128 protein-coding genes, 1 other RNA gene, 3 pseudogenes and 1 riboswitch (2 of these 133 only partly in view) are annotated in these 114995 nt (G+C 40.2%); of the genes and pseudogenes, 111 read left to right on the top strand and 21 right to left on the bottom strand.

From position 1 onward, the window contains the following. On the bottom strand, positions 1-84 hold the 5' portion of the coding sequence (locus NSQ64_RS12170) for a YpzI family protein (RefSeq protein WP_008344525.1). Its footprint begins 48 nt before the window's first position; only the first 84 of its 132 coding nucleotides appear in the window; the start codon lies at positions 82-84; the stop codon falls past the left edge of the window. A gap of 118 nt (positions 85-202) precedes the next feature. Here NSQ64_RS12170 and NSQ64_RS12165 point away from each other — a divergent pair, with 118 nt between their 5' ends. The 36 genes from NSQ64_RS12165 (at position 203) to ypjB (ending at position 31961) form a co-directional block, all read left to right on the top strand. Beyond that, complete coding sequence (locus NSQ64_RS12165) at positions 203-805, top strand: YphA family membrane protein (protein WP_445684645.1); 603 nt, start codon at positions 203-205, stop codon at positions 803-805. Continuing rightward, positions 802-1686: a YIEGIA family protein gene (locus tag NSQ64_RS12160; RefSeq protein WP_007500964.1), complete on the top strand. Its 885-nt coding sequence runs from the start codon at positions 802-804 to the stop codon at positions 1684-1686. The genes NSQ64_RS12165 and NSQ64_RS12160 overlap by 4 nt, the downstream gene beginning before the upstream one ends. A gap of 6 nt (positions 1687-1692) precedes the next feature. Continuing rightward, complete coding sequence (locus NSQ64_RS12155; protein ID WP_008344527.1) at positions 1693-1887, top strand: capping complex subunit for YIEGIA; 195 nt, start codon at positions 1693-1695, stop codon at positions 1885-1887. A gap of 159 nt (positions 1888-2046) precedes the next feature. After that, positions 2047-3357 (top strand): ribosome biogenesis GTPase Der, encoded by a 1311-nt coding sequence (der, locus tag NSQ64_RS12150; protein ID WP_008344528.1) that lies wholly within the window; start codon positions 2047-2049, stop codon positions 3355-3357. Positions 3358-3371: 14 nt separating this feature from the next. After that, positions 3372-4409, top strand: coding sequence for an NAD(P)H-dependent glycerol-3-phosphate dehydrogenase (locus NSQ64_RS12145; RefSeq protein WP_039165750.1), 1038 nt, complete (start codon positions 3372-3374; stop codon positions 4407-4409). Between the two features lie 266 nt (positions 4410-4675). Next, positions 4676-4879 carry a DUF2768 domain-containing protein gene (locus NSQ64_RS12140; RefSeq protein WP_024718503.1) on the top strand — a complete coding sequence of 68 codons (204 nt, stop codon included), beginning with the start codon at positions 4676-4678 and terminating at the stop codon, positions 4877-4879. A gap of 18 nt (positions 4880-4897) precedes the next feature. After that, complete coding sequence (locus NSQ64_RS12135) at positions 4898-5623, top strand: hypothetical protein (RefSeq protein ID WP_341016723.1); 726 nt, start codon at positions 4898-4900, stop codon at positions 5621-5623. A gap of 205 nt (positions 5624-5828) precedes the next feature. After that, positions 5829-7307, top strand: a complete 1479-nt coding sequence (gene spoIVA / locus NSQ64_RS12130) for a stage IV sporulation protein A (protein ID WP_008344534.1) — start codon at positions 5829-5831, stop codon at positions 7305-7307. A 374-nt stretch (positions 7308-7681) separates the two neighbouring features. Beyond that, on the top strand, positions 7682-7960 hold the full coding sequence (gene hbs / locus NSQ64_RS12125; RefSeq protein WP_003215863.1) for a non-specific DNA-binding protein Hbs: 279 nt from the start codon (positions 7682-7684) through the stop codon (positions 7958-7960). Positions 7961-8150: 190 nt separating this feature from the next. After that, positions 8151-8720 (top strand): GTP cyclohydrolase I FolE, encoded by a 570-nt coding sequence (gene folE / locus NSQ64_RS12120; protein ID WP_003215789.1) that lies wholly within the window; start codon positions 8151-8153, stop codon positions 8718-8720. A gap of 23 nt (positions 8721-8743) precedes the next feature. Beyond that, complete coding sequence (gene mtrB / locus NSQ64_RS12115; RefSeq protein WP_008344541.1) at positions 8744-8974, top strand: trp RNA-binding attenuation protein MtrB; 231 nt, start codon at positions 8744-8746, stop codon at positions 8972-8974. Positions 8975-9089: 115 nt separating this feature from the next. Further along, positions 9090-9857 carry a heptaprenyl diphosphate synthase component 1 gene (locus tag NSQ64_RS12110; protein ID WP_024718505.1) on the top strand — a complete coding sequence of 256 codons (768 nt, stop codon included), beginning with the start codon at positions 9090-9092 and terminating at the stop codon, positions 9855-9857. Between the two features lie 3 nt (positions 9858-9860). Continuing rightward, positions 9861-10565, top strand: a complete 705-nt coding sequence (locus tag NSQ64_RS12105) for a demethylmenaquinone methyltransferase (RefSeq protein ID WP_007500957.1) — start codon at positions 9861-9863, stop codon at positions 10563-10565. A gap of 24 nt (positions 10566-10589) precedes the next feature. Continuing rightward, a complete protein-coding gene (gene hepT / locus NSQ64_RS12100; protein ID WP_268382829.1) occupies positions 10590-11552 on the top strand; it encodes a heptaprenyl diphosphate synthase component II in 963 nt (320 codons plus the stop codon). 129 nt (positions 11553-11681) lie between these two features. After that, entirely contained in the window at positions 11682-12128 is a 447-nt protein-coding gene (gene ndk, locus NSQ64_RS12095) for a nucleoside-diphosphate kinase (protein ID WP_268382827.1), read from the top strand. A gap of 144 nt (positions 12129-12272) precedes the next feature. Continuing rightward, positions 12273-13049, top strand: coding sequence for a CheR family methyltransferase (locus tag NSQ64_RS12090; RefSeq protein ID WP_008344547.1), 777 nt, complete (start codon positions 12273-12275; stop codon positions 13047-13049). A 76-nt stretch (positions 13050-13125) separates the two neighbouring features. Then, positions 13126-14298 carry a chorismate synthase gene (gene aroC, locus NSQ64_RS12085; protein WP_007500947.1) on the top strand — a complete coding sequence of 391 codons (1173 nt, stop codon included), beginning with the start codon at positions 13126-13128 and terminating at the stop codon, positions 14296-14298. After that, positions 14298-15389 (top strand): 3-dehydroquinate synthase, encoded by a 1092-nt coding sequence (aroB, locus tag NSQ64_RS12080; protein ID WP_007500945.1) that lies wholly within the window; start codon positions 14298-14300, stop codon positions 15387-15389. Before aroC ends, aroB begins: the two co-directional genes overlap by 1 nt. Beyond that, positions 15386-15769 (top strand): chorismate mutase, encoded by a 384-nt coding sequence (gene aroH / locus NSQ64_RS12075; RefSeq protein WP_008344549.1) that lies wholly within the window; start codon positions 15386-15388, stop codon positions 15767-15769. Before aroB ends, aroH begins: the two co-directional genes overlap by 4 nt. Positions 15770-16001: 232 nt before the next feature. Further along, positions 16002-17549 (top strand): anthranilate synthase component I, encoded by a 1548-nt coding sequence (trpE, locus tag NSQ64_RS12070; protein WP_341016715.1) that lies wholly within the window; start codon positions 16002-16004, stop codon positions 17547-17549. Beyond that, positions 17521-18543, top strand: a complete 1023-nt coding sequence (trpD, locus tag NSQ64_RS12065; RefSeq protein WP_178930297.1) for an anthranilate phosphoribosyltransferase — start codon at positions 17521-17523, stop codon at positions 18541-18543. The genes trpE and trpD overlap by 29 nt, the downstream gene beginning before the upstream one ends. Continuing rightward, on the top strand, positions 18536-19288 hold the full coding sequence (trpC, locus tag NSQ64_RS12060) for an indole-3-glycerol phosphate synthase TrpC (protein ID WP_024718509.1): 753 nt from the start codon (positions 18536-18538) through the stop codon (positions 19286-19288). Before trpD ends, trpC begins: the two co-directional genes overlap by 8 nt. After that, positions 19285-19953, top strand: coding sequence for a phosphoribosylanthranilate isomerase (locus NSQ64_RS12055; RefSeq protein WP_178930296.1), 669 nt, complete (start codon positions 19285-19287; stop codon positions 19951-19953). The genes trpC and NSQ64_RS12055 overlap by 4 nt, the downstream gene beginning before the upstream one ends. Then, a complete protein-coding gene (gene trpB / locus NSQ64_RS12050) occupies positions 19934-21133 on the top strand; it encodes a tryptophan synthase subunit beta (protein ID WP_007500937.1) in 1200 nt (399 codons plus the stop codon). Before NSQ64_RS12055 ends, trpB begins: the two co-directional genes overlap by 20 nt. Next, positions 21130-21933, top strand: a complete 804-nt coding sequence (gene trpA / locus NSQ64_RS12045) for a tryptophan synthase subunit alpha (protein ID WP_341016710.1) — start codon at positions 21130-21132, stop codon at positions 21931-21933. The genes trpB and trpA overlap by 4 nt, the downstream gene beginning before the upstream one ends. Before the next feature lie 11 nt (positions 21934-21944). Continuing rightward, on the top strand, positions 21945-23042 hold the full coding sequence (gene hisC / locus NSQ64_RS12040) for a histidinol-phosphate transaminase (RefSeq protein ID WP_341016708.1): 1098 nt from the start codon (positions 21945-21947) through the stop codon (positions 23040-23042). Between the two features lie 117 nt (positions 23043-23159). Then, positions 23160-24275 carry a prephenate dehydrogenase gene (locus NSQ64_RS12035; RefSeq protein WP_341016706.1) on the top strand — a complete coding sequence of 372 codons (1116 nt, stop codon included), beginning with the start codon at positions 23160-23162 and terminating at the stop codon, positions 24273-24275. Positions 24276-24285: 10 nt separating this feature from the next. Further along, positions 24286-25572, top strand: coding sequence for a 3-phosphoshikimate 1-carboxyvinyltransferase (gene aroA / locus NSQ64_RS12030; RefSeq protein ID WP_341016704.1), 1287 nt, complete (start codon positions 24286-24288; stop codon positions 25570-25572). Positions 25573-25861: 289 nt separating this feature from the next. Then, the gene (locus NSQ64_RS12025; protein WP_035702924.1) at positions 25862-27133 is read left to right on the top strand and encodes a tetratricopeptide repeat protein; all 1272 of its coding nucleotides are present in this window, start codon (positions 25862-25864) and stop codon (positions 27131-27133) included. Positions 27134-27208: 75 nt separating this feature from the next. Continuing rightward, positions 27209-27748, top strand: coding sequence for a ReoY family proteolytic degradation factor (locus NSQ64_RS12020; RefSeq protein WP_008344562.1), 540 nt, complete (start codon positions 27209-27211; stop codon positions 27746-27748). Between the two features lie 61 nt (positions 27749-27809). Next, positions 27810-28256 carry a YpiF family protein gene (locus tag NSQ64_RS12015; protein WP_024718515.1) on the top strand — a complete coding sequence of 149 codons (447 nt, stop codon included), beginning with the start codon at positions 27810-27812 and terminating at the stop codon, positions 28254-28256. A gap of 144 nt (positions 28257-28400) precedes the next feature. Continuing rightward, positions 28401-28907, top strand: a complete 507-nt coding sequence (locus NSQ64_RS12010) for a ubiquinol-cytochrome c reductase iron-sulfur subunit (protein ID WP_007500911.1) — start codon at positions 28401-28403, stop codon at positions 28905-28907. A 2-nt stretch (positions 28908-28909) separates the two neighbouring features. Next, the gene (gene qcrB / locus NSQ64_RS12005; RefSeq protein ID WP_003215804.1) at positions 28910-29584 is read left to right on the top strand and encodes a menaquinol-cytochrome c reductase cytochrome b subunit; all 675 of its coding nucleotides are present in this window, start codon (positions 28910-28912) and stop codon (positions 29582-29584) included. Positions 29585-29625: 41 nt separating this feature from the next. Beyond that, positions 29626-30393 carry a menaquinol-cytochrome c reductase cytochrome b/c subunit gene (locus NSQ64_RS12000; RefSeq protein ID WP_008344567.1) on the top strand — a complete coding sequence of 256 codons (768 nt, stop codon included), beginning with the start codon at positions 29626-29628 and terminating at the stop codon, positions 30391-30393. Between the two features lie 102 nt (positions 30394-30495). Further along, a complete protein-coding gene (locus tag NSQ64_RS11995) occupies positions 30496-31089 on the top strand; it encodes a DUF1405 domain-containing protein (protein WP_007500909.1) in 594 nt (197 codons plus the stop codon). Between the two features lie 65 nt (positions 31090-31154). Beyond that, positions 31155-31961: a sporulation protein YpjB gene (gene ypjB / locus NSQ64_RS11990; protein ID WP_008344572.1), complete on the top strand. Its 807-nt coding sequence runs from the start codon at positions 31155-31157 to the stop codon at positions 31959-31961. Positions 31962-31992: 31 nt separating this feature from the next. Here the strand turns inward: ypjB and NSQ64_RS11985 are convergent, their stop codons facing one another. Beyond that, positions 31993-32865 (bottom strand): YitT family protein, encoded by an 873-nt coding sequence (locus NSQ64_RS11985; RefSeq protein ID WP_003215598.1) that lies wholly within the window; start codon positions 32863-32865, stop codon positions 31993-31995. Positions 32866-33002: 137 nt separating this feature from the next. On the opposite strand from NSQ64_RS11985, the gene NSQ64_RS11980 reads away from it, so the two are divergent. From NSQ64_RS11980 to NSQ64_RS11900, 17 genes are all read left to right on the top strand, one after another. Then, positions 33003-33338 carry a nucleotide pyrophosphohydrolase gene (locus NSQ64_RS11980; RefSeq protein ID WP_008344575.1) on the top strand — a complete coding sequence of 112 codons (336 nt, stop codon included), beginning with the start codon at positions 33003-33005 and terminating at the stop codon, positions 33336-33338. A gap of 5 nt (positions 33339-33343) precedes the next feature. Continuing rightward, complete coding sequence (dapB, locus tag NSQ64_RS11975) at positions 33344-34147, top strand: 4-hydroxy-tetrahydrodipicolinate reductase (RefSeq protein WP_341016697.1); 804 nt, start codon at positions 33344-33346, stop codon at positions 34145-34147. Between the two features lie 17 nt (positions 34148-34164). Then, entirely contained in the window at positions 34165-34584 is a 420-nt protein-coding gene (gene mgsA / locus NSQ64_RS11970) for a methylglyoxal synthase (protein ID WP_035702930.1), read from the top strand. Further along, positions 34571-35275, top strand: coding sequence for a bacillithiol biosynthesis deacetylase BshB1 (gene bshB1 / locus NSQ64_RS11965; protein ID WP_125590277.1), 705 nt, complete (start codon positions 34571-34573; stop codon positions 35273-35275). Before mgsA ends, bshB1 begins: the two co-directional genes overlap by 14 nt. 2 nt (positions 35276-35277) lie before the next feature. Then, positions 35278-36423 carry an N-acetyl-alpha-D-glucosaminyl L-malate synthase BshA gene (gene bshA, locus NSQ64_RS11960; RefSeq protein WP_212360107.1) on the top strand — a complete coding sequence of 382 codons (1146 nt, stop codon included), beginning with the start codon at positions 35278-35280 and terminating at the stop codon, positions 36421-36423. Beyond that, complete coding sequence (locus NSQ64_RS11955; protein WP_096881574.1) at positions 36416-37618, top strand: CCA tRNA nucleotidyltransferase; 1203 nt, start codon at positions 36416-36418, stop codon at positions 37616-37618. Before bshA ends, NSQ64_RS11955 begins: the two co-directional genes overlap by 8 nt. Then, positions 37591-38574 (top strand): biotin--[acetyl-CoA-carboxylase] ligase, encoded by a 984-nt coding sequence (locus NSQ64_RS11950; RefSeq protein WP_268382812.1) that lies wholly within the window; start codon positions 37591-37593, stop codon positions 38572-38574. Before NSQ64_RS11955 ends, NSQ64_RS11950 begins: the two co-directional genes overlap by 28 nt. 199 nt (positions 38575-38773) lie before the next feature. Beyond that, positions 38774-39613, top strand: a complete 840-nt coding sequence (gene panB / locus NSQ64_RS11945) for a 3-methyl-2-oxobutanoate hydroxymethyltransferase (RefSeq protein WP_008344587.1) — start codon at positions 38774-38776, stop codon at positions 39611-39613. Then, positions 39610-40476, top strand: coding sequence for a pantoate--beta-alanine ligase (panC, locus tag NSQ64_RS11940; RefSeq protein WP_268382811.1), 867 nt, complete (start codon positions 39610-39612; stop codon positions 40474-40476). Before panB ends, panC begins: the two co-directional genes overlap by 4 nt. Then, entirely contained in the window at positions 40469-40852 is a 384-nt protein-coding gene (panD, locus tag NSQ64_RS11935; protein WP_017359738.1) for an aspartate 1-decarboxylase, read from the top strand. Before panC ends, panD begins: the two co-directional genes overlap by 8 nt. Before the next feature lie 115 nt (positions 40853-40967). After that, positions 40968-43760 carry an ATP-dependent DNA helicase DinG gene (dinG, locus tag NSQ64_RS11930; RefSeq protein WP_268382809.1) on the top strand — a complete coding sequence of 931 codons (2793 nt, stop codon included), beginning with the start codon at positions 40968-40970 and terminating at the stop codon, positions 43758-43760. Positions 43761-43892: 132 nt separating this feature from the next. Further along, a complete protein-coding gene (locus NSQ64_RS11925; protein ID WP_008344594.1) occupies positions 43893-44063 on the top strand; it encodes a YpmA family protein in 171 nt (56 codons plus the stop codon). 12 nt (positions 44064-44075) lie between these two features. After that, positions 44076-44561: a cell wall elongation/penicillin-binding protein regulator TseB gene (gene tseB, locus NSQ64_RS11920; RefSeq protein ID WP_025207534.1), complete on the top strand. Its 486-nt coding sequence runs from the start codon at positions 44076-44078 to the stop codon at positions 44559-44561. 116 nt (positions 44562-44677) lie between these two features. Further along, entirely contained in the window at positions 44678-45970 is a 1293-nt protein-coding gene (gene asnS / locus NSQ64_RS11915; RefSeq protein WP_024718525.1) for an asparagine--tRNA ligase, read from the top strand. A gap of 97 nt (positions 45971-46067) precedes the next feature. After that, positions 46068-46772, top strand: coding sequence for a DnaD domain-containing protein (locus NSQ64_RS11910; protein WP_007500879.1), 705 nt, complete (start codon positions 46068-46070; stop codon positions 46770-46772). Positions 46773-46789: 17 nt separating this feature from the next. Then, positions 46790-47452 (top strand): endonuclease III, encoded by a 663-nt coding sequence (gene nth / locus NSQ64_RS11905; RefSeq protein ID WP_008344602.1) that lies wholly within the window; start codon positions 46790-46792, stop codon positions 47450-47452. Further along, positions 47449-47958 carry a YpoC family protein gene (locus NSQ64_RS11900; protein ID WP_058336713.1) on the top strand — a complete coding sequence of 170 codons (510 nt, stop codon included), beginning with the start codon at positions 47449-47451 and terminating at the stop codon, positions 47956-47958. The genes nth and NSQ64_RS11900 overlap by 4 nt, the downstream gene beginning before the upstream one ends. Positions 47959-47993: 35 nt before the next feature. Here the strand turns inward: NSQ64_RS11900 and NSQ64_RS11895 are convergent, their stop codons facing one another. Together NSQ64_RS11895 and recU are read right to left on the bottom strand one after the other, a co-directional pair. Continuing rightward, entirely contained in the window at positions 47994-50687 is a 2694-nt protein-coding gene (locus NSQ64_RS11895) for a PBP1A family penicillin-binding protein (protein ID WP_125590291.1), read from the bottom strand. A 19-nt stretch (positions 50688-50706) separates the two neighbouring features. Beyond that, on the bottom strand, positions 50707-51342 hold the full coding sequence (gene recU / locus NSQ64_RS11890) for a Holliday junction resolvase RecU (protein ID WP_017359733.1): 636 nt from the start codon (positions 51340-51342) through the stop codon (positions 50707-50709). Positions 51343-51388: 46 nt separating this feature from the next. Between recU and NSQ64_RS11885 the strand changes: the two genes are divergently transcribed. Then, the gene (locus tag NSQ64_RS11885) at positions 51389-52345 is read left to right on the top strand and encodes a DUF2515 domain-containing protein (protein WP_341016683.1); all 957 of its coding nucleotides are present in this window, start codon (positions 51389-51391) and stop codon (positions 52343-52345) included. 23 nt (positions 52346-52368) lie between these two features. Here the strand turns inward: NSQ64_RS11885 and sspM are convergent, their stop codons facing one another. Next, positions 52369-52473: an acid-soluble spore protein SspM gene (gene sspM / locus NSQ64_RS11880; protein ID WP_017359731.1), complete on the bottom strand. Its 105-nt coding sequence runs from the start codon at positions 52471-52473 to the stop codon at positions 52369-52371. A gap of 196 nt (positions 52474-52669) precedes the next feature. On the opposite strand from sspM, the gene NSQ64_RS11875 reads away from it, so the two are divergent. The 3 genes from NSQ64_RS11875 to NSQ64_RS11865 all read left to right on the top strand — a co-directional run bounded on the left by NSQ64_RS11875 (position 52670) and on the right by NSQ64_RS11865 (position 53894). Beyond that, entirely contained in the window at positions 52670-52903 is a 234-nt protein-coding gene (locus NSQ64_RS11875) for a DUF5446 family protein (protein ID WP_224558417.1), read from the top strand. Between the two features lie 49 nt (positions 52904-52952). Further along, positions 52953-53333, top strand: coding sequence for a YppE family protein (locus NSQ64_RS11870; protein ID WP_341016680.1), 381 nt, complete (start codon positions 52953-52955; stop codon positions 53331-53333). Positions 53334-53441: 108 nt separating this feature from the next. After that, complete coding sequence (locus NSQ64_RS11865) at positions 53442-53894, top strand: YppG family protein (protein WP_341016678.1); 453 nt, start codon at positions 53442-53444, stop codon at positions 53892-53894. Positions 53895-53915: 21 nt separating this feature from the next. Here NSQ64_RS11865 and NSQ64_RS11860 read toward each other — a convergent pair whose 3' ends face one another. Then, positions 53916-54335 carry an Hsp20/alpha crystallin family protein gene (locus tag NSQ64_RS11860; RefSeq protein WP_116307053.1) on the bottom strand — a complete coding sequence of 140 codons (420 nt, stop codon included), beginning with the start codon at positions 54333-54335 and terminating at the stop codon, positions 53916-53918. A gap of 168 nt (positions 54336-54503) precedes the next feature. Between NSQ64_RS11860 and NSQ64_RS11855 the strand changes: the two genes are divergently transcribed. Continuing rightward, a complete protein-coding gene (locus tag NSQ64_RS11855; RefSeq protein ID WP_058336717.1) occupies positions 54504-55010 on the top strand; it encodes a PTS sugar transporter subunit IIA in 507 nt (168 codons plus the stop codon). Positions 55011-55059: 49 nt separating this feature from the next. Here NSQ64_RS11855 and NSQ64_RS11850 read toward each other — a convergent pair whose 3' ends face one another. Next, positions 55060-56178, bottom strand: coding sequence for an NADH-dependent flavin oxidoreductase (locus NSQ64_RS11850; RefSeq protein ID WP_024718533.1), 1119 nt, complete (start codon positions 56176-56178; stop codon positions 55060-55062). Positions 56179-56338: 160 nt separating this feature from the next. Between NSQ64_RS11850 and NSQ64_RS11845 the strand changes: the two genes are divergently transcribed. From NSQ64_RS11845 to pbuX, 12 genes are all read left to right on the top strand, one after another. Further along, positions 56339-58585, top strand: coding sequence for a DEAD/DEAH box helicase (locus tag NSQ64_RS11845; protein ID WP_341016674.1), 2247 nt, complete (start codon positions 56339-56341; stop codon positions 58583-58585). A gap of 23 nt (positions 58586-58608) precedes the next feature. Then, positions 58609-59856 (top strand): ribonuclease H-like domain-containing protein, encoded by a 1248-nt coding sequence (locus tag NSQ64_RS11840; protein WP_327868298.1) that lies wholly within the window; start codon positions 58609-58611, stop codon positions 59854-59856. Between the two features lie 314 nt (positions 59857-60170). Continuing rightward, on the top strand, positions 60171-60407 hold the full coding sequence (gene cotD, locus NSQ64_RS11835) for a spore coat protein CotD (RefSeq protein WP_072368252.1): 237 nt from the start codon (positions 60171-60173) through the stop codon (positions 60405-60407). A 49-nt stretch (positions 60408-60456) separates the two neighbouring features. Then, on the top strand, positions 60457-60999 hold the full coding sequence (locus NSQ64_RS11830; RefSeq protein ID WP_202394241.1) for a DUF1273 domain-containing protein: 543 nt from the start codon (positions 60457-60459) through the stop codon (positions 60997-60999). Positions 61000-61074: 75 nt separating this feature from the next. Beyond that, on the top strand, positions 61075-61380 hold the full coding sequence (gene gpsB, locus NSQ64_RS11825) for a cell division regulator GpsB (protein WP_008344631.1): 306 nt from the start codon (positions 61075-61077) through the stop codon (positions 61378-61380). 60 nt (positions 61381-61440) lie between these two features. After that, positions 61441-61822, top strand: an RNA gene (rnpB, locus tag NSQ64_RS11820) — RNase P RNA component class B. 108 nt (positions 61823-61930) lie between these two features. Further along, on the top strand, positions 61931-63085 hold the full coding sequence (locus tag NSQ64_RS11815) for a THUMP domain-containing class I SAM-dependent RNA methyltransferase (protein ID WP_341016668.1): 1155 nt from the start codon (positions 61931-61933) through the stop codon (positions 63083-63085). 105 nt (positions 63086-63190) lie between these two features. After that, positions 63191-63388, top strand: coding sequence for a hypothetical protein (locus tag NSQ64_RS11810; protein WP_341016666.1), 198 nt, complete (start codon positions 63191-63193; stop codon positions 63386-63388). Positions 63389-63463: 75 nt separating this feature from the next. Beyond that, on the top strand, positions 63464-65401 hold the full coding sequence (locus NSQ64_RS11805; RefSeq protein ID WP_341016664.1) for an ATP-dependent DNA helicase: 1938 nt from the start codon (positions 63464-63466) through the stop codon (positions 65399-65401). Between the two features lie 127 nt (positions 65402-65528). Beyond that, positions 65529-67034: a carboxypeptidase M32 gene (locus tag NSQ64_RS11800; RefSeq protein WP_160757571.1), complete on the top strand. Its 1506-nt coding sequence runs from the start codon at positions 65529-65531 to the stop codon at positions 67032-67034. A gap of 339 nt (positions 67035-67373) precedes the next feature. Further along, positions 67374-67473, top strand: a riboswitch (purine riboswitch). A 118-nt stretch (positions 67474-67591) separates the two neighbouring features. Further along, on the top strand, positions 67592-68176 hold the full coding sequence (gene xpt, locus NSQ64_RS11795; RefSeq protein ID WP_144679449.1) for a xanthine phosphoribosyltransferase: 585 nt from the start codon (positions 67592-67594) through the stop codon (positions 68174-68176). Continuing rightward, positions 68173-69492 carry a xanthine permease PbuX gene (pbuX, locus tag NSQ64_RS11790; RefSeq protein WP_039165638.1) on the top strand — a complete coding sequence of 440 codons (1320 nt, stop codon included), beginning with the start codon at positions 68173-68175 and terminating at the stop codon, positions 69490-69492. Before xpt ends, pbuX begins: the two co-directional genes overlap by 4 nt. Before the next feature lie 64 nt (positions 69493-69556). On the opposite strand, the gene NSQ64_RS11785 is transcribed toward pbuX, so the two are convergent. Continuing rightward, positions 69557-70411, bottom strand: coding sequence for a polysaccharide deacetylase family protein (locus NSQ64_RS11785; protein WP_341016661.1), 855 nt, complete (start codon positions 70409-70411; stop codon positions 69557-69559). A 679-nt stretch (positions 70412-71090) separates the two neighbouring features. Between NSQ64_RS11785 and NSQ64_RS11775 the strand changes: the two genes are divergently transcribed. From NSQ64_RS11775 to NSQ64_RS11745, 7 genes are all read left to right on the top strand, one after another. After that, positions 71091-71597, top strand: coding sequence for a GrpB family protein (locus NSQ64_RS11775; protein WP_341016660.1), 507 nt, complete (start codon positions 71091-71093; stop codon positions 71595-71597). Positions 71598-71914: 317 nt separating this feature from the next. Further along, complete coding sequence (locus tag NSQ64_RS11770) at positions 71915-73012, top strand: type III polyketide synthase (protein WP_024718542.1); 1098 nt, start codon at positions 71915-71917, stop codon at positions 73010-73012. Next, positions 73012-73521: an isoprenylcysteine carboxyl methyltransferase family protein gene (locus NSQ64_RS11765; RefSeq protein WP_341016657.1), complete on the top strand. Its 510-nt coding sequence runs from the start codon at positions 73012-73014 to the stop codon at positions 73519-73521. The genes NSQ64_RS11770 and NSQ64_RS11765 overlap by 1 nt, the downstream gene beginning before the upstream one ends. A gap of 64 nt (positions 73522-73585) precedes the next feature. Beyond that, entirely contained in the window at positions 73586-73693 is a 108-nt protein-coding gene (gene fbpC, locus NSQ64_RS11760; protein WP_306172627.1) for a Fur-regulated basic protein FbpC, read from the top strand. A 131-nt stretch (positions 73694-73824) separates the two neighbouring features. Continuing rightward, positions 73825-77418 carry a dynamin family protein gene (locus tag NSQ64_RS11755; protein WP_341016655.1) on the top strand — a complete coding sequence of 1198 codons (3594 nt, stop codon included), beginning with the start codon at positions 73825-73827 and terminating at the stop codon, positions 77416-77418. A 41-nt stretch (positions 77419-77459) separates the two neighbouring features. Next, the gene (locus NSQ64_RS11750; RefSeq protein WP_268382747.1) at positions 77460-77723 is read left to right on the top strand and encodes a YpbS family protein; all 264 of its coding nucleotides are present in this window, start codon (positions 77460-77462) and stop codon (positions 77721-77723) included. Between the two features lie 274 nt (positions 77724-77997). Beyond that, positions 77998-78885 carry a 5'-3' exonuclease gene (locus tag NSQ64_RS11745; RefSeq protein WP_341016653.1) on the top strand — a complete coding sequence of 296 codons (888 nt, stop codon included), beginning with the start codon at positions 77998-78000 and terminating at the stop codon, positions 78883-78885. Between the two features lie 40 nt (positions 78886-78925). Here NSQ64_RS11745 and NSQ64_RS11740 read toward each other — a convergent pair whose 3' ends face one another. The 3 genes from NSQ64_RS11740 to NSQ64_RS11730 are packed head-to-tail and all read right to left on the bottom strand — an operon-like array spanning position 78926 to position 80182. Beyond that, positions 78926-79051: a hypothetical protein gene (locus NSQ64_RS11740; protein ID WP_008346357.1), complete on the bottom strand. Its 126-nt coding sequence runs from the start codon at positions 79049-79051 to the stop codon at positions 78926-78928. Positions 79052-79095: 44 nt separating this feature from the next. Continuing rightward, the gene (locus NSQ64_RS11735; protein ID WP_017359712.1) at positions 79096-79491 is read right to left on the bottom strand and encodes a reverse transcriptase-like protein; all 396 of its coding nucleotides are present in this window, start codon (positions 79489-79491) and stop codon (positions 79096-79098) included. A 1-nt stretch (position 79492) separates the two neighbouring features. Then, positions 79493-80182 carry a queuosine precursor transporter gene (locus NSQ64_RS11730; RefSeq protein WP_007500834.1) on the bottom strand — a complete coding sequence of 230 codons (690 nt, stop codon included), beginning with the start codon at positions 80180-80182 and terminating at the stop codon, positions 79493-79495. Between the two features lie 94 nt (positions 80183-80276). On the opposite strand from NSQ64_RS11730, the gene NSQ64_RS11725 reads away from it, so the two are divergent. From NSQ64_RS11725 to NSQ64_RS11715, 3 genes are all read left to right on the top strand, one after another. Continuing rightward, positions 80277-80948 (top strand): ribonuclease H family protein, encoded by a 672-nt coding sequence (locus NSQ64_RS11725; protein WP_047946658.1) that lies wholly within the window; start codon positions 80277-80279, stop codon positions 80946-80948. 1 nt (position 80949) lies between these two features. Continuing rightward, positions 80950-81132: a zinc-finger domain-containing protein gene (locus NSQ64_RS11720; protein WP_008346366.1), complete on the top strand. Its 183-nt coding sequence runs from the start codon at positions 80950-80952 to the stop codon at positions 81130-81132. A 172-nt stretch (positions 81133-81304) separates the two neighbouring features. Continuing rightward, a complete protein-coding gene (locus NSQ64_RS11715) occupies positions 81305-81487 on the top strand; it encodes a hypothetical protein (protein WP_008346368.1) in 183 nt (60 codons plus the stop codon). Positions 81488-81538: 51 nt separating this feature from the next. Here NSQ64_RS11715 and cspD read toward each other — a convergent pair whose 3' ends face one another. Beyond that, positions 81539-81739 carry a cold-shock protein CspD gene (gene cspD, locus NSQ64_RS11710; protein ID WP_003215784.1) on the bottom strand — a complete coding sequence of 67 codons (201 nt, stop codon included), beginning with the start codon at positions 81737-81739 and terminating at the stop codon, positions 81539-81541. Between the two features lie 267 nt (positions 81740-82006). Between cspD and NSQ64_RS11705 the strand changes: the two genes are divergently transcribed. Continuing rightward, positions 82007-82708 carry an AIM24 family protein gene (locus tag NSQ64_RS11705; protein ID WP_331831833.1) on the top strand — a complete coding sequence of 234 codons (702 nt, stop codon included), beginning with the start codon at positions 82007-82009 and terminating at the stop codon, positions 82706-82708. 35 nt (positions 82709-82743) lie between these two features. Here NSQ64_RS11705 and NSQ64_RS11700 read toward each other — a convergent pair whose 3' ends face one another. Both NSQ64_RS11700 and metA read right to left on the bottom strand, forming a co-directional pair. Next, positions 82744-83895, bottom strand: a complete 1152-nt coding sequence (locus tag NSQ64_RS11700) for a diglucosyl diacylglycerol synthase (RefSeq protein WP_007500831.1) — start codon at positions 83893-83895, stop codon at positions 82744-82746. Between the two features lie 227 nt (positions 83896-84122). Then, a complete protein-coding gene (gene metA, locus NSQ64_RS11695; protein WP_008346374.1) occupies positions 84123-85031 on the bottom strand; it encodes a homoserine O-acetyltransferase MetA in 909 nt (302 codons plus the stop codon). 138 nt (positions 85032-85169) lie between these two features. On the opposite strand from metA, the gene NSQ64_RS11690 reads away from it, so the two are divergent. From NSQ64_RS11690 to NSQ64_RS11635, 12 genes are all read left to right on the top strand, one after another. Continuing rightward, the gene (locus NSQ64_RS11690) at positions 85170-86852 is read left to right on the top strand and encodes a formate--tetrahydrofolate ligase (RefSeq protein ID WP_341016646.1); all 1683 of its coding nucleotides are present in this window, start codon (positions 85170-85172) and stop codon (positions 86850-86852) included. Positions 86853-86926: 74 nt separating this feature from the next. Continuing rightward, the gene (locus tag NSQ64_RS11685) at positions 86927-87409 is read left to right on the top strand and encodes a glutathione peroxidase (RefSeq protein WP_007500827.1); all 483 of its coding nucleotides are present in this window, start codon (positions 86927-86929) and stop codon (positions 87407-87409) included. A 2-nt stretch (positions 87410-87411) separates the two neighbouring features. Next, positions 87412-88035 carry an HD domain-containing protein gene (locus tag NSQ64_RS11680; RefSeq protein WP_341016644.1) on the top strand — a complete coding sequence of 208 codons (624 nt, stop codon included), beginning with the start codon at positions 87412-87414 and terminating at the stop codon, positions 88033-88035. A gap of 30 nt (positions 88036-88065) precedes the next feature. Beyond that, on the top strand, positions 88066-89205 hold the full coding sequence (locus tag NSQ64_RS11675; RefSeq protein ID WP_268382740.1) for a conserved virulence factor C family protein: 1140 nt from the start codon (positions 88066-88068) through the stop codon (positions 89203-89205). Positions 89206-89515: 310 nt separating this feature from the next. After that, entirely contained in the window at positions 89516-91192 is a 1677-nt protein-coding gene (gene ilvD / locus NSQ64_RS11670; RefSeq protein ID WP_007500822.1) for a dihydroxy-acid dehydratase, read from the top strand. 81 nt (positions 91193-91273) lie between these two features. Next, complete coding sequence (locus tag NSQ64_RS11665; protein WP_008346384.1) at positions 91274-91708, top strand: BrxA/BrxB family bacilliredoxin; 435 nt, start codon at positions 91274-91276, stop codon at positions 91706-91708. A gap of 65 nt (positions 91709-91773) precedes the next feature. Next, entirely contained in the window at positions 91774-92571 is a 798-nt protein-coding gene (locus tag NSQ64_RS11660; protein WP_341016641.1) for a class I SAM-dependent methyltransferase, read from the top strand. 266 nt (positions 92572-92837) lie between these two features. Beyond that, positions 92838-93455 (top strand): YpjP family protein, encoded by a 618-nt coding sequence (locus NSQ64_RS11655; protein WP_024718552.1) that lies wholly within the window; start codon positions 92838-92840, stop codon positions 93453-93455. A gap of 18 nt (positions 93456-93473) precedes the next feature. After that, positions 93474-94001, top strand: a complete 528-nt coding sequence (locus tag NSQ64_RS11650; protein ID WP_008346387.1) for a phosphatidylglycerophosphatase A family protein — start codon at positions 93474-93476, stop codon at positions 93999-94001. Positions 94002-94114: 113 nt separating this feature from the next. After that, a complete protein-coding gene (locus tag NSQ64_RS11645; protein ID WP_017367468.1) occupies positions 94115-94909 on the top strand; it encodes a thymidylate synthase in 795 nt (264 codons plus the stop codon). Beyond that, a complete protein-coding gene (gene folA, locus NSQ64_RS11640; protein ID WP_341016637.1) occupies positions 94906-95394 on the top strand; it encodes a type 3 dihydrofolate reductase in 489 nt (162 codons plus the stop codon). The genes NSQ64_RS11645 and folA overlap by 4 nt, the downstream gene beginning before the upstream one ends. Positions 95395-95413: 19 nt before the next feature. Then, complete coding sequence (locus NSQ64_RS11635) at positions 95414-96037, top strand: lysophospholipid acyltransferase family protein (RefSeq protein WP_035703293.1); 624 nt, start codon at positions 95414-95416, stop codon at positions 96035-96037. Between the two features lie 38 nt (positions 96038-96075). Here NSQ64_RS11635 and trhA read toward each other — a convergent pair whose 3' ends face one another. Both trhA and NSQ64_RS11625 read right to left on the bottom strand, forming a co-directional pair. Then, on the bottom strand, positions 96076-96711 hold the full coding sequence (trhA, locus tag NSQ64_RS11630; RefSeq protein ID WP_008346394.1) for a PAQR family membrane homeostasis protein TrhA: 636 nt from the start codon (positions 96709-96711) through the stop codon (positions 96076-96078). A 13-nt stretch (positions 96712-96724) separates the two neighbouring features. Further along, a complete protein-coding gene (locus NSQ64_RS11625) occupies positions 96725-97693 on the bottom strand; it encodes a sigma 54-interacting transcriptional regulator (protein WP_341016634.1) in 969 nt (322 codons plus the stop codon). A gap of 180 nt (positions 97694-97873) precedes the next feature. Between NSQ64_RS11625 and ilvA the strand changes: the two genes are divergently transcribed. The 7 genes from ilvA to ypmT all read left to right on the top strand — a co-directional run bounded on the left by ilvA (position 97874) and on the right by ypmT (position 102702). Continuing rightward, the gene (gene ilvA / locus NSQ64_RS11620) at positions 97874-99142 is read left to right on the top strand and encodes a threonine ammonia-lyase IlvA (RefSeq protein WP_047946671.1); all 1269 of its coding nucleotides are present in this window, start codon (positions 97874-97876) and stop codon (positions 99140-99142) included. 36 nt (positions 99143-99178) lie between these two features. Beyond that, complete coding sequence (locus tag NSQ64_RS11615; protein ID WP_008346400.1) at positions 99179-99430, top strand: YpmP family protein; 252 nt, start codon at positions 99179-99181, stop codon at positions 99428-99430. 187 nt (positions 99431-99617) lie between these two features. Beyond that, positions 99618-100460, top strand: coding sequence for a DegV family protein (locus NSQ64_RS11610; RefSeq protein WP_039963954.1), 843 nt, complete (start codon positions 99618-99620; stop codon positions 100458-100460). 22 nt (positions 100461-100482) lie between these two features. Then, positions 100483-101073 (top strand): SCO family protein, encoded by a 591-nt coding sequence (locus tag NSQ64_RS11605; RefSeq protein ID WP_341016631.1) that lies wholly within the window; start codon positions 100483-100485, stop codon positions 101071-101073. 69 nt (positions 101074-101142) lie between these two features. Then, positions 101143-101904 carry an SGNH/GDSL hydrolase family protein gene (locus tag NSQ64_RS11600; protein WP_017359696.1) on the top strand — a complete coding sequence of 254 codons (762 nt, stop codon included), beginning with the start codon at positions 101143-101145 and terminating at the stop codon, positions 101902-101904. Positions 101905-101913: 9 nt separating this feature from the next. Beyond that, positions 101914-102480 carry a YpmS family protein gene (locus NSQ64_RS11595; RefSeq protein WP_268382725.1) on the top strand — a complete coding sequence of 189 codons (567 nt, stop codon included), beginning with the start codon at positions 101914-101916 and terminating at the stop codon, positions 102478-102480. Between the two features lie 24 nt (positions 102481-102504). Then, positions 102505-102702 carry a protein YpmT gene (gene ypmT / locus NSQ64_RS11590; RefSeq protein ID WP_008346409.1) on the top strand — a complete coding sequence of 66 codons (198 nt, stop codon included), beginning with the start codon at positions 102505-102507 and terminating at the stop codon, positions 102700-102702. Between the two features lie 188 nt (positions 102703-102890). Here the strand turns inward: ypmT and NSQ64_RS11585 are convergent, their stop codons facing one another. From NSQ64_RS11585 to NSQ64_RS11575, 3 genes are all read right to left on the bottom strand, one after another. Next, positions 102891-103559, bottom strand: a complete 669-nt coding sequence (locus NSQ64_RS11585; RefSeq protein ID WP_268382723.1) for a DUF4397 domain-containing protein — start codon at positions 103557-103559, stop codon at positions 102891-102893. A gap of 117 nt (positions 103560-103676) precedes the next feature. Further along, on the bottom strand, positions 103677-103937 hold the full coding sequence (locus NSQ64_RS11580) for a hypothetical protein (protein ID WP_008346413.1): 261 nt from the start codon (positions 103935-103937) through the stop codon (positions 103677-103679). Between the two features lie 52 nt (positions 103938-103989). Continuing rightward, complete coding sequence (locus NSQ64_RS11575; protein ID WP_007500780.1) at positions 103990-104421, bottom strand: MarR family transcriptional regulator; 432 nt, start codon at positions 104419-104421, stop codon at positions 103990-103992. A 138-nt stretch (positions 104422-104559) separates the two neighbouring features. Between NSQ64_RS11575 and msrA the strand changes: the two genes are divergently transcribed. After that, the gene (gene msrA / locus NSQ64_RS11570) at positions 104560-105093 is read left to right on the top strand and encodes a peptide-methionine (S)-S-oxide reductase MsrA (RefSeq protein ID WP_341016626.1); all 534 of its coding nucleotides are present in this window, start codon (positions 104560-104562) and stop codon (positions 105091-105093) included. Beyond that, complete coding sequence (gene msrB, locus NSQ64_RS11565) at positions 105093-105524, top strand: peptide-methionine (R)-S-oxide reductase MsrB (RefSeq protein WP_007500777.1); 432 nt, start codon at positions 105093-105095, stop codon at positions 105522-105524. Before msrA ends, msrB begins: the two co-directional genes overlap by 1 nt. A 52-nt stretch (positions 105525-105576) precedes the next feature. Here the strand turns inward: msrB and NSQ64_RS11560 are convergent. Continuing rightward, positions 105577-106200, bottom strand: a pseudogene (locus NSQ64_RS11560) (polysaccharide biosynthesis protein); the annotation flags it as partial. Between the two features lie 12 nt (positions 106201-106212). Beyond that, the gene (locus NSQ64_RS11555; protein WP_341016624.1) at positions 106213-107820 is read right to left on the bottom strand and encodes a recombinase family protein; all 1608 of its coding nucleotides are present in this window, start codon (positions 107818-107820) and stop codon (positions 106213-106215) included. A 251-nt stretch (positions 107821-108071) separates the two neighbouring features. On the opposite strand from NSQ64_RS11555, the gene NSQ64_RS11550 reads away from it, so the two are divergent. The 9 genes and pseudogenes from NSQ64_RS11550 to NSQ64_RS11510 all read left to right on the top strand — a co-directional run. After that, complete coding sequence (locus NSQ64_RS11550) at positions 108072-109181, top strand: response regulator aspartate phosphatase (protein WP_341016622.1); 1110 nt, start codon at positions 108072-108074, stop codon at positions 109179-109181. Further along, positions 109182-109316, top strand: coding sequence for a hypothetical protein (locus NSQ64_RS11545; RefSeq protein ID WP_272953963.1), 135 nt, complete (start codon positions 109182-109184; stop codon positions 109314-109316). An 87-nt stretch (positions 109317-109403) separates the two neighbouring features. Further along, positions 109404-111329 carry a T7SS effector LXG polymorphic toxin gene (locus NSQ64_RS11540; protein WP_341016619.1) on the top strand — a complete coding sequence of 642 codons (1926 nt, stop codon included), beginning with the start codon at positions 109404-109406 and terminating at the stop codon, positions 111327-111329. 5 nt (positions 111330-111334) lie between these two features. Then, positions 111335-111817 (top strand): immunity protein YezG family protein, encoded by a 483-nt coding sequence (locus NSQ64_RS11535; RefSeq protein WP_341016617.1) that lies wholly within the window; start codon positions 111335-111337, stop codon positions 111815-111817. 146 nt (positions 111818-111963) lie between these two features. Next, positions 111964-112266: pseudogene (locus NSQ64_RS11530) on the top strand (DNA/RNA non-specific endonuclease); the annotation flags it as partial. Positions 112267-112268: 2 nt separating this feature from the next. Continuing rightward, entirely contained in the window at positions 112269-112745 is a 477-nt protein-coding gene (locus NSQ64_RS11525; RefSeq protein ID WP_268382710.1) for an immunity protein YezG family protein, read from the top strand. Between the two features lie 155 nt (positions 112746-112900). Further along, entirely contained in the window at positions 112901-113470 is a 570-nt protein-coding gene (locus NSQ64_RS11520; RefSeq protein WP_268382708.1) for an SMI1/KNR4 family protein, read from the top strand. A gap of 289 nt (positions 113471-113759) precedes the next feature. Continuing rightward, a pseudogene (locus NSQ64_RS11515) lies at positions 113760-114608 on the top strand (DNA/RNA non-specific endonuclease); the annotation flags it as partial. Positions 114609-114613: 5 nt separating this feature from the next. Beyond that, a protein-coding gene (locus NSQ64_RS11510) for a TIGR01741 family protein (protein ID WP_268382704.1) crosses the window boundary here: on the top strand, positions 114614-114995 show its 5' portion. 98 nt of this gene lie beyond the right edge of the window; the window shows 382 of its 480 coding nt (coding positions 1-382); its start codon is at positions 114614-114616; its stop codon lies beyond the right edge, outside the window.

Here is a 114995-nt window from a genome sequence, read left to right as displayed (position 1 = left end):
CCCTTTGTGATGAATGGATTGATCGCGATCAGATTCAACTCTTCTTGACGCCTTTAGGCGTTTTTCCTGTCTATCCTTACCCATCATACATCCCTCCTCAACTATTAGGGTGTCACCTCTTGTTTATTTCATGCAAATCCCGCACCTTCTCATACGTTTAAAAACTGGAGATTTTCCCATAATGTAATTGAGGTGATGAGGGTTGGAGGCATTGTACTATTATTGGTCAATATGGTTCGTTTGGATTATGGTGACATTTATCATGGAGAAAAGCACGTGGCGCAATGTGCTGGGCGTATGTGTTCTCATTCATATTATATGCAGTCATGTCATGGTTTCTATTTTAGACATTAGGATCAATGCAGGATTTTTGATGACCTTTTTATATGCTTGCATGTCATTCGTGATCTTTCGGCCTGCTCATCGAATCATGCGAATCATGCAATTAGGTTCCATGGTCAGTGCGTATGCCTTTTTTATGATTTTTGCATTATATGATCCAGTTTGGTTCACGATAATAAAGGTGGACTGGGTTGTATTTGCCTTGCTGATCTTGATGTGTTTAACATATGGGCATCAGTTAACGGAACGGATCACTTTATGGATGATGGCTATATGTCTGGGGGAAGCCCTTTATGCGCTTACGATTCATCGCCTCACATCTTCCATTGTCATAGGAGATCTCTCGTTTCTTTCCATGGCTGTTCAAGGAGCTGTCTTTCTATTAGGTGTAGGTCAGCTTGAAAAACTCTTGAACATCCGTTCATCTAGAAAACCAGTAAAAGGGGCTGCAAAATCAACATGACGGATTACACGTTTCCTGTGATTATTGGTGTCATCTTTGGGATGGCGGCTAGGCTTTATATGCTAAGAACTGATTATCGGCAATATCCCACATATATTCATGGACAAGTGATTCACATTGCGCTAGGTTTTATCGCATCAGGGCTTGGTGCTATTATTATGCCTGCGCTGATCCAGGAAGAATTCACTGCAATTACCTTTCTGACGCTTGCAGCCACGCAATTTCGTGATGTGCGTAATATGGAAAGAAATACATTGACCCAAATGGATTCGTATGAGCTTGTCTCACGAGGCAGTACATATATCGAAGGCATTGCGATCGCCTTTGAAAGTCGAAATTACATTGCCATTCTTACTGCCCTTATTACAACGACCGCCTGTATTTTCTTTTCGCTCGTCGTTGGGACCGTGGTCGGTATTCTTTGTTTTTTCATGGCAAAACTATTAATGTCAGGGAGCCAATTAAAGGATATCGTGAATATTCAAAAAGGGGAACTTCGTTTTGACGGCGCAGGACTTTACGTAAATGATATTTACATTATGAATATCGGGCTGCCTGAAAAGCAAAAATTGATTTTAGAGCATGGAATGGGGTTCATCTTGACTCCGAAGAATTTTAACTCGGCCACAACCATCGCAAACCTTGGGCAGCGGCAAGCCATCTTATTTGATTTATCCAACGTGCTTGGTGTATACCGAGATTCTGGTGAACCATCGCTTTGTCCGCTCGCAAAACGTGATCTGAATAATGGCACACTTGGCGTATTCATTTTACCGCAATGGCAGCGTGAAGATTTGGCTGTCCGTGTATTAGAAGAGGTGCCTATTTTAGAAAATGCCATTAGAATGCCGACAGATTTCATTAAAAAGAAAGTGAGGTAATAGGGCATGGCGAACACCATTGAACAATTTATATTGGCTGTGGCGACAACAAATAAAGAGCGGGTCATTGGCGGAACAGCCGTTTTTTTCTGTGAAAATAAAGAAGAGCTCGACATGTATGCCATGAATTTAGAGGCCATTTTAGATGGAATTGCACACGGCATTGGAGAAGATCTTTACTTGATCGTCAAACATTTTTAAGTTATTCATTGTGGTCTGATTAAAAATTGATATAATATATAAGTTGAACCCTTCATGTTTGAAGGGTTTATTTCATAAAACTGAATGAAAATTATAAATCCCGGTTGAAACATGATGATGAACATATTGAATCGCGGCTGGATTGAAAGGAAGGGTACTATGGGTAAACCTGTCGTAGCCATTGTTGGAAGGCCCAACGTTGGAAAATCTACAATTTTTAATCGAATCGCAGGCGAAAGAATATCGATTGTAGAAGACACACCTGGTGTAACAAGAGATCGAATCTATAGCTCTGCTGAATGGTTAAATTATGACTTTAATTTAATAGATACTGGTGGAATTGATATTGGAGATGAGCCGTTTTTGGCGCAAATTCGCCATCAGGCTGAAATCGCAATGGATGAAGCGGATGTTATTATCTTTATGGTCAATGGAAGAGATGGCGTCACATCTGCGGATGAAGAAGTCGCAAAAATTTTATATCGCACGAAAAAACCTGTCGTACTTGCTGTCAATAAATTGGACAACCCTGAAATGAGAAGCGACGTGTATGACTTTTATGCACTTGGATTTGGCGAACCGTATCCGATTTCTGGAACACACGGACTCGGTCTAGGTGATCTGCTTGATGCTGTCGCAGAGCATTTCAAAAACTTACCAGATACACAGTATGATGAAGAAGTGGTCCAGTTCTGCTTAATCGGCCGCCCAAATGTAGGGAAATCCTCTTTGGTGAATGCGATGCTTGGTGAAGAACGTGTCATTGTCAGCAACATCGCTGGTACGACAAGAGATGCTGTAGATACAATGTTTACGTACAACCAACGTGACTTTGTCATTGTCGACACAGCCGGTATGAGAAAAAAAGGGAAAGTATATGAAACAACAGAGAAATACAGTGTACTCCGTGCGTTGAAAGCCATTGATCGATCGGATGTTGTCGCTGTTGTTCTTGATGGTGAAGAAGGCATTATTGAACAGGATAAACGTATTGCCGGCTACGCACACGAAGCGGGTAAAGCCGTTGTGATCATTGTGAACAAGTGGGATGCTGTTGAAAAAGACGAGCGTACAATGAAGGAATTTGAGCAAAACATTCGCGAGCATTTTCAATTCCTTGATTATGCACCTGTCTTATTCATGTCTGCTCTTACGAAAAAGAGAATTCACACGTTAATGCCAACAATCATTACCGCTAGTGAAAATCATGCGATGCGCGTTCAAACTAACATTCTAAACGATATTATCATGGATGCCGTAGCAATGAACCCAACGCCGACCCATAACGGACAGCGTCTGAAAATTTACTATGCAACACAAGTGGCGATCAAACCGCCGTCCTTTGTTGTGTTTGTAAATGATCCAGAACTTATGCACTTTTCTTATGAGCGTTTCCTAGAAAACCGAATTCGAGATGCATTTGGTTTTGAAGGAACACCAATTAAAATATTTGCGAGAGCGAGAAAATAAAAAGGGTGAGCAGGATGAAGAAAATTTCAGTACTTGGAGCAGGGAGCTGGGGAACAGCTCTTGCGCTTGTATTAGCTGATAATCATCATGATGTACACATGTGGGGACATAGACAAGAATTAATTGATCAAATCAATGAGAAACATGAAAATCATGATTACTTGCCTAATGTTGCATTGCCAGCGTCTATTCAAGCGACAACAGATATGAAACAGGCACTAGAAGGGACAGATGCGATTATTGTCGCTGTGCCAACAAAGGCTATTCGAGAAGTATTGAAACAGGCCAATGAGTTCATTACGTCAAAGGTGCCATTTGTTCATGTCAGTAAAGGAATTGAACCAGATACGCTTCTTAGAATTTCTCAAATGATTGAACAAGAAGTCCCAGAAGCGAAAAGGGAAGCAGTGGTTGTCCTGTCAGGACCAAGTCACGCTGAAGAAGTTGGCTTGCGTCATCCGACAACTGTGACTGTCTCGTCAGAAAATATTGAAGCAGCTCAATTTGTTCAAGATTTGTTCATGAACAATAATTTTAGAGTGTACACCAACCCTGATGTGATTGGGGTGGAAATTGGCGGGGCGCTGAAAAACATCATCGCTCTTGCGGCAGGGATCACAGATGGACTCGGATATGGCGATAATGCGAAAGCAGCGCTCATCACAAGGGGGCTTGCTGAAATCGCCCGCCTCGGCACAAAAATGGGAGGAAACCCTCTTACGTTTGCCGGATTAACAGGTGTTGGAGATTTGATTGTCACATGTACAAGTGTTCATTCGCGTAACTGGCGCTGCGGTAATTTACTCGGTAAAGGATATAAGCTCGAAGAAGTGCTTGAAAAAATGGGGATGGTTGTCGAAGGCGTCCGCACAACAAAAGGCGCTTATCAGCTCTCCAAAGAATACAAGGTCAGCATGCCGATTACGGAGGCTCTTTACGGCGTCCTATTTGAAGGGAAAAAAGTTGACGATGCTGTAGAATCCTTAATGGCACGTGTGAAAACACATGAGATGGAAGACCTTGTGAACATGTTCGAAAACCAAACAAAGTAATTGGAAGACTGAACTTAGGCGTGTAGAGGATGCAAGAAGGGGAAGACTTGCATAACATAACAATGAAGTTTGAATAGAGCTTTGCCTCTACAGAATGAGGAAAAATAGTCGACCTAATGACTGAAGCAGAGTCCCCCTCTTTGCTTCAGTTTTTTTATTCACTTTTTTCTGAATGATTGGAAAAATGATTGATATTTTACTTAATTTTGGTTTAGAATGAAATATAAACGCTTACAATTCGTTTATATTAAAGGGGGACAGGCACGATGAGTTTTGCTTTAATCAAGATGTGGTTTGCGCTTGGTTCAATGGGGCTCATGTTTTTAGCCGTTGTAACCATTTATTTGAGTAGGTTTAAGCTGAAGAGCCGATTTCTGAAAATAACAGCCTCAACTGTCGCGTACAGCTTAATGCTCATATCAGGTATCATTGTGTTTTTAGTTGTAGTTAGCGGGCCGGTCAATGAATAAAGAAAAAGGAAGAATGTGATGATCAAAGCAAAAATCAGTGTCATGCTGTTAACACTTATTTTACTTACGGGGTGCCTCTATCCAGAGAATCGCAAAGCTGAAAACCGCGTGCCATATAAAGAGCAGCTGCAAAGTGTGCAGACAGCGATTGAAGACTTTCAAAAAGCGACAAATGGCCTTTTACCGATTGAAACAAAAGAAGGCGACACACCGATTTATCAGAAGTATGTCATTAACTTTAAGCGTCTGTCACCAAGATATTTACACGATGTACCGTCGACATCTTTTGAAGGCGGGGGCGAATATATCTATGTCCTCACAGACGTCGAACAAAATCCAACGGTGAAACTGCTTGATGTCAAAATGACACAAACGATCAGTGAATTACGTCTAAGGATCAAAATATATCAAGATGAACATACATATCCGCCATATGGCAAAGTAGTATCCAAAGATTTATATACGTTAAATGAAAAAAAACTAGGGTTAAAAGCACCGCCTACAGTGACGAGCCCTGTCACGGGTGAATCACTTCCATTACTGATTTCCTCAAATGGCGAAATCTATGTTGACTATCGCAGTGATTTTGCCCAGATTTTGAAAAATACGAAACAAAAGCTGAAACCAGGTGAAAATATTCAAGATGTCTATTGGCAGGAAACCCCGTTTGTACCAGCGTTTTCTGTTCCATATACGATCAACAAAAAAGGTGAGCCGGCTTTTTTAGAAAAAAAGACGTCATAAACAAGAATGAACCTTTCTCCTCTGCATATAAATGAGGAGAAAGGTTTTTTTATGGCTAAACATACTCTCAAAACAAAAAAGGTGTCATATTCAAATAGGACAACGTCATACACATATATTGTCCTGACACCTTTCAAGCACCGTTTGATTGAAGTATAGAGTATTTTATTTGAAAACGAGGATAGCAAGTCCGGGAGGGGATCACTTGGAAAAAGTCGATATTTTCAAGGATATCGCTGAACGAACAGGAGGCGATATATATTTAGGAGTCGTTGGAGCTGTTCGTACAGGGAAATCTACGTTTATTAAAAAGTTTATGGAGCTCGTGGTGCTCCCGAATATCAATAATGAGGCAGACCGTGCAAGAGCACAGGATGAATTGCCGCAAAGCGCAGCAGGAAAAACCATTATGACCACAGAGCCAAAATTTGTGCCAAATCAAGCGGCATCCATTCACGTGAGTGACGGCCTGGATGTCAACATTAGGCTTGTCGATTGTGTAGGCTACACCGTGCCTGGTGCACGCGGGTATGAAGATGAAAATGGTCCGAGAATGATTAATACGCCGTGGTATGAAGAGCCAATCCCGTTTCATGAAGCAGCGGAAATTGGTACACGCAAGGTCATTCAAGAGCATTCAACCATTGGTGTTGTGATTACAACAGATGGATCAATTGGGGAAATCCCAAGACATGACTATATTGAATCAGAAGAACGTGTCATTGACGAACTCAAAGAAGTTGGAAAGCCTTTTATTATGGTGATCAACTCTGTGAGACCTTATCACCCTGAAACAGAAGCACTGCGGCAGGAACTTAGTCAAAAATATGATATTCCTGTACTCGCGATGAGTGTCGAAAGTATGAGAGAACAAGACGTCCTCAGTGTACTTCGTGAAGCATTATATGAATTCCCAGTGCTTGAGGTGAATGTGAACCTGCCAAGCTGGGTCATGGTACTAAAAGAAGATCATTGGTTAAGAGAGAGTTATCAGGATTCAGTGAAAGAAACCGTCAAGGATATTAAGAGATTAAGAGATGTTGACCGAGTGGTAGGTCAGTTCAGTGAATTCGATTTTATCGAAAGAGCGGGCTTAGCAGGCATTGAAATGGGTCAAGGGATCGCAGAAATTGATCTGTATGCGCCGGATGATCTATATGATCATATCCTAAAAGAAGTGGTTGGTGTGGAAATTAGGGGCAAAGATCACCTTCTTGAGCTCATGCAAGATTTTGCACATGCGAAAACGGAGTATGATCAAGTGTCTGACGCTTTAAAAATGGTGAAGCAGACTGGTTATGGAATTGCGGCACCAGCTTTGTCGGATATGAGTTTAGATGAGCCGGAAATCATTAGGCAAGGATCAAGATTCGGCGTCAGATTAAAAGCAGTCGCACCATCTATTCATATGATTAAGGTAGATGTAGAAAGTGAGTTTGCGCCGATTATCGGAACAGAAAAACAAAGTGAAGAGCTCGTCCGATACTTAATGCAAGACTTTGAGGATGATCCGCTTTCTATCTGGAATTCCGATATATTTGGACGCTCACTCAGCTCGCTTGTCAGAGAAGGCATTCAAGCAAAACTCTCGCTGATGCCGGAAAATGCAAGGTATAAACTAAAGGAAACGCTTGAACGAATTATTAACGAAGGATCAGGCGGTCTGATCGCGATTATTCTATAGGATGTGAGACCTCTCATTGATGGGGGTCTTTTTTTGCGTGCAGGTGAAGTCATAAAAAGACAATTGTATAAAGATTAGTCAGATTCAGGCTGAAATTAGGAATATTCGTTCGCAAAAGTGCCCTTAATCCTTGACGAATAAGGATTCTTCCCTTTAAAATGCTTGATATGGTATTTCATATGTGTTAATCTACTTACAGAAAATCTTCACTTTGTTGGACAAACATTCCTTCAAAGAGAAGTTTTCTAATGAAAAGCCATGTATGACGCTTTCTAGACGCTCTTTTTTTCAAAAAAAGTGTATAGAAAGAAGATGAATTGTGAAGAAATGATAACAATCTATTGAATGCATATTTTTGGGAGGAGGTGAAAGGCATGAACAAGACAGAACTTATTAACGCGGTTGCTGAAGCAAGCGAGTTATCTAAAAAAGACGCGACAAAAGCAGTTGATTCTGTTTTTGATACAATTTTAGATGCACTTAAAAATGGTGACAAAATCCAACTTATTGGTTTTGGTAACTTTGAAGTACGTGAGCGTTCAGCTCGTAAAGGACGTAACCCACAAACTGGTGCAGAGATCGAAATCCCTGCAAGCAAAGTACCTGCTTTCAAACCAGGTAAAGCACTTAAAGACGCGGTGGCAGGTAAATAATCGTTATGTGTAATGATCCTATTGAAGGAGTTATACATATACAGTTTCACACTGGTCTAGAAAAGCCCCTTTGATAAGGGGCTTTTCCTTTTGAATCAAATGGTTTGTTTAGAACGCTCTCCTTTGCTTTTAGGATCTGAAGTGTGCTAGAATCTGAATGAAATGTAATCGCCTTTGGAGGATATAATACATGAGTGAAATAAATAAAGAATTAATCGAACACGCAGTACGCGATATATTAAAAGCAATCGGAGAAGATCCAGATCGTGAGGGACTTCTTGATACCCCAAAACGAGTAGCAAAAATGTATGAAGAAGTGTTCTCGGGATTAAATGAAGATCCAAAAGAACATTTTAAAACCATTTTTGGTGAAGATCATGAAGAACTTGTTCTTGTGAAAGATATTGCTTTTCATTCAATGTGTGAACACCATCTTGTGCCATTCTATGGCAAAGCCCATGTCGCTTATATTCCGCGCGGCGGAAAAGTAACGGGACTCAGCAAGCTGGCGAGAGCAGTAGAAGCCGTGGCAAAGCGCCCGCAGCTTCAGGAGCGCATTACATCAACGATTGCAGATAGTATGGTGGAAACTTTAAATCCACATGGTGTGATGATTGTCGTTGAAGCCGAGCATATGTGTATGACGATGCGCGGAGTGAAGAAACCCGGCGCTAAAACCGTCACTTCAGCCGTACGCGGTACATTTGCAAATGATGCGGCAGCAAGAGCAGAAGTGCTTTCATTTATTAAAAACGACTAATCCATAGATGGAAGGTGAACAGATTGAGTGAAAATAAAGCATCTGATTTTGTGGTGATTAAAGCCATTGATAATGGTGTCAATGTGATCGGCTTAACTAGAGGTTCCGATACAAGATTTCACCATTCCGAAAAGCTCGATAAAGGTGAAGTCATTATCGCACAATTTACTGAGCACACATCAGCCATCAAAGTGCGGGGCGATGCTGTCATTCAAACAAGCTTCGGTGAAATTCAAAGCGAAGCAAAGAAATAACGCACGACTATGCACTTGATAGCATGAAAGTCAGGCCTGATATGGTATAATAAATCTCTATACAATGTAGAGAGCTACATATGAAACTGTAATTTTTGGGACAAGGGTGATATCTTTGCAAGACATCTACGGAATTTTATCTAATCTGAATATAAAATTAAACAAAAAGCTTTCTCATCCTTATTTGGCGAAGCATTTGCGTGCGCCGCTCATCGATGAAGATAAGCTCCTTCTTTTTCATGCAATGTTTGATGAAGCTCAAATCGATGCTGAGAAAAAAGAAAATTATATTTTAACGGCGATGCTTGTGCAAATTGCCCTTGATACCCATGACGAAGTCACAACTGCTGCAGCCATCAAACAAGACGAGTTCAAAAATCGTCAGTTGACCATCCTAGCAGGAGACTATTTCAGCGGTCTCTATTACTCTCTTCTCTCTGACATGAAAGATATTTACATGATCCGTACTCTCGCCACGGCGATCAAAGAGATTAATGAACATAAAATTAGACTATATGATCGATCCATTCAAGATGCAGCCCACTTTTATAAAAGTGTTGCTACAGTAGAATCTGCGCTATTCCAAAGAATTTCTGAGCACTTTCAATTGACGCATTGGAATGAAATTGCAAGTCGCTTCCTTGTTTATAAACGTTTTATGAAACAAGCAGAAGACGACAAACATTTAAAACTTTTTTTGAACGATAGCTATACGGACGCCTATACATGTTTTGACAACTTTGAAAGTGAAGGCTATGAAAAGGCCAAACGATCAATCAAGGAGCATCTAGTTTCATCTCCGATCGTTCAAAAAGAGCTATTAAATCGCTTGGATCATATGAAAAATGAACCTGCGTACCATCAGAAAGTGGAAGAAGGGTAAGTCATGCAGCAATCAAAAGAACAGCGAGTACACGGTGTATTTGAAAAAATTTATAAAAACTATGACCAAATGAACTCTGTTATTAGCTTTAAACAGCATAAAAAATGGCGCGATAAAACAATGAAGCTCATGAATGTTCAAAAAGGAGCCAAAGCACTAGATGTATGCTGCGGAACTGCCGATTGGACGATTGCGCTTGCAGACGCTGTTGGAGAAACAGGCGAGGTCAAAGGCCTTGACTTCAGTAAAAATATGCTGAGTGTTGGCGAAACGAAGGTGAAAACAGGCGGCTACAATCAAATTGAGCTGCTCCACGGCAATGCAATGGAGCTTCCTTTTGAGGACAACTCATTTGATTATGTCACAATCGGTTTTGGCCTTCGAAATGTCCCTGATTACTTAACAGTGCTAAAGGAAATGACACGAGTGGTAAAACCCGGTGGAATGGTTGTCTGCCTTGAAACATCACAGCCTGAGATGATTGGGTTTAAACAAGGGTATTATGTCTATTTCAAATACATCATGCCGCTCTTTGGCAAGCTGTTTGCCAAAAGCTATCAGGAGTATTCATGGCTTCAAGAATCAGCCAAAACGTTCCCTGGCATGAAAGAACTGGCGTCTCTTTTTGAAGAGGCCGGTCTGTCTGATGTCTCGTATCATCCATTTACAGGCGGTGTAGCAGCAACACATATCGGAAAGAAGCTTTGAATAAACGATATTTGGGTGAAAATAATGAAACTAAAAGCAATGATTTCTTTTCTAAATCATGATATCGATATAATTGAAAAAGAGCTTGAACAAACCGTTCGCTCTGATTATGCATTATTAAGTGAAGCCGGTCTTCATTTGCTGCAAGCGGGCGGAAAACGAATCCGCCCCGTTTTTGTTCTCCTTTCAGGCATGTTTGGTGACTATGATATTAATAAAATTAAATATGTAGCCGTAGCGCTTGAATTAATTCATATGGCATCACTTGTCCATGACGATGTCATTGATGATGCAGAACTAAGACGAGGAAAACCGACGATTAAAGCAAAATGGGACAACAGAATTGCGATGTACACGGGGGATTACTTATTTGCAAGGTCACTCGAGTACATGACGAAAATCAATCACCCAATGGCACATGAAATTTTGTCAAAAATGGTCGTCGAGCTCTGTCTTGGGGAAATAGAACAAGTCAAAGATAAATACAACATGGACCAAAACCTTCGTACATATTTAAGAAGAATTAAACGAAAAACAGCCTTGCTTATTGCAGGCAGCTGCCAATTAGGTGCGATTGCAGCTGGAACAGATGAAAAAACACATAAAGCCCTTTACTGGTTTGGGTACTATGTTGGTATGTCGTACCAGATCATTGATGATGTCCTTGATTTTACATCAACTGAAGAAGAATTAGGCAAACCTGTTGGCGGGGACCTTTTACAAGGAAATGTCACTCTTCCTGTTTTATATGCGCTTCAGAACCCGACGTTAGAAGGTCAGTTGAAGCTGATCAATAGTGAAACGACGGAAAAGCAGCTGAAACCTGTGATTGAACATCTCAAACAAACAGATGCGATCGACCGTTCTATTCGAGTGAGTGAAATGTATTTGAAAAAAGCATTTGAACAGCTCGATCATCTTCCGCGTGGGCGGGCTAAATCTTCATTAGCGTCGATTGCAAAATATATTGGTAAAAGAAAATTCTGATCAACGTTTCGTTGATTGGTTTTTTTGTGAAATTTTTTGTCAAAAATTGATTATTATAAAAAAAAATGATACGATCACTTTGTAACAATGTAAGCCTATACATACATAACGACGGGGTGGAAAACGTATATGGACAAAACATTTCTTATGGTCAAGCCTGATGGTGTGGAAAGACAATTAATCGGTGAAATTGTGTCAAGATTCGAAAAAAAGGGGCTTCAGCTTGTTGGAGCAAAGCTCATGAGCATTCCAAAAGAAGTAGCAGAAACACATTACGGAGAGCATAAAGAAAAACCATTTTTCGGTGAATTGGTTGACTTTATTACGTCAGGACCTGTATTTGCGATGGTATGGCAAGGTGAACAAGTCGTAGACGTAACAAGGCAGATAATTGGAAAGACAAATCCGAAGGAAGCGCTTCCAGGAACAATAAGAGGCGACTATGGATTAACTGTTGGCAAAAACATTATCCATGGCTCAGACTCACCAGAAAGTGCCGAAAGAGAAATCAACCTTTTCTTCAAACAAGAAGAACTGACAAACTGGGAACAAACGATCTCAAGCTGGATTTATTAATGTTCAAGCCAAAGTGTTCATCAAATGATCACTTTGGCTTTTTTATATTGAGATTTCTATACGATTTTTCGCATGAGATGATACAAATTTATGATAAAAACAGCTATACTAGGACAAAGATAGATGAGACAGGAGAGGACATTGATGGATCAGTATCAAGTATTTGTTGGGAAATGGAAAAAACTAACTGGGGTAGATCTGAATTTATATAAAGAAGCACAAATGAAACGAAGATTAACATCTCTTTATGATAAAAAAGGATATAAAGATTTTGAGGCATTTGCGTCTGCTCTTGAAAAGGACAAAGCGCTATTAGATGAAACGATGGATCGAATGACGATCAATGTGTCAGAATTTTACCGAAATTATCAGCGCTGGGAAGTACTTGATCAAAAAATCCTGCCGCTGCTTTCAAAAAACAGCGGCACCCTAAAAATATGGAGTGCAGCTTGCTCTACTGGAGAAGAGCCATATACACTCTCAATGTTGCTATCAAGCCATCCGCTTGTGAAGGACTTCCAAATTATTGCAACGGATATAGATGATAAAGTCCTGCAATCTGCGCAAAAAGGAAGATATCATGAACGATCTTTGCAAGAGGTGCCAGATCAAATCAAGCAAAAATATTTCACCAAAGAAGATTCTTCATTTTACACGGTGAAGGATGAGATTCGAAAGCACATTCAATTTAAGAAACACAACCTTTTAGCAGATCCATATGAAAAACAGCTGGATCTCATCGTGTGCCGAAATGTCCTCATCTACTTTACAGAAGAGGCGAAAGAAGAAATTTACTTAAAAATGAGCAGCAGTTTAAAGCAAAACGGCGTATTATTTGTTGGTTCTACAGAACAAATTTTTCACCCAGAAAAGTTTGGACTAACCTCTGCTGATACTTTCTTTTATCAAAAGAAGGGGTAGTAGCTGACTTTTTAGTAGGAAGTGTGTTATTATAGTTTTACTTAAAAGCGTTAATGCGATGAAGGGAGAATAAGTCATGAGGTACTTAACAGCAGGTGAATCACATGGTCCACAACTGACCACAATTATTGAAGGAGTTCCAGCGGGACTTTACATAGAGCAGGATGACATCAATTATGAACTGGCTAGAAGACAAAAAGGTCATGGCCGCGGAAGAAGAATGCAGATTGAAAAAGACCAAGCAAAAGTGTTAAGTGGTGTCCGCCACGGGAAAACATTAGGTTCTCCTATTGCACTTGTTGTTGAAAATAATGATTGGAAGCACTGGACAAAGGTCATGGGTGCAGAGCCGATTACTGAAGAAGAAGAGAGTGAAATGAAGCGTCAAATCTCTCGTCCAAGACCAGGGCATGCGGATTTAAATGGTGCGATTAAATATGGTCACCGTGATATGAGAAACGTATTAGAGCGCTCATCAGCACGCGAGACAACGGTTCGTGTAGCAGCAGGCGCAGTAGCGAAACAAATTTTGGCTCACCTTGGAATCAAAGTGGCTGGTCACGTCCTTGAAATTGGTGGAGTAAAAGCTTCCCATACCGCTTATGAATCTATTGAAGATTTGCAAAAAGTAACAGAAGAATCACCTGTTCGCTGCTATGACAGTGAAGCTGGTCAAAAAATGATGGATGCCATTGACGAAGCGAAGAAAAACGGCGATTCAATTGGTGGTATTGTCGAAGTCATCGTTGAAGGAATGCCAGTTGGAGTCGGCAGCTATGTGCACTATGACCGCAAACTGGATAGCAAGCTTGCGGGTGCAGTACTTAGTATCAACGCTTTTAAAGGAGTTGAATTCGGTATTGGCTTTGAGGCGGCTTCTAAAAATGGTAGTGAAGTTCATGATGAAATCATCTGGGATGAAGAAAAAGGCTATACGAGAAAAACAAATCGCTTAGGTGGTCTTGAAGGCGGAATGTCAACTGGCATGCCAATCGTCGTAAGAGGGGTTATGAAACCAATCCCAACCTTATACAAACCATTGCAAAGCGTGGATATTGAAACAAAAGAACCTTTCTCTGCAAGTATTGAGCGTTCTGACAGCTGTGCTGTTCCAGCCGCAAGTGTTGTAGCAGAAGCAGTCGTTGCATGGGAAATCGCCAATGCAGTGGTTGAGCAGTTTGGTCTTGATCAAATTGACCGCATTAAAGAAAATGTGGACAAAATGCGCCAGCTTCAGAGGGAGTTTTAATGAAAACACTGGAAGTGAAGACGTCTTCAGCCACTTATCCTGTATATATCGGTGATGGGATTAGACAAAATATCGTAGACTTGATTACTTCCACTGGGCGATCCTACACGAAGCTCTTTATCGTGACAGATTCAGCCGTCGATGCCCTTTATGGAGATGAAATGGTTCAATTACTTAAACAGAAATGGTCTGTACAAAAAGTAGTGGTGCCAAACGGAGAACAATCAAAATCTTTTGCGCAGTTTGAGCAGATTCATACGAAAGCCATCCAATTTCAACTCGACCGCTCCTCATGCATCATTGCATTAGGCGGCGGGGTGATTGGAGACTTGGCTGGCTTTGCTGCTGCCACTTATATGAGAGGCATTGATTTTATTCAAGTGCCGACCACGCTGCTTGCACATGATAGTGCAGTCGGCGGAAAAACCGGAATCAATCATCCGCTCGGCAAAAATTTAATTGGTGCGTTTCATCAACCGGCTGCTGTCATCTATGATACAAGTATGCTAGAGACACTCTCACCAATAGAGCTGAGATCAGGCTTTGCAGAAGTGATAAAACATGCACTGATTTCAAGTGAAGTCTTTTTATCAGAACTGATGTCCATTCGTTCGTTGACAGAATTATCAAAGGATGAACTGGCACATATGCTTTATCAAGGGATTCAAGTGAAAGCATCCATTGTTCAAGAAGATGAAAAAGAACAAGGTGTGCGGGCATATTTGAATTTAGGTCATACACTAGGGCATGCCATTGAAGCGGAGTATGGATACGGTGCGATCACGCATGGAGATGCCATTGCAATTGGCATGCAGTTTGCTTTATATGTCAGTGAAAAAGAGCAAGGACTCAGCCTAGATCGCGAGAAACTTAAAGTGTGGATGAAAGAACTAGGGTTCCCAGTACAAGTCACACAAACGATTTCAACCAAAACATTTGTCGATCGCATGATTGGTGATAAGAAGGCAAGAGGCGGGAGTGTTCAGTTTGTTTTGCTAAAACAAGTTGGAGACGTCACCCTGCAATCTTTCACAAAAGATGAGCTGTATCACTGGCTCGAAGAATGGAAACGGGAGGAGGGCTGTCTATGATGTTTCGCGGGATACGCGGGGCTACAACTGTGACAGAAGATACAGAAACAGAAGTGTTAACCAAAACGAAGCAGCTGCTAGAAGCGATCATTTCAAAAAATCAAGTAGATCCAGAGCGTGTCGTGCAGATCTTGATTTCAGCTACACAAGATATTCACTCTGTTTTTCCAGCAAAAGCACTCAGGCAGTTTGAAGGATGGACCTATGTGCCTGTTACTTGTATGCAAGAGCTTGACATTGATGGAGGTCTAAAGAAGTGTATTCGCGTTTTAATGACCGTTCAGACAGATGTCAAGCAGGAAGACATCCAGCACGTATACTTGGAAGAGGCTGTCACGCTTCGGCCTGATTTACAGTTGACAAAAAACAAGGAATTATAATACGATATGAACAGCCGAAGTTTACACACAGGTGTGAACGGCATTGCAAGCTTAGAGAAGATGAGAATGAGACTAGGGTAGTTGAGATGAGTAGAGTTGAGCAGAGATACGATACTTCTATTTAATCATACTGCCTAAAAGAGCGAAGCCTCTTTTAGGCTTATTTCGTATACTCAAACAAATCCTCAAGATGTCCCCTCATTCTCCTTAATTCCATTTAAGGAGTGTGCTTATGAAATCCCAATCAAACCTTACCCAATTTTTAAGAGACAGTCAGTTTTACAAAACCATCCCGATTGTTGAAACCATTACAGTTGATACGCTCTCACCTATTCAAATTGTTGAGAAACTGAAACAGGATATTGTGTATTTGCTAGAAAGCAAAGACGAATCTTCTAGCTGGTCGAGATATTCCTTTATCGGATTACATCCTTTTTTAACATTACATGACGAGCAAGACCATTATATTGCTCGTGACGCTGCGGGAAAGTCAGTGATGCAAAAAGCGGAGCTGAAAGAGTTGCTTGACTGGATGAAAGAGCAATATCAAATCAAGACACCTGAAATTGATATCCCATTTACTGGCGGAGCCGTAGGGTACTTAAGTTACGACCTCATTCCAAACATTGAACCGTCTGTCAAGCCGCATCCGAATGCATCAACAACAGATAATTGCACATTATTTGTTTGCCAAACAATGATCGCATTTGATCACGAAACAAACCAAGTTCATTTTATTCAGTACACGCAGCTGAACGGTCATGAAACAGAGGAAGAAAAAATTCTGGTTTATCGAGAAAATCAAAAGCAGCTTGAACTGATGATACAGCAGCTTCATACAAAAATTGATATGAAAGAACTGATAATCTCAGGGAATATGAATGAACCCCCTTCGTTTGAACAGGTGACGTCTACCTATGAAAAAGCAAAATTTTTAAAGGATGTCGAAAAAATCAAGGAGTATATTCGAGCGGGTGATATCTTCCAGGGTGTACTTTCTCAGCGTTTTGACATTCCAGTGACAGTGAGCTCATTTGAATTATATCGTGTGCTTCGGATCGTCAATCCATCACCGTATATGTATTTTATGAAATTAAAAGATCGAGACTTAGTCGGAAGCTCGCCAGAACGATTAATCCATGCGAAAAACGGACACTTAGAAATCCATCCAATTGCTGGTACAAGAAAACGAGGAATCACAAAAGAAGAAGATGATGCACTAGCAAGAGAGTTGATCGATGATGAAAAAGAAAAAGCAGAACATTACATGCTGGTGGATCTGGCTCGAAATGATGTGGGACGTGTGGCAGAATACGGCAGTGTGTCTGTCCCAACTTTTACAAAAGTCGTGAATTTTTCGCACGTCATGCACATTATTTCTATTGTGACAGGGAAGCTGAAGCAGGATACACATCCAGTAGACGCACTTATGTCCGCTTTCCCAGCAGGCACATTGACAGGCGCCCCAAAAATTAGGGCGATGCAATTATTAAACGAAATGGAGCCTGAGCCAAGAGAGACGTATGGCGGCTGTATTGCCTATATTGGTTTCGACGGCAATATCGATTCCTGTATTACTATTCGTACAATGAGCGTCAAACATCAGACTGCTTCTATACAAGCAGGTGCCGGCATTGTCGCTGATTCCGTTCCAGAAAACGAATGGGAAGAGACATGTAATAAGGCAGGAGCACTTCTAAAAGCCATTCAGCTTGCTGAACATATTTTCTCAGAAAGGGAGAGTGTGCCAAATGAATCAACGACTATCAGCTCTTGTTAATGGAGGAAAACTATCAGAAAAAGAAGCGAATGACCTGATGCATGATATGATGAGCGGCTCGTTAACAGATGCTGAAGTCGCTGCTAGTCTATCTATTTTAGCGCATCGAGGAGAAACCGCCGAAGAAATGACAGGCTTCGTGAAAGCCATGAGGCAGCATGCAGCACCAGTAGAAAGGTCACTTGATGTCGTTGATACGTGCGGGACAGGAGGCGACGGTTTATCAACATTTAATATATCAACAGCCGCTGCCATCGTTGCTTCGGCTGCTGGGGCGAAAATCGCCAAGCACGGAAATCGTTCCGTCTCCTCTAAAAGCGGGAGTGCTGACGTGCTAGAATGTCTTGGTATTCAAATTCAATCCACACCTGAAGAAACAAGACGGCAAATACAGCAGAAAAACATGGGCTTTTTATTTGCACCGCTCTATCATTCTTCTATGAAACAAGTAGCCGCCGTACGCAAGCAGCTCGGATTTCGGACGGTATTTAACTTATTAGGACCGCTTTGCCACCCGATGCAGGCCAAAAAGCAAATCATCGGTGTGTATGCAAAGGAAAAGGCAAAGCTCATGGCGAAAGCTCTTGCTCCTTTAGAGCCAGAACATGTCCTGTTTGTTTGCGGAGATGATGGGCTGGATGAATTAACCATTACAGCAAATTCATACATCATTGAACTCAAAAAAGGTGTCATGACAGAATATACGTTAAACCCAGAAGACTTCGGACTTGAAAAAGGGAATTTATCAGACATTCAGGTCCAATCACCAGAAGAAAGCGCCAAATTGATTCAGAATATATTGAATTATCAAGCGGGTGGAGCACCGCTTCATATTACAGCTCTTAATGCTGGGGCCGCATTATATGTGGCAGGAAAAGCAGAGAGTCTGATGGCAGGCACAATGAAAGCATTAGAAACGATCAAAAACGGATCAGCTAAAGAACAATTAGCCCGTCTAAAACAAAAAACGAAGGAGGAAGAGATCTATGCTTAATCAAATTATCGCCCGTAAAAAAGAACATGTGCAAACCTTGCAATTACCTGAGGAAGGACATTATGAAAGACAATCATTTAAAGAAGCCCTTATGAATCCTCACCGCTCGATCGGACTGATTGCTGAGGTGAAAAAAGCGTCTCCTTCCAAAGGCATCATTCAGCCTCATTTTGATCCTTTACAGACAGCAAAAGCATACGAAGCATCAAATGCAGATTGTTTATCTGTCTTAACGGATGAACCGTTTTTCCAAGGGAAAAACGAATATTTGTCTCTTATTAAAGAACACATCACACGTCCTATTTTAAGAAAAGATTTCATTATTGACTCTATACAAGTAGAAGAATCGAAACGGATAGGGGCAGATGCCATTTTATTAATTGGAGAGGTGCTTGAGCCGCAAAAGCTGTATGAGCTCTATACAGAAGCGAAAGAAAAAGGACTGGATGTCCTCGTTGAAGTACATGCAGCACATACACTAGAAAAGATCTTACACCTATTCACTCCTGAGATTATCGGTGTGAACAACCGGAATCTCAATACGTTTACAACAACTGTTGAACAAACAAAAGAGATCGCGCCACTTGTTCCAAAAGACGTATTACTAGTAAGTGAAAGCGGGATAAAGACATTTGATGATCTGACCTTTGTGAAACAGCACGGAGCAAATGCCGTTCTTGTTGGTGAATCTTTAATGAGGGAACAATCACAGGAGAAAGCCGTTCAGGCATTGTTCGGAGAATGAAGAAAAGTAAGCCTTACTTAAAATATTGCGGGGCTGTCTCACAAGAGGATGTCGCATGCATCTCGCAATCTCAAGCGGATGCCATCGGTTTTATTTTTGCGCCGAGTAAAAGACGAGTTGATCCAGATCAAGTGAAACACTGGCTGTCAAAAGTAAAATGCAAAAAAGAGATAGTGGGGGTATTTGTGAATGAAAAAACACCAAAAGTGTGCGAGATCACAAACAACCTCCCCTTAGATATTGTGCAGCTTCATGGCGATGAGACGCCAGAAGATGCAAGCGACATCAAACAACAAACGAAGGCGCTCGTTTGGAAAGTGTTCCATCACGAGCCCGATGTAAACGACACACTTGAACATATGACGGCATTTGCTCCAAGTGTCGACGGCTTTCTCATTGATGCGAAAGTAAAAGGCATGAGAGGCGGTTCTGGAACAGCTTTTGCATGGGAGGCGGTGCCTTCATATGTTCAGCATGCAAAACAACTGGGGAAAACTTGCGCCATTGCTGGCGGGATCACGCCAGACACCATAATAGATCTGCTTGCTTTTGGTCCAGACGCCATAGACCTTTCAAGCGGTATAGAAGAAAACGGGAAGAAAAGCAGTACAAAGATGAAAGTGCTCGAAGAAAGGATGTTGAACCATGTACGCATATCCAAATGAGATTGGCAGATATGGAGAATTTGGAGGGAAATTCGTTCCTGAAACGCTCATGCAGCCACTAGAAGAGATCGAACAAGCTTTTCGTGAATTAAAAGAAGACCCTGCTTTTCAAAAGGAATATATATCGCTTTTGAAAAACTATTCAGGCAGACCAACTGCACTCACATACGCTGATCAATTATCGGCATATCTCGGCGGTGCTAAAATCTATTTAAAAAGAGAAGATTTAAACCATACAGGCGCTCATAAAATTAACAATGCGCTTGGGCAGGCACTCCTAGCGAAAAAAATGGGAAAATCAAATATCATCGCCGAAACAGGAGCAGGTCAGCACGGTGTAGCTGCTGCAACGGTGGCCGCAAAATTCGGTTTATCCTGCACTGTATTTATGGGAAAAGAAGATGTGGAAAGACAATCACTCAATGTGTTCCGAATGAAACTGCTCGGCGCTGAAGTCATACCTGTCACAAGCGGGAACGGAACATTAAAGGATGCAACCAATGAAGCCATCCGCTATTGGGTCCAGCATTGCAGTGACCACTTTTATATGATCGGCTCAGTCGTTGGACCTCATCCGTATCCTCAAATCGTCAGTGAATTTCAGCGGATGATCGGAGATGAGGCAAAAGCGCAGATACTTGAAAAGGAAGGGCAGCTTCCTCATAAAGTCGTTGCCTGTGTTGGCGGCGGGAGCAATGCGATAGGAATGTACCGGGCGTTCTTAGATGAAGAGGTCGATATCATTGGTGTAGAAGCTGCTGGGAAAGGAATCGACACTCCGCTTCATGCAGCGACCATCACGAAAGGGACAAAAGGTGTCATACATGGATCTTTGACATACTTGATTCAAGACGAATTTGGTCAAATTATTGAGCCTTATTCGATTTCAGCTGGATTAGACTATCCGGGGATCGGGCCAGAGCATGCGTACTTGCATGCGAGCGGCCGGGTTCAATATGTGAGTGCGACAGATCAAGAAGCACTAGATGCGTTAAAGCTGCTCACAGAAAAAGAAGGAATCCTGCCAGCAATCGAATCTGCACATGCTTTAGCAAAAGCGTTTGAAATGAGCCAGAACATGAGTGAAGACGACATTGTTCTTGTCTGCTTGTCAGGCAGAGGAGATAAGGACGTGCATACATTAATGAATGTGCTTGAAAGTGAGGGTGAAACAAAATGATCACATTTCAATTAGAGCAAGGTCAGAAATTATTTATTCCATTTATTACAGCGGGTGATCCATCAGAAGAGATCACCATTGATTTAGCCCTCGCGCTTCAAGCAGCAGGGGCACATGCGATTGAACTAGGTGTTCCGTATTCCGATCCGTTAGCGGACGGCCCCGTCATTCAAAGAGCTTCTAAAAGAGCACTTCATCATGGTATGAATATCGTAAAAGCGATAGAATTAGCAGGAAAGATGAAAAAAAACGGCGTAAAAATTCCTGTAATTCTATTTACGTATTATAATCCTGTGTTACAATTAGACACAGAATACTTTTTCGCTTTACTGCACAAAAATCATATTTCGGGGCTCTTAACACCCGACTTGCCTTTTGAAGAGAGTAGCGAGCTGCAGAAGAACTGTCAAGCACACGACATTTCATATATATCACTCGTTGCACCAACAAGCAAGGAACGATTAGAAAAAATTGTAGAGCAGGCAGAAGGTTTTGTGTATTGTGTTTCATCTCTCGGCGTCACAGGTGTCAGACAATCTTTCGACGCATCGATTACAGATTTTATTCAACAAGTGAAACAGTTGAGTCAAATACCAGTTGCTGTAGGTTTTGGTATTTCAACAAGAGAACAAGTAGACTCAATGAATAAAATGAGTGATGGTGTCGTTGTCGGCAGTGCGCTTGTCAAAAAAATTGAAGAGCTTCAAGAACAATTAGTAGCAAGTGATACACGCCAAGAGGCTTTAAGAGAATTTGAAACATATGCAAAAACATTTAGTCCCCTCTATTCATTCAAATGAGGTGAAACATTTTGCAAATCAAAGATCAATTAAAACAGCTAAAACCGTATCAACCTGGGAAACCAATTGAAGAGGTCAAAAAAGAATATCAATTAGACAAAATTGTGAAATTGGCTTCAAATGAAAACCCTTTTGGATGTTCCACACATGCAAGAGAGGCCATACAAGCTGAACTTGAACATTTAGCGATTTATCCAGACGGATACAGCGCAAGTTTAAGAACGGAACTGGCTGAGTTTCTTCAAGTAAATGAAAAACAATTAATATTCGGGAATGGCTCAGATGAACTTGTGCAAATTATTGCTAGGGCATTCCTTGATCAACATACAAATACGGTGATCCCATCCCCGTCATTCCCGCAATACCGTCACAATGCAGTGATTGAGCATGCAGAGATTAGAGAAGTACCACTTCTAAATGGTGGAGCTCATGATCTAAAGGGAATGCTGGATGCGATGGATGACAACACAAAAGTCGTTTGGGTGTGTAACCCGAACAATCCGACAGGAAATCATTTGTCAGAGTCTGAGCTCGTATCGTTTTTAGATCAAGTGCCTGCTCACGTGCTTGTCGTTCTAGATGAAGCATATTTTGAATATGTTCGCGCTGAAGACTTTCCGAACAGTTTATCTCTATTAAAAGCCTATCAAAATGTCATTGTACTGCGCACGTTCTCTAAAGCATATGGACTTGCGGCACTTCGAGTAGGTTATGGGGTTGCCTCAGAGGAGTTGATTACTGCCATTGAACCTGCGAGAGAGCCTTTTAATACAAGTCGTATCGCTCAGGCAGCTGCACGTGCAGCCATTAAAGATCAAGACTTCATTCAATCGTGCAGACAAAAAAATGAAGCAGGTCTTAAACAATATCAAAAATTTGCAGACCGTTTTGGATTGTTTATCTATCCATCTCAAACAAACTTTGTGCTGATTGATTTTAAAAGAGATGCAGATGAGCTGTTCAATGCACTTTTGAAAAAGGGCTATATCGTTCGATCTGGTCAAGCTCTCGGATTCCCAACTTCTTTACGTATTACTGTTGGAACAAAGGAGCAAAATGAAGAAATCCTAACTACACTTGCCGATTTATTACAAGGCATTCGTGCGTAGCATAACAATGAAGTCATATCCTGTTTATGGGATATGGCTTTCGTTGTAACTCATCCAATATACATATAAGTTATTGAAACAGCTTGTTTAATTTACGCGAAAAATCAGGTGATGAACATGAATGAAGCAAACGAAACCATATTAATCGCTGGGCTTGGTTTAATTGGTGGTTCTATTGCACTGTCGATTAAAAAAGAATTTCCACATAAAAAAATTGTAGGCTATGATGTCTCTAAAGAACAAATGATTGCTGCAACAAAACTAGGAATCATCGACGCGACTGCCGAGTCCTTGATGGAAGGCTTAAAAGCATCAGCAACGATTATTTTGGCAACGCCAGTACAACAAACCGTCAAAATGTTAAGTGATATTGCAGCATCTGGTATTGAAAGAGAGCTCACGATTACGGATGTAGGGAGCACAAAGCAAAAGGTCGTTCACTTTGCTGAAAAAACGTTGCCTGATCATTACCAATTTATTGGCGGGCATCCGATGGCAGGGTCTCATAAGTCAGGTGTCATTGCAGCAAAAGACTTTTTATTTGAAAATGCATTCTACATTTTAACGCCAGCAAAAGTAACAAGTCGTCAAGCTGTTGACCGTTTGAAGGATCTACTGAAGGGAACCAATTCTCATTTCATTGAAATGACACCCGAAGAACATGATGCTGTGACAAGTGTGATTAGTCACTTTCCACACATCGTCGCTGCCAGTCTTGTGCATCAAGCGCATCATTTTGAAGAAGAATTTCCTCTTGTAAAACGGTTTGCTGCTGGAGGCTTTCGAGATATTACCCGTATTGCATCAAGTAATCCTGGAATGTGGCGCGATATCCTTTTGCACAATAAAAACAAGATTTTAGACCGATTTCATGAATGGAAAAAAGAGATTGACCGCATTGAATCCTTTGTGCAACAAGAAGATGCTGAGGGGTTATTCTCTTATTTCCAAGAGGCCAAGGAATATCGCGACGGCCTGCCTCTGAGGAAAAAAGGAGCTATCCCTGCTTTTTATGATCTTTATGTCGATGTGCCGGATCATCCTGGTGTTATTTCGGAAATTACAGGATATCTAGCAAATGAAAACATCAGTATTACAAATATCCGTATTATTGAAACGCGAGAAGACATTAACGGGATTTTACGCATTAGTTTTCAAACAGATGACGATCGAAAGCGGGCAGAACTCTGTATAAAAAATAGAGCAAATTACGATACATTTTATGCTGATTGAGGTGAGGAACATGAAAATTCATAAAAGTGCTCCTATGAATGGAGAAATTCATATTCCAGGAGATAAATCCATTTCTCATAGATCTGTGATGTTTGGCGCTATTGCTGATGGGACTACAGTAGTAAAAAACTTTCTTCCTGGCGCTGATTGTTTAAGCACGATTGATTGTTTTAGAAAAATGGGTGTCGACATCGAACAAAAAGGTACAGATGTTGTCATTCATGGTAAGGGACTAAAAGGACTTAAAGAGCCGAGCGATATTCTCGATGTTGGTAACTCTGGCACGACCATTCGTTTAATGATGGGAATCTTGGCTGGCTGTGAGTTCCACAGTACGCTGATCGGAGACGAAAGTATTGCCAAAAGACCGATGAAACGGGTAACAGGTCCGTTAAGACAATTAGGAGCCAAGATCGATGGTAGAGCAAATGGCGAGTATACACCGCTTTCTATACGTGGTGGTAATTTAAAAGCTATCTCTTATGAGTCTCCAGTTGCCAGTGCCCAGATTAAGTCGGCTGTCCTTCTAGCTGGACTGCAGGCAGAAGGAACAACGACGTTAACTGAACCGCATAAATCAAGAGACCATACCGAAAGAATGTTATCAATGTTTGGTGTCTCGCTACTTGAAGATGCACAAAGTGTTTCAATTGAAGGTGGACAAACGTTAAAAGCAACAGATGTATTTGTCCCTGGAGATATTTCTTCAGCTGCATTTTTCTTAGTGGCTGGATCTATCGTTCCAAACAGCCGGATTGTATTGAGAAATGTCGGTTTGAACAAAACGAGAACTGGTATAATAGATGTGCTAAAACAAATGGGTGCAGACCTCAACATTCAAGAAGTGGATGCTAAAGGCGGAGAACCGTTCGGTGATTTAACGATCTCTACCTCTTCATTAAAAGGGATCGACATTTCAGGTGATATGATCTCTAGACTCATCGACGAAATTCCTATTATTGCGCTCCTAGCTACTCAAGCAGAAGGAACAACGATCATTAAAGATGCCGCTGAATTAAAAGTGAAAGAAACCAATCGGATTGATACAGTCGTTTCAGAACTTAAAAAACTAGGTGCTCATATTGAAGCAACAGATGATGGAATGAAGATTCATGGTAAAACGAGCCTTAAAGGCGGCGCAGTCGTCTCAAGCTACGGAGATCATCGAATTGGTATGATGTTAGGAATTGCGGCATGTATAACAGAGCAAGCAATCGAGATTGAAGATACAGATGCAGTACGTGTATCTTATCCAAATTTCTTTGAACACATTGAATACTTAACGCAAACAGTCTGAGGATTTCCTCAGGCTTTTTCTTTCCTTTTGCATATTTGAAAGAACTATAGCATAGCTTGTCTCAAGGTGAAACCTTGAAAAAGGGCATTTTGCTGATTCAAAAACAATTTTTTAGCGTATTCGGTTTACAAATCATCAGTTTAGTAAAGTATTGATTGAAAAAGAGTCTTCAAAACACAAAAATGGCTTCATGTTAAAAGAGCAACATATTTGCTGGATATGCAGCTGTCGATTATGATATGAAGTAACAACAGTTTAGGTTTTTGGAAACAGAAAGGAACGGTTTGATTTGAATAGTTCATTACAAGAAGCCATAAAATTAGTTGAGGCGGGTGAGACTGAAAAGGGACTCCAAACACTTGCTCAAGCAGAGAAGCATCTTCATGATGAAGAAAAAGCGCAGGCAGCTCAGTTATATTATGACTGGGGAGATATTGACAAAGCGCGGAACCTCATTAGTGATTTACATGATTTATATCCAGAAGAAACAGGATTAACCTGTTTTTATGCAGAGCTGTTAATAGACTCTGATGAAGAAGAGAAGGCAATAGCAGTTCTTGAAACGATTCCTGAAGATGACGATGCGTATCCAGAGAGTTTATTGTTAATGGCAGATTTGTATCAAATGCAAGGACTATTTGAAGTTAGTGAACAAAAGCTTTTAAAAGCGAAAGAGTTACTACCTCATGAAGCCGTCATTGATTTTGCTTTAGGGGAATTGTATTTTTCCCAAGGTCTTTCAAAGAAAGCAGCCGACTATTTCTACAAAGTGGCCGATCAACAAAATGAAATTGGTGGTGTCAATGTATATCAGCGGCTCGCTGAATCATTAAGCACGGCTGGAGAATTTGAAGATGCCCTTGAATGGTATGAAAAGGCTGTAAAGGATCAAGTGGATCCAAATACACTTTTTGGCTACGGATTTACAGCGATGAGGGCTGGCAGAACGAAAACGGCTATTCAGCAGCTCTCTGAACTAAAAGATATTGATCCTTCGTATTCGTCACTTTATATGCCTTTAGCCAAAAGCTATGAGGAAGAAGGACTATATCATGAAGCTTTAGAGATAGTAAAAGAAGGAATTAAAGTGGATGAGTATAACAAAGAGTTATATTTATATGGGGCAAAGATTGATTTGAAAAATGGCCATTCGGAAGATGCGAAAAAATTGCTTCAAGAAGCACTTGCTCTTGATCCAGGATATATTGAAGCCGTTCAAACGCTGCTTGCGATCTATTTAAATGAAGAGCTGTTTGATGAAATTCTGGATGTGATTAAAGAGGTTAAAAGCTTTGGGGAAGAAGATCCAAAATGGAATTGGTATGCTGCTTCTGCTTCTGTCGGACGAGAAGAATACGATGAAGCCGCTGAGTATTTCAAACTTGCTCTGCCTGATTTTGATGAGGAACGTGACTTTTTATATGAATATGCTTCGTTCCTTTTAGAAGAAGGCAGACAAAAAGAAGCCTTGCCGTTATTACGAAAAGTTCTTCAGAAAGATGGCACGAATGAAGAAATTGAAGAAACGATTTTAAGAATTGAAGACGAAATTTCCTTATAGTTTGCAGGAATGAAGAACTGGTTTGTTGAATAATTCATGTATAGCAATTTAATTTACGATAGAGGAGGGAATAACATGCAGACCCCTGTTTCTGTCAATGAAAAGAAGGAATTTATCCGGTGGTTCTTAAACCATTATCAGTTAAAGCGAAGAGAGTGTGTTTGGATATTAAATTATTTAATGAGTCACGACTCTTTGATGGAAAAGGTTCATTTTGTAGAGCAAGCAGAATTTTGCCCAAGGGGAATTATTATGTCAACACACTGTGTGGATGAAGTTCCCTTTAGATTTTATAAAGAAAATATCATGACGACAGATGCAGAAAAATCATTTCATGATATTCGTTTGAATAAACAGCAAGATTTGTTTATTCAATTGAATTTCCGATCTGCATATCGTTCGCCGGAATATGCCGCTGTACTTGAAACAAATCCTCATATTCCTAAAGATCTTTATGAAAATGAAAAAGATAAAGATCTTGCTGAGAAAGTGCTAGAGCATTCTATCGCTACTTTCCAAAAAGAACGGCTGATGAAAGAAATCGATGAAGCGCTTGACCGTCATGATCAAGAAACATTTAATAAGTTAGCAAAAGAATTAAGCCTATTATCATAAACCAAGCCAATAAGCCTTGCCCTATACAGGCAGGGCTTATGTGATGAAAGAGGGGAACTAGATGAAGTTTCAGGCGGAGGACGCGGATCTCTTTTTACAATCTAAAGATTACATTGATACCGCTATCATTCCATTAGTTGGGATAAATGCAAGCCATATCAAACAAACCGTGTCTTTAGGTGAGTTTACAATGCTTGTGGCAGAGGATCTTGAAAGGCAACTGAAAGGCAGAGTGTTTCTTTTTCCTCCATATACATATTTAGAAGTAAATAATCGTAAGCAAGAAGACATACTTGCACTAAAACAATCATTGCAAGAACATTTTCAGCATGTTGTGTTTATCACATCTGATAACAAATGGAAAGAACAGCTAGAAGTGAGTGAATCGGCATTTATATTGCAGTCTGTTCCGCTTGAGCATTTAAAGGTCAATTTAAAGCAAAAAGTCATTCAAGACAGTGTAGAACAAATTTTGAACTTTTTGTTACAAAAATGGAACCCGTCATAAAAACCCTTACATTTGCATTGTACATAGCTTTTTAGGCTGTTGACCTTGTGAATAGATTGATATATTATGAGGGTGTCCTAGTTTTATGAAATTTTTTCTAATTCAGTTATAAAGTAGCTGACGACCTGAGGGGGGGAGAAAAAAATGAGCGAGAAGAGACATGGAGTGTCCAGGCGTCAATTTTTGAATTACACGTTGACCGGCGTGGGGGGATTTATGGCCGCTGGAATGCTCATGCCTATGGTTCGCTTTGCGCTTGACCCTGTGCTAAAAGGAACAGAGGATCAGGATATGGTTCAAGTTGTCAGTGTAGATGAACTGACAAAAGAACCGAAGCGCTTTGACTTTAAAATTGATCAAGTAGATGCATGGTATGAGTCAAAGGAATCTAGGTCTGCATGGGTGTACAAAGAAGGGGATGAAATTGTCGCTTTATCGCCAATCTGTAAACATTTAGGATGTACAGTGAACTGGAACAGTGATCCGAAAAATCCAAACAAATTTTTCTGCCCATGCCATTATGGGCTGTACGACAAGGATGGTACAAACGTACCCGGAACTCCGCCGCTTGCTCCGCTTGACCATTATAAGCAGCAAGTGAAGGACGGATACCTCTATCTTGGAAAAGCTGTGCCGAAAGGGGAAGGGTAACGATGCTTAACAAGATTTACGATTGGGTAGATGAGCGGCTGGACATCACACCGATATGGAGAGACATTGCGGATCATGAAGTGCCAGAGCACGTCAATCCAGCACATCATTTCTCTGCTTTTGTGTATTGTTTTGGCGGTTTAACGTTTTTTGTGACGGTCATTCAAGTCCTTTCGGGCATGTTTTTAACGATGTATTATGTACCGGATATTAAAAACGCATGGGAATCTGTCTATTATTTGCAAAATGAAGTGGCATTCGGACAGATTGTAAGAGGGATGCACCACTGGGGTGCGAGTCTAGTCATTGTTATGATGTTTTTACATACGCTGAGGGTCTTTTTCCAAGGGGCGTATAAAAAGCCTAGAGAGCTAAACTGGATTGTCGGTGTGCTCATTTTCTTTGTGATGCTTGGACTTGGTTTTACAGGATATCTTTTACCGTGGGATATGAAGGCGCTATTTGCGACGAAGGTTGGTCTTCAAATTGCAGAAGCGACACCTTTCATTGGGAAAGAGATTAAAACGCTGCTTGCAGGTCATCCTGACATTGTAGGTGCACAAACGCTGACGAGATTTTTCGCTATCCATGTCTTTTTCTTGCCAGCGGCATTATTTGGGCTGATGGCTGCCCACTTTATTATGATTCGTAAGCAAGGAATTTCTGGACCGCTGTAAAATTTTGCGTTTGATGAATGTTCAATGAGGAGGGGATGACTTTGCATAGGGGAAAAGGGATGAAGTTTGTCGGAGATTCCAGAATACCGGCAGAAAGAAAACCTAACATACCTAAAGACTATTCCGAATATCCGGGAAAAACCGAAGCCTTTTGGCCGAACTTTCTTTTAAAGGAATGGCTTGTAGGTGCTGTTTTTTTAATTGGATTTCTTGTCCTAACTGTTGTTCATGCACCTCCGCTTGAGCGGATGGCTGATCCGACAGATACGGGCTATATTCCGCTGCCAGACTGGTATTTCTTATTTTTATACCAGTTGTTAAAATATGAGTTTGCTGCAGGAAGCTATACGGTAGTTGGCGCAATGATTATGCCTGGAATTGCGTTTGGTGCTCTTTTACTCGCACCATTTCTTGATTCTGGTCCTGAACGCAGGCCATATCGAAGACCAATTGCAGTTGGGATGATGATTCTTGCAGTTGGTGCAGCAACCTATTTAACATGGGAGTCTGTTGCTACTCATGACTGGGAAGCAGCAGCGAAACAAGGTGAAATCAAGAAAGAAGCAGAGATTGATACCTCAGCTGAAGAGTATAAAATTTATCAAGAGCAGACATGTATCTCCTGTCACGGAGATAATATGCAAGGCGGGGCAGCTGGACCGTCACTTGTTGACAATGGCTTAGCACCAGAGGAAATTGCGAAAATCGCTGTAGAAGGAAAAGGCAACATGCCTAAGGGCATTTTTAAAGGCAGCGATGAAGAACTTGAAAAGCTCTCGAAATATTTATCTGAGGTCAAATCTAAATAATTCAGTTGTTTAAATGCAAGTACAAGGATATACTCAAAAGGAGAAAAAAGCTGGCGCTGTCAGCTTTTTTCTGATTTTAACAGATCGTGAGTGAAGAGAAATATGAGATGGATTCAATATCTGCTAGCCACACGCTACATGCTTGTGCTCGTGCTCATTGTCAACTTTCTTGGCACTGCGTACGGCTATTACTGGTATATTCCGCAGCTCGTAGAGACGCCGGCTGTCTTTTTACCTTTTGTACCGGACAGTCCGACGGCAAGTTTTTTCTTTTTATTTGTATTACTAGCCTTTCTAATGAAACGCCATGCTCCTTATTTTGAAGCACTGGCCCTTGTCACCTTGATCAAATATGGATTATGGGCTGTAGGGATGAATCTTTTCGTGCTCGTTTCTGTTGATGATTTTCCGTGGGAAGGATATATGCTAATTGGTTCGCACTTTGCGATGGCGGTACAGGCTGTGTTATTTGCGCCGTATTATCGTTTTCACATGCGTCATTTGGTTGTAGCAGGCATATGGATTTTACATAATGATGTGATTGATTATGTATTTGGAATGATGCCGCGTTATTCTATGCTTTCTGCCTATTCAAATGAGATCGGCTACGTGACGTTTTGGTTAAGTATTGCCGTTCTTCTTGTTTCGTATTATCTTGTCCTCTCGAAAAAATCGGTCAAGCTTGAGCTCCCTTAACAATGTTGGTCTAACCTTGTCCTTTTCTTCATACGCTGTATGGAGAAAGGCTAGGAGGGACTTGCATGAAACGAAAGTCAATCGCGATGATTCTATTATTATTTCTCGTCTTGCATCCAGCTGCTGCAAAAGGTGAGGAAACAACAGCTGCTAAAGCGCTGCAAGAATTAACGGAACTATCAGATTCAATCTTTCAATTAACGAGACAAGCTAAATATGATGAGGCATTACAAGTCGCATTGTATGCTGAAAAGACATTTAAAGCTGAGAATTGGCGTGGAACTCTGACGAATACGCAGGTTCGGCAAATTACACTTGGCTATCAAGATATCATTAAAGGACTCCCGCAGGAAGACTTAAATGAGCGCGAAAAACTTCGGTATGCCTCTCAGTTTAGAATGCTTCTTGATGCGATACAATCAAATTCGGAACCTCTTTGGGGTTCGCTCGAGAAGCCGATTATGGGGTCTTTTCCGACATTAAAGAAAGAAGTAAAAGATCCAGAATCGACGACGTTCTATGAAACTTGGAATGAGCTGGTTTCATTGTATGATATGATTTATCCGAGTTTAACCATTGATATCTCTCCTGAAAAGCTGCAAACGATTAAGCAACACATGGAAGTAATTGAACAAGGTGAATTTTTAAAAGCATCGAGTGGGACAAAGCTTGAGCGTCTCACGAAACTCGAAGAAGATTTATCAAGTGTGTTTGCGAACGTTGATCAAGATGAAGCGGATCCATCGCTTTTATGGGTCATTTTAACAACAGGAAGTATGATTTTACTCACTTTAACGTATGTTGGGTTTAGGAAATACCGTGCTGAAAAAGAAAAAAAGCAAAAGCGACAAGCCGATTATCCAAAGTCATAAAAAAAGAAGCACCGTTATCGGGCTTCTTTTTTTAGTGGGGATTGAGCGGCTTTTTATGTTCATCTAATGTGAAGCCTTCACCAAGTACGTCATGCACGTCACTCACTGATACAAAGGCATGAGGATCGACGGAAGTTACGACGCTCTTGAGGTGGACAAGCTCATTTTTTGGAACGACGCAGTAAAGGACGTTGCGTTCCTGTTTCGTATAGGAGCCGACACCTTTTAAAATGGTCACTCCGCGCTCCATTTCCTCTGTGATTTTCTTTTGAATGATGTCATCCTTTTCAGAAATAATCATCGCTCCTTTGGCAGCGTAAGCGCCTTCTTGCATGAAGTCGATGACTTTTGCAGCAACAAATACGGCAACAAGTGTATACATGGCTTCTTTGTAATTTAAATAGGTGAGAGAGATGGTAATGACGCATGCGTCGAAGATAAACATCGTTCTTCCCATTGCGACTTGATAATGTTTGTTGATCAGTCTTGCAATAATGTCCACGCCGCCTGTTGTCCCGCCGAATTTAAAGATGATTCCGAGGCCTGTTCCGATAAATACACCTGCAAAGAGTGCGGCTAAGGCTAAATCGTGCTGAAGAGGCATATGTATTTGAAAGCGCTGGAAGATGGCTAGAAAGACAGAAAGACTGACGGTTCCGACAATTGTATATGTAAACATGGTTCTGCCAAGCATTTTCCAGCCGATAAAAAAGATCGGAATGTTTAAAACAAGGTTTGAAATAGATGGGTCAATGTGAAATAGAAAATATAAAAGCAGTGTGATACCTGTAAATCCGCCTTCCGCCAAGTTGTTCTGCATATTAAAATGAACAAGGCCGAAAGAAAAAATCGCAGATCCTATTAAAATAAATACGATATTTTTAAGACGAATTTCTTTTAGCAAAAGATCACTCCTTTTTTTGCTTAGACAGCGATAATATTATATGGTATGGAAGAGAAACAAGCAAACTGAGTTTTAAACATTTGTCAAATATTTATGATTTCGCTAACATGTAAGAGATGGATAGGAGGATGAGCTTCATGACGAATGAAAAAACGCTGCGTCACGTGCAGCAAGAAGTCGATGATTACATAGGACAATTTAAAGAAGGCTATTTCAGCCCGCTTGCCATGATGGCCCGTCTGACAGAAGAATTAGGTGAGCTGGCAAGAGAGGTCAACCATTACTATGGAGAAAAGCCGAAAAAAACAACAGAAACAGAAAAAAGCATGGAAGAAGAAATTGGCGATGTGCTGTTTGTGTTAACATGCCTTGCCAATTCACTCAATATATCACTTGAAGAAGCCCATGATCGTGTGATGCATAAATTCAATACAAGAGACAAAGACCGCTGGACGAAAAAAGAAGGGAAGTAGAGAAGATGACGAATCAAACCATCAAAGTTGTAGTCGCTGGAGCAAGAGGAAGAATGGGGATAGAGGCTGTCAAGCTGGCAGAAGAAACAAGCCATTTTGAACTAGTAGCAGCACTTGATCACACACATGAGGGGAAAAAGCTATCAGATGTGCTTCATACAACATCTGATGCGCCCATTTATACGGATATTGACGTGTGTCTTTCAGAAACAGCACCGGATGTATTAATTGATTTGACGACCCCAGAAATCGGGAAAGTACATACAAAAAAAGCCCTTGAACATGGCGTACGTCCAGTCGTAGGCACAACAGGTTTTTCAGAAGACGACCTAAAAGAACTTCAGCAATTAACAGAAGAAAAAGGGATAGGCTGTATTATTGCGCCTAACTTTGCTGTTGGTGCTGTTTTAATGATGAAATTTGCCAAAATGGCAGCGAATTATTTTCCTGATGTTGAAATCATTGAGCTTCATCATGATAAAAAATTGGACGCTCCGAGCGGTACAGGACTAAAAACGGCTGAAATGATTGCTGAAGTAAGAGAAAGCAAAAAGCAGGGGCACCCTGAAGAAAAAGAACTAATCGAAGGTGCTCGAGGAGCAGATTATGATGGCATCCGTCTTCACAGCGTAAGGCTTCCAGGCATGATTGCTCATCAAGAAGTGCTGTTTGGAATGGACGGGCAGACGCTCACGATTCGTCATGATTCTTATAACCGTGCATCCTTTATGTCAGGTGTGAAGCTTTCTGTTGAACAGGTGATGCATATTGATCAACTCGTCTATGGCTTAGAAAATATTATCGACTAATAAGGAGTGGATCCCTGATGAACATTGCTTTAATCGCTCACGATAAGAAAAAAAGTGACATGATTCAATTCGCCATTGCGTATCGAGATCTTTTGGCAGATCATACACTTTATGCAACAGGAACCACAGGTTTAAGAGTGAAAGAAGCGACTGGGCTGCCCATTCATCGTTTCCAATCAGGACCACTTGGAGGAGATCAGCAGATCGGTGCTATGATTGCTGATAATGCAATGGATCTTGTGCTCTTTTTTAGAGACCCTCTCACTGCACAGCCGCATGAACCGGATGTATCTGCACTCATCCGGCTTTGCGATGTGTATGCCATCCCATTAGCAACCAATATGGGGACCGCCGAAATTTTAGTCAGGAATTTAAATAAAGGTACGTTTGATTTTCGAGATGTAGCAAAAAACGGAGGAACGCATGAAACCACTTGATATCCTTGCATTCGGTGCCCATAGCGATGATGTAGAGATCGGTATGGGTGGAACGATTGCAAAATACGTAAAAAAAGGGGCACGTGTTGGGATTTGTGACTTGACTCAGGCTGAATTATCTTCAAATGGAACGGTTGAAAGCCGAAAAGAAGAGGCCAGAGCAGCCGCTGCCATTTTAGGCGTCACGACTCGAATCCAGCTCACGCTGCCAGATAGAGGACTTTATCTGAATGACGAAGCGATGAAAGAAATTGCAGGTGTCATCCGAACATACAAACCGAGACTTATTTTTGCCCCGCACCACCAAGATCGGCATCCTGATCATGGTCATGCGGGTTCACTTGTAGAAGAGGCCGCTTTTTCTGCAGGTATACATAAATTTGAAGATTCATACAAGCAGCCAGCGCATAAAATAAGCCAGATGTATTATTACATGATTAATGGCCACCATCGTCCAGATTTTGTGATTGATATTTCAGACGAGATGAAGCAAAAAATTGATAGCTTACATGCGTATAAAAGCCAATTTGTCAAAACAGAGAGTTCAGTGGAGACACCGCTTGTAAATGGTTATATCGATTTTGTCAAAATGAGAGAGTCGATGTATGGAAGGGAAGTCAATAAAACTTTTGCAGAAGGGTTTCTGGCAAAGAAGCCACTTTTGATGGACGATGACTTACTTGGGGGGTAATTATGAAAAAATTGAAGATCGGAATCACTTGTTATCCGAGTGTTGGCGGTTCGGGCATTATTGCCACAGAGCTTGGAAAACGTTTAGCTGAAAAAGGGCACGATGTTCATTTCATTACCTCAAGTATTCCGTTTAGACTCAATAAAGTGTATCCGAATATTTATTTTCATGAGGTGGATGTCACTCAATATGCTGTGTTTCAATATCCGCCTTATGACCTTGCACTGGCAAGTAAACTCGCAGAAGTGGCAAAACGAGAGAAGCTTGATATTATTCATGCGCATTATGCGGTCCCTCACGCTGTCTGTGCGTTCTTAGCCAAACAAATGACTGGACAGTCTGTCAAAGTCGTCACCACCCTTCACGGGACGGATATTACGGTTTTAGGCTATGACCCATCTTTAAAGGAAGTCATCCGGTTTGCGATCGAATCATCTGACCGCGTAACAGCTGTATCACATTCATTAGCTGCGCAGACATACGATCTGATTAAACCGAATAAAAAAATTGATACGATCCATAATTTCGTCGATGAGCGCGTATATTTGCGTGAAGATCACGAAGTGCTGAAGACGCATTATGGTCTTCTGCAGGATGAGAAGGTCGTCATCCATGTATCAAATTTCCGTAAAGTGAAGCGGGTGTATGACGTAATCCATGTGTTTAAACAGATTTCTGAACAGGTGAATGCAAAACTGCTACTGATTGGGGACGGCCCTGAAAAATCGGTTGTTTGCGAGCTTGTGAAAAAGCTTGGATTAACGGACCGCGTGTTATTTTTAGGAAAGCAAGAGAAGGTGGAGGAGCTCTATTCGATTAGTGATTTGAAGCTGCTGCTTTCTGAGAAAGAGAGTTTTGGTCTTGTACTACTTGAAGCAATGGCATGCGGAGTACCTTGTATAGGAACAGACGTTGGAGGAATTCCAGAGGTGATTGCACATGGAGAGACAGGATTCCTTGTTCCGCTTGGTGATGTAGATGGAGCAGCAAAACATGCCATCTCTATTCTGAAAGACAATGCGCTCCATAAGCAAATATCGATGGCAGCCAAGTCTAGTGTTGAAGCCAATTTCTCTTCTGACAAAATTGTGAGAGAGTATGAAGAGCTTTACTTAGAATTGATCGAAGGTGATGTTGAAGATGAATGAACCATTCACACATGCGATCCCTATTTTACATACACTGCATGAACATGGGTATCAAGCTTATTTTGTCGGCGGTGCGGTGAGAGATGTCCTTTTAGGCAGGGAAATTGGGGATATCGATATTGCGACAGATGCCACACCTGATGTGGTGGAGTCTTTATTTGATAAAACAGTAGATGTCGGCAAAGAGCATGGCACTGTTATTGTGTTACTTGACGGGGTCAGCTATGAAGTCACTACGTTTCGGACTGAATCAGAATATGAAGACTTTCGACGGCCTAAAGAAGTGGCGTTTATTTCATCACTAAAAGAAGATCTTTTAAGAAGAGATTTAACGATCAATGCAGTGGCCATGGATATTCATGGTGACATCATTGACCATGTAGGCGGCAAGCGGGATATGAAGCGAAGACGAATTCAAACGGTTGGAGATCCTGCATGCCGCTTTCAAGAAGATGCGCTTCGGATGATGAGAGCGGTGCGGTTTTTAAGCCAGCTCGGGTTTGAGCTTTCTAAAGAGACGGAAGAAGCAATGAAAAAAGATAAACATCTGCTTGCTAACATATCTGTTGAACGCAAAAAAATCGAAATGGAAAAACTTTTAAAAGGCCGCTACTGTGAACAAGCCATCAAGGTGCTCATCTCCACCAAATTGTATGAAGAATTGCCCGGCCTCAAAAAGGATCAGCTGAATGAAACGTTCCAAGCTTTCCCGTATTATTTATTGGATGGGTTAGATGAGGTGTGGGGAGCCTTTATCCATTTACTTGGTCTAGATGAGGCGGAGGCGGTGTCCTTTTTAAAAGAATGGAAGTTATCAACGAAACTTTTAAAAGAAGCCGTCGCCATTTGCAAATATGTTGATTGTGACTGGGATGCGGAAAAAATGTTTGAAGCTGGTGAACATGTCCTGCTTTCTAGTATGAAAATCACGCAGCTCAAACATGAGCGCCGCATTTTCTTTGATGAGCTGGAGGCGGCGAAACGTTCATATGATGCGTTGCCGATTAAACAGCTTCAAGACCTTGCAGTGTCAGGAAAAGATTTGATGGCCTTTCGGCAAAAGCCAGCTGGTAAATGGATTGCAGAAGAGCTTTCTTCTGTAAAAAAAGCCGTTTTGCAAAACCAGCTTGAAAACCGAAAAGAAGCCATAGAGGAGTGGCTCATAGCGTGCGATCAGCGATTAGAAAACGATTAATTGAACTATTTACAGCATCTGAGCAAGATTTTGTCTCAAGCCAGCAAATATGTGATGAGCTTGGCTGCTCCCGAACGGCAGTATGGAAGCATATAGAGGATTTGCGAAAAGAGGGATATGAGGTCGAAGCGGTCAGAAGAAAAGGATACCGGCTGCTTCGTAAACCGGACAAAATTAGTGAAGACGAAATTCTGTTTGGTTTGGAAACAGAGCTGTTTGGCAGGCATATTTATTTTCAAGAAGAAGTCGCCTCAACTCAGCTCATTGCCCATGACCTCGTCAATAAAGGAGCCCCGCACGGCTCGCTTGTTGTCAGTGATCATCAGACAAACGGAAAAGGCCGCCTTCAAAGAACGTGGCATTCACCAAATGGGACAGGCATTTGGATGAGTTTGATTCTCCGGCCGGAAATACCGCTGCACAAAGCGCCGCAAATGACGCTTTTAGCATCTGTCGCCATCGCTGAAGCCATAGCGCAGCAAACGGGTCTCAGTCCATCAATCAAATGGCCAAACGATATTTTGCTAAACGGAAAAAAGGTCGTTGGTATTTTGACTGAATTAAAAGCAGAAGCTGACCAAGTTCACGCAGTCATTATTGGTCCAGGCATTAACGTGAATCAGACGGCAAATGATTTTCCTGAAGAATTAAAGGATGTTGCAACGAGTTTGCAAATGGAGCTGGGTGAAAAGGTAGACAGAGCGGCATTGATTCAAACCATCATGTCCACCTTTGAAAAAAGGTATGATGAATATATGACTAATGGTTTTGCTCCGATCAAACAATTATGGGAATCGTATGCGATGACCATTGGAAAGCGTATCATCGCACGCACCGTCAATGGACAATATGCTGGAATGGCGCTTGGGATTAATGATGAAGGCGTTCTTTTACTCGAAACGGAGGGCGGAATCCAAAACATCTACTCCGCTGACATTGAGATCAAGTCAACTTAAGTGGAACACCCGGCACATTTTTGATATACTTCGTGTGGGCAGTATCTGAAAAAGAACTGTACCTGTTAGGAAGAAAAATTTGATAAATTTCTGCCTTGATCCTAAGGGACTTGGACAGAGGGATGATTCGTCTGCACATGAGAGATAAAAGCGTGTGAGATCAGACAAGCCATCTCCTCTCCAGAATGAGGAGGAACAAATGAAGACAAAGTTAGATTTTTTCAAAATGAAAGAACAAAACGAACCTATTGTGATGCTGACAGCATACGACTATCCAGCTGCAAAGCAAGCGGAAAAAGCGGAAGTCGACATGATCTTAGTTGGTGACTCACTTGGGATGGTTGTCCTTGGACTTGATTCCACAGTGCAAGTGACGATGGATGATATGATTCATCACACAAAAGCAGTCAAAAGAGGCGCAAAAGACACATTTGTTGTGACGGATATGCCATTTATGTCTTATCATTATTCATTAGAAGAAACGATGAAAAATGCAGCACGCATTATGCAAGAAAGCGGTGCTGATGCCTTAAAGCTTGAAGGTGGAGACGGAGTATTTGAATCCATCCAAGCACTTACAAGAGGCGGTATTCCTGTTGTAAGCCATTTAGGGCTCACCCCTCAATCAGTCGGTGTCCTTGGCGGCTATAAAGTGCAAGGAAAAGACAAAGAGAGTGCACAGAAATTGATTGAAGATAGTCTGAAATGTGAGGAAGCAGGCGCCATCGCTCTTGTGTTAGAGTGTGTACCTGGTGAACTGACAAAACGGATTACTGACATGCTAAAGATTCCTGTGATCGGAATTGGGGCAGGGGCTGAAGCAGATGGACAAGTTCTCGTTTACCATGATGTGGTAGGGTACGGCGTGTCTAGAACACCTAAATTTGTGAAACAATACGCGCAAATCGATGCTGTATTAGAAGAAGCGCTCATACAATATACAAAAGAAGTAAAAGCACGCACATTCCCAGAAGATGCTCATACCTTTCATATGAAAGAAGAAGTCCTTGATGGTTTATATGGGGGGATCAAGGAATGAAGGTTGTCTCCCATATTCATGAACTAAAAGAAATGATCAAGCAGTATCAAAAGAAGCAGCATTCCATTGGATTTGTCCCTACAATGGGTTTCCTTCATGAAGGACATCTTACGCTTGCAAAAGAAGCAAGAGATCAAAATGACATCGTAGTGATGAGCATCTTTGTTAATCCATTGCAATTTGGACCGAATGAAGACTTTGAATCCTATCCAAGAGATATGGAAAGAGACCAGCGTCTTGCCGAAGAAACTGGAGTAGATATATTATTTACACCTGATGTGAAGGAAATGTACAAAGATGAGCCATCGATTACGATGACTGTTCAAAAGCGTACAGACGTCTTATGCGGGAAGAAACGCCCAGGACACTTCGACGGCGTTGTCACGGTGCTGACAAAGCTGTTTCACCTTGTCGCACCAACCAATGTATACTTTGGGCTAAAGGATGCACAGCAAGTCGCTGTTATCGATGCGATGATCAAGGATTTCTTTTTTGATCTTCACCTTGTGTCTGTTCCTACTGTTCGAGAAGAAGACGGTTTAGCGAAAAGTTCAAGGAACGTGTATTTGTCTGAAACAGAAAGGCAAGAAGCACCTGCTTTATACCGGGCATTAAAAAAAGGACAGACAGCTGTAGAAAACGGTGAACATGATGTAAATCGTATTTATCAATTAGTGGAAGAGGAGATTCTTCAAACGAGTGGAGAAATCGATTATATTGACATTTACTCCTACCCAGAGCTTGAACCCCTTCAGCACATAACGGGCCAAGTGATCATTGCCACTGCTGTGAAGTTCTCCCGGGCAAGACTGATTGATAATGTGATTTTCCATGTTCCTGAAAGCGGTGAAAAACATGTATAGAACTTTTATGACCTCGAAACTTCATAAAGCGACAGTGACTGAAGCAAACTTACACTATGTAGGCAGTATTACCATCGACGAAGATTTGCTTGATGCGGCAGGCATGATGGCAAATGAGAAAGTGCAAATTGTTAATAATCACAATGGTGCTAGACTTGAAACATATATCATCCCTGGAGAAAGAAAGAGCGGTGTCATTTGTTTAAATGGTGCGGCAGCAAGATTGGTTCAGCCAGGAGATGAAGTCATTATTATCGCTTATGGGATGTTGTCAGAGGAAGAAGCGAAATCGCACACACCTAAAGTGGTCGTGTTAAATAAACAAAATCAAATTGAACAAATGATTGGGCAAGAGCCTGCGAGAACGATTTTATAACGCACGCTCACATGGAAACAGAACAGTTTCATCATAAGGAAGCTGTTCTGTTTCAGCTATATTGCCCAGAGTGTGTTTCACTATGAGTGGAACGAGGAATTGAGGTGTCCATTTTATGACCGATCAAAGGTTTGTTGTCGTTGATATTGAAACCACCGGGAATTCACCAAAAAAAGGTGATAAAATCATTCAAATTGCTGCGGTGGTCATTGAAAATGGACAAATTGTCGAACGGTATTCAAAATATGTGAACCCAGGGAAAACGATTCCTGGATTTATTGAACAGCTGACAGGTATTAAGCAGCACATGGTTGATGACGCGGTGTTTTTTGAGGACATTGCCCAAGAGGTGTATGATCTCATACAGGGCGCTTATTTTGTTGCGCACAATGTTCATTTTGATTTGAACTTTTTAAACGATGAACTAAAAGCATGCGGGAAAAATGAGCTGGATGTGCTAGCGATTGATACGGTTGAAATTTCTAGAATTCTTTATCCTGAGCTTGAAGGTTATAAGCTAACTGAATTAAGCGAAGAGCTCATGCTTCCACATGACCACCCGCACAGAGCGGATAGTGATGCGGAAGTTACTGCCATGTTATTTTTAACCTTATTACATCAATTAAGGAATACACCGCCAAATGTGTTAAAACAGCTGCGCAGATTATCCTCTTATCTTCTAAGTGATATAGGACTTTTAATTAAGCAGCTTGAAACCAATCACTCTAGTCAGTATGATTCGCTTGTAGAAGTAGGATCTTTTGCTGTGAAAGATGTGACCAATCCTATCACTGAATCGACATATGCAGTAGGCGCTGACGACGAGCAGCTGTTTGAGGAGATAAAAGAGAAGCTTCCTCAAACATTAGAAGGCTATGAAGTAAGAGAAGGCCAGCTCACGATGATGAACAAAGTAAGAGATGCGTTCCATGAAAAAGCTTATGCGTTAATTGAAGCGGCGCCAGGAATCGGGAAAACACTCGCTTATCTTATACCAGCTGCTTTAGAAGCAAAGAAATCAGGAAAACCTGTCATTATCAGTACATATTCTATTTTACTGCAGCAGCAGATGCTTCAGCGCGATGTTCCGCTACTCAAGCAATTGCTCCCATTTGAGCCAGCCGCCTGTGTGTTTAAAGGGCGGGCACATTATATTTGTTTAGATAAGTTTGAGCATGTCCTGCATGAGGAAGATGATAACTATGATGTTGTCTTAACAAAAGCGCAAATTTTAATGTGGCTTCTTGTCACTGAAACAGGTGATTTGTCTGAACTGAATTTACCGTCAGGAGCTGCAAATATAAAAGACCGTATCTCTTGTGTGCACATGCCATTTACATCGAAAAAACGCCGTTTTAAAGAACATTGTTTTTATGAACGGGCTAAACGAAAGGCTCAAACCGCTGATTTAATTTTGACGAATCACCGTCTGCTTTTATCTCAAACGGAAGGACCTTCTATCTTTCAGCATGCAGATGTCTATGTGATTGATGAGGCCCACCAATTTGAAAAAACAGCCAATGAAACGCTAGGTGACAGTGCGTCTTATCTCCAGCTTCATGCGAAATTAACGCAGCTTGGCTCTTTGCATGGCGGGCTGCTTAAGAAATTGAAAAAGAGATTTCATGGGGCAGGTTTATCAACTGACACCTTTATTGAAATGGACGAGTATCTTCAGCAGCTTCAGATGGAAAGTGACGCATTTTTTAGTACCGTTCATTCTTTTGTCAAAAGGACAAAACCAAAAGCGGACATCAATCGTCTCATTCATAGAGTCCGTCATCATTCGAAACATGCTCAGTGGGTCCGAATTAAAGAATCAGCGAGTAAGCTTTGTTCATTATTGATTGCTTGTGAGAAACTGTATGAGCAGCAAAAAAATGAGTTACTTCACAAAAGTGATCAGTTCATAGAACACTTTGCATTTGAAGCAGAAGAATACGATCAAGTGATGTCATTTATGCAGACATTCTGCAGTACGCTGTACCGGTTTATCTTTGAACCAAACAATGATGAAACCGTTTGGATTGAGATTGATGCAAAGGGTGCCAAGAATGCTGTCTTTATGCACGCGCAGCCGCTGGATACAGGGGAGCTGCTAGCTGATCGGTTCTTCATGAACAAAAAAAGCGTCGTCCTCACATCAGGGACGCTTACCATCAATCAACGCTTTGATTATTGCTTGGAACGATTTGGTCTGCAAGATTTTTACCCACACCTTGTCCAAATTGATTCACCTTTTGAACTTGAAAAACAGCTTAAGGTCGTTGTACCGGCTGACATGCCGCCGATCACAAACCGTGATGAACGCGAATATGTGAAGCAAGCTGCAACATATATTAAGATCATGGAAAAGCAGGATCAAGCGAAAATATTGGTGTTATTTAATTCACATGAGATGTTAAAAGCAGTGTATGAAGAGCTGAAATCAGAAGGTATGCAATCGGCCTTGTTTGCTCAAGGTTTGACAGGCGGGAGCCCTGTAAAATTGACAAAAATGTTCAAATTGGCTAAGCAGGCCATCTTGCTAGGAACAGGGAGTTTCTGGGAAGGTGTGGATTTTCCTGGCTCAGAGCTAACGACCGTCATTATGGCAAGGCTTCCTTTCCGACCACCCGATTCACCGCTCATTGAAGCAAAATGTGAAGCCGCAAAAAAACAGGGGAAGAATCCCTTTAAAGCCGTCGCTCTCCCAGAAGCTGTGTTAACCTTTAAGCAAGGAGCAGGCCGCTTGCTGCGCTCGGAAAAAGACATCGGAACATTACTGATTTTAGACCGCCGAGTGAAAACCGCTTCGTATGGAAAACTATTTTTAGAATCACTTCATCATGCGCCAGTTCACGAGATGTCCAAAGAGTCGCTTGAGGCGTATATAGAAAAGCTCAACAACGAAAAGCCGCTGTCATAAGCGGCCTTTCACTGGTGTGGGTTTGGAGTTAATTTATCGTAACGGCTTTTTATGTTCCGTTGTAAAAATAGTATCGGTTCTCACATTGAAAAGTATGACTAACAATATTTACGTACCGAGGAGGAATTAGAAGTGGAAAGTAAAATAGAGGTACTTTCAACTGTTCAAATTAAGCATTCAGAAGACCTATACAAAATCGTCGATTTGCTGAACAGAACGCTTAAAAGGGAAGATCTTATGTTTGGATTAGCATTAGATCAAGAAGATCAAAATCAAGCGATATTTACCATATATCGCACTTAGGGGAAGCTTGACATGAAAAAAATAGTTTGGATTATTTCATCCATTGCTGCGCTCGTTTTACTCATTGGCATCATTAGCTTTTCGTGGATTTATCAAATTGCCATGGGACAAAAAGAAGAAGGTCATCAGGCAGCGATTGAACGAGCAAAAAAGCAAGCATCATTAGCACAAGTAGAGCAAGTGGATACCTTTGTTGGGAAAGAAAAGCAATTTATTGTGGAAGGTAAAAACAAACAAAACGAAGCGATCTATGTGTGGGTACCTGCCAGCAAAAAAGAAAAAGTCATTGCTAAAAAAGCAAAAGAAGGCATTACTTCAAACCAAGCAGTACAAGCCGTTCAAAAGGAGAACACCATTTCTAAGCTAAAAAATGTTCAATTAGCACGAGAAGGTGACGTCCTCCTTTGGGAAGTAACGTACTTAAATGAGAACAACCAATATAGTTTCAGCTATGTTGATTTTACGACAGGACGAGTGGAAAAAAATTTAACACCGTAGTTTCTTCTGTCTTGCGTTGACCATGCTGATTTAGAACGGTTATAATAAAATGTATGAAAAAAGAATCACACCTATCTAACAAGGTGAGTTTCTTTCTGGCTTTGGAGGGAAATATGTTGAAAACAACTATTAATCAAGTGTTTAAACACGTCGATGAAGAAGTAACAATCGGCGCATGGATTGCCAATAAACGTTCAAGCGGGAAAATTGCATTCTTGCAGCTTCGCGACGGGACAGGCTTTATTCAAGGAGTCGTTGTAAAAGCAGAGGTGGAAGAGGAAGTCTTTAAGCTTGCGAAATCAGTGACACAAGAGACATCGGTCTATGTCACAGGACAAGTAACAAAAGACGAACGTTCACCACTTGGTTTTGAATTACAAGTGAAATCCATTGAAGTGATTCACGAAGCAACAGATTACCCAATTACACCAAAAGAACATGGAACAGAATTCTTAATGGATCACCGTCATTTATGGCTGCGTTCTAAAAAACAGCATGCCATTATGAAAATCCGTAATGAAATTATTCGTGCTACATATGAGTTTTTCCATCAAGAAGGCTTCGTGAAAGTGGATCCGCCAATCTTAACAGGAAGTGCTCCTGAAGGAACAACAGAGCTGTTTGCTACTAAATATTTTGATGAAGATGCATACCTTTCTCAAAGTGGACAGCTTTACATGGAAGCTGCTGCGATGGCACTCGGAAAAGTATTCTCATTCGGTCCAACATTTAGAGCAGAAAAATCGAAAACGAAACGTCATTTAATCGAGTTCTGGATGATCGAGCCTGAGATGGCATTTGTTGAATTTAATGAGAACCTTGAGTACCAAGAAAATTATGTGTCTCACGTTGTTCAAAGTGTACTTGAAAATTGTAAAGTAGAACTGCACACACTTGGCCGTGATACAGCAAAATTAGAAAACATCAAAGCACCATTCCCGCGCATCACATATGATGAAGCGATTAAATTCTTGCAGGATAAAGGATTTGATGACATTGAATGGGGAGATGACTTCGGTGCGCCGCATGAAACAGCGATCGCCGAAAGCTATGATAAACCAGTCTTTATCACTCATTACCCAACCTCATTAAAACCATTTTATATGCAGCCTGCACCAGACCGTGATGATGTCGTCCTTTGTGCAGATTTAATTGCACCAGAAGGCTATGGAGAGATTATCGGCGGTTCTGAACGTGTTCATGATTTAGATCTGCTTGAAGCAAGATTAAAAGAACATGGGTTAGATCAAGAAACGTACAAATGGTACACAGAATTAAGACAGTATGGTTCTGTACCACATTCAGGTTTTGGTCTTGGACTTGAACGAACAGTTGCTTGGATTAGCGGAGCGCCGCATGTGCGTGAAACAATTCCATTCCCAAGATTATTAAACCGTTTATATCCTTAAGACGTGAAAGCCTCCAACATATGGAGGCTTTTTCAAACGTCTTAAGGGCAGCACGTATGAGAAAACGTGATATACTGAAAGTGAAGAGGTGTATCCGATGAAAAGGCAGCAATTTATAGATATGCAGAAAATGGGTTCGACCAGTTTGCCTAATTTGCTGATTGCCCATTATGAGCAATTAGGACTGAATGAATCACAAATGATGGTCATGTTAAAGATTAAAATGAATGAAGAACAAGGCGTCTTTTTTCAAACATTTGAAGAGCTTTCACATGGTATGACCATTTCGGCCGAAGAATGTGCTTATATGGTGCAGTATTTGATTCAAAAAGGGTTTATTTCGATCCAGCCGTTTGAAGACAGGTCTGGTATTCAGCATGACCGGTACTCGGTAGAACCCTTATGGGGTGTGCTGTATGACTTTTTAGAAGCAAAACAGGCGAAAGACCTGCAAAAGAATCATGTGCAGGCTGAAAAATCTTTATATGCGCTATTTGAAGATGAGTTTGGCAGACCACTTTCTCCTCTTGAAGGGGAAACACTCTCGATCTGGATGGACCAAGACCATCATGATGCTGAAATGATTCGTCTTGCTCTAAGAGAAGCCGTTTTATCAGGAAAATTAAATTTTCGCTATATCGATCGAATATTGTTTGAGTGGAAAAAGAAAGGGCTGAAAACAGCGGAAGAAGCGAAAGAGCATAGCCAGCATTTCCGTTCGCAGCAAAAAGCCCCACCTTCAAAAGAAGAAACATCTTCATATAAACGACAAGTTCCTTTTTATAATTGGCTGGAACAATAACCAATAAAGGAGAAGGCATGTTATCAAAAAAACAAATCAATGAATGTTTAGATATTATAGGAGATATGTTTCCAGAAGCTGAGTGTGAGCTTGTTCATTCCAATCCATTTGAACTAGTGATTGCTGTCGCACTCTCAGCGCAATGTACAGATGTTCTAGTGAACAAAGTGACCAAACATCTATTTCAAAAATATAAAACACCAGAAGACTATTTAAGTGTGCCGCTTGAAGAGTTGCAGCAGGATATTCGTTCGATCGGTCTTTATCGTAATAAGGCAAAAAACATTCAAAAATTAAGCCAAATGCTGATTGAAGATTATGGCGGTGAAGTGCCAAGAGATCGAGATGAGCTAATCAAGCTCCCAGGGGTTGGGCGGAAAACAGCAAATGTCGTTGTATCTGTCGCTTTTGGAATTCCCGCCATTGCAGTAGATACACATGTCGAGCGCGTCAGCAAACGACTTGGGATTTGCCGCTGGAAGGATTCTGTTCTTGAGGTAGAGCAAACCTTAATGAAGAAGGTGCCAAAAGAGGATTGGTCCGTGACCCATCATCGTCTCATCTTTTTCGGCAGATATCACTGTAAGGCACAGCGACCACAGTGTGAATCTTGTCCACTTCTTGATATGTGCAGAGAAGGGCAGAAGAGGCTGAAAAAAGGGCTGGTGAAGCTGGCATGAGCGGAGCAGCTGTTTTCACCTCATATGTCGAAAAGCTAAAAGAGAAAAAGGTAGAGATAAGCGGCGAAAAAAAGGATATATTAAGAATCAATCCACTCGCATTTGATCTATCTTCAGAACCTTTACTAGATGAGCAACCGTGGCAGAAAACGGAAGAATTTGTTCCTTTGATGTTTGATCTGTGGAGTGAATTAAAAGACAACATGCTTCCTCGCTTTCAAACGAGAAAATCTCGGTGTGAAGAGGATGATATGCTGCAAGGCATTGTCAGTATGATTGCAATGTTTTACTGGATCAAAGGAGAGAAGCTTCAAACCGTTGATTGGGAGCAAATTAAACAACAGACGTTTCCAGTAGCCCCTATTAACTGGACAGAACGATTAGAGTTTATTTTGCTTAAACCTACCCAATATCATTGCTTTATTCAATTGGACGAGTTATACACAGAGCTCAAAAAGCAGTATGGAAAATACGAAGCACTCAGAAAGTTAAAACAAAATCGTTAAAAAAGCACTTGCCACATAGGGCAAGTGCTTTTTTGTTATTCGTCTTCTTTGCGAGAAGTAGAATTTGACTGAGTATTTGAGCTTTGAGAATTGGCTTTCTCGTCGTCTTTCTTTTTATCTTTATTGGCATCCCTCTGTGAGTTGCTGTTTCCATTTGTACTGTCTGAGCCATCACTTGAACCGCCATTGCCGTTTTCGGTATTTCCGCCTTGATCTTGATCTTTTTTATCATCAGGCTTCTGCTCATCAGTGCCGCCTTGGTTTTGATTATCATCTGTTTGATCTGTTTGCTCATCATCAGGTTGCTGTGGCTCTTCTTCTTCTTTGTTCTCATCATCTGCTTTTTCTTCCTCTTCTTCGTCATCTTTAATGGTGAGGAAGGTAGAAGCAGCTTTACTTGTGACATCGTCTACAGTCGCTGTCACTTGGAATTTATAGGTGGAACCTGGCTTCACATCAGAGATGACGGCTTCTTTAGAAGAGCTGTTTTGAATGTCTTTATAGCCTCCATCATCGACCGCTTGCTTCACATTAAATGTTGCATCTGCATCGTCATCATAACCCCAAGTGAGTGTAATCGACTTTTTCTCTTCATCATACACCGCTTTTAAGTCAGATGGTTTGTCAGCTTCTTTCTTTTCATATGTGTCAGAAACTTTTGTTGGGACAGTTCCTTTGACGAAGTATTCCGTTGTCTTCTTATCACTTGGTGTGTTTGGTCCAGCTAACTTCGCTGGATCTGATCCTTTTTCAACCGTTGCTTCAACGACACTGTCTGGCTTTTCAAATGAGCCGCTTCCATCATCAATTTGAGAAATTAATTTCTGGAAGACAACTTTGGCAACACGTTGTTCATAATCCGTGAGCCACATTTTGCCGTCTGCATCTTTTGAGTTGCCGATTCCGGTCCATACAGCTGCTGTGTATTGCGGCGTGTAACCGACAAACCAAGAATCTTTCGCCCCGCCAGAAGGGATGTTGTATTTATTAATATCATCTTGTGTAAAGTTGGTTGTACCTGTTTTACCAGCTACTTGAACATTCGGTACTTGTGCGAGTGTACCTGTTCCAGATTGTACAGCAGTTTTCAGCATATCTGTGATCATAAATGCAGTGTAATCACTCATGGCTGCTTTAGAGTCTGGAGTTAAGTCAAGCTTCGTCCCGTCATTAAATTCAACAGACGTTACAGCATGCGGTTCATTATAGTATCCGTTGTTACCGAATGCACTAAATGCACCAGCCATTTTAAGAGATGAGACACCTTCGTCAAATCCGCCGATTGAGTAAGACTCAGGAATGTCAGAAGGTAAGTCCAAACCTAAGTTATTGGCGAATTGAACAGCATTATCTGTACCAGCTTCTTGGAAAGCTTTTAAAGCAGGGATGTTTCGTGATTGTGCCAAAGCACTTCTCATCGACATTTTCCCTAAGTGTCTTCTGTCAAAGTTGTTAATTGGTGTACCGTTAGAGTACGTATAAGGCGCATCATCAATTTGCTGATATGTTGACCATTTTTTGTTTTCAATTACAGGACCGTAATCTAAAATTGGTTTAATTGTAGATCCCGGCTGGCGTTTTGCATCAGTGGCATAGTTAAAGCCGCCGGCTGGCACATCACGACCACCACCAATGGCACGAATTTCACCATTTTTTGTATCCAGCAGGGTGACTCCAGCTTGCATACCTTTCGTAAATCCGGCTGAATCCCCATTGATGATGTCATCCAGATGATCCTGAGCTTTTCGATCAAGAGAAGTATAGATTTTTAATCCATCTGTTGATACATCTACTTTGGCTTTTTTCTGTACTTCTTCCATGACTTCTTCAATATAAGCAGAGTACTTACTTGAGTTTTGACTCTTATATTTATCAGCCGAAACAACTGTTTTGCTGACAGGTGTTGCTTTTGCTTCCTCATACTCTTTCTCTGAAATATAGCCTTGTTTTTTCATTAGGCCTAAAACGATATTACGGCGTTTTTCCGCTGCCTCTGGATGTTTCACTGGGTTATAGGCAGATGGACTTTGCGGCATACCTGCAAGTGTGGCAGCCTGTGCAACAGTTAGTTTATTTAAATCTGTCACTCCGAAAAATTGTTCAGCCGCTTTCCCAACACCATAAGCATAAGGAGAGAAGAAAATACGGTTTAAATACATTTCTAAAATTTCATCTTTAGAGTATTTTTGCTCAAGCTGAATCGAGAGCCATACTTCCTGTACTTTACGTTTTAACGTCTTTTGATTGTTAAGCAGGGAGTTCTTCACAACCTGCTGTGTAATCGTACTTCCACCTTCTGCTCCAAAACCGTCCTCGACGTTTGCGACAAGAGCACCGCCAATACGGATAGGATCAATCCCGTGGTGTTTATAAAAACGTGCATCCTCAGTTGCAATAAACGCGTCTTTTACCACGTCGGGTATATCTTTAATCGAGACATACGTTCTTTTTTCCGCCCCGACTTCTGCAAAGACTTTTTTGTCTTTATCGTAAAGTTTTGAAGAATACGGCGTTTTTAGCTTGCTATCATCAATAGAAGGAGCGCTTGATGCAAAAACGGCAAAAGTTGTGATTCCGGCTACTAAACAAAGAAGACCGATCACGAGTAAAGATAAAAATATTTTTTTAAATAGACCTGCTTTCTTTTTGCCTTTTTTGTTCTTTTGCTTCTTATTGTTTTCTTGACTTGCTTTACGTCGCTGTTCACGACTTGTAAATTGATCAGACATCACATCTCAACCTTTCGTGTTAAACCTTTTTCGAACGTAAATGTTGCTTGCTATCATCCGAAAAATGAAGTGTCTCCACTACTTTAATATAATCAATTCTTGGCGAATATCCAAGTGTCATGAGGTGACCTGCTTCCATTAATTCATCTTTGCTAATGGATTTACGGCCGTTTTGCTGCTGCCGCTCCCAAAAGAAGAAGAGGTCAGTAGCGGACAAATAATAAACGGAACCAAATGCGGATATAATAACAAAACAAATACCGCCTTGCTTTTCAACCTGTTTCATATGCTCAATTTGATGGTCGTGGAAATTTTTGAGCGGAAACGAGGTGGTGCTTTTGGTTTCCTTTGCTTCAAAATCGATATAACGCCCTTTGTATACCCCGTTGTAGTCTGTTGTGGAGGATTGTTTAAAATAGGCTTCTTTAATGACAGCAGCGCTTCTTTTTGGATAATCCACATTGACAATTTGAACAGGGGTAGGCTTTTTATGAATGACTGCGATCCCGTTGACCAAATAGTACTGGTTCGTTTCATTTAAGTCAGCTTCAAGCGTCATCCCGCGGTTACTATAAGATGATTCGCCGCTGATTCTTTTTTTTGTCCCAATTTGTTGAATGGGCTGATACGATTTTCCGTTAGGATACCGAATCATCAAGTTTCAGCCTCCTTTTAATGCATTTTGTATTGGAGAGATCACCATGTTGTCACAACAAGAGCACATGATTACCCAGCATATTTTACATGAAACGAAAGCGAAAAATAAGGACAACCTGACAAGGACAAATGCGTACAAGCGCTTTTATGACCGTCATCCAGAGATGAAATGGTCTCTGCTTGCTTCTTTTGTCTCCAGAAATGCTGGATGGTCGATGACAGATTTAAAAGGCGAGCTCTTCCATCCGGGTTTAACGGATCAGCAAGGGCATCTGTTCTTTACAGCATATGAAAGAGCGAATTGGCTGATCTTTTCAGATGCTTACCCGCAGCTTCTCTTGTATGAATGGTCAAAAAGGTACCGTAAACCTTTATTTCATCTGCTGCCCCATTTCGGTGTGTCTCGTTTTATGAGCGCTGAGTGGGAACGATTTTGGCAAACGCGTGACACAGAGCGACTGCTGCATGCACTCATCATAAATGAACAATATACTATACAATCTCCTATTATACAAAATCCTCTCCTGAAAAAGAATGTTTTTCACTCGATTCAATATCTTTTCAGCGAGTGGGCACATTTTCAAACCGTCGTTTTTCCGACAGTAGACGGGCATTTGTACGGGTTAACCATACGAAAGTTTTCCCAAGTAAAAGAGCGCATTACGTTAGGGAAAAAACTAGCAAAACTATTGTTTCGAGCCGATTTGTTTTCGGATTTTTATCATTTTTTGCATACCGTGCCGCATACGGGATCTCGATTTGATTTTGAACCGTTTTTAGGGATTGCGCGAAGGTCAAGCCCTTTCCTCAGAACGGTGTATCCAGTCATGACACATTCATTAGACGATCAAAGGGAAGATTGGTTTCAAAAGAAATTGAGTCCATCCTTGTTTGAAGCAGAGCGTTTACCAAAACAAATTGAGCTGACCGACTGGTATTTTCATAAAAAAAGGCAGCTTCGTTTTCTTTTCTCATTAGAACACTATTTTTTGCATAAATAAAAAGCAGGGGGTACCTGCTTTTTTTACGTGGATGGACGGTTAGGGCCGCCGAGCTTTTTATCAAGCTGATCTGTACTATTTTCTTTCCCTTTTGTTTTTTGCTCTTTTGGTGCTTGCTGCTTTTTCATGACATCTACCTCCTTTGTCCTTAGAATTTACACAATCGGACGCGATCATACAAAGAAGGACAAGCACGTGTCGAAATGGAAGAAATTGCGCTTATCTTCACTTAGATTGGCGATTTAGTTCTAGTTTTGTCATGTATGAAGGAGGGAGCAAAAGAAAAGAGAATGTAACGAGAGATGATAAAGGAGGAATCTGATGATGAGCGAATTTGTATCAAAAGAATCCATTATGCAGTTGTTAGAGGAAATTGAGCGAAAGATTGATGCGGTGGAAGAAGAACTGTCTTTAGCTGTCAAAAAAACAAAAAACGCTGCCGTAGAGGAACAAGAACAAATCATTGACCGTCTTGAATCTGAAGTGAAGGAATGTGAATTGAAAATTCATGCAGCAGAGTATAAGCTGCAGGCAAGACCCGCATATCACGCCGGATAGCTTTTCTATTTGAGCAATAAGTAAACGTTTGATAGGATGGTTCATAGAGGTGAACACTTTGGATAATCAAACATTACTTAAATATACACAAGAGTTGATCACGTGGATCGAAGAAGCATACGAGCAGTACCTAAAGGGAAAGGCAGAAGAGGAATACCCAGTTTATGATTTTTACAACGATATTCAACCGGCCGTTGTCAAATTTGATCAGCAAATGGAAGAGTGGCTTACTGCTGCTACCTCATTTATTCATCAGGCCAAACCTAGATACTTACATCAAGAACAGCTTGAAGCCGTCCAAGAAAATGGAAAAGAGGTTGTGCTGCAATCTTATTTTGGCAAACAGCATGCACCTCGTGTGAAAAATTTAGTTGAGTCAGTGATTTATACACTGAACCTTTTAATAGAAGAAATCAACAAACGCAGCTGATGAAACAGCCTGCGTTTTTCTTATGGCTGCTGTAGGCACATCTTCTGCTTCCTGAACATAATATATCATTGACTTCAATATGTTTTCAGAGCGAGAGGAGCGAGATACATGTTCCCTTATTCAAACCAGCCATCTTATGAAATGAATCAATTTCAGCAACGGCCTTTTCCGTATCCAGATATGCAGCAGCCTCCGCAGCCTCCAGAATATTTCATGCCCCCATATCAAGGTGAAATGAACCAGCCGCCGTCTGCAGGTTATCAGCCGCCTTTTGGATATCAGGAAAACTTCCAGCCTTATCAGCCGCAGCCTGAAGCAATGAATCAGCCGCAAATGCAGCCGCCGGGCATGATACCTATGCAGCAGCCTATGAATCCTTATCCTTTGCCAAGGCCGCAAAAACAGCAATCATCTCAATTTAAAAGTGTGCTGTCACAATTTAAAAAAACGAATGGGCAATACGATTTTAATAAAATGTTTGATACTGCTGGACAAATGATGAGTACAATGAATCAAGTGGGCTCATTGGCGAAAGGATTTACTAGTATTTTTAAAGCATAGCAAAACCCAATAGATATACATCTATTGGGTTGTTTGTTTTGGCGCAGTCACACGAAGTGATTGATCTTTCCAAACGCTCTTCATATTGGTTTCATCTATTTTTGCAGGCATTAAAATGGTTTTGGTAAAGCTCGAATAGGAGGAAGTCGTGTCTGTTTTGATTTTTTCCTGTACCGATAAGTGTAAATATTGCGCTTTCACTTCTAGTGCGATATCACCTTCGACAAAATGGTCTGGAAATCGAATCTCAATATATACATATTGATCATCTTCTGTCACATCGGTTGTAATGGATGCAAGTGAATGGCTCGTGGTCATCAGCGCCTCTGCACTATTTAAAATGTCGTGAAACGGCGATGATGCAAAAAATTGTTCAATCGCTTCATATAGAATGTCTTCATTTGTTAACAACTCGTGTTTCTTTTCACTTTCATGTTTCATTTGAATCACCTCTCATCTACAGCCTATGCAAAAGGGGCTCAGGCGGTTATCAATTGATGAGAGGAAAAAATTATGATTAAATAGTGTTGAATGAAGCAAGGTGTATGGGCGTGAAAGTTTATACGCTGAATAGATCTAGAAGCAAAGCTTGAAGGGAGCAAATGAACATTGCTGAAAAAATTATTCGGTTTCGGAAAAAACCAAGATGATGTAAAGGAAGAAGTCATTTATTCTCCAGTTGATGGAGAGTTAATGGATATGACCGATGTACCAGATCCCGTTTTTTCTCAAAAGATGATGGGAGACGGCGTAGCTGTAAAACCAAAAAACGGAACCATTGTGTCGCCAGTAGATGGTGAAGTTATTCAACTCTTCCATACAAAACATGCAATTGGGATTCGAACACTCTCGGGGCTTGAGCTTCTGATTCATATCGGACTTGAAACGGTTGGATTAAATGGTGAAGGCTTTGAAGCACACATAAAAGAAGGGGATAAAGTGAAAGCAGGTGATCCTCTCATTACATGTGATTTAGCGCTGATTGAAGAAAAAGCGGCAAGCACAGTGACACCAATTGTCATCATGAATGGTGATTTAGTAGAACATCTTGACAAAGAACCTAAGGGCTCTGTAGAAAAGCAGACGTCCAAGCTTTTTACAGTGAAAATGAAATAATCCAAAAAAACTACCCTGAGTTGATAGGGTAGTTTTTTTATTGAGGAGATTAATCCTCCATTGGAACCCAGCCTTTACTTGCTTCCATGACAGTCCATAAACCCTCTGGAATCATGTACTTGTCTTTTTGACTGCGTTTAATGACGGTTTCAATCTCGTTTTCTCTGCCTTCTTTAATCTTTACTGCCCAATCGGGATCAACAATGACTTCTCTTGCAACAGCGATGAGTGGAATCCCTTGATTGTATGCATTCAGTGCATCCTCAGCTGTAATGACGCTGCCGACGCCGATGAGTGGAAGCGTGTCACCACAGCGCTCTTTTAATAACTCCATCCGCGTCTTACTTGTATCAGCACCACGTCTTGCCTTAGCGTCAATCTCCATTAAAGAAATATGCAAGTAATCAAGGTTTTTCGTCTTAAGTACGTCCACTAAAGTAAATGTTTCTGTCATGGTTAAACCAGGTGTTTCTGGTTCTTCAGGTGATAATCGATACCCAAAGATAAATGGTTTTGTTACATGCTCTTTGATTGCTTCTTTCACCGCATCTACAACTGCAATTGGAAATGCGAGACGTTTTTCTTCGCTTCCGCCCCATTGATCTGTACGCTGATTACTATGCGGGGAGTAGAATTGCTGTAATAAATATCCGTTCGCTCCATGGATTTCGATCCCATCAAATCCTGCTTGGATTGCGCGCCTTGCTGCTTCTTTAAATGAGTCGATGATGTGAGGTATTTCTTCTTCTGTCAAAGCTCTCGCAATTTGTTTTCCATCTTTAAATACATCACTTGGTGCAACGACATCACCGTTTGGGACTAAATGAGGGAGAGCCTGAGAGCCGCCATGATGAATTTGCATAATGGCTTTTGTTCCTTTCGCTTGAATCGCAGAAGCAAGCTTTTGAAGGCCAGGTATATCTTCATCCCTTGCAATAGAAGGCTGTCCTTCAAACGCCTTACCATCTGGCGTCACGTTTGCACATGCGGTGATGACCATGCCCATTTCGCTTGATCTAGCGGTAATAAAATCAATTTCTTCCTTTGAGATCGTGCCATCCTCATGAGAACCGAAGTGTGTCATTGGTGCAACGACTAAACGGCCATCAATAGAGGCACCCCCTGGGAATGTAAAAGGTTCAAATAAAGGCTTAAATTCGTTTTTCAATCTGATCATCTTCTTCCTTGATAAAATCATTTCACTATAGAAGTGTAATAGATATTGTTACAACACATCAAAATATTTGCTCACAAGCGGTGCATCAAAAAATTGCCGCCTAGTCATGCAAACAAATATTCGGTACACTAGAATGAGAGGTGGATACCAGATGAAGAAGAAAACAATGAACGAACTCATAGAAGATTTAAAAAAAGACGAACAGGTCGAGCATTGGCATGAAATTGAAGCGAAGCCTGCACTGACTTCTCCAATTCCTGAAAGAGTCAATGACAGGCTCAAAGTGGCGCTTGAAAAAAGAGGTGTGACCGAACTGTACATTCATCAAAAGGAAGCCTTTGAACGTGTGATGGATGGTGAGAATGTGGTGACTGTGACACCTACAGCTTCAGGTAAAACGCTTTGTTACAATCTGCCAGTTCTTCAGTCGATCGCAGAAGATCAGACAAGCCGCTCCCTCTATTTATTTCCAACAAAAGCACTTGCGCAAGATCAAAAAAGTGAATTAAACGAAATCATTCATGAGATGGATGTTCCAATTCACAGTGAAACCTATGACGGGGACACCTCCCCAGCGATTCGCCAGCGCGTCAGACAGGCAGGACATATTGTCATCACAAATCCAGATATGCTGCACTCAGCGATTTTGCCTCATCATACGAAATGGGTCAGTTTATTTGAGAACTTAAAGTATATTGTCATTGATGAACTTCATACATACCGAGGCGTGTTTGGCAGTCATGTCGCCAATGTCATTCGTAGACTAAAACGAATTTGTGCTTTTTACGGAAGTGACCCGACCTTTATTTGTACATCAGCGACCATAGCGAATCCGAAAGAGCTTGCAGAGCAGCTGACCGGAAGCAAGGTGCATCTCATTGAACAAAACGGAGCACCTAGCGGTAAAAAGAATTTTGTCTTTTACAACCCGCCAGTCGTCAATAAGCCATTAAATATTAGACAAAGTGCGGCCACTGTTGTGAATCAGCTCGCTAAAACATTTTTAAAAGAAAAAATTCAGACGATTGTTTTTGCTAGAAGTAGGGTAAGAGTTGAAGTCATCCTAAGTCATATTCAAGAACTAGTGAAAAAAGAAATTGGTCCTAAATCGATCCGTGGTTATCGCGGGGGCTATTTGCCGAAAGAGCGGCGCATGATTGAAAAAGGCTTAAGGGAAGGAGACATTCTCGGTGTTGTCAGCACAAACGCACTAGAATTAGGAGTAGATATTGGACAGCTAAAAGTCTGTATCATGACCGGATATCCTGGCAGTGTAGCGAGTACATGGCAGCAGGCTGGACGAGCTGGAAGGCGTCATGAGGAAGCACTCATTATCATGGTCGCAAGCTCATCGCCACTTGACCAATATATTGTCAGACACCCTGAATACTTCTTTAACAGACCACCTGAATCGGCAAGAATCAATCCTGAGAACCTTATCATCCTAGTCGATCATCTAAAATGTGCGTCCTACGAGCTACCGTTTCGAGAAGATGAACAGTTTGGTGGTATGGAAGTAGAAGAAATTTTGCAATACTTACATGAAGAAGGGGTTCTCCATTTCAGCGGCAACCGTTATTATTGGTCAGATCAATCGTTCCCGGCTCATGGCATCAGTCTGAGATCTGCAAGTCAGGAAAATGTCGTCATTGTCGATCAATCCGATGTAACGAACGTTCGAGTTATTGGGGAGATGGATCGATTCAGTGCGATGACTTTACTTCATGATGAAGCGATTTATTTACATGAAGGGGTTCAGTATCAAGTGGAAAAGCTAGATTATGAACATCTTAAGGCTTATGTGAAACAAGTCGATGTAGAATATTATACAGATGCGAATTTAGCAGTTCAGCTCAAGGTGCTTGAAATTGATCAAACAACAGAGAAAGAGGCGGTATCTGTTCACTACGGTGATGTGACCGTTAATGCAATGCCGACTATTTTCAAAAAAATTCGATTATCAACCGGGGAAAATATCGGTTCCGGCCCGATTCACTTACCTGAAGAAGAGATTCATACGAGTGCTGCTTGGTTTGAATTACATGAAGCAGAGCGGACATTTGAAGAAAAAACACTTGAACAGCTCTTGCTCGGTATTGCCAATGTTCTTCAGCATATTGTTCCGGCGTTTGTCATGTGTGACCGTTCAGACATTCATGTCATTTCTCAAATAAAGGCAGCCCATACCGGGAAACCGACCGTATTTTTATATGATCATTACCCAGGTGGAATCGGTTTAAGTAAAGAGGTGCAGGCTCGCTTTGATGAAATTGCCCGTGCAGCCACTCAGCTGATTGAGCGATGCAGCTGCGAAAACGGCTGTCCATCTTGTATTGGCATGGAAATGAAAGAGATCGATGGAAAAAGCAGTATCATTCAATTGATGGCAGGATTTTAAGGGAAGGGGGAAAAGACGTACTCATGTCATTAAAAGGAAAATTAAACAGAATGAAAAAACACCTCTCGCACAATCAGTCAGATGAAAAGCGTGGGGCAGTAAAAGAGGGACAAACGCCCACTGTGACGGCTGAAACCATTCCATTTCTAAAAGAGTGGGGGGAATTAGGTGCAGCTCCTTACTACTTTGAAGACTCTTTCTGCCTCATTCGGGAAGTGACCTATCCACTTGACCATCAGCATGGGCGATATTCATTTGCAGAACTGCCGGAGATGGTGAGTGCATGGAACAAAAGTGAGATTCAGCATTCTCTTTCTGCAAAAGGCTACAAGCCTCACGAGCTATTTTTCTTCGATACAGAAACAACAGGACTATCTGGCGGAACGGGAAATATGATTTTTCTACTTGGGCATGCGAGAGTTTATTCAGATAAAGTGGTGGTAAAACAACATCTGCTCACGAATCCAGGAAATGAAGCGGCACTTTACAATAGCTTTCTTAGTGAGGTGGATGTTGAATCGCTAGTGACATATAATGGAAAATCATTTGATTGGCCTCAAGTCAAAACGAGGCATACATTATTACGCGATCAAATACCTGCTCTACCTGAATTTGGTCATTTTGACCTTCTGCATGGGTCAAGGAGATTGTGGAAACATAAATATGAGCGTATGGCTCTTTCGGTTGTAGAAAAAGAGGAACTGCACGTCAATCGAGAGGGAGATACACCGGGGTTCCTCGCACCAATGATCTATTTTCACTTTTTAAAGGAACAAAACCCGAAACTGATTGAAGGAATTTTGACTCACAATGAACTTGATGTCTTATCGTTAATCAGTCTCTACATTCATTTGTCTAAAAAAATCTTATCCAAAGATGCGGTGAAGGAAGACGATGAGAAATATGCATTAGCTAAGTGGCATCTTGCTCACCGTGATGTGCAGGAAGCAACAAAGCACCTGCAAGAATTAACGGGAGCAGCGTTTGAGCATGCGGATCAAGCAGCTTATGATCTATCGTTACAGTACAAGCGATTAAAACAATGGGATGAAGCGGCATGCATATGGAGACGTCTATTTGAATCAAGTGATGTTCATTTAAGATTAAAAGCGGGTGTAGAGCTTGCAAAGTATGAAGAACACCGTCAGAAAGATCCAAAAGCAGCCCTTTCCATTACCCAAACATTGTTATCACGATCGTCTTTAAGTGAACGAGACATTGTGGAACTTGACAAGCGAGAAAAGCGGCTCTTAAGAAAAGCTGGGCAATGAAATTATTGCCTGGGAAAGCGCAAAAAAAGACAACGTTCGGCTCTCGGCCGAAAATAAAAATTGTTTAGCACTTTTATTGTAGAAAAGTCACGAATCCTGTAAAATAACGTTAGATATTGAATGAGGAGCGTAGAGCATGTATAAGGGTCTTTTCTACTTGTTTTTTCTTGTTGTCATATTGGTCGCTTTTGTGTTTTCAAACTATAAAGATGTTTTTCTTGCAAACTTTTAAAATAGGTTAATGCATTAGTACATGTACACCTCTTGATTCATACATTATTAATGTAAGAAAATCAAGGAGAGGGGAATGCTACATGTACCATCATCATCATTGCAATCCAAATGTTACACAGCCAATTGTACATCCAACGAATCACTGCTGTACGCACAGTGAGTCAACTACAATTGTGCCGCACATCCACCCGCAGCATGTAACAAATGTTCATCACCAAAATTTCCAACATGTTCACTACTTCCCGCATACGTTTTCTCAGGTGGACCCGGCAACACATCAACACTTTAACTGCGGTGGACCTTGCTGTAACAGATAAAGTGAAATGGGACTTTTATAAGTCCCTTTTTTTAAAAGCAGGTGAAAAAATGAAAATTATTGCTGTCACAGGGTACAAGCCATTTGAGCTTGGGATCTTCAAACAAGACGAGCCTGCACTTCAATACATAAAAGCGGAACTTCGGAAAAGGCTGACGGCACTCATTGAAGACGGGCTGGAATGGGTGCTCATTTCAGGTCAGTTAGGGGCAGAAATATGGACAGCTGAAGTGGTCTTTGAGCTTCAAGAGGAGTTTCCAGATTTAAAACTTGCTGTCATTACACCATTTTATGAACAGGAAGAGCGCTGGAATGAACAAAATAAAGAGCTGTATGAAGGCGTTCTTGCACAAGCTGATTTTGTAGAAAGTGTCACGCATAGACCGTATGAAAGTCCGGCACAATTTAAACAAAAGAACCGCTTTTTTATTGAAAAAACGGACGGCCTTCTCGTCTTATATGATCCCGAGCACGAAGGCTCGCCAAAGTATATGATCAAAGAAGCTGAAACCTATACCGACTACCCAATTATGTATATCACAATGGATGATTTAAGAGCACAGGTTGAGGCGGAAGATCCGTTTTTTGACTAAAAGCAAGAGAAAATTTGACAACGTCACGTATTTCTGAAAAAATATACTATGAATTCACGATATGAGGTGAAAAAGATGCTTGCTGATAAAGTAAAGCTTTCTGCGAAAGAAATTTTAGAAAAAGAATTTAAAACAGGTGTCCGAGGGTATAAACAAGAAGAAGTCGATAAATTTCTAGATATGGTCATTAAAGACTATGAGACATTCCATCAAGAAATTGAAAAACTCCAACAAGAAAACCTTCACTTGTCAAAACAGCTTGAAGAAGCGGTTGAGCAAGGGAAAAGACAGCCTGCACAGTCCAATACAACAAACTTTGATATTTTAAAAAGACTATCTAATCTTGAGAAACACGTTTTCGGCAGCAAACTTTATGATTGAGTAATACCAAAAAAGCTTGTGTCAGATGACATTGTCGTTTATAATAACGCATGTTGATTAACGTTCGGGTAATCGCTGTAATGCATTGACATTGCAGAGGAAAGTCCATGCTCGCACGGTGCTGAGATGCCCGTAGTGTTCGTGCCTGGCGAAAAAATAAGCCAGGGCAGCCTGGGAAAGGCTGACGGCAGGAAAAATGCCTACGTCCTTTTAGGATATGGCAAAGTATCCTTGAAAGTGCCACAGTGACGAAGTCTCACTAGAAATGGTGAGAGTGGAACGCGGTAAACCCCTCGAGCGAGAAACCCAAACTTGGTAGGGGAACTTTCTCAAAGGAACCAAACGGAGAGAAGGACAGAGAATTCTGTAGATAGATGATTACCACCTGAGTACGAGGCTTTTGCCGTTTGCAGTACGATGGAACAAAACATGGCTTACAGAACGTTATATCCGTTATCATAAACATGATGAAATCAAAGCTCTCCTATTTCTACATATGGAGAGCTTTTATCTTGATTAAGAAAAGAACGAGAAAACAGGTGATAAACAAATGAAAACCTATACACTCATCGCAACAGCGCCAATGGGAATTGAAGCGATAGTTGCAAAAGAAGTAAGAGACCTTGGGTATGAGTGCACCGTAGATAACGGAAAAGTTATTTTTCAAGGAGATGCGCTTGCCATTTGCCGTGCGAATCTATGGCTGCGTACAGCAGACCGGATCAAGGTCCAAGTTGCTGAGTTTTCGGCTAGAACATTTGATGAGCTTTTTGAGCAGACTAAAGCCATTGACTGGGCCGCGTTTTTACCGAAAAATAGCACATTTCCTGTTATTGGTAAATCTGTTAAATCTCAGCTTGCCAGTGTGCCGGATTGTCAGCGCATCGTCAAAAAGGCTATCGCGCAAAAGCTTAGATCATCTTACAACATACAGTCTGAATGGCTAGAAGAGACGGGCCCTGAATACAAAATCGAGGTAGCGCTTTTAAAAGATAAAGTATTGCTGACGCTTGATACGTCTGGTGTGGGTCTTCATAAACGTGGATACCGTGCAGATCAAGGGGGCGCTCCGATTAAAGAAACCCTTGCAGCGGCGCTTGTCTTATTAACGAACTGGACACCTGACCGTCCGTTTGTCGATCCTTTTTGCGGATCAGGAACAATTGCTATTGAAGCAGCGATGATTGGACAAAACATTGCCCCTGGATTTAACCGTGAGTTCGCATCTGAATCATGGGAGTGGATCGGTGAGGACGTTTGGAACAAAGCACGCCTTGAAGTAGAAGAAAAGGCGAATTATGATCAGCCGCTTCACATTATCGCGAGCGATATTGATCATCGTATGGTAGAGATTGCGAAACTGAACGCAGAAGAAGCTGGACTTAGTGAACTGATTCAATTTAAGCAAATGCAAGTGAAAGACTTTCAAACAAAAGATGAGTATGGTGTGATTGTCGGAAATCCGCCTTACGGTGAACGTCTCAGCGATAAGCCAGCTGTGGAAAAAATGTATCAAGGCATGGGCGAAGCAATGAAAAACCTAGATACGTGGTCCATTTACATTTTAACGTCACATGAAAAATTCGAAGAGTGTTTCGGAAGAAAAGCGACGAAAAAGAGAAAACTGTTTAATGGATTTATTAAAACAGACTATTATCAATACTGGGGAAAACGCCGGCCTAGAAAGCAAACAACTGAATCGTAACAAATGTCCACACCACGAGAAGGTGTGGATTTTTTATGCTAAAAAGGTATAAGTCTTCACGGGACGGAATAAACTGAACTTGATTTTAAAAAAAGAGGTGTCTTCATGATTCATTATGATCAATTTCAGTTAATTCAAAAAGCACTCGCTTCGACGGCCCGAGAAATAGAGGGGATTGAAACGGGACAATCTGCTAAACTTACGGTAGCCATCGAGAACTTAGCAATGGCTCAAAACTACATAGACCATTCAGAGCACGCATTTTTAATGAAGGAAAGCTACCAGCATCGCCTGCGCTCTTAAAAAAAGATTGTCATACCCCAGCATAAATGTTACTATTGAATGTCTGAATGATTCAAAAGTTGGGGGTTGAAGCAGGTGACAGCATCTCGTTTGCCTTTTTCATTAACAAAAGAACATAATTTTTACGAAGAACTGGGCAACTGGATTGGTGATGTGTTTTATGACATTTTGCCAGAAAAGGGCTTTGATCTTCGAGATGAACAAATATTCATGGCCTTTCAGTTAGAAAGGGCCTTTAAAGAAAAAAGTGTGATGTTTGCCGAAGCTGGGGTAGGCACAGGCAAAACAATCGTTTATCTTTTATTTGCGGTCACATATGCAAGATATACAGGGAAACCTGCGATCATTGCATGTGCAGATGAAACGTTAATTGAACAGCTGGTCAAACAAGAAGGTGATATCTATAAAATTGCCAATCACCTTGATATTCAAATAGATGCGAGATTAAGTAAATCGCATGATCAATATTTATGCTTAAAGAAACTAGAGAAAACGATGCAACGTGAAGATGATGAGAAGTGGCTCGACATTTATGAATCGCTTCCTTCATTTGTTCATGAATCTCATGGGATGCAGACATTTTATCCGTATGGTGATCGAAAAGAGTATCCAGAATTAACAAATGATGAGTGGTCAAGAATTGGTTATGACTCTTTTCAGGACTGCTTAACGTGCGACATGCGGCACCGCTGTGGCTTGAATTTATCAAGAGACCATTACCGAAAAGCAACAGACCTCATCATTTGTTCTCATGACTTTTACATGGAGCATATATGGACAAAGGAGTCACGTAAACGTGAAGGACAGCTGCCGCTCCTTCCTGAGCATAGCTCTGTTGTATTTGATGAAGGACATCTTCTTGAGTTTGCAGCACAAAAAGCGCTAACATACCGAGTGAAACAATCAACACTTGAGACGTTTTTGGAGCGTCTTTTGCAAAATGATATTCGTGAAGAGTTTGCAGAGCTTGTTGAAGATGCACTTGCAACAAACGATCAGTTCTTTTATCTCTTAAAAACGAATGCCAAAGAAATCAAAGGATCACACCGTCTTGAAATTGGTCGTGTAGATGAGGTAAAGCGTTCAGCAAGTGAATTATGTGATTTGCTTGAGAAGATTGGAGAAGCGCTCGTATTTGAATCAGAGATGTACACAATTGATCAATACGAATTGTCTGTTGTGGAAGAGTACATTGAGCAGATGGCGTATTCTCTGTCGCTTTATCAGAAAAATGCCATTAGCTGGCTGGAGAAACAGGATTTAGATACTACATTTGTCGTCATGCCAAAAACGGTAGCAGAGGTGCTTGGTGAAAAGGTATTTTCGCAAAAAATCCCTTATATTTTCTCATCTGCTACGTTGTCTGAAAATCAATCATTTGATTATTTAGCTGAAAGCCTTGGGATCAAAGATTATTTATCCATGAGTGTGGCTTCGCCGTATGATTATGAGGAGCAAATGCAAATGTATTTCCACGGAATTCAGCAGCCAATGACAGAGTCAGCTGTAAAAGGTCAGCACGTGCTATCTCAGGTAAAAGAAAATGGCGGTCGATCTCTTATTTTATTCCCTTCATTTGATGAACTGCATGTATTTAGAAAGCAGCTCGATGCATCAAATGAATCACTGCCTTTCCATGTGTATTTTGAAGGAGACGAGGAGATCAGTACCATTGTTCAAAAGTTCCAAGCGGATGAAACATCTGTGTTATGTTCCGTTCACTTGTGGGAAGGGCTGGATATTCCAGGACAGTCTCTAACAAATGTGGTCATTTGGGGACTTCCATATCCACCGCATGACCCAGTATTTGAAGCAAAACGGAATGAAGCGAAAGATGCATTTACTGAAGTGGACCTTCCGTACATGCTGCTTCGTCTAAGGCAGGGCATTGGGAGACTGATTCGGACAAGCCAAGATGCTGGCAGCATTCATATATACTTTGGCAGTCAGAAAGATATTGAGCTACAAAGTAAAATTGAATCCGTTCTTCCAGTGAGGCCAGTGATCTCTTAATGATAGAAAACCATTCAATAAGAGGAGGATACGATCAGCGTATCCTCCTTTTTCATTGACAAAAGAACATTTATTGAAGTAGCCTTGAAACGTACATACATATTTTATTGATTGGGGGAACGAACGCATGAGTCTTGAATCAAAAGAGAAAGCGTTTTATCAATTACTAGGAAAAATCGCCCATTATACAGAGGCGCTTCATTTACTTTATTGGGACTCTCGAACACAAGCGCCTAAAAAAAGCGCTGATTTCAGAGCAGAAACCATCGGTCAATTATCCAGCGATATCTTTAATATGAAGACTTCTGATGAAATGAGAGATCTTCTTGAAGCATTAAATAAAGAGAAAGAAAAGCTGTCAAAAGACACGCAGAAGGCACTCGAATTATCGCAAAAAGAATATGATGAAAACAGTAAAATTCCAAAAGAAGAATTTAAAGAATACTCCATTCTACAATCAAAAGCAGAACATGTTTGGGTAGAAGCAAGGGAGAAATCAGATTTTTCACTCTTTGCACCCTATTTAAAACAGCTGATTGATTTTAACAAGCGTTTCATTCAGTACTGGGGCGTGAAAAAAACACCATATGATGTGCTGCTCAATAATTATGAGCCGGATATGACGGTTGAACAACTCGATCAAAAATTCGGTGCACTTCGAGATGCCATCGTTCCTCTCGTGAAAAAAATTGAAGCTTCGCCAAATAAACCGGATACTTCGTTTTTATCGAAAAGCTTCCCGATCGACAAACAAAAAGAGCTGAGTCTCTTTTTCTTAAAAGAGTTAGGGTATGACTTTGACGCAGGACGACTTGATACAACGGTTCATCCATTTGCTGTGACATTAAGCAGAGGGGATGTACGTGTGACGACGCGTTATGATGAGCACGATTTTCGCATGGCGATCTTTGGCACCATTCACGAATGTGGCCACGCCATTTATGAACAAAATATTGATGAGGCACTGAGCGGAACGCTCTTATGTGACGGGACATCAATGGGTATTCATGAATCACAGTCTCTTTTCTTTGAGAATTTTATCGGCAGACATGAAGATTTCTGGAAAACGTATTATCAAAAGCTGCAAGAGGCATCTCCTGAACAATTTAAAGATGTCACTTTAGAAGAATTTGTGCATGCGGTGAATGAATCGAAGCCGACTTACATTCGAATTGAAGCAGATGAACTCACGTATCCACTTCACATTATTATTCGCTATGAAATTGAAAAAGCCATTTTCAATGAAGAAGTAGCCGTTGAAGATCTGCCAGCGTTATGGAATGAAAAATATAAAGCATATCTTGGCATTACGCCGCCTAACGATGCGCTTGGTATTTTGCAGGATGTTCACTGGTCTGATGGTAGTTTTGGTTATTTCCCTTCATATGCACTTGGTTATATGTATGCGGCGCAATTAAAGCAGCAAATGATCAAAGATTTACCGAATTTTGATGAACTGATTCAAAATGGGTCTTTTGCACCGATAAAAGAATGGCTAACTGAACATGTCCACAAGCATGGAAAACGGAAAAAGCCATCAGAGATCATTCAAGACGCAACTGGTGAAGAATTAAATGTTCAATACTTAATTGATTATTTAACAGATAAGTACACGAAACTGTATTTATCATAAATGAAAGGCACCCTTTGATCAGAAGGGTGCTTCAGCGTGTAGACAAACCCTCGCATTCGTTGTCAGGGTCTGCGCGCCGGTGCTCACGAATGTTAAATTCGCTCTGCTCCGGTGCTCGCCCTTCCTAGACTGCAAAGGTTTTCTATCACGCTGAAAAGAAGACAAAGGGCTAAAATAAAGTTCATTTTAGCCCTTTGTCAACAATCTGAGACACCCTTTAATCAGAAGGGTGCTTTTTTGCTGGTTGAATATTCTAAAAACGAACGTTTAAAGCTTAATGATTATTTAAGTTCGGTATTTTTCTAGAAAAGTGCTTTCCAAGCGTCTGAAATCTTGTTATAATTTGAACACTATAACACTCATATAATCGCGTGATGAAGGCACGCAAGTTTCTACCGGACACCGATACCGTCCGACTATGAGTGAGCAAAATGAAACAGCTTTTGTATGAGCTGAAGATCCCGTGGATCGTTTTCGCATTGCTTGCTCCTTAATGGACAGCAATGCTTTTTTTATGCAAAAAAATGAAAGTTGCTAATATGCTGGGAGGAAGAATGATGGAATTGTTACGTCAAAAGATCGAGAACGAAGGAATCGTTCTGTCAAATCAAGTGCTAAAGGTAGATGCTTTTTTAAATCATCAAATTGATCCTGTGTTAATGCATGAGATCGGTCAAGAGTTTGCTAGATTATTTAAGCATGATGGAATTACTAAAATTATCACAATCGAATCTTCTGGTATTGCACCTGCTGTCATGACTGGACTTGCCCTTCATGTGCCAGTTGTTTTTGCCCGAAAGCGGCAATCACTGACTTTAACGGATAACCTTTTGACAGCAAGTGTGTATTCTTTTACCAAAAAAGTAGAAAGTACGATCGCTGTCTCTAACACGCACCTTGGTGAGGACGATTGTGTGTTAATTATCGACGACTTTTTAGCAAATGGAGAAGCCGCTAAGGGACTAGCTGCAATCGCAAAGCAAGCGAAAGCAAAAGTAGCTGGTTTTGGAATTGTTATCGAGAAATCATTCCAGCCTGGAAGAAAAGAGCTTGTGCAAATGGGCTATAGAGTCGAGTCACTCGCACGTATCGAATCGCTCGAGGAAGGAAAAGTCACGTTTGTACGCGAGGTACAATCATGAGTGCCGCTAAAAAAGCCAAAACACTTTCGCTAGGGATACAGCATGTACTGGCGATGTATGCAGGTGCGGTTCTTGTCCCGCTCATTGTTGGAGATGCGCTTGGGCTCACGCCAGCCCAGCTGACGTACTTAATTTCGGCAGATATTTTCATGTGCGGTGCCGCCACACTGCTTCAAGTATGGAAAAACCGCTTTTTTGGCATCGGTTTGCCTGTTGTACTAGGCTGTACATTTACTGCGGTATCTCCTATGATTGCGATTGGCTCTAAATATGGAATTTCGTCTATATATGGAAGTATTATCGCCGCAGGGTGTATTGTCATTGCTCTTTCATTTTTCTTTGGGAAGCTTGTGAAATTCTTCCCGCCCGTTGTCACAGGTTCCGTCGTCACGATCATTGGAATTACCTTAATTCCGGTAGCCATGAACAATATGGCAGGTGGTGAAGGAAGTGCAGACTATGGTTCTTTTGAGAATCTTGGACTTGCTTTTCTAGTGTTGTTTATTATTGTCCTTCTCTACCGATTTACAAAGGGATTCATGAAAGCCATTGCTATCTTAATCGGCATTCTACTTGGGACAGCAGTGGCTGCTTTCTTAGGGAAGGTGGAGACGGCAGAAGTGGCGAATGCACAAGTTTTCCGCATCATTGAGCCTTTTTACTTTGGGTTGCCTACTTTTGAGTTTGCACCAATCATGACGATGACATTAGTTGCCATTGTGTCATTAGTCGAATCAACGGGTGTATACTTTGCGCTCGGAGATTTAACGAATCGTTCATTAAAAGAGAAGGATTTAGCAAAGGGATATCGTGCAGAGGGAATTGCCGTCTTATTAGGCGGTATCTTCAACGCTTTTCCATACACAGCCTACTCCCAAAACGTTGGATTGATCCAATTAACAGGTGTGAAGAAAAATCAGGTCATTGTGGTGACAGGTGTATTATTAATGGTATTTGGCCTTTTTCCTAAAATCGCGGCATTTACAACGATTATTCCTAAATCCGTTCTAGGCGGTGCAATGGTCGCCATGTTTGGCATGGTCATTGCGTACGGGATTAAAATGCTCTCACGCGTCGATTTTGCAAAACAGGAAAACTTGCTCATTGTCGCATGCTCAGTTGGCATCGGGCTCGGAGTAACGGTGGTACCGCAAATGTTTGATCATTTGCCAGAATCGATTAAATTGTTAACAAGTAACGGAATCGTCGCCGGAAGCTTTACCGCTATTTTGCTTCATATTATTTATCACATGATTCCTTTTAAAAAAGAAACAGAGCAGGAGCTAATGGAAGAACCTAAGCAATCTGTTATGTAAACACTTCTCTTGGAGAGGTGAAAGCCCGCATCCTTTGGATACGGGCTTGTTGTGATTAGTGCTATTAATGTTGTACCGGCGGCATTGTTTCGTTAATGACTGCAAATGTATAGCCCCTTGCTTTTAGTTGTGTAATCAGGCTATCTAAATAGTTCGTGGTAGAGGGTTGATCATGCATTAAAATAACTTTTGGTTCCCATGGTTTATTTTTCTCAAACATTTCCAGTTGATTCAATACCTCTGGAACATATTGTGAGTTTTTATATCTCCAGTCAAGGCTATCAATCGTCCAATCCCAGTAAATAAAGCCATTTTGGTTTAAACGTACTTTTTGATCATATGTTAAATTTGGAACACTGCCATAAGGTGTTCTCACAAGACGGGTGTAAACGCCTGTAACAGAAGCAAGAATGAGCTGAGCTTCTCTCATTTCATTTGCGGGAGACTCACTGTTTTGATAAAAGCGGTTTATATCATGCGTCATGCCATGAAGCCCTAATTGATGTCCTTCTTGATAAAGTCTTTTCACAGCTGCTTGGTGAGCTTGGATTTGCGGTCCAAGCATGAAGAATGTCGCCTTCACTTGATGTGCTTTTAAGACATTTAACAGCTGATTTGATGTAGCAGAAGGGCCATCATCAAATGTTAAAAAGACCGTTTTATTCGTTGTCTGTTGGTTTGGATTGGTCCTAAATTGTTGATCCAATGTTCTTGTAGAATGATCTTTTGCTTTCAGACTGATACTTGTGTCTCGGAAGTCACTGTTAGTAACAATTGTTGCTTGCCCATTTGTCGCCTGCAAATGGGGTTTAGACATATCCCAGATAAAAACGAGAAACAGTGTAAGAAGCACTAAACCAATTATCTTCGAGAGAAATATCGTGTTGTAGGGTGTCTGTTTTTTGGACACCTTTTTCATGACAATCACTCCAGTCAATTAAATTTTGTGCCGAATCATGTAGTAGATTCTGTCTTTTTTCACTGTTTTTCATGGTGTTCATATTGATTAAGTATACAGGAAAAAACCCCCTTTTCATAATATAATCATCAAATAAATTAGCATTTTATGGTTATTTATTTGTGTTGATCAGAAAAAAGGTGATCCATTCATGTTTAAATGAAACAATTCTGAATAATGATCGAAACGTTGATATTTATACGCTAAGTTAGCAACAGATTTAACCATTAATGCGAAGTGAAAGGAGATTCCGTATGAAAGTGTTGTATAATGACGATTTCATTGAAAAAAGGGTGCTCATGTGGATATTGGAGATAGAGGCTAGCAATCGCGAAATACATAGAGAAAAGTCCTCCCCTACAAAATAAAGAAGAAACAAAAGAAAGCAAAGTCAGTATAACTGAATCAGAGATTGGCTACTATGTAAAAGGTGAACGTGAAAAGTCATTTGCTTATTCCTTTCATACAGCACTTAGGTGAGAGTGAATTGTTAAGAATCGTATTGAATGACATCAACTAAGAAATAGATCTAAACGAATAGGATGATTGTTGAAATCTGTCTGCTCTCTCCATATGGGACTTATGATAAAGTTGGTTTATTAACATTCTCCAAATGGGTGTTAAAAGGTGGGATAAGTAAATGTTAGGATTACCAAGAGGGGAAGTCTTTTTAGTTCCTTGGTCTATTGAGTGGACAAAAGAATTTGAAAGTGAAAAGCGAAAGATAATAGGTGATATTGGTCAATACATAATCAATGTACACCATATTGGAAGTACAGCAGTAAAAGGTTTAAGCGCTAAGCCAATTATTGATATTGCAATTGAAATAGAACATTTTTTTGATGGAGAAAAATGTGTAATAGCGTTGGAAGGACTCGGTTACTCATATAAAGGAACAAACGTATTACCTGAAAGACACTACTTTAATAAAGGAGAACCACGAACACATCAAATCCATATGTACCAAAGACATAATAAGTATTTACTTGAACAGTTAAATTTCAGAGATTACTTGAGAAATAATGAGCAAGCTAGAAGTGAGTACCAACAGCTTAAACTTAAATTATCAAGATTACATGGAAATGACAAACACAAATACGCACATGAAAAAACTGATTTTATTAAGTCAATCCTTGAAAAGGTTTAGGTGAGGGTTTGCTCTTTAGATGTTCATAATAGAGGTCATTCACAGAGGAACTCCCATAACGGAGTTCTTTTTTTTTTCATTAAATCGCCATTATTTTTGAACATAAATTGCATAAAAAAAGCAGGTTCGCTTGGCTTGGAACGAACCTGTGAAGGAGGAAAACTACATCATGTTTTCACTTATATTATCCAATATTTATCAATTGTCGTCAAGACAAAAAGTTAGACGGAGGAAAATATTTTGACTGAATTGTGTCGTTTTGGCATGTATATCCTTTTTTTGATTGGGGATATTAACCGAAAAAAGAGGTGAAGCCGATGGCATACATTCTTTCAGTTGGAACAAGTCTGCCAAAACATCATGTGGATCAGCAAGCAGCTGCTCAATTTGCAAGGTCTCAATTTAAACGATCGTTTAAAGATATTGATCGGCTATTAAAAGCTTTTAATAATGGCGAAATAGAGAGCAGGCAGTTTGTACAGCCTATTGATTGGTATCAAGAACATCACTCTTTTGAAGAGAAAAATAATCTCTATGTCGAAAAAGCATTGGCTCATGCGAAAGAAGCCGTTTTTCACTGTCTGCATGAAACAGCGTTCCTTACAATGCCAGTTCCTTTTGATGAGATTGATGCTTTGTTTTTCATCTCCAGTACAGGGTTATCAACACCAAGTCTTGATGCAAAGCTGATGAATGTTCTTCCATTTTCTCCTTATACGAAACGAGTGCCAATTTGGGGGTTAGGATGCGGGGGCGGGGCGGCAGGCTTATCTCGAGCTTATGAATACATCAGGGCGTATCCAGAAGCGAAAGTGCTCGTTGTTGCCTGCGAGCTTTGCAGCCTCACTTTTCAGCCGCAAGATCAATCAAAAAGCAATTTAATTGGAACCTCGCTGTTCGGTGATGGGACTGCGGCCGTTCTTTTAACTGGAGAAAAGGCTGCCTCTAAGTATACGCGGTTAAAAACAGTACCTAAAGTGCTTGGCACGCAGTCAGTGACCATGAAAGATTCTGAGGATGTGATGGGATGGGATTTTACCGCCGACGGATTTCGGGTCATCTTCTCACGTGACATTCCGTCCATCATTTCTGGATGGTTAAAAGAGCAAGTGGATCAATTTTTACATCAGCTAGGGTTTTCAACAGAGGATGTATCCGTTTTTCTTGCTCACCCTGGAGGAAAAAAAGTGATTGATGCCTATCTTGAAAGCTTATCTTTACAAGAGCATCAGCTATTTTCTTCAAAAGAGGTTCTGAAACAGCATGGAAACATGTCCTCTGCCACTGTTTTATATGTCATGAAGCATTTTCTTGAACATCAGTCACTAGATGCAGGACAGGTGGGGCTTTGCGGAGCACTTGGTCCAGGCTTTTCGTCAGAATTATTGCTCATGAAATGGGAGGGGCTCTCGTGATGATTTTCTGGATAGTGATTGGCATTTTCATTTGTCAGCGTCTCATTGAAATGCTTGTGGCGAAAAGAAATGAAAAGAAAGTGAAGGCGCACGGAGCGATTGAATTTGGTGCAAGCCATTATCCTTATATGGTCGCTATGCATGCAGCTTTTTTCCTCTCGCTTATTGGAGAGACATGGCTGCTGCATCGTCAACCGTCTCGTTTTTTCCTATTGCTGCTTGTGTTTCTGTTTGCGACCCAGGTGATTCGGTACTGGGCACTATGTTCACTTGGAACGTTTTGGAATACAAAAATCTTAGTCGTTCCAAATGCGTTGATTGTGAAAAAGGGGCCGTATCGCTGGTTAAAGCATCCTAACTATGTGGTGGTGGCGATTGAACTGATGTTCATTCCGCTGTTATTTAACGCATTTATTACTGCCATTTTGTTTACGTGTTTAAATGGATGGATGATGATGGTCAGAATACAAACAGAGGAAAAAGCACTGAATCAGTATTTACTAAATTAATATTGAAAATCATTATCAATTGTGCTACACTTTCATTAATGATAAACATTCTCAATCATGAAGGATGGACGGTGATCACATGACAATGATTTTCTTACTCGGTACGGTCTGTGTATATAGCTTATTGATTGGCTTCGTATTAAAAGGTGTTTCAAAAAAATCTGCTTCCTGATTGCAGTCCATTGTGACTGATCGGGCAGCAGATTTTTTTATTTCCTCAGATGAGAAGAAAAATCTCTTTATTTTGTGTAAAATGGTACACATACATAACTGACTTTTCTAAAAACAAAGGGGTTTATCGTCATGAAAGACTTGTCTATTCGACATTCGCTCGTTCAAACTACAGGTGCTTTATATCAAAGCCTTCTGAAAAGGGATGATCACGAGCGCGCAGCCAAACTTGCATCTATTATGAAAAAGGAAGCTGAAGAAGAAGTATATATCGCATTTACCGGCCACTATTCTGCTGGTAAGTCATCACTAGTGAATCATCTTCTTCATGAACACATCCTGCCCACAAGCCCAATTCCAACGAGTGCAAACTTGGTTGTTGTCAGGAAAGGGGTCAGTGAAGTTCAGCTCCATACGTCTGATGGACGTTTTGCAAAAATGAGCGGTTCTTATGATAAAGAAGCGGTGCAGCGTTTTTGTAAAGATGGGGAACAAATTGAGATGGTGGAAATTAGCGGTGATTATAGTGGACTTGAAGAAAAAGTGGCACTCATTGATACACCGGGAATTGATTCAACGGATCATGCGCACTTTTTATCCGCTGCTTCTATTCTTCATCAAGCGGATGCTCTTTTTTATGTCGTTCATTATAACCATGTCCATTCTGAAGAAAACATTCGCTTCATTCGCTCGATTAAGGAGAAAGTGCCCAATCTTTATTTCATCGTCAATCAAGTGGATCGGCATGATGAACAAGAGACAACTTTTGAAAACTACAAAAAACAAGTCGTTGAGATGCTTTTAAAAGAAGGCATTGAAGAAGAACATCTATATTTTACTTCTGTGACGGATGAGGCACACCCAAAAAACGAAATGATCCGTTTAGTGAAGAAACTACAAGAATTACAAACCATGCCTAAAGCATCACTTCGAGCCTATACAGAGCAGAAAATCGAACATGTTTTAAAAGAACATATAGACTCTTTAAAAGAAGAACTGCATGAAGAGGACCTTGACGCGCAGCTTCAAGAAAAAAGGAATGAAGTGCAAGAACTAGAAGAGAAACGCCGATTTATTGAAAATGGTGCAAAGCAGGTAGAAGATGAAGTGTCTTCTGAAGTAGAGAACATCTTAAAAAATGCAAACCTCACGCCATTTAAGATGCGAGAGCTTGCAAGTGACTATATCGAATCAAAAGCACCTGGCTTTAAAGTAGGTTTACTTTTTGCAAAAAATAAAACCGAGCAGGAAAAGGAAAAGCGGGCAAATGATTTCTTAGCAGATGTAAAAAAGAGAATGAAAGCGGAAGTTGACTGGCACATTGCCGAGCTCCTCAAAAAAGAAATAAAACAGCATCAGCTTGGGGAAGCGTTATTAGACAAAGCCATGGCATTTGAGACACCTGTTGAAGAATCCTTGCTTGAAAAGGTCATTCACCAAGGGGCAACTTTTTCTAACGAATATGTTCTTAAATATGCGAAAGATGCTGGTGAAGCATTGAAAAGACAGGCGAAACAGCAAGCGCTTCAATTGATTGAACAGATGATTGAAACCTTGAAAGACCAGCTCAAGAATGAACAGGAGAAGCAAGAGGAAAAATGGGAGCAAGCGAAACAAGAGCTTCAGAGCCTTGAGGAGTATAACGAAAAAAATGAACAAATAAGACAGGATATTCAGCATTTATGGGATATTTGGCAAAACGGAACGGATGAGCCTATCCCAGGTGACTGGTTTTATGCGAAAAAGCAATGGATGCAGCACGACCAGCTGGAGAAGAATCGCGCATCAATTCATGTTGAAGAGAGCGATCAAGCTGCTGAACGGACAAAGCGCGATCAATACCGTCAATCGCAGCATTTAACAACAGCACAATCGATTGCACAATTTAAAGAGCTTTCCCGCATTTTATCGCCTTTAGATATTCTAAAGTCTCAAAGAGATTCCTTTGAAAAACGAACAGAACGGCTGCAGGCAAAAGAATTTACACTCGCATTATTTGGCGCTTTTAGTTCTGGAAAATCTTCTTTTGCCAATGCGCTTGTTGGACGGAAGGTGTTACCATCATCTCCTACGCCAACAACTGCGACAATTAACAAACTGACACGACCTACGGAAGATCATCCTCATGAAAGTGTTAAAGTGGTGTTTAAAACGAAGCAGGACATTCTAGAGGAACTCGATCAGATTCTTGGATTTTCGATCACAACAGAAAAAGGAGATTCGTTTAAGGCAAAGCTGGAAAGAGTGCTGAAAAAACGGCAGCTCGAACAGGATCACCGAATCATTGTAGAACATTTTCTACAAGCCTATGCCAAGTTTCATGATGACATTGACAACCAAACCAATTTACATGTCACACTTCAAGAATTAAAGCCTTATGTAGCGGAAGAATCTGTTTCTTGTGTGGTGAAGGAAGTGACGGTGTATTTAAGTACACCTCTGACAGATAAAGGGCTGACGATTGTCGATACACCAGGTGCAAGCAGTATGAATAAGCGTCATACAGAAATCGCCTTCCAGTATATGAAGGATGCAGACGCCCTTCTTTATTTAACGTATTATCAGCATTCTTTCTCAAAAGCTGATCGCTCATTTTTACGGAAGCTTGGACTCGTAAAAGATTCCTTTAGCATGGATAAAATGTTCTTTATCATCAATGCAGCTGATTTGGCTAAGGATCAAGCAGAGCTTGAAACCGTATTTGACTATGTACGAAGCGAGCTCACAAAAGAAGGCATCCGCAATCCAAACCTGCATCATGTGTCTAGTAAGGAAGAGATCGAAGGGAAAGAGCCGACATCGTATAATCAATATGCAACACTGAGAAAACAGCTCGACTATTTTATTGAGGAAGAATTAACGAAAGATGCCATTGAACTTTTGCATTTTGAAGCTAGTACATTATGTACAACGGTCGATAGACTACGTGCGACCTTGCATCAATCAGAAGATGAGAAAGAAGCTGAAAAGAAAAACATCAAGACATCCTATGAAGCCATTCTCGAAAAAATGCAAGATGTGAAACGGTCTAAACTTGTGACCGAAAGCGTAAAAAAAGACGTGCATGAACAGCTCTATCATATTGTACAGCGGCTTTCATTATTTGCGAATGATCTATTAAAGTCGGCTTTTTATCCTGGCATATCTCAAGGGAATTTTGGTCAGCAGTTAAAAAAGGCACTTGAGAAAGCGTTAAAGGAGTATGAATTTGAATTTGTGCAGGAGCTCAAGGCACTTGATATCCGAATGGAATCGTTTATCCATCATTATTTCCAGGAGGAGTGGGAAAAAGGGATGCAGGCTGCATGTGCGGAAGATCCTTACTTTTCTCTTAGCTTGTCAACCCCTGAGGAGAAAAATGCTGAGCTAAAACAAATTGAAGTCGAAGCAGAGATTACACCATTTGAGCCGCTTTTAAAGAAACAAAAATCAGCGAAAGCCTTCTTTGAACAAAATGAAAAGGCTACGTTTATTGAAGCAATTCGAGATGTTCTACATCAAATGACAACACGTTGGGCAGATAACGAAAAAGAAGAGTTGCTGAGCAGATATGAAAAGCTAGTGAAGACCTATACGGAAAGGTACGAACAAGATGCTCTCCAACAGCTCAATGAGCAAAAACAGACATTTATGACGAGCCTTACAACAGATGCTGAAAAACAGGCGATCATTGAACAAGTTTATGAACAAATAAATGAATGGAAGAACCAGTTGAAAACGATATGATTCATGGTAGACTATATAAAAAAGAAAGCAGTTGATAGACGATGACGAGCGTACACGAAGAAATTTCTGCACATTCACAGAAACAACATGCCCACATCCAATCTTTTCTTGCACTTGAACAAAAAAGAGAGCAGGCGATTGAATCGGCTGTGAAAAAATGTGAACACAATGAACCATTTTCAACAGATGAGATCAACGCCATTACGTCTAAAATGAATGAGCTTGCCCGAGGCGGAATTGTTCCGCTTCGTAAACATGTCACGATTGAGATGGTGGAGGAATACGCCCAGCGTAAACAGAAATAAAGAGTAACTTTCTCATTTTTGGTCATCTTAACAAATGAACCAGAAAGGGGAATGATCATGGCAAAAAAGCAAAACGTAAAGCAGCAGGAGGAGCGCATGCCGAAGGAAAAAGGCATGCCATCCTACGCAGAAGCGGAAACGAAAAAAATGCAATATGGTAAAAAGTAATCGGGCTGCCTCTTCTTTATCAAAAGAAGAAGGCGCCTTTTTTATGTTCGTTTCAATGTTCTATGATAGAATAGGAGTATTGTTTATAAAAAGGGAGTTTAGATGAATGAATAAACACGTACTACTTGTAGATGGCATGGCACTTCTTTTTAGGTCGTTTTATGCGACGGCTGTCCATCGCAATTTTATGATAAATGATCGTGGTGTGCCGACAAATGGAGTGAATGGGTATTTGAAGCATTTGTTAACAGCTGTCCAAACATTTGAGCCGACTCATATCGTATGCTGCTGGGATATGGGGAGCCAGACATACCGGAACGAATTGTTTCAAGATTATAAAGCCAATCGAGGCGAGGCGCCTGTTGAGCTTATCCCACAGTTTGATTTAGCAAAAGAGGCGACAGAAGAACTTGGGATCATGAACATTGGTGTGAAAGGTTTTGAAGCAGATGATTGTATTGGAACGCTTGCATCTATCTATCAAAACGAAGCACATGTGACCGTCTTAACAGGAGATAAAGATTTGCTGCAGATCTTGAATGAACAAGTGACCGTGGCTTTAATGCAAAAAGGCATCGGGAATTATAAGCATTATACAAAAGCCCTTTTTGAAGAGGAAATGGGCATATCTCCAAAGGCGCTGATTGATATGAAAGCGCTGATGGGTGATGCTAGCGATAATTACCCTGGTGTAAAAGGAATCGGCGAAAAAACAGCATTGAAATTTATTCAAACGTATCAAACGATTGATCGACTGTTAGAAAATGTTCATGCATTAACGGCAGCTCAGCAAAAGAAAATGCAAGCAGGATTAGAAGATCTGAAGCTTTCTCGTATACTGGCAGAAATTAAATGTGATGTACCACTCAGCTGTCCGATTGACGAAACAAAAATAAAAATGGACCCAGAGCGGGCAGCGGCAATGCTTCGCTTGCATCAAATTAAAGGGATCGAACCAATGCTTAACCGCTTAAGTCAATTAGGAATCAGTTAAGGTTGTTCTTATGTAGAAAAGAAACAAAGGGCTACATGTATTAGCCCTTTGTGTTGCTTTTTTTCGCCTTATTTTCTAATTGCGATATTGGCTGTTTATCTTTTGTCTGCGCATCACCTTGAGGAGTCGTTCCGTTTGTGACACGGCCTCTGTTCTCTTTATCCAATTCCGTATCACCTCACACATTAGCATAACCAAAAGAAAAGCGATTCATCCTTTTGAAAGGTGAATCGCTTTTCTAGCGAGCTGATCAGCCACTTGATTTTCCTTGCTCGGAATCCACTTAATGAAAAATAAATCAAATTCGCTTTGAAGCTGCAGCATTTCTTCGATAAAATGACGAAAAGATGGATTTTTAGCAAATCCTGCATTGGCTGCACGGTCCACTACTTGTGAATCAGTGCGGAATGACACGGTCCGTAATCCTTTTTCTACGCAAATTTTCATGCCTTCAATGAGCGCGGAAAACTCTGCTTCATGATTGCTCATGATGCCAAGAGGAATGGAGAAAGACTCAGCTTTTCCGTCATATTTCAAGAATATGCCGATGCCAGATGGACCTGGGTTTCCGGCACTAGCACCGTCAATATATATTTCAGCTGGCAATTTATTTCCCCCTTTCATCAATCGGAACCATTTTTTTCGCCGCATAGGCATAAGGTGTGCCAATGGCAGCGACGATAAATTTAATCACATAAGTCGTGATGAAAATTTCGATCCATATATGGAATGGGTAGGTCCCAAGAAAGGCAATGGTTGTGAAAACGAGTGTATCAAGTAGCTGGCTAATCATTGTACTCCCCGCATTTCGCAGCCAGAGCGCACCGTCTGAAGGAAATATCCGGCGAATAAACGAATATACATAAACATCTAACATTTGACTGATGATATAAGCAGCAAGACTACCAAGAGCGACCCTTGGCATAAAGCCAAATATCGTTTCTAATGATGATTGGGAAATGTCAGATGGAGCGGGATGGAAAAGCAAAGCCTCCTGCATGACAACAGTTAATGTTAAAAGGGTGGCAAAACCAATCCAGACAGCTTTTTTCGCTTCGGTTTGTCCATATTTTTCATTTAGGACGTCCGTTGCAAAGAACACACTGCCATATAAAATGTTGCCAAGTGTTGCTGTTAAGCCAAATAATTCAACGGTTTTGACCACTTGTAAATTGGCAGCAACTGTTGCAAAACCAATCCATACGAAAAGCCCCATCTTGCCAAATCCTTTATAAAATAGAAGAACAATGATAAAATTAATGATCGCAAATAAGATCCAAATACCTTCATTAAACAAGTGACATGAACTTCCTTTCTAAATGTAAAATGTAACTTTTTGATTATAGCATAACGAACGTTTACCTTAAAAGCACGGGAAGGCGATGTGATCAATGAAACTAAGAGCGCACTATACAATGAAAGTGAAATCGATTGGGTCCATTGCTTTTTTCCAAGAAGATTGGATGGAGCTCAAAGAGGCCTTGCTTTTAGCAAAACATATAGACAAAAAAGAACCGCAGTCACTTCTATCATTTGAAGATGAAAAGGGTGCGATGTGGTCGATGAAAGAACTTGAAAAGCTAAACGAAGAACTTAGGCTTGAACCCGATCAGCTTCAGGTCTATTTTGATGCGAGTTTTCGCAAAGAAACAGGTGATGCTGGGCTTGGAATTGTCGTGTATTATCAGCTCGGACAGGATGCATACCGGTTAAGGAAGAATCACCCTTTTCAGAGCACCACGAACAATGAGGCAGAGTATGCGGCTTTATTTGAAGCGGTAAAAGCTTTAAAAGAACTGGGAGCCAGCAGAAACTCTGTTACGATTAGAGGAGATTCTCTTGTTGTGATGAATCAGCTCAAAGGGGAATGGCCTTGTTATGATGATATACATAACAAATGGCTCGACCGAATTGAGGCTGCGATCAAAGAGCTGAAGCTCACGCCAACATATGAAGTCATCGATCGTAAACAAAATGCAGAAGCAGATCAGCTTGCCAGACAGATACTTGCAGACGTCCCTATCGAAAGTAAGTTGAAATTAGAAGCAGACGGAGCTGAATAAAGTGGATAAAAAAACAGCAGTAAAAGAATTAACAGATCTTCAAGACACGTATTGTTCAGATTGCTTGATTAAAAAGCACTTTCGTAAAGAATTTGGCAAAAAATACGCCCACTCCTTTTGTATACAGCAATGCACGGTAGGAGAGAAGATCAAACAATACGGGAATGAATTACTCAAAAAATAAGCGTACACTCCGGTTTTCCCCTAGATGTATCACGCGTTCACGAAAAAAAAACGAATAGAATGTGTAAAAAAAGAACATATTCTGAAAAATGAGCCGATATAACTATAGAAAGTTTTGGTTGAGTTACTTTTTGACTAAGTGACGGATAATAGAGGAAAAGGGGAAGGCCGGCATGGATAATAAGGATTTTGAAACGGTATTACATCGGACATTTCAAGAGGTGTACAGTGATCTAGAGCAACTGGTAGATGTAGCAAAGAAGGGAAGACCTTTTCTCGAAAAAGATATTTCTGAAATTGAACAACGACTGAAGCAAAATATTTTAGCGATTGAAATTCAGCTGAAAATCAAATAAGAGAGGCATACGCCTCTCTTTATTTTGTCGTTTCATCATTGATTGAGTTGATTAGATTTTTGTTACGTTTGCAGCTTGAGGTCCACGATTACCTTCAACGATTTCAAAAGAAACTTCTTGTCCTTCTTCTAGAGATTTGTAACCGTCACCTTCGATAGCTGTGAAGTGAACGAATACGTCGTCTCCGCCTTCAACTTCAATGAAGCCGAAACCTTTTTCATTATTGAACCATTTTACTTTACCGTTTTGCATATTGCTTTTTCCTCCTAGTACTGTAGCACACCTTTTGGCATACTAAAAAAAATTTTTCATCACCTAACGACTTAAGAAGTTGTTAAATGATGGTTCCACTATACACCATCAAAAGTAAAGCGTCAAGCAGGCAAGCCAAATTTTGAGCAGAATGTTTGATTTTTTTGTTTTTTTAGTGAATGACATTTATCTATAAAACGTCCTAATCTCATGAAACCTAACGTATAACTTGTCCGTATATAGTAAAAATACAGAAAGAGGTGCGTCATGAATCGTTACACAATTGAGGAGTTTGTTCAGAATACGCAGCAAGAAGACAAAGGGGAAGGGGTCTTTGAACTTGAAACACCAAGATTGTTAGAAATTAATTTAACGGATACCATTTGGGCAAAAACGGGCTCCATGGTTTCATATCGCGGGAAAATAAAGTTTGAACGTGAAGGTGTGTTTGAACACGGTGTGTCAAAGATGTTCAAAAAAATGTTAACAGGAGAAGGAACTTCTTTGATGAAGGCCACAGGTGATGGGAAATTATATGTAGCAGACCAAGGGAAAAAAATCTCGATTCTTCGATTGGCTCAAGGGGAGTCTATTTTCGTTAATGGAAACGACTTGCTCGCATTTGAACCGTCTGTTCGGTGGGATATTAAATTAATGAAAAAGGTGTCTGGCATGCTTGCAGGCGGATTATTTAATGTCAAACTTGAAGGACCAGGTCTTGTGGCAATCACAAGTCATTACGAACCGCTGACGCTGATTGTTCAGCCAGGTGATTCTGTTTATACAGATCCGAATGCGACGGTCGCATGGTCAGGAGATTTGCAGACTGAATTTGTGACAGATGTATCGTTCAAAACGTTTATTGGCAGGGGAAGCGGAGAGTCCATTCAAATGAAGTTTAGCGGAAGCGGCTTTGTTGTCGTGCAGCCGTTTGAAGAAGTGTATACAACGAATGGAAATCAAGGTTAAAAGAAGAAAGGTGTCCGTCAATGACGGACACCTTTTTATGATAATGCTTGAGCATACGATTTGTTGCTCATGATCAGATCTGATTGTTCGACGATATCTTCTAAAATGGTTTGAGAAGACTGTTTTAAGTGTAATTTTTTGATGTTTTGTTTCATGGATTCTAATTTTTCTTCGTCTTGCAACAAGTTGGTGACAGATTCTAAAATGTCTTCGTGTCTGTTGATGACAATGGCAGCACCGTAATCTTCAAAGAAAAGAGCATTTTCTTTTTCTTGTCCTGGAACAGGTTTGTAAAGAATAACTGGGACACCAATTGCTGTTGCTTCTGTTAATGTAATTCCGCCCGGTTTTGTAATCATACAGTCCGTTACTCTGAACAATTCATCAATTTGTTCCACATATCCAAGCGCCTTCAATTGATTTGGGTGTGCTTGTTCAAGTTCGCTAAGCGATTGCTTCAGCGCTGCATTCTTACCGCACACAACAACAATTTGTACTTCACTGTCAAGAAGTAGTGCTTCACACAGTTCCTTCACATTTTTTAGTACACCATGGGCACCCGCCATAATGAGAAGGACTTTTTTGTCTGATGATAATCCATATTTTTTATAGATGATCGATTTAGGCACGTCTACTTCAAATTGTGGTCTAATCGGAATGCCTGTTACCTTGACATCGCTTGGATGTGTGCCGATTTCTACTAGCTTTTGTTTCACATAATCGGTTGCAACATAGTATCGGTCAATGTTTTCATGTACCCAAATTTTATGAAGACAAAAGTCTGTCATCACATTAAATGTTGGAATGACTTTACCTGTTTTGTTTCGGTATTCAGGTACAACAATCATCGGGAATGTAATGATGATGATATCTGGATTGTGTAATTGAATTAATTCATCAAGACGCTTATTTCCCATCTTTAAATAAATGTTAAATTTGCGTTTATTGTAAATTTTATCTACACCGTAATAAAACAAGCGATAAAATTGTTTCCCAATGGAGAAGCTCTTTAAATATAAATATTGAGTCACTTCGGACACAATGGGATTTGATTCTTGATACAAATTAGAAACTATCACATGTTCAAACCCTTGGGATTTGCATTCATCATACAGTGTTTTTGCAACCTGCATATGTCCATTTCCATAATTTGCGGTCAAGATTAATATTTTTTTATTGGTATTCAAGAATATTCACCTCAAATGTAATCAACAACAACAAAACTTCGTACGAAACTATAAATCTCATAGGTCTACATATACATAAAGATAACATATAAACAGCGAGAGCATATCATTCGTTACGAAAGAATTAAACTAATTTTAAAAAACAAACAGACTAAATTGATAATGGAAGACAGAGCCATTTGTATTTTAACACATTTTAAGCATTTATCATCAGACTACAGTCTATTTTATTCCCACACATATGGTGTTTCTTGATAAACATAGTAATTAAGCCAATTCATAAACAGCAAAGTGGCATGGGCTTTCCAGCGGTTCACTGGGACTAATGTGTCTCCATCTTCTATAAAATAGTGGACGGGTTTTTTGACTGTATCATGTTTCAACAAATCTCTTTCATATTCCTGCTTCAATGTATCTGTATCGTATTCAGGATGTCCAGTTAAAAATACTTGTTTATCATCATCTGAAACAATTAAACAAACACCAGCTTCCTCAGACGTGCTCAATACTTTTAGATTCGGCGTGTTTTTTAATTGTTCTGTATTAATATCTGTATGCCTAGAATGTGGGACATAGTATACTTCATCGAAACCTCTTACTAATCTTTCTTTTTTCTCTTTGACAAGATGCTCAAAAACACCGAATTTTTTCTCTGGAAGCTTGATTTTTTCAATGCCATAATGATGATAAAGACCAGCCTGTGCCCCCCAGCATATATGGAGAGTAGACGTCACATTCGTTTTACTCCAGTCCAAAATGTCCTGCAGTTCTTTCCAATAGGAAACTTCTTCGAAAGCTAAATGCTCAATTGGTGCACCTGTAATGATCATGCCATCAAATTTTTTATGGCGAATCGAGTCAAAGGTCGTATAAAATTCATCTAGATGCTCTCTCGATGTATTCTTCGGTGTATGTGTACTTGGAATCAAAAATGTAAAATACACTTGCAAAGGAGAATTTCCGAGCATTCTCAGCAGCTGCGTTTCAGTTTGTATTTTTTTTGGCATTAAATTTAAGATCACGATATTCAAAGGACGGATATCTTGTTTGAATGCCCTTGTCTCATCCATGACGAAAATGTTTTCGCTCTCTAGTATTTGTTTTGCCGGCAGATGAACTGGTATGTTAATAGGCAACTCGCCACCCCCTGAACCAAAGCTAATTTCACTTCATTATAGGAACTTTCTGGCGATATTTCAATGTTTCAATTATGTTACAATGAAAAATAGAGCAAAAAAGAAAGCTGTTTCTGTCAAAAAAGGAGGCCATTAATCATGATCACAAAGCATTTATCAGATATTGAGATTGCCCAAAAGGCAAAGCTGAGACCGATTCAAGACATCGCAGCAAAATTACAAATACATGACGAAGAATTAGAATGCTATGGTTTCACAAAAGCGAAAATATCTTTGACTATTTTTGACCGTTTAAAGGAACAAAAAGAAGGAAATGTGATTCTTGTGACTTCGATCAACCCAACGCCAGCAGGTGAGGGGAAGTCCACCGTAACAGTTGGCCTCGGTCAAGCCTTCGAGAAAATCGGGAAAAAAGCGATCATTGCCATGCGTGAACCTTCACTAGGTCCCACTATGGGTATTAAAGGCGGTGCAGCTGGCGGCGGATATTCACAGGTGTTGCCTATGGAAGAAATCAATCTTCATTTCACAGGGGATTTTCATGCGATTACATCTGCACATAACGCTTTATCTGCTTTTATTGATAATCATATCCATCACGGAAATGAGCTTGGGATCGACGCACGCCGAATTGTATGGAAACGAGTGTTAGATTTAAACGATCGTGCTCTAAGACAAGTGGTTGTAGGACTTGGCGGTCAATTAAATGGGTACCCTAGAGAAGATGGGTTTGATATTACGGTTGCATCCGAAATGATGGCCATCCTCTGTTTAGCAGACGACTTAAACGATCTAAAAAAACGTCTTTCTTCTATTGTTGTTGCCTACAATCAAGAAGGTGAACCGGTCACAGTTGGAAATCTAGGATATGAAGGCGTATTAACCTTGCTTTTAAAAGATGCGCTGAAACCAAACCTTGTTCAAACGATTGAAGGAACTCCAGCCCTTGTTCATGGTGGTCCTTTTGCCAATATTGCACATGGATGCAATAGTTTAATTGCCACAAAAATGGCGGCAAAACTAGCAGATTACGTCGTAACAGAAGCGGGATTTGGTGCAGACCTCGGCGCGGAAAAATTTCTTCACATCAAAACAAGAGCCGGTGATTTTAAACCAGGCGCTGTTGTCATTGTAGCAACTGTCAGGGCGCTTAAAATGCATGGCGGAATGCAGAAAACAGAGCTCAAGGAAGCAAATGCACAGGCTGTATTAGAAGGTATACATAATTTAGAGAAGCATATTGAAACAGTGCAAGCCTTCGGCCTACCATACATCGTTGCAGTGAACCGTTTTATTACCGATACAAAAGAAGAAATTCAAGCAATAGAAAACTGGTGCGAAACGAATGGACATCCAGTCAAAGCCGTCAATGTATGGGAAGAAGGAGGAGCTGGCGGCGTAGCACTTGCCGAAGAGCTCACGACACTAATTGAAAAGAATGAAAACAGCTTTTCTTATTTATATGAGGAGCAAGATTCCATTGAAGAAAAGTTGTCAAAAGTCGCCAAAGTGGTTTATGGTGCAGACGGCGTCAACCTTACATCAAAAGCAAGAAAGCAGCTAGCTGCAATTGAGAAAAATGGCTGGGCCCATTTGCCGGTTTGTATGGCAAAAACGCAATATTCACTATCGGATGATCCGGCTTTAATCGGCAGACCAAAAGGCTTCACCGTTACGATTCGGGAGTTAAAACCATCTGTAGGAGCAGGTTTTATCGTTGCACTAACGGGAAGCATCCTGACCATGCCAGGTCTCCCTAAAAAACCTGCGGCACTTGAGATGGATTTATTAGAAGACGGCAGTGTGACTGGACTCTTTTAGCAGGAAGCATAAAAAGCGATTTTCTAAAAGAAGCATGTTACGATAGGAAAAAGTGAATCCTAGGAGGCTATGAGATGTCAATTTATGATATTCAGGTCAAGACCATTAACGGTCAGGAAAAATCAATGGCAGATTACAAAGGGAAAGTACTGATCATCGTGAACACAGCGAGCAAATGTGGACTGACCCCTCAATTTAAACAATTACAAGAGTTATACGATCAATATCATGAAAAGGGCCTTGAAATTTTAGGATTTCCGTGCAATCAATTTATGAATCAAGAACCAGAAGGGGAAGAAGCAATTCAAGAATTCTGTTCGTTAAACTATGGTGTGACCTTCCCGATGTTTGCAAAAGTAGATGTCAATGGTGACAATGCGCATCCGCTTTTCAAATACTTAACGAGTCATGCGAAAGGTGTGCTTGGTACAAAAACGGTGAAATGGAATTTTACAAAATTTATCGTTGACCAAAACGGAGAAGTGACTGAACGATTCTCTCCTAAAACACCACCAAAAGAATTAGAAAGCTCCATTATCGCTCTTTTGGAGAAATAAGCATGTATTCGAGTAAGCAGCAAGAACAATTGGAGGCAGCTGCCTCCTTTGTTTCAAAACAGCTAAAGAATGAACCGACTGGACACGATGAAGCTCATATCAATCGTGTTCGCCAGCTTGCCGTCCATATTGCACAACAGGAGGGCGGGTCGCTTTTTGTCATTGAAATGGCAACGATTGTCCATGATGTAATTGATGACAAGCTGTCTAGTGAATGGAAGCTTTCACCGCATGATCTTAAGCAGCAGCTCCTTTTGTGGGAAGTGGACATGCGAGATATTCGCTATATCATGGATATCATTACAACGATGTCTTTTCGTCACCGGCATATGCAGCATAAGCCAGTGACATTAGAAGGGGCCATTGTTCAAGATGCAGATCGACTGGATGCAATAGGTGCAACCGGGATTGCAAGGGTGTTTACATATGCAGGTGCAAAAGGGGAGCCTCACTATACAGAGGGTGCTCACCAAGGCACAGTACTTTTGCATATGCAAGACAAGCTGCTTCAATTAAAAGACTTGATGAACACACGTGCTGGAAAGCAGCTGGCTCATGAGCGGCATGAGTTTATGTGTCTATTTATTAAGACATGGAAAGAAGAATGCGGCCTTACAGATGAGTAGGGTCTTTATGTGTGTAAGGAGGATGTATAGATGAAAATAACTGCCATAGAACCAACGCCAAGCCCGAATACAATGAAAGTCATTTTGACAGAAGCGCTTGCAGGCGGTAAAAGCAATAACTACAAAAAAGATCAAAAAGAAGAAGCGCCAGAGATGATCAAACGCATTTTAACCATTGAAGGTGTAAAAGGTGTTTACCATGTAGCCGATTTCTTAGCGGTTGAGCGTAATGCGAAATTTGATTGGCAAGGTATTTTACAGCAAGTCAGAGAAGCCTTTGGACAAGAAACAGAAGGTCTTCAGGGAGAATCGCAGTCAGGTGATGACACATTTGGAGAAGTCAAAGTGTTTGTTCAAATGTTTAATGGGATTCCGATGCAGGTGAAGCTGACAGACGGTGAAAGAGAAGAACGATTTGGAATGCCTGAACGTTTCCAGGCAGCGATTTTAAAGCTAAGAAGCAGTTCAGATAATGTTGTATTTGAACGTGTGTGGAAAGAACATGGCGTACGTTTTGGAGAATTTGCTGATATCGGTCAAGAAGTCACAGAAGAGCTGCAAGCTGCATATGACGACGAGCGTTTATCGCGTTTAACAGAGGCAGTGAAGGAAGGTCAAGAGGCTGTAGATAAACAAGTGAACCGAAAAGCATATGATGTGACAGAAGAGATGCTGCGTGATGAAGATTGGAAGAAACGTTTTGCTCATTTAGAGCAAATGCAGGCAGAGAAAAAAGATATACCTGTTTTAATGAAAGCGATGGAGGATCCAAAAACATCGATTCGCAGACAAGCTGTTGTGAATGCTGGCATGATTGAAGATCCAGCCATTTTGCCTATTTTGTATAAAGGGCTTGAAGATAAAACAGTGACAGTTAGAAGAACTGCAGGAGATTGTATTTCGGATCTTGGTGATCCTAGTGCGATTGAAGCGATGATCCAAGCCTTAAAGGACCCAAGTAAGCTTGTCCGCTGGCGTGCGGCCATGTTCCTTTATGAAGAAGGTGACGAAACAGCACTAGAAGCTTTAAAAGAAGCGGAGCAGGACCCTGAATTTGAAGTCAGTCTTCAAGTAAAAATGGCCATCGAACGAATTGAGCACGGAGAAGAAGCAAAAGGCTCTGTGTGGAAGCAAATGACAGAAAGTAGAAAAAATGCATCAGAATCATAAGAAAGACGAGCAGGCTGCCAATAAAAGGCAGCTTGTTTTCTGAAAATGGCTTTTTTATTGGCAGAAAAATTTTTTTAGAAAAATTATTTTGAATATTGTTGAAATATGAGAAAAAACTCTATATAGTAGTACCAATATAGAATATTGGAGGTCAGATTTTATGACACAATCCTTGCTGAGCACTTGCTTCAGCAGAGAAATCAGTCACTATCTATTATAGGTGGCTAAATAAACAGAAAATTTGTAAAATAAAATGAACTCAAAATCATACAGTCAACAAGACTAGTAGTATAGGAGGCTTTTTAAACAGATGGCAGAACTTCGCAGTAATATGATTAAACAAGGAATTGACAGAGCACCTCACCGAAGCTTACTAAGAGCAGCTGGGGTAAAAGATGAGGATTTTGGCAAACCGTTTATTGCCGTATGTAATTCCTATATTGATATTGTCCCAGGGCATGTCCATCTTCAGGAATTCGGAAAAATTGTGAAAGAAGCCATTCGTGAAGCTGGCGGTGTTCCATTTGAATTCAATACAATTGGGGTAGATGATGGTATTGCGATGGGGCATATTGGGATGAGATATTCATTGCCAAGCCGTGAAATCATTGCTGATTCAGTAGAGACCGTGGTGTCTGCACACTGGTTTGATGGAATGGTTTGTATTCCTAACTGTGATAAAATCACGCCAGGTATGATGATGGCTGCCATGCGTGTGAATATCCCAACTGTATTTGTCAGTGGTGGACCGATGGAAGCTGGTAGAACAAGTGATGGCAGAAAAATTTCTCTTTCTTCTGTCTTTGAAGGCGTAGGCGCATACCAATCAGGGAAAATTAATGAAGAGGAATTAAACGAATTAGAGCAATTTGGCTGTCCAACATGCGGATCTTGCTCTGGTATGTTTACAGCAAACTCAATGAACTGTTTAGCAGAGGCGCTAGGGATTGCTCTTCCTGGAAATGGAACCATTTTGGCGACTTCACCAGAACGAAGAGAATTTGCGAAGAAGTCAGCAAAACAATTGATGGAGCTAATCAAAAAAGACATTAAACCACGTGATATTGTCACGGAAAAAGCGATTGATAACGCATTTGCTTTAGATATGGCACTTGGTGGTTCAACCAATACAGTTCTTCATACATTGGCGATTGCAAATGAAGCAGGCGTTGAATATTCACTTGAGCGTATCAATGAAGTCGCAGAACGAGTGCCGCATTTATCGAAACTCGCTCCAGCTTCAGATGTATATATTGAAGATTTACATGAAGCAGGCGGAGTGACTGCTGCGCTAAATGAATTGTCCAAAAAAGAGGGGGCTCTTCATTTAGATACCATGACCGTCACAGCGAAAACGTTAGGCGAGAACATTGCAGGTCATGAGGTAAAAGATTATAACGTCATTTATCCAATTGACAAGCCATTTACTGAAAAGGGCGGCTTAGCCGTTTTATTTGGAAACCTTGCGCCAGATGGAGCAATCATTAAAACAGGCGGTGTACAAGACGGCATCACACGTCATGAAGGACCTGCGATCGTATTTGAATCCCAAGAGGAAGCACTTGAAGGAATCATTAATCGAAAAGTAGAAGCAGGACATGTTGTCATTATTCGTTATGAAGGACCTAAAGGCGGTCCAGGCATGCCTGAAATGCTTGCACCAACTTCACAAATTGTTGGAATGGGACTTGGTCCAAAGGTTGCTTTAATTACAGACGGACGATTCTCCGGTGCTTCTCGCGGATTGTCTATTGGACACGTTTCTCCAGAGGCAGCAGAAGGCGGGCCGCTTGCCTTTGTTGAAAATGGTGATCATGTCGTTGTCGATATCGAAAAACGCATTTTAAGCGTAGATGTCCCGGAAGAAGAATGGGAAAAAAGAAAAGCAAACTGGAAAGGCTTTGAGCCAAAAGTAAAAACAGGTTACCTTGCCAGATACTCAAAACTTGTGACATCAGCCAATACAGGCGGAATCATGAAAATTTAATGTGAAATTGAACATTTGAAAATTGGCTCTCTCTATAGTATCCTTTATTCACAACATAAGGATTATAGAGGGGGCTTTTTTATGTCAATGGCATATGAAGAATATATGCGTCAGCTCGTCGTACCAATGCGCCAAGAACTGACAAGTGCAGGGTTTCAAGAATTGACGACTGAAGAAGAAGTAGAAAAAACGATGCAGGAAGCAGAAGGAACAACATTTGTTGTCGTCAATTCCGTATGCGGATGTGCGGCCGGTTTAGCACGCCCTGCTGCTACTCAAGCTGTCATGAAAGCAGAAAAAGCACCAGATCGAATGGTGACGGTCTTTGCTGGTCAGGACCGGGAAGCTACGGCTAAAATGAGAGAATACTTCACAGGTGAGGAGCCATCTTCTCCATCTATGGCACTTTTAAAAGGAAATGAACTCGTTCATTTTATCCCGCGTGACGAAATTGAAGGTCATGAAATGGAAGATATTATGAAGAACGTCTTATCTGCATTTGAAAAACATTGCTAATACAAATGTTGAAATGTCCTGTGATCCATCAGGGCATTTTTTCTTGATTATGATGGAGGAACGTCATGCTCATTACAACAAGCTTTAGAGCAAATGAACAAACAATTGAAACGGCAATGGCCCTCGCAAAGGACTTGGATGGTGAGTATATCGAGCGGCGCAAACAATCTGTCAAACAGCTTGCGATCAAGCGGGGGGATGTACTGGTTGTTGGGAAAGAACGATTTGAATGGTATCAGCCAAATGGTGAAAAGTTCTTTTTCCATCCAAGCTCAGCGATGTTTAGGGTGAAGCGGGTTCTGCGAGGGGAAAAAGATCCATTAATAGAAGCAGCACAATTAAAGCCGGGCGATTCCTTTTTAGATTGTACGCTTGGCTTAGGATCTGATGCGATTACCGCAAGCTGCGCTACAGGAGCCAATGGAAAAGTAGCCGGTATTGAAAAAAATCCGATGACGGCATTGCTTGTTCGAGAAGGACTCAGCACTTGGGAAACGGGTGTGGAAGAGGCAGACGAAGCGATGAAACGGATATCTGTCATCAGCGGGGATAGTATTGAGCAGTTAAAGAAGCTCCCTGATCGATCCTATGATATCGTCTATTTTGACCCGATGTTTGAAGAAACCATACAAGAGTCTGCTAGTATGATGCCGCTTCGTCATGCAGCTGAGCATCATTTTGACCATGAAACCGCTGTGAAAGAAGCAATGAGAGTGGCTAGAAAAAGAGTGGTTTTAAAAGATCATTGGAAAAGCACACGATTTACCACTGATTCCTATCAATTTCAGGTGATGAAACGTAAAACCGCCCAATTCCATTACGGATATATCTCAATAGAAGAAGACAAATCAACAAAACTTTAATCACTCTTAACAATTAAAAAAGCCCTATTTCAGGGCTTTTAATCGGTGATCTCCATATAGACAAAATAAAATAACGTCAGCAAGGAAGCTGTGATGAAAAACCCTTCAAGCATATCCATTCCTCCCAAATTTTAGTCGTCGTTACTGTCATTGTAAACGTTTTATCATGAAAAAGAAAGTCTCAACTGAATGACCAAATTGAATGACTGAAAATTCATTATATGCTAGAATAGCAGTATGATAACTTATGGAAGGAATTAGATATCATGAAAATGTGGATGAGAAAAACGCTCGTTGCACTCTTTACGATTGCGACTTTTGGTTTAATCTCTCCTCCATCAGCTTTGATGACAGACAAGCCATCTGAACTTTCTTCATCTGATAAATCACCTTATACAGCAGTTTATGATACATCAGATGATACGCGCAGCTGGGAATTATCGCAAGAAGACAACAAAGAGCGGGTAGACCCCTTTGAGCAATATAAGCAAGAGGTTCTATCAAGTGCAGAAAACCAATCCTTTCTCAAATTTGGTCGTAAAATCACACCTGTCATTGAGGACGAGTATAGAGAAGAGATTCAACCAAAAATTGAACAAGTGTTAACCGACTTTTTAACAAATTTCAAAGATGACGAAAAATTTCAAGATGTTGTTTTAACTGATCAGCCTTCAAGCGGAAATGGGGAAAAAATCTTCCACATTTATAATAGAAAGACTGGAGAAGATTTGCTTCGTTTTCATGTCAGGAGAGATCAGCCGCCTCACAGCGGATATTGGTTTAACTTTCACTACCATACAGCAGAAGATGGATTCCAGACGCATCATGAACTCGGTAATATTTACTGGGATAAAAACACCCCGCCGAGCTGGATGAGCCACTAGAAGGAGATGTCATGCCAATTGAAAAAGTATACAATGAACGAAATGGTTCGCATTACAAAACAGATGTTAAACGAGCGTGGAGTGAAAATAGAAGATATTGCACACATTGTGCTGAAACTCCAAGAGAAATACAACCCAAATCTTCCACTTAGTGTCTGCATTGAAAATGTTGAAAAAGTGCTGAATAAAAGGGAAATTGTCCACGCAGTTTTGACAGGACTTGCTCTTGATCAGCTGGCAGAAAAAAAGCTTTTGCCAGAACCTTTGCAGCATTTAGTTGAAACAGATGAACCGCTATATGGAATTGATGAGATTATTCCGCTTTCCATTGTCAATGTATATGGATCAATCGGTTTGACCAACTTCGGTTATCTAGACAAAGAGAAATTTGGTATTATTAGAGAATTAGATGAAGGTCGTCCTGGTGAAGTACACACCTTCCTTGATGACCTTGTCGCTGCGCTTGCCGCTGCAGCAGCAAGTCGCATAGCTCACTCACACCAAGATATTAAGGACGAAGAGCAGGATCGAGTGAATCAAGCATAAAAAGAAAAACATGTCTGCTCATCATGCAGACATGTTTTTTTGGTTTCAATTGGTTTCAACAAAAGCAGAAATAAGGTAAACTACAACAAGAACATAAATAAAGGATGAAAAAAATGAAACAATACAAAGAGTTATGCCGTCATGTATTACAGCACGGGGATGAAAAAGGTGACAGAACAGGAACAGGCACTATCAGCACGTTCGGTTATCAAATGAGATTTGATTTACAGGAAGGGTTTCCTTTATTAACAACAAAGAAATTACACCTGAAATCAATCATTCATGAGTTACTGTGGTTTTTAAAAGGTGATACAAATGTCAAATATCTTCAAGAAAATGGTGTCCGTATTTGGAATGAATGGGCAGATGAAAATGGAGAGCTAGGGCGTGTGTATGGTGCGCAGTGGAGATCATGGGCGAGTGGAGACGGAGAGACAGTAGATCAGATCAGCAAGCTGATCCATGATATTGAGAATCATCCTAATTCGAGAAGATTGATTGTCAGTGCGTGGAATCCAGGAGAAATTGATCAGATGGCGCTGCCTCCTTGTCATTGCTTGTTTCAATTTTACGTATCAAACGGTAAATTATCGTGCCAGCTCTATCAACGTTCGGCAGATATCTTTTTAGGTGTGCCTTTCAATATTGCTTCGTATGCACTTCTAACGATGATGATTGCCAAAGTGACAAACCTTGAGCCAGGAGAGTTTATTCATACGCTAGGAGATGCTCATATTTATCAAAATCATCTTCCGCAGGTCAAAATGCAATTAGAGCGTGAGGAGCGCACACTTCCGCAGCTTCGCATCACTAGAGATGTCAAAAGTATTTTTGATTTTACGTTTGATGATTTTGTGCTTGAGAACTATGATCCACATCCGCATATTAAAGGAGAAGTCAGTGTATGATTTCCTTGATAGTGGCGACAGGAAAAGACAGAGTCATTGGCAAAGATAATCAAATGCCTTGGCATTTACCCGCTGATTTAGCGTATTTTAAAAAAGTCACAAGTGGCCATACCATTGTCATGGGCAGAAAAACGTTTGAATCAATTGGACGAGCGCTGCCTAACCGGCGGAATATCGTGTTGACCACAAGTTCTTCTTTTCAAGCTGAAGGATGCGAGGTGGTCCATTCAATCGATGATATTTTAACCATTGCGAAGACCGAGGAAGAATTATTGATCATTGGCGGGTCTAAGCTGTATGAGGAAATGATGCCATATGCAGATCGTCTATATATCACGCACATTCATCATTCATTTGAAGGCGACCGTTTCTTCCCTTATTACGATGAAGAGAATTGGACGGTTGTATCACGTGAAAAAGGCCATCGTGACGAAAAGAACCCCTACAATTATGAATTTGTCGTCTATGACAGAAAAGAAGGATAAGTGAGTAGGAGGAGTACGGTTGTTTCGTTATTGGTTTTTAACGATTTATGTTGTTGTATCCTTTTTTAAAAGTATAAGGCATTTGTATGATCATGAATTAACGGATCCACGCATTTCCTATACGAAACGAATGCATCTCATCCATGAGCATGCAAAAAGGTTTGCCAGAGGGTGTATTGATCAATCAGGATCGGTCATGACCATTCATCAGCAAAAAAAGCTGCCAGATGGTCCTGTTATTTATGTCACAGAAGCACATCACCCAGTGACGACGACATTGCTGATTGGTCACTTAGAGAAGCCATTTGCTTTTATGGCAAAACCGCATCTGTTTCGCTATCCCATCTTAAAACAATGGTTGAAGAAGATGGCGGTGATCAAGCAGAATCAATCTGATGAGGCGTTATTAGAAGAAGCAAGAGAAAGAGTTCTATCTGGCCAGAGTCTGTTGCTTTCTGAACAGTATCGTGTCATGGCAGAAACGCTTGCTGAAGAATGTAACTGCTCACTTGTTCCGGTTGAAACAAGCGGCACAGACCGTCTTTTAACAGGGAAGATCGTCAAAAGACTTCGTCCAGTTAATGTCGATATCCATATCAAAGCACCGGTCAAGATGAGTGATTACGCACAAAAGCGCGCATAGAAAAAACCAGCATCCGAATGTGGATGCTGGTTTTTTGATCATGCTGGGATGTTGACGCAATAAAATAGAATGCAGAAGAACATGGATGCACTTCCGCCGAGAACAAAGCTGTGCCAAATCGCATGATGATAGGGAATTTTCCGCCAAATATAAAAGATCGTTCCGACTGAATACAAAATACCGCCTAATAGTAAGAGGCTGAATCCAGCTCCTGTTAATTGAATATACAGAGGTTTAATTGCGATGATAATCATCCAGCCCATTAATAAATAAACAAGGGTGGATACAATGATAAACCGTTTGACGAAAAAGATTTTAAAAACGATACCGCCTGCAGCAAGCGCCCATACGATTGCAAGAAGAGTATAGCCAAGTGCGCCTTTTAATGGGCCAAGCAAAAATGGCGTATATGTACCAGCAATCAATACATAAATCGCAGAGTGGTCAAGGATTTCAAATACATCTTTTGTTTTTTTGTGCCGAATGCTATGAAGCAAAGTAGAGCTTAAATAAAGCAGCAGCATCGACGCACCGAATATCGAAAAGCTAATAATGTCAGTGACAGTGCCGTATTGAACAGCGAATAAAACGAGAAAAACAATGGCGGGAATGGATAAAATGACGCCAATGCCATGTGTAATTGCGTTGGCAATTTCTTCTTTTACAGTAAACAATGGATGTCCTCCTTTATTGAACCGGTACATAACCATCAAGCGACTTCAGAAATGAGAGACCTTCAAGTGTAATCTTCGTTCCAGCTCTGCCTTTCCCTTTCGTCACATAGGCTTTTTTCTCAAGATCATCTAATCGACTCCTGACTTGCTGAGGGGTCAGCGGGATGTCGCCTTGTTTGCTTAACTCAGACAAGATACGTCTGCTTGCTGCTTCTCCTTTTTCATTTAGAGACTTAATGGCTTCGAGTAAGAAAACAAATTCTTGTTTCTCCATAAGCGTGAGCTGGTGTTCTTCTTTTTTTCCTTTACCAGCTGTTTGTTGAGGTAATAATACAAAAGGTGGCAAGTGATGCAAGAAAACTGTTTGTCCTTCGAGAATCGCGGCTGCATAATGAACGATATTTTTGAGCTCCTGGACATTCCCTTCAAACGAATATTGCTGTAAGACTTCCCACACACTTGAGTCGATGTCAGGCGTTATGTTCAGTTCTTGAAAGAAAGCAGCGGTTAAAATAGGAATATCTGTTTTTCGATCTTCTAAAGGCGGGAGAGTTATATGAAGCACATTGAGCCGATAAAACAGCTCAGGTAAAAAACTGGACGAAACGCTCATCGCCTCTAATGATAAAGACGAAGAAGCAATGATTTTTGTTGCAGGAGAATCTTCGAGAAAACGAATGACCTGATGCTGCATAGGAATACTAAATGCGCTGACTTCGTCTAAATAAAGCACATGATTTGCCGCATGAGTAAATGCTTCCTGCAAAGTCACTTCATCTACAATGGGGCAATAGATATATTTCATCGAAGCCTGCGCAGCAAATGAATGGGCCATTTCTTGTGCAAAGCGTGATTTGCCTGTTCCAATTTCACCTGTGATCAACACAGGCTGATCGTTTTTCGTGAATTGTTTTGCCAAATGAATGGCGTGTTTTATATCTTGGTGTTCTCCATATATATTAGCAAACGGATGTGTGGTCATCGAGCGATTCCTTTCTTTTGGTTCTAATTGGTTTTATTATAACACCCAATTAGAACAAATGTATAGAAAAACGAAAAAGTTCATGAAATTTATCTCCGATCCATGATCTATTGGTTTATTTTTTGAATATTCATGTTATAATGACAAATTAAATAAGGTTAAAGAGAAAGGATCTTGTACATGAAACCGTTGCTCAAAGAAAACACGCTAATTCAAGTGAAAGACATCTTAAAAGCCCATCAAAATTTGAAGGATGTAGTGATTCATACACCACTTCAAAAAAATGAGCGACTTTCTGAACGATATGAATGTAATGTCTACTTAAAAAGAGAGGACCTGCAAGTTGTTCGTTCTTTTAAATTAAGAGGCGCTTTTAATAAAATGAGCCAGCTGCCAAAAGAAAAACTAGAAAACGGCATTGTTTGTGCCAGTGCAGGAAATCACGCACAAGGCGTTGCCTATTCTTGCAAATATTTAGGTATCCACGGGAAAATCTTTATGCCTGCTACCACACCAAGGCAAAAAGTATCTCAAGTGGAGCTTTTCGGAAAAGAATATGTTGACATTATCTTAACCGGAGATACCTTTGATGATTCGTATCATGAAGCAGTCAAATGCGGAGATAAGGAAAAGCGGGAATTTATACATCCATTTGATGATTTAGATGTCATGGCAGGACAAGGAACAACTGCTGTAGAAATATTAAATGATATCGAAGTGGAACCTCACTTTTTATTTGCAAGTGTCGGAGGTGGAGGTCTGTTATCTGGTGTAGGTACATATATCAAAAATATCTCACCAGAAACCGAAATTATTGCAGTCGAACCGCTTGGCGCAGCTTCACTGCATGCTTCACATGAGAAGGGCGAGGTTGTGACACTTGATTCGATTGATAAGTTTGTAGACGGAGCAGCGGTTCAGCGGATTGGTGAAAAGACGTTTACATCGCTTCAGTCTGTTGTCGATAAAATCAGTCTTGTACCCGAAGGGAAAGTATGTACAACGATTTTAGAACTGTATAATCAATGTGCGATTGTAGCAGAACCGGCAGGCGCATTGCCTATCGCAGCATTAGATGCCCATCGCGAGGAGATTAAAGGCAAAAATGTCGTTTGTATTGTCAGCGGAGGCAATAATGACATTGGCCGAATGCAAGAAATCAAGGAACGCTCCATGATTTATGAAGGACTCCAGCATTATTTCATCGTTAATTTTCCGCAAAGAGCAGGTGCTCTCAGGGAATTTTTAGATGAAGTGTTAGGGCCAAATGATGATATCTCACGCTTTGAATATACGAAAAAGAATAACCGAAGCAAAGGACCTGCGCTTGTTGGGATCGAATTGAAAGAAAGAGATGACTATGCAGCGCTGATTGACCGAATGAATAAAAAAGGCTTCCACTATGTTGAAGTGAATAAAGATCAAGATTTATTCCACCTATTTATTTAGGCTTAACAGATAATTGGAAAAGAGGATTGATCGTTTGTGCTGCTCAAAACAATATGTTTTAGACGGATGGATGGAGCTCAGATCAAGGTAACAGAAGTCCCTGTTTTAAAGGGAGATGAATCCTATGGTTTCATGCTCACCTTTAGACTTGAAGCTTTCTTGAAAAAAGTCTATGTATCTAAGGGAAAGAGGCATGTGTACTCTTTCAGGGAGGATGTGAAACGTAACGTCAAGTGGAGCACATATGAACAGATCTACCAAGAGCCTACACTAAAACACAATGCGTAAATTGGAATCTTTGCCAAAGAGAGTGAGCGGCCATTTTCAAATGGGGGCTACTCATCTTGGCAAGGATTTTTTACATGAAAAGAAGAAAATGTGACAATTTCAAAAACGTTCTGACAGTTGTTTTCAAGTATGCACGAAATAAGGTAATATCATATGTAAAGACTAAGACAGCAAGGATGAGACGATAGTGAAACAAATTAAAATTGTAACAGATTCAACTGTGGACCTTCCGCAAGAAAAAATCAATGATCTTTCCATTCATGTCATTCCGCTCAATATCTCCATTTCTGGGGTTGATTATATTGACCGAGTGAACATACAACCAGATGAATTTATTGAAAAAATGGAGGCCGCTGATGAACTGCCGAAAACGTCTCAACCTGCGATCGGTCAATTCGTCGAATTATATGAAAAACTGACGGCAGATGGAAGCGAAGTCATTAGTATCCATTTAACTGGTGGGATGAGTGGTACGGTTCAAACTGCTGAAAGCGCTTCTAAAATGGTAGACGGAAATATCACTGTCATCGATTCGAATTTTATTTCCTATGGTTTAGGGTTTCAAGTCACCAAAGCAGCAGAGCTTGCAAAAAAAGGGGCAAGCCGTGATGACATCCTCAAAGAAATGGACAAAATTCGTCTTAAAACAAAGCTATTTGTCACAATCGATACATTAGAAAATCTCGTGAAAGGTGGACGAATTGGAAGAGGAAAGGCGCTGATCGGTTCACTTCTTCATATTAAACCAATTGCCAGCTTAACAGACGGCATATACACACCAGAAGCGAATGTGAGAAGTTACTCCGCTCTTGTCCGCTATTTGACAAAACAGTATGTACAGGCGGTGAAAGGAAAAACCGTTCAGGCAATTGGGATTGCACATGCAGACGCATTAGAACTTGCAGAAAAGCTTAAAGCAGCACTGCTTGATCACACACCTGATGCACTAGTTGACATCGCTTATACAACACCGATTATTTCCTGTCATACTGGTAAGGGCGCTATAGGCTTTACTTTTTATACCGATTGATTGAAAAGGGGATGTAATTGTCATGTATACAAAAAGGGGAGCCTTATTTGGTGCGCTTACGATCATAAGCGTGCTTCTTTTAGTCTCATGTTCAAATGGACAAATCAAGGATGCATTAAATTATCAAATCCAGCCGTTTGAGTATCAAAACCAGGATGGTCAAAAGGTGTCGCTCGACGATTTAAAGGGGAAAGTCTGGGTGGCAGATTTTATTTTCACAAGCTGTGAAACGATTTGCCCGCCGATGACCGCACATATGACAGAGCTACAAAAACGGTTAAAAGAAGAAAAATTGGATGCGCACATCATTTCATTTAGCGTCGACCCAGAGGTGGATTCACCGAAAAATCTAAAAGAATTTGCAAAAGCATATCCATTATCCTTTAAAAATTGGGATTTTCTCACTGGTTACTCGCAGTCAGCGATTGAAAAATTTGCAATGAAAAGCTTTAAGACGATTGTGAAAAAACCTGAAGACGAAGACCAAGTGATACATCAATCTCTGTTTTTCCTCGTTGATCAAGAAGGAAAAGTGATGAAAAACTATGATGGTGTTCAAAATACGCCATATGATGAAATCATCAAGGACATCAAAACACTGAATCGAAGCTAGTATAAGGATGTTCAAATGAGCGAAAACATGATACACTTTTTTAATCAGAAAAAGGAGGGACATCATCGTTTGAAGGCTCGTTTGATTTTGATTGTGATGTCTCTAGCTTTTGTTCTTTCTGCATGTTCCGCGCAAGAGGCTGGCATAAAGGATAAACTAGAAGACACACAAAACGTAAAAGAACATATTACGATCGCAGCGGTTGGAGATTCCTTAACAGAAGGAATCGGAGATCAAAATAAAAAAGGGTATGCCGGCATCACTCGTGACAAGATAGAAGCGGTGGACGGTGTACAGTCTGTTACATTAAAAAACTATGCCATTAAAGGCAGTAGAACGGTAGATTTATTAAAAAGATTAAAAGAAAAAAAAGTGCAGGATGGACTGAAAGACGCTGATTATATTTTCTTTACGATCGGCGGAAATGACTTAATGCATGTCGTCCGTCAAAATGTGCTCAACTTGACATTTGCTCCTTTTCAAAAAGAGCAAGGTCCTTTTGAAGAGCGTTTTAAGACCATTCTTGCTCAATTAAGAGAGCATAATGACCATGCAAAGATCATGTATGTCAGTATGTACAATCCTTTTAAATTCAGCTTGTCTGAGCTGAGAGATATTGATGAGGTCGTCAAAGACTGGAATGCTGCTGCCGAAAAAGAACTAAAAAAAGACGGCAATGCTGATATGATCGATGTAGCAGATTTATTTGAAGATGATAAAGATGAAAAATTACTGGCAGATGATGATTTCCACCCAAACCAAAAGGGGTACTCTCTTATGGCAAATCGTTTATTCTCAGAAGTGAAAAAAGAAGGACTGCCGAAGGAATAGGGTGAAAAGATGAAAAAATGGAAGAGTTTATTTTTTATTTTACTGTCAATTAATCTATTGATTGTTCTTGTATGCGGTATTTTTATGCTGCTGCCGAGCGATCAATCCGCTTCGGAAAAAGAAGTGAACAGCGAGTATGCTTTTAACATTTCTAGTTCAAAAGAATCGCTCACCAGCTTTGTCAATGATTATTTGAAAAACCAAGGATCAAGCGATATGCCCGACTTTCATGTTGCGATTGACCAAGATGTGAAAGTAACAGGTGCAATCAAAGCTTTTTCTTCAACGATTAATGCAAATGTATCATTTACACCAACTGTTGAAGATAACGGGGATGTTCTGCTGAAAGTAGATGACTTTTCAATTGGACAATTAAGCATCCCAATCAGTTTTGTTTTAAGCTACATGGGTCAATTCTATGAACTGCCTGATTTCGTTCATGTGAAACCAGACCAAAAAACGGTGGAAGTGCGCCTTTCAGAAATGCCGCTGACGAATGATATGTATGTCAAAGCGAACAAAATTGATCTTGAGAATGATGAAATTGAATTCTCATATTATCATCCAAAGCAATAGAACGTGTAAGTCAGGAGTGAAACTATGAAGCGAGTCTATCAATATTTTAGTTTACTGTCGCTCTTATTTGCTGCATACTTTGGCATGACAGCTGCCTCTCATTTGAAAGCAGAAAATATCGACCAGTTTTACTTAAATATCGCCTATTGTGCATTATTTTTAGGTACCATGATTCTTGCTTTTGATTTTCAAAAACAAGAAAAAGCTGAAGATGTCTCGTAAATAGCCTTTTCCATTTGGAAAGGCTATTTATCTTCTTTTCAGCGGAATAGAAAACCTTTGCATTCTAGGAAGGACGAGTACTGGCGCAGAGTGAATGTGACATTCGTGAGCACCAGCACGCAGGACTGACACCGAATGCGAGGGTTTGTCTTCACGCTAAGAGCCTTTTCCTTTTGGAAAGGCTCTTTTTACATTTGGTGAGACAAGACGACTTTTGCCATTAGCTCTGGCTCTCCGTTTGCAAATCCATGAAGTAAAATAAGATAGGCCCGCTTTGTTTGCAGGTGAACTTTCGGAATATCAAGCAGTACACTTTGAGTACCGGCAGCTTTTAATTCAAAGTGATACTTATTCGGAGAGAAGTGGTGGATTTGGGTGCCGTTCACATATCCGAGTTCCTTTGATAACATGCCTTGATCTCGTTCATATATATCAATGAAAGGGAGGTCTGGTGACAGCTGGATAAACGTGAGTGCTGATAGCTCTTCTTGCTTAATCAGCGAGTCTTGCTTTTCTGTGAGCAGCGCAAAGCCGGTACGAGCTCCTGTGATACATAGCGTGTAAGTCTCGTTTCCATTAATCATCATACGGGAAGAAAGAATTCTTTCTTTTGTAGCCAGCTTGAATACTTCTATCTCATAAACACCCTCATCCCATTCCATATAAGCAGACAGCTGACCGTATGGCAGCTTTTTTTGGATTGGCTGCTGATTTACCAATACAGCAAGCTCACTTAAATCCGGTGCAGCGTGAAATAATCGAATAACAGCTTTGGAAATGGTGTTTCTCGGATGGTATGGGGGAAAGGTAGCTAATGGACGATATAGAAATTGATTCATCTCGTAGAGCTGCTGCACGTCTTTATCCCTTCTTTCTCTGCAATGTGTTTTTTGTAGCGTATGCAAGAAAGGGACGATCTGTATAGGCAAAAGAAACATAGAAAAAAGCCTGACAAAAAGTGTCAGGCTCTCGTATTAAGAAGGAGATGAATATTGATGATATTCAGCCAGCTTAATGAACGTTTTTTCATCCTCAATTAATCCGCACACGCCGCACTGGACTTTGATTTTCGGTCCTTGATAGTTCATGTGAAAAGGAGAAAGCTGATCTCCTTCATATGTTTCGACAATAGCTCCAGTTGCTGGATCAAGTTTCACAGGTTCTGAATGCTGCTCGATGAGATTAAAACGCGTTCTGTTGGTTTTGCAGTTCGGACAAAGATATGGACTTGTCATGGTTCATTCCACCTTTTTATCCGTAGCATGTCCTCCACGCTAAATTCTATGCTTAATCCTTTTGACTTTTATCCAGCTTTTTAAATAATTTGATCATCGTTTTCAGTTCTTCATCATCAAATGATTCAAATCGTTCCATGAAGTATTCTGTTTTCTTTTTCTCAAAATGCTCAGTAATTTCCTTACCCTTATCGGTTAAGTGGATTTTGATGATGCGTCGATCCTCTTTTGAACGGATACGAGTGATCCAGCCTTTTTCTACAAGTGTGTCGGTTACAGCTGTAATATGGCTTGCTGATACACCGAGAATTGAGGCGAATTCCGTTACTTTTTTTGCGCCTTGTTCACGCAGCAGATTTAAAATGAGAAATTCATTCCGAGATAATTCGTTTTCAAGCAAGCTGTTAATTTCATAACGTATTTGCTTAAATACGGTTCTCAGTAAAGTATCCATTTCATACATCATTTGTTTTCTTTGTTCCAATCATTAAACCCCCATTATATTTTAAGATACGACAGAATGCTTTCATTTGTTTTTAGGTATACAAGTCGTATCATTTTCATTATTTTTTATCATGTTATAATATGATGATACCATTTTTTAAATGAAGGGGGCACTAATATGTCTGAAAAACAAGAATTAGCCACATTTGCTGGAGGCTGTTTCTGGTGTATGGTTAAACCTTTTGATGAACAGCCAGGCATTATCAAAGTTGAATCAGGGTATACTGGCGGACATACAGTGAATCCAACCTATGAGGAAGTATGTACAAATACGACAGGCCATAGAGAAGCCGTTCAAATTACCTATGATCCAGACATTTTTCCGTATGAGAAGCTATTAGAACTATATTGGCAGCAAATAGACCCAACAGATGATGGAGGACAATTTGGTGATAGAGGAGAGTCCTACCGTACAGGGATTTATGTCCACAATGAAAAACAAAGGCAACTTGCAGAAACATCAAAAGAGCAGTTGAGCCAAAGTGGAATTTTCCAAAAGCCAATCGTGACAGAAATTTTAGAGGCTAGTCCTTTTTATCCTGCTGAGGAATATCATCAGCATTATTATAAAAAGAACAAAATGCACTACGAACGATACCATGTCGGTTCGGGCAGAGCAGGTTTTATTCAATCTCATTGGAGTGATAAATAATGGCTAACGAAAAAGAGCAGCGCATCAAAGAATTAAACCGAATGCAGTACGAAGTGACGCAAAATAATGGCACTGAGCCGCCATTTCAAAATGAATTTTGGGATCATAAGGAAGAGGGCATATATGTAGATATCATTTCAGGCAAACCATTGTTTTCTTCTTTAGATAAATTTGATGCCCATTGCGGCTGGCCAAGTTTTACAAAACCGATTGAAGATCAAGAGGTAGAAGAGAAAGTAGATACGAGCCATGGCATGGTGCGGACTGAAGTTCGCAGCAAGACGGCCGACTCTCACCTTGGTCATGTATTCCCTGACGGCCCAGGGCCAAACGGTCTTCGATATTGTATTAATTCTGCCGCTTTAAAGTTTATCCCGAAGGATGATCTTGAAAAAGAAGGCTATGGTCATTTGAAACACATCTTTCAATAATTGATTTAAAAATCGTCACATGGAAGTCAGCTGCTTCCGTGTGACGATTTTTTTATTTTTTATGATGGGTATGATGTAATTGTTCAATGATGTGAAACAGTTTCTCTTTTGTAATGAGCGGTGCTTCGTTTGATGTGTAATGGGTCAAATGGACTTTTTGAAAATGAGGGTGAAGATGTGGTCTTGGTAAAATGGCATAAAATTGTTCATGTTCAAATAGTGCATCTGCCTCGTGAGGGAATGTGAGCTCCTCGTGAAGTTTTTCTCCAGGTCTTTTTCCGACAACAAGAATATCAGGAGAAGGAACGTTGATCTGACCGGCATATTCATGAAATGCTTTCAATAGATCAGCCAGCTGTAATGACTCCATCTTGAGGATGAATGTTTCGCCGCCTTTCATCATGATAGCTGCTTCAAGCGTGAGAGATACAGCTTCTTCGATAGACATAAAAAAGCGTGTCATCTTAGGATCAGTTACAGTTAGAGGTTGTTCATTTAACAACTGTTGAAGCATGATGGGGATGACGGAACCCCTTGATCCAAGCACATTGCCAAACCGGACAGAGCAAAACCTCGTTTTCTGATTTGAAATACTTTCATTCGCTTGAAAAAACAATTTTTCTGAAATTAATTTTGTAGCTCCCATGGCATTTGTCGGAGAAACCGCTTTGTCGGTTTATCATGATGATTAATGAGATATGTTAGCAATTCGAAGATACGGATAAATCTCAAACTTAGCAGGGATGGGGCCTCGTCTTTTTTCTGTCATTTCTAAAACTATATAATCAAAAACAGTTCTTAATTTTTCATTTTTCAAACCTCTACTTTTAGATTCTTTATAAAATTTAACTACATCTGCTATGTTGACTCTGAATTCATTGACATCTTCATCTTTGACTTCAAACGTCATACTTAGTTCTTGTTTTAATTTTTTTATGTCACTTATTTCTTTTTCAATGGCTGCTTTCCTTTGCAAAAACATTTCATCAGTATAGATTCCTGATTCAAATTTTTCAAAAATAAATGTCAATTTGTTTTCAAGTTCTTTTTGTTTTAGATTCGCTTGAACAACTATCTGTTCACTTGTCTTTTCCGAATTGTTGTTTTCTGCTGCTTTCATGGATTTTTCAATTATAACCTTTAGTTTATCATTTTCTAAAGCAACTAACTGCTCAAGATAGTCTAAAATAGCCTCTTCAACATATTGATACCTTACAGATGTGCACTTGTTTTTCCTGCAAATAAGCAACTTCACATGAAAATAGCTAGAAGTTCCATCTTTGTTTTTTCTGTTGTATTCAGATTCAAATTTTTGAAGTGATTTTCCACAAACAGAGCAAACGCATATTCCCGCTAATTCATTAGGTTCGTAAGATGTTACGACTGGGAGCAGAGGAACTTTATTTTTAATCTTTTCTTGGACAACTTCAAAGTCCTCTTTATTGATTATTGGTTCATGAGCATCATCTACAATAATGTGTTCACTTTCAGGTCGGAAGACTTTTTTTCCATCTTTTGTGGTTTCTCTTGCTTTATACCTAACCCTTCCCATATAGGCTTCATTTTGAAGAATATTTCTAATGCTGTCCTTACTCCATCTTTTTCCTCCCCTAGGAGTAGTGAATTGAAGTTTGGTAAGATGGGTGGCAATAGCTGTATAACTTAAATCCTTACCATCAAGACCATTTAAGAAAATATCAAATATCAACTGCACCACAGCTTTGTCTTCATCCACTGGTTCAAGGCGAGAAGTGCGCTTGTTTAATTTATATCCAAATGGAGCTAAACCAGAAACCCATTTACCTTGTGCAGCATAAGTGAATTTAGCGCCATTCATTCTTTCTCTTGTCATTTCAAATTCTTCTCTGGCCATAAATAATTCAAATCTAATCTGACGAGCATCAATTGGATTTCTTGGATCATAAACTTTATATGGTGTAATTATGATAATTTTTTTATCATTTAGGAGATTGACGATTTCTCCAGCATCACTGTAACTACCACGACTAAGACGAGTTATTTCCTTTACAGCAATTGCTTGAAATTTTCCAGACCTCAGATCAGCTAGACAACTTTTAAAAACTGGTCTTCCTTCAATACTTTCACCAGAACCAATTTCAGTTCTTGTTTCATAAGGTATCTCAATCCCAGTCAATATTTTATTCATAAGTTCTTTTTGCTCAGTCAAAGTGTCCTCGCCAGTACGCTTCTCTCTTTCAACATCTTGCCTAGAACGTCTTAAATAACCAATAATTTTAGTCACATTATAAGAGTTGACAATGTGTTTTAATTCCAATAAAAAAGCACCTCTTCTCGTTATAAACGGTTAAACCGTATTTTGATAAAGTGATTGTATTATATATTTATTACAAAAAAACAAAATATTACCTGTATGCATATGGCTATACATTCTACATAAAACATATCTTTTATAGATAAGCATTTTGCGGTATACTGAAAACTTTCAAAATGACTATCTTAGCTTTACATATGCTGTAAATATCATGTTGAAATTATACAAAGGAATTGTATATAGGGGGTAACGGGATGACAAGGTTAATAGCCTCTCAGGAGGTAGGGAACATGTTAAATACTTGGAATCTTGCCATACAAAAAGGGGATTTATCAGCAGCTATTGAAATGCAAGATGACATAGATAAGGCAATCGAATCAATGGAAGAAAATCAAGATATTCTTTTGTACTATCAACTTTTGAGCTTTAGGATTAAGCTGAAAATTCAGAATATTAGCAGAAATTTAGATAAGCCATTCTTTCAGCGGAATGCTCCAGACGAAAAAGAAGAAAAAACAAATAAACTCATGTCTTATTACTTTTATTTTTACAATGGGATATATCATGATTACTTGCAAGACTACGATAAGGCTTTAAGCTATTTCAGAATAGCCGAAAAGAAGTTGGCTTATGTTGATGATGAAATAGAAAAAGCTGAATTTCATTATAGATTAGCTGTTCTATTTTATGATTTGAAAATGACTTTCCTATCTAAATATCATGCTCAAATCGCTTCTGATACTTTTAATGCTCATGAAACTTATGTCAAAAGACAAATTAACTGTAGGTTACTGCACGCCTTAAACTTAATAGATCAATTTAAATACGATGATGCAAGCGACCTCTTTAATGAAGCAGAGGGAATGATTAAGAAAATAGAGGATAATCACTTAATCATACACCTGTATTACAATATGGGATTTTTGGAAAGTAAAAAAGGCAATTACTCAGATGCTGCTGAACTATACAGGCGCATCTTAAGCTACAGAGAAATTGAAAAAAATGATTTATTGAAATTAAGATGTTTGTATGAATTATCTAGGGTTGGAATACTAACTCAAAGTAAAGAAGCAATAGAAGTAATAGATCATGGCTATAGCTTGTCTGAACAAGTTAATCATGAAATTTTTAAGGTTAAATTTAAATTATTGAAAGAGCTTGTTTATGATGTTACTGAATCGCAATTAAACAATATTAACACCTTATGCGTAGAGCTTGAAGAGAAAAGAGTGTGGGTTGATTTAGAGGAAATCTTGGTTGATGTGGCGAAATATTTAGAGAGAAGAGGCTTGCTGCAACAATCATTGGATTACTATAAAAGAGCCTTACGTGCAAGCCAGTATGTAGGAAAAGGAGTGAATTAAATGAAAAAGTCTATTTTTATAACATTATCAATAGCAGTACTAGCACTAGGTACACTTTTCTTTACAAATGGTTTAATTCAACCTCTGCAAGATGATGTCCAAACAGTTGCATCAAGAGGTAGCTCTGGAGGATGAATGGTTAAAAATGGATAAATCGGATTAAAGTATAAGACTCCTTATGGTATTCTAGTAAAAGAATATTTCACAAAGGAGTCTTTTTTTATGAAAATATTAGACGCTCCCTCTCTTATATCAGCTGTTGAGAAAAGGTCAAAGGCATATGAACAGCTTCGAGAAGAAATAACAGATTTGAAAAAGGCATTACAAGGTGTTGCCAACCTCGGTGATGAGTTCACAGGTAAAGGTGCAGACAATATCAAAGCTTTTTATAATGATCTTGCACTATACACAGACACTTATCTTGATTTTATTGATATGCAAAAGGCTTTTTTAGATGGAGTCAAAGGAAAGCTTGATGATGAATCATTAGGCGGTAGTACATTTATTGATGAGCATTTCTTAGACGCTCAAGTGAAGCAAGGCATTAAGAACAATAAAGACATGATTGAAGAACAAAAGGAAGCCCTTACGGCTATTTTCGATGATATTAGTGATTTGATTGAACTACAGACATTTTCCAGCAAAAAAGTAGATGAGCATTTAGATAATGCGAACGAAGAAAGAAAAGATGCGATTGAGGCTTTACATAAAATAGATCATGAACTAAAAACAGAATATGAAAAATCAGAACCGATTGAGAAACATCTTGCAACCTTTTATGCAAAGATGATGGCTGCTACTGGAAAAGGTAAGAATGCTCAACCCATGTATTACGATGCAAAAGCATTTCATGAGACAGATGTGTACAAGAATCATGATAAAATCGATGCACAGGTGAAAGCATATTTAAAGGTGAAAAAAGAAGAAAAAGAGAAACGAAGAATCAAAGAATTGAAAGAAAAACTCAACGATCCTTCGTGTCTATCAGAAGCAAAATACTTTGAGATTGTAGATGAGATCGGTTATGAGAATCTCACATATGATCAAAAAATGTATTACAGCCAGCTTCTCCAAATCAAAGCACAGGAAGAAGCATCGGAGGTATTCGTTGATAGTGTAAAAGGTGCTGCAGTGGGTCTATATGATGTGGCAAAAGATACAGTAGTTGGTATCTACGATCTTGTGACAGATCCTAGAGGTGCCGTTGAATCAGTCGTAACGGCTGTTTCTCATCCAATTGAAACGTCGAAAGCGATTGGAAAGTCGATTTCAGACTCATTCCAAAAAGAGGTCATAGATGGTGATGCGTATTCGCGGTCACACTGGTTCGCCTATGCGACTGGTTCTCTTGCAGAAATTGTCTTTGGTTCTAAAGGGGCAGGTGCCTTCACAAAAACAGGGACAACAGCGGCCAAAACAACAGTGAAGAAAGGCCTTGAACAAGGAGCAAAATCAATAGATAGAGTTTCTATTCCGAATCTATTGCCATACTCACCAAAGTTTCAAATAGCAGGTGGAGGGAAACTCCCTTATAACGTGTTTGACGGAGAAAATCTCAAAAAAAAACTCCTCTCCATGGCAAAGCGTTTAGACAACAACTCAGGATACGGTATCTCTCAGACAGGCAGAAGATTACCAGCACCCAAATCACCACCGATCGTTGTCAGTTACGGAGAGCACTATGTGCGATGGAAACGCAAAAAGGTATTAAAACCGAATGTCGTTTATTCAACAAAGCAAGGTTACACCTACACAACAGATCACTATGGCCGCATTGTCAAAGTCGAAGCAAATAATTTAAAATATGGAGAGGTCAAAAGAAACCAATATGCTCAATCCAATTCAGGTAAGCCGGATCGATTATTAAAAGATGATGGAGGTCATTTAATTGCCTCTATTTTTAAAGGGTCTGGAGATATTGATAATCTTGTACCAATGAGTTCACAAATTAATCGAAGTGGTGGGAAATGGTATGAGATGGAGCAAAGATGGTTGAAGGCATTGAGGGCTGATCCACCTAAACATGTAGAAGTTAGCATTGAACCTATCTATAAAGATGCTTCCTTAAGACCAGATAGTTTCGTCATCGAATATAACATTGGAAAACGATCCTATCTTGAAAAAATTAAGAATCAACCTGGAGGCTAAAGATAATGGAAGGATTAGAATTGAATTATAAAAAAATAGCAGAAGCAATTAATGAAATGATTCCATGTGATTGGGATAAAGTTTGGATGTATGCAGAAATATTGGATGATTCAGCAGGAATTACCTTTTATTTTACTGAACCTAATAATGAAGTAAGAGTCTATGGGCACGATATTCCAAAACGATATAGTGTAAGTAACTCTACATATAAACATTTATTTGTCGAGCTCAGTGAAATTCTTGAAGAGTTGAAGAAGGAATATATAAAAAATGGTCTAGGTGCTTGGACAACAGCTACTCTCGAGTTGGAGAAATCGGGTAAATTCTCAACTGATTTTGGATACGAAGATGTTTATTCTTTAGGTATTGACAATGTACAAAGAATAGCCGTTTGGGAATACGAAACGTTCGGATTAATACCTGAAGATGAGGAAGATAAAGAAGCTGTGCTAAATTATTTGAAAAATAAAGAAGAAAATAACAAATAGTAAATGACCCTCCAAATAAATGAAGGAGGGTTTTTGTAATATTTGTTTTCATCAGAATTTCTCATTTTAAACCGATAAACCGTCACTTCACACTCACCAAGGACCTCTTCTATCATCTCTCGAACAACCGTCCAATCGCCACCTGTAAGCCAGATCGATTACCTGATGATGATGGCGGACACTTGATCGCGTCTATTTTTAAAGGATCAGGCGATATTGATAACCTACTTCCGATGAATTCACAGATTAATCGAAGTGGTGGAAAATGGTACAACATGGAGCAGGAATGGTTGGCAGCCTTGAGGAAAAAGCCGCCTGAGACTGTATCAGTTAATATCGAACCTGTTTATAAAAATGATTCAATGAGACCAGATCGTTTCATTGTTAAATATTCAATAGCAGATGGTGATTTTAAAAGAACAATTATTAAAAATCAAAAAGGTGGATAAAAATGGAATTAGAGAAACTAGATACTCTTTATGGAGAAATTGCACAAACTATTGATGAAATGATACCAAAAGAATGGGAAGAAGTTTGTTTATATGCAGAGATACTTGATGATTCTGCAGAGATTAATTTTTATTATAAATTAATGGGTGAAAATGAATATCGTTACTCACATAATATACCTGAAGATCATAATGTAAGTGAATCAATCTATAACGAGTATTTAATAAAATTACATGATTTATTTGAAGAGCTACAACAAGCGCATGAATTAATTAATCCTGAAAAATGGACAAATTTAACTATGAAGTTAGATGCGAATGGAAAATTCTCTTTAGATTTAAATTATGAAGATGTATTGAATCAAGAAATTAACGGATCTCAAAGAAGAGCAATATGGGCATACGAAAATTTAGGGATACATCCAAAAAGAAAGTCAGTTAGAGAGTTTCTGGATCAATATATTAAAAACAAAGGATAAAAGTAACAACTAACTTACCGCCCTCCAATTAAAGGAGGGTTTTTTATTATAATAGGCATATTATTAAGGAAAAAGTAGACTGACTGTTTTGATTGACTTACATAAAAATGTGCCACATATTGGTGCAGCATCAGACTTAAGAGGAGGCTATTAAAATGAGCTTTAAACGGATTAAAGACAAACTTGATCAATACACTATTGATATTAGATCAACCAAAACAAACAACTCGTTAAACGAAATGAATAAAATGGAAGAAGAAAATGCTTATCACATTTCTCCTGATTATAAAAGTTTTATTAATGAATACGGAGAATGTTGGATTGAGGACAATGTATATACCTATTTAAAAGAAAAACCAGTGTGGCTAGTTGGTGAATCAGTGCCAATCGAATTGTTTTATGGGTTGGAGCAGAATGATTATGATATACGAGAAGCCATAAAAACATATAAAGAGCAATTACCAGAACAAATAATTCCTATCGCAGATGCAGATGGTGGAGACCTAATTTGTTTAGATGTTAGTGAAATAAATCAAGGGAAAATATATTTCTGGGATCATGAACTAAGAGATGGCGAACAAGACCTATTCCTGATTGCTGATACTTTTACCGAGTTCATTGAAGGGTTATTTGTTGTTGAAGATGATGATGAAGATAGTGATACAGAAGATATTGATATCCAACTTAGTGACGATCTCTTAAAAATGTTAAAGGAAAGAAATTAAAAATTTAGACAAATTCTTTCAAGAAGACTAAACGTTTCTTCTATCTATATGGAAATTCATTTTAATCTGAATAATTTTTAAGTTTAAAGGGTGCTAAAGTGTATCCTTTTTATTTTTTTTAAAAAAAACACTCTTTAGGGATGTTTTAGTTTGTATTAGCTATAGGATGTAATGCATGGTTATGATCATCTAAAAGATAATCAGGATGGCTTTTAACATTGTATATTTAATTGTTTTATCAGGATTATCCACGAAGTATTATGTCATCAATGGGAAGGCTTTTTATTATGGTGATGCATATTCTCGATCACACTGGTTCGCCTATGCGACTGGTTCTCTAGCAGAAATCGTCTTTGGTTCTAAAGGGGCAGGTGCCATTACAAAAACGGGAACAACAGCGGCCAAAACAACGGTGAAGAAAGGCCTTGAACAAGGTGCAAAATCATTAGACAAAGTTTCTATTCTGAATCTATTGCCATACTCACCAAAGTTTCAAATAGCAGGTGGAGGGAAACTCCCTTACAATGTGTTTGGCGGAGAAAATCTCAAAAATAAACTCCTCTCCATGGCAAAGCGTCTCGACAACAATTCAGGCTACTGCATCTCTCAGACGGGCAGACGCTTACTAGCACCAAAATCACCACCGATCGTTGTCAGTTATGGAGATCACTATGTGAGATGGAAACGTAAGAAAGTGTTAAAACCAAATGTTGTGTATACAACCAAGCAAGGGTACACCTACACAACCGATCACTACGGACGCATTGTCAAAGTCGAAGCAAGTGATTTAAAATACGGAGAGGTCAAAAGAAACCAATATGCCCAATCCAATTTAGGAAAACCCGATCGATTACTGGATGATGATGGAGGACATTTATTTGCGTCTATTTTTAAAGGGTCTGGGGATATTGATAACCTGCTTCCGATGAATTCACAGATTAATCGTAGTGGTGGGAAATGGTACAACATGGAGCAGGAATGGTTGGCTGCACTAAAAGAGATTCCACCTAAACATGTAGAGGTATGTATTGAGCCTATTTATCAGGGTGATTTGTTAAGGCCTGATAGTTTTTTTGTGGAATATAAAATCGGAAAAAATTATGTTCAAGAATTTATCAAGAATCAACCTGGAGGTTAAAGATAATGGAATCAATAGAACGCTATTATAAAAAAATAGCAGAATCAATTAATGAAATAATACCGTGTGATTGGGATAAAGTTTGGATGTATGCTGAGATACTTGATGATTCGGCTGGAATTACATTTTGTTTCAACGAGACTAATAGTGAAGAGTATGTTTATGGACATGAAATTCCACTTAAATATAATGTAAGTAAATCGACATATATTCATTTATTATACGAACTCAGTAAAACTTTCGAAGAATTGAAAAAAGCATATATACAAAATGATTTAGGTGCTTGGACAACAGCCACCCTCCAATTGGATAAAACAGGGAATTTCTCGATTGATTATGGATATGAAGATATTTTATCTATAGGGCTATATGGTATCCAGAGAAGAG

The organism is Bacillus sp. FSL W8-0183 (assembly GCF_038006825.1).
Lineage (GTDB): Bacteria > Bacillota > Bacilli > Bacillales > Bacillaceae > Bacillus > Bacillus altitudinis.
The sequence above is the reverse complement of the archived record's forward strand: the minus strand, read 5'-3'. Positions and strand labels throughout refer to the sequence as shown.

What these genes read in the sequence shown, in the direction of transcription:
- NSQ64_RS12160 (WP_007500964.1), top strand. Translation starts at nt 802, where the DNA reads ATGACGGATTACACGTTTCCTGTGATTATTGGTGTCATCTTTGGGATG.
- NSQ64_RS12155 (WP_008344527.1), top strand. Translation starts at nt 1,693, where the DNA reads ATGGCGAACACCATTGAACAATTTATATTGGCTGTGGCGACAACAAAT.
- der (WP_008344528.1), top strand. Translation starts at nt 2,047, where the DNA reads ATGGGTAAACCTGTCGTAGCCATTGTTGGAAGGCCCAACGTTGGAAAA.
- NSQ64_RS12145 (WP_039165750.1), top strand. Translation starts at nt 3,372, where the DNA reads ATGAAGAAAATTTCAGTACTTGGAGCAGGGAGCTGGGGAACAGCTCTT.
- NSQ64_RS12140 (WP_024718503.1), top strand. Translation starts at nt 4,676, where the DNA reads ATGAGTTTTGCTTTAATCAAGATGTGGTTTGCGCTTGGTTCAATGGGG.
- NSQ64_RS12135 (WP_341016723.1), top strand. Translation starts at nt 4,898, where the DNA reads ATGATCAAAGCAAAAATCAGTGTCATGCTGTTAACACTTATTTTACTT.
- hbs (WP_003215863.1), top strand. Translation starts at nt 7,682, where the DNA reads ATGAACAAGACAGAACTTATTAACGCGGTTGCTGAAGCAAGCGAGTTA.
- folE (WP_003215789.1), top strand. Translation starts at nt 8,151, where the DNA reads ATGAGTGAAATAAATAAAGAATTAATCGAACACGCAGTACGCGATATA.
- NSQ64_RS12105 (WP_007500957.1), top strand. Translation starts at nt 9,861, where the DNA reads ATGCAGCAATCAAAAGAACAGCGAGTACACGGTGTATTTGAAAAAATT.
- hepT (WP_268382829.1), top strand. Translation starts at nt 10,590, where the DNA reads ATGAAACTAAAAGCAATGATTTCTTTTCTAAATCATGATATCGATATA.
- ndk (WP_268382827.1), top strand. Translation starts at nt 11,682, where the DNA reads ATGGACAAAACATTTCTTATGGTCAAGCCTGATGGTGTGGAAAGACAA.
- NSQ64_RS12090 (WP_008344547.1), top strand. Translation starts at nt 12,273, where the DNA reads ATGGATCAGTATCAAGTATTTGTTGGGAAATGGAAAAAACTAACTGGG.
- aroC (WP_007500947.1), top strand. Translation starts at nt 13,126, where the DNA reads ATGAGGTACTTAACAGCAGGTGAATCACATGGTCCACAACTGACCACA.
- aroB (WP_007500945.1), top strand. Translation starts at nt 14,298, where the DNA reads ATGAAAACACTGGAAGTGAAGACGTCTTCAGCCACTTATCCTGTATAT.
- aroH (WP_008344549.1), top strand. Translation starts at nt 15,386, where the DNA reads ATGATGTTTCGCGGGATACGCGGGGCTACAACTGTGACAGAAGATACA.
- trpE (WP_341016715.1), top strand. Translation starts at nt 16,002, where the DNA reads ATGAAATCCCAATCAAACCTTACCCAATTTTTAAGAGACAGTCAGTTT.
- trpD (WP_178930297.1), top strand. Translation starts at nt 17,521, where the DNA reads ATGAATCAACGACTATCAGCTCTTGTTAATGGAGGAAAACTATCAGAA.
- trpC (WP_024718509.1), top strand. Translation starts at nt 18,536, where the DNA reads ATGCTTAATCAAATTATCGCCCGTAAAAAAGAACATGTGCAAACCTTG.
- NSQ64_RS12055 (WP_178930296.1), top strand. Translation starts at nt 19,285, where the DNA reads ATGAAGAAAAGTAAGCCTTACTTAAAATATTGCGGGGCTGTCTCACAA.
- trpB (WP_007500937.1), top strand. Translation starts at nt 19,934, where the DNA reads ATGTACGCATATCCAAATGAGATTGGCAGATATGGAGAATTTGGAGGG.
- trpA (WP_341016710.1), top strand. Translation starts at nt 21,130, where the DNA reads ATGATCACATTTCAATTAGAGCAAGGTCAGAAATTATTTATTCCATTT.
- NSQ64_RS12035 (WP_341016706.1), top strand. Translation starts at nt 23,160, where the DNA reads ATGAATGAAGCAAACGAAACCATATTAATCGCTGGGCTTGGTTTAATT.
- aroA (WP_341016704.1), top strand. Translation starts at nt 24,286, where the DNA reads ATGAAAATTCATAAAAGTGCTCCTATGAATGGAGAAATTCATATTCCA.
- NSQ64_RS12020 (WP_008344562.1), top strand. Translation starts at nt 27,209, where the DNA reads ATGCAGACCCCTGTTTCTGTCAATGAAAAGAAGGAATTTATCCGGTGG.
- NSQ64_RS12015 (WP_024718515.1), top strand. Translation starts at nt 27,810, where the DNA reads ATGAAGTTTCAGGCGGAGGACGCGGATCTCTTTTTACAATCTAAAGAT.
- NSQ64_RS12010 (WP_007500911.1), top strand. Translation starts at nt 28,401, where the DNA reads ATGAGCGAGAAGAGACATGGAGTGTCCAGGCGTCAATTTTTGAATTAC.
- qcrB (WP_003215804.1), top strand. Translation starts at nt 28,910, where the DNA reads ATGCTTAACAAGATTTACGATTGGGTAGATGAGCGGCTGGACATCACA.
- NSQ64_RS11995 (WP_007500909.1), top strand. Translation starts at nt 30,496, where the DNA reads ATGAGATGGATTCAATATCTGCTAGCCACACGCTACATGCTTGTGCTC.
- ypjB (WP_008344572.1), top strand. Translation starts at nt 31,155, where the DNA reads ATGAAACGAAAGTCAATCGCGATGATTCTATTATTATTTCTCGTCTTG.
- NSQ64_RS11980 (WP_008344575.1), top strand. Translation starts at nt 33,003, where the DNA reads ATGACGAATGAAAAAACGCTGCGTCACGTGCAGCAAGAAGTCGATGAT.
- dapB (WP_341016697.1), top strand. Translation starts at nt 33,344, where the DNA reads ATGACGAATCAAACCATCAAAGTTGTAGTCGCTGGAGCAAGAGGAAGA.
- mgsA (WP_035702930.1), top strand. Translation starts at nt 34,165, where the DNA reads ATGAACATTGCTTTAATCGCTCACGATAAGAAAAAAAGTGACATGATT.
- bshB1 (WP_125590277.1), top strand. Translation starts at nt 34,571, where the DNA reads ATGAAACCACTTGATATCCTTGCATTCGGTGCCCATAGCGATGATGTA.
- bshA (WP_212360107.1), top strand. Translation starts at nt 35,278, where the DNA reads ATGAAAAAATTGAAGATCGGAATCACTTGTTATCCGAGTGTTGGCGGT.
- NSQ64_RS11955 (WP_096881574.1), top strand. Translation starts at nt 36,416, where the DNA reads ATGAATGAACCATTCACACATGCGATCCCTATTTTACATACACTGCAT.
- panB (WP_008344587.1), top strand. Translation starts at nt 38,774, where the DNA reads ATGAAGACAAAGTTAGATTTTTTCAAAATGAAAGAACAAAACGAACCT.
- panC (WP_268382811.1), top strand. Translation starts at nt 39,610, where the DNA reads ATGAAGGTTGTCTCCCATATTCATGAACTAAAAGAAATGATCAAGCAG.
- panD (WP_017359738.1), top strand. Translation starts at nt 40,469, where the DNA reads ATGTATAGAACTTTTATGACCTCGAAACTTCATAAAGCGACAGTGACT.
- dinG (WP_268382809.1), top strand. Translation starts at nt 40,968, where the DNA reads ATGACCGATCAAAGGTTTGTTGTCGTTGATATTGAAACCACCGGGAAT.
- tseB (WP_025207534.1), top strand. Translation starts at nt 44,076, where the DNA reads ATGAAAAAAATAGTTTGGATTATTTCATCCATTGCTGCGCTCGTTTTA.
- NSQ64_RS11910 (WP_007500879.1), top strand. Translation starts at nt 46,068, where the DNA reads ATGAAAAGGCAGCAATTTATAGATATGCAGAAAATGGGTTCGACCAGT.
- nth (WP_008344602.1), top strand. Translation starts at nt 46,790, where the DNA reads ATGTTATCAAAAAAACAAATCAATGAATGTTTAGATATTATAGGAGAT.
- NSQ64_RS11900 (WP_058336713.1), top strand. Translation starts at nt 47,449, where the DNA reads ATGAGCGGAGCAGCTGTTTTCACCTCATATGTCGAAAAGCTAAAAGAG.
- NSQ64_RS11895 (WP_125590291.1), bottom strand. Translation starts at nt 50,687, where the DNA reads ATGTCTGATCAATTTACAAGTCGTGAACAGCGACGTAAAGCAAGTCAA.
- recU (WP_017359733.1), bottom strand. Translation starts at nt 51,342, where the DNA reads ATGATTCGGTATCCTAACGGAAAATCGTATCAGCCCATTCAACAAATT.
- NSQ64_RS11885 (WP_341016683.1), top strand. Translation starts at nt 51,389, where the DNA reads ATGTTGTCACAACAAGAGCACATGATTACCCAGCATATTTTACATGAA.
- sspM (WP_017359731.1), bottom strand. Translation starts at nt 52,473, where the DNA reads ATGAAAAAGCAGCAAGCACCAAAAGAGCAAAAAACAAAAGGGAAAGAA.
- NSQ64_RS11875 (WP_224558417.1), top strand. Translation starts at nt 52,670, where the DNA reads ATGAGCGAATTTGTATCAAAAGAATCCATTATGCAGTTGTTAGAGGAA.
- NSQ64_RS11865 (WP_341016678.1), top strand. Translation starts at nt 53,442, where the DNA reads ATGTTCCCTTATTCAAACCAGCCATCTTATGAAATGAATCAATTTCAG.
- NSQ64_RS11860 (WP_116307053.1), bottom strand. Translation starts at nt 54,335, where the DNA reads ATGAAACATGAAAGTGAAAAGAAACACGAGTTGTTAACAAATGAAGAC.
- NSQ64_RS11845 (WP_341016674.1), top strand. Translation starts at nt 56,339, where the DNA reads ATGAAGAAGAAAACAATGAACGAACTCATAGAAGATTTAAAAAAAGAC.
- NSQ64_RS11840 (WP_327868298.1), top strand. Translation starts at nt 58,609, where the DNA reads ATGTCATTAAAAGGAAAATTAAACAGAATGAAAAAACACCTCTCGCAC.
- cotD (WP_072368252.1), top strand. Translation starts at nt 60,171, where the DNA reads ATGTACCATCATCATCATTGCAATCCAAATGTTACACAGCCAATTGTA.
- NSQ64_RS11830 (WP_202394241.1), top strand. Translation starts at nt 60,457, where the DNA reads ATGAAAATTATTGCTGTCACAGGGTACAAGCCATTTGAGCTTGGGATC.
- gpsB (WP_008344631.1), top strand. Translation starts at nt 61,075, where the DNA reads ATGCTTGCTGATAAAGTAAAGCTTTCTGCGAAAGAAATTTTAGAAAAA.
- NSQ64_RS11815 (WP_341016668.1), top strand. Translation starts at nt 61,931, where the DNA reads ATGAAAACCTATACACTCATCGCAACAGCGCCAATGGGAATTGAAGCG.
- NSQ64_RS11810 (WP_341016666.1), top strand. Translation starts at nt 63,191, where the DNA reads ATGATTCATTATGATCAATTTCAGTTAATTCAAAAAGCACTCGCTTCG.
- NSQ64_RS11800 (WP_160757571.1), top strand. Translation starts at nt 65,529, where the DNA reads ATGAGTCTTGAATCAAAAGAGAAAGCGTTTTATCAATTACTAGGAAAA.
- xpt (WP_144679449.1), top strand. Translation starts at nt 67,592, where the DNA reads ATGGAATTGTTACGTCAAAAGATCGAGAACGAAGGAATCGTTCTGTCA.
- pbuX (WP_039165638.1), top strand. Translation starts at nt 68,173, where the DNA reads ATGAGTGCCGCTAAAAAAGCCAAAACACTTTCGCTAGGGATACAGCAT.
- NSQ64_RS11785 (WP_341016661.1), bottom strand. Translation starts at nt 70,411, where the DNA reads ATGAAAAAGGTGTCCAAAAAACAGACACCCTACAACACGATATTTCTC.
- NSQ64_RS11775 (WP_341016660.1), top strand. Translation starts at nt 71,091, where the DNA reads ATGTTAGGATTACCAAGAGGGGAAGTCTTTTTAGTTCCTTGGTCTATT.
- NSQ64_RS11770 (WP_024718542.1), top strand. Translation starts at nt 71,915, where the DNA reads ATGGCATACATTCTTTCAGTTGGAACAAGTCTGCCAAAACATCATGTG.
- NSQ64_RS11765 (WP_341016657.1), top strand. Translation starts at nt 73,012, where the DNA reads ATGATTTTCTGGATAGTGATTGGCATTTTCATTTGTCAGCGTCTCATT.
- fbpC (WP_306172627.1), top strand. Translation starts at nt 73,586, where the DNA reads ATGGACGGTGATCACATGACAATGATTTTCTTACTCGGTACGGTCTGT.
- NSQ64_RS11755 (WP_341016655.1), top strand. Translation starts at nt 73,825, where the DNA reads ATGAAAGACTTGTCTATTCGACATTCGCTCGTTCAAACTACAGGTGCT.
- NSQ64_RS11750 (WP_268382747.1), top strand. Translation starts at nt 77,460, where the DNA reads ATGACGAGCGTACACGAAGAAATTTCTGCACATTCACAGAAACAACAT.
- NSQ64_RS11745 (WP_341016653.1), top strand. Translation starts at nt 77,998, where the DNA reads ATGAATAAACACGTACTACTTGTAGATGGCATGGCACTTCTTTTTAGG.
- NSQ64_RS11725 (WP_047946658.1), top strand. Translation starts at nt 80,277, where the DNA reads ATGAAACTAAGAGCGCACTATACAATGAAAGTGAAATCGATTGGGTCC.
- NSQ64_RS11715 (WP_008346368.1), top strand. Translation starts at nt 81,305, where the DNA reads ATGGATAATAAGGATTTTGAAACGGTATTACATCGGACATTTCAAGAG.
- cspD (WP_003215784.1), bottom strand. Translation starts at nt 81,739, where the DNA reads ATGCAAAACGGTAAAGTAAAATGGTTCAATAATGAAAAAGGTTTCGGC.
- NSQ64_RS11705 (WP_331831833.1), top strand. Translation starts at nt 82,007, where the DNA reads ATGAATCGTTACACAATTGAGGAGTTTGTTCAGAATACGCAGCAAGAA.
- NSQ64_RS11690 (WP_341016646.1), top strand. Translation starts at nt 85,170, where the DNA reads ATGATCACAAAGCATTTATCAGATATTGAGATTGCCCAAAAGGCAAAG.
- NSQ64_RS11685 (WP_007500827.1), top strand. Translation starts at nt 86,927, where the DNA reads ATGTCAATTTATGATATTCAGGTCAAGACCATTAACGGTCAGGAAAAA.
- NSQ64_RS11680 (WP_341016644.1), top strand. Translation starts at nt 87,412, where the DNA reads ATGTATTCGAGTAAGCAGCAAGAACAATTGGAGGCAGCTGCCTCCTTT.
- NSQ64_RS11675 (WP_268382740.1), top strand. Translation starts at nt 88,066, where the DNA reads ATGAAAATAACTGCCATAGAACCAACGCCAAGCCCGAATACAATGAAA.
- ilvD (WP_007500822.1), top strand. Translation starts at nt 89,516, where the DNA reads ATGGCAGAACTTCGCAGTAATATGATTAAACAAGGAATTGACAGAGCA.
- NSQ64_RS11665 (WP_008346384.1), top strand. Translation starts at nt 91,274, where the DNA reads ATGTCAATGGCATATGAAGAATATATGCGTCAGCTCGTCGTACCAATG.
- NSQ64_RS11660 (WP_341016641.1), top strand. Translation starts at nt 91,774, where the DNA reads ATGCTCATTACAACAAGCTTTAGAGCAAATGAACAAACAATTGAAACG.
- NSQ64_RS11655 (WP_024718552.1), top strand. Translation starts at nt 92,838, where the DNA reads ATGAAAATGTGGATGAGAAAAACGCTCGTTGCACTCTTTACGATTGCG.
- NSQ64_RS11645 (WP_017367468.1), top strand. Translation starts at nt 94,115, where the DNA reads ATGAAACAATACAAAGAGTTATGCCGTCATGTATTACAGCACGGGGAT.
- folA (WP_341016637.1), top strand. Translation starts at nt 94,906, where the DNA reads ATGATTTCCTTGATAGTGGCGACAGGAAAAGACAGAGTCATTGGCAAA.
- NSQ64_RS11625 (WP_341016634.1), bottom strand. Translation starts at nt 97,693, where the DNA reads ATGACCACACATCCGTTTGCTAATATATATGGAGAACACCAAGATATA.
- ilvA (WP_047946671.1), top strand. Translation starts at nt 97,874, where the DNA reads ATGAAACCGTTGCTCAAAGAAAACACGCTAATTCAAGTGAAAGACATC.
- NSQ64_RS11605 (WP_341016631.1), top strand. Translation starts at nt 100,483, where the DNA reads ATGTATACAAAAAGGGGAGCCTTATTTGGTGCGCTTACGATCATAAGC.
- NSQ64_RS11595 (WP_268382725.1), top strand. Translation starts at nt 101,914, where the DNA reads ATGAAAAAATGGAAGAGTTTATTTTTTATTTTACTGTCAATTAATCTA.
- ypmT (WP_008346409.1), top strand. Translation starts at nt 102,505, where the DNA reads ATGAAGCGAGTCTATCAATATTTTAGTTTACTGTCGCTCTTATTTGCT.
- NSQ64_RS11580 (WP_008346413.1), bottom strand. Translation starts at nt 103,937, where the DNA reads ATGACAAGTCCATATCTTTGTCCGAACTGCAAAACCAACAGAACGCGT.
- msrA (WP_341016626.1), top strand. Translation starts at nt 104,560, where the DNA reads ATGTCTGAAAAACAAGAATTAGCCACATTTGCTGGAGGCTGTTTCTGG.
- msrB (WP_007500777.1), top strand. Translation starts at nt 105,093, where the DNA reads ATGGCTAACGAAAAAGAGCAGCGCATCAAAGAATTAAACCGAATGCAG.
- NSQ64_RS11550 (WP_341016622.1), top strand. Translation starts at nt 108,072, where the DNA reads ATGACAAGGTTAATAGCCTCTCAGGAGGTAGGGAACATGTTAAATACT.
- NSQ64_RS11545 (WP_272953963.1), top strand. Translation starts at nt 109,182, where the DNA reads ATGAAAAAGTCTATTTTTATAACATTATCAATAGCAGTACTAGCACTA.
- NSQ64_RS11540 (WP_341016619.1), top strand. Translation starts at nt 109,404, where the DNA reads ATGAAAATATTAGACGCTCCCTCTCTTATATCAGCTGTTGAGAAAAGG.
- NSQ64_RS11535 (WP_341016617.1), top strand. Translation starts at nt 111,335, where the DNA reads ATGGAAGGATTAGAATTGAATTATAAAAAAATAGCAGAAGCAATTAAT.
- NSQ64_RS11525 (WP_268382710.1), top strand. Translation starts at nt 112,269, where the DNA reads ATGGAATTAGAGAAACTAGATACTCTTTATGGAGAAATTGCACAAACT.
- NSQ64_RS11520 (WP_268382708.1), top strand. Translation starts at nt 112,901, where the DNA reads ATGAGCTTTAAACGGATTAAAGACAAACTTGATCAATACACTATTGAT.